This is a genomic window from Stenotrophomonas sp. YJH_SMC_10, from assembly GCF_059371555.1.
Window position 1 is genome coordinate 224,231 of the sequence record NZ_JCAFUS010000002.1, and the last position, 112,052, is coordinate 336,282.

Annotated in this window: 104 protein-coding genes (2 of these 104 running past the window's edge); 37 read left to right on the top strand and 67 right to left on the bottom strand. The window is 67.6% G+C overall.

All coding sequences use genetic code 11. From position 1 onward, the window contains the following. Positions 1–719 carry the final stretch of a hypothetical protein gene (locus AC5P9C_RS04360; protein ID WP_343543346.1) on the top strand. The gene continues 847 nt to the left of window position 1, outside the view, so 719 of the gene's 1,566 nt are visible here — the last part of the coding sequence; its start codon lies off the left edge, out of view; it ends in the stop codon at positions 717–719. A gap of 51 nt (positions 720–770) precedes the next feature. On the opposite strand, the gene AC5P9C_RS04365 is transcribed toward AC5P9C_RS04360, so the two are convergent. From AC5P9C_RS04365 to AC5P9C_RS04385, 5 genes are all read right to left on the bottom strand, one after another. Further along, a complete protein-coding gene (locus AC5P9C_RS04365) occupies positions 771–1,892 on the bottom strand; it encodes an ABC transporter permease (protein ID WP_167522414.1) in 1,122 nt (373 codons plus the stop codon). After that, positions 1,889–3,076: an ABC transporter permease gene (locus tag AC5P9C_RS04370; RefSeq protein WP_103282661.1), complete on the bottom strand. Its 1,188-nt coding sequence runs from the start codon at positions 3,074–3,076 to the stop codon at positions 1,889–1,891. Before AC5P9C_RS04370 ends, AC5P9C_RS04365 begins: the two co-directional genes overlap by 4 nt. Then, a complete protein-coding gene (locus tag AC5P9C_RS04375) occupies positions 3,061–4,074 on the bottom strand; it encodes an HlyD family secretion protein (RefSeq protein ID WP_414615070.1) in 1,014 nt (337 codons plus the stop codon). The genes AC5P9C_RS04370 and AC5P9C_RS04375 overlap by 16 nt, the downstream gene beginning before the upstream one ends. Next, positions 4,067–5,467: a TolC family protein gene (locus AC5P9C_RS04380; RefSeq protein WP_414615071.1), complete on the bottom strand. Its 1,401-nt coding sequence runs from the start codon at positions 5,465–5,467 to the stop codon at positions 4,067–4,069. Before AC5P9C_RS04380 ends, AC5P9C_RS04375 begins: the two co-directional genes overlap by 8 nt. Before the next feature lie 78 nt (positions 5,468–5,545). Further along, positions 5,546–6,439, bottom strand: a complete 894-nt coding sequence (locus AC5P9C_RS04385; protein ID WP_343543118.1) for a LysR family transcriptional regulator ArgP — start codon at positions 6,437–6,439, stop codon at positions 5,546–5,548. Positions 6,440–6,546: 107 nt separating this feature from the next. Between AC5P9C_RS04385 and AC5P9C_RS04390 the strand changes: the two genes are divergently transcribed. Next, complete coding sequence (locus AC5P9C_RS04390) at positions 6,547–7,161, top strand: LysE/ArgO family amino acid transporter (protein WP_053462651.1); 615 nt, start codon at positions 6,547–6,549, stop codon at positions 7,159–7,161. On the opposite strand, the gene map is transcribed toward AC5P9C_RS04390, so the two are convergent. From map to AC5P9C_RS04465, 15 genes are all read right to left on the bottom strand, one after another. Beyond that, positions 7,158–7,940, bottom strand: a complete 783-nt coding sequence (gene map, locus AC5P9C_RS04395) for a type I methionyl aminopeptidase (protein ID WP_182068214.1) — start codon at positions 7,938–7,940, stop codon at positions 7,158–7,160. The two genes, AC5P9C_RS04390 and map, sit on opposite strands and share 4 nt — an antisense overlap. Positions 7,941–7,950: 10 nt before the next feature. Beyond that, positions 7,951–8,163, bottom strand: a complete 213-nt coding sequence (locus tag AC5P9C_RS04400; protein WP_019659200.1) for a ParD-like family protein — start codon at positions 8,161–8,163, stop codon at positions 7,951–7,953. Positions 8,164–8,231: 68 nt separating this feature from the next. Next, complete coding sequence (locus AC5P9C_RS04405; RefSeq protein ID WP_049464885.1) at positions 8,232–8,591, bottom strand: bleomycin resistance protein; 360 nt, start codon at positions 8,589–8,591, stop codon at positions 8,232–8,234. Positions 8,592–8,732: 141 nt separating this feature from the next. After that, positions 8,733–9,617 (bottom strand): arginase family protein, encoded by an 885-nt coding sequence (locus tag AC5P9C_RS04410; protein ID WP_130768601.1) that lies wholly within the window; start codon positions 9,615–9,617, stop codon positions 8,733–8,735. Between the two features lie 3 nt (positions 9,618–9,620). Further along, positions 9,621–10,685 carry a GNAT family N-acetyltransferase gene (locus tag AC5P9C_RS04415; protein WP_154330291.1) on the bottom strand — a complete coding sequence of 355 codons (1,065 nt, stop codon included), beginning with the start codon at positions 10,683–10,685 and terminating at the stop codon, positions 9,621–9,623. A gap of 28 nt (positions 10,686–10,713) precedes the next feature. Further along, complete coding sequence (locus AC5P9C_RS04420) at positions 10,714–12,114, bottom strand: aspartate aminotransferase family protein (protein WP_005408663.1); 1,401 nt, start codon at positions 12,112–12,114, stop codon at positions 10,714–10,716. 65 nt (positions 12,115–12,179) lie between these two features. Further along, a complete protein-coding gene (locus tag AC5P9C_RS04425) occupies positions 12,180–12,896 on the bottom strand; it encodes an MtnX-like HAD-IB family phosphatase (RefSeq protein WP_343542386.1) in 717 nt (238 codons plus the stop codon). Between the two features lie 168 nt (positions 12,897–13,064). Beyond that, a complete protein-coding gene (locus AC5P9C_RS04430; RefSeq protein ID WP_343542384.1) occupies positions 13,065–14,273 on the bottom strand; it encodes a DegT/DnrJ/EryC1/StrS family aminotransferase in 1,209 nt (402 codons plus the stop codon). 10 nt (positions 14,274–14,283) lie between these two features. After that, entirely contained in the window at positions 14,284–14,682 is a 399-nt protein-coding gene (locus AC5P9C_RS04435) for a DMT family transporter (protein ID WP_053462503.1), read from the bottom strand. Beyond that, positions 14,679–15,038, bottom strand: coding sequence for an EamA family transporter (locus AC5P9C_RS04440; RefSeq protein ID WP_014646430.1), 360 nt, complete (start codon positions 15,036–15,038; stop codon positions 14,679–14,681). Before AC5P9C_RS04440 ends, AC5P9C_RS04435 begins: the two co-directional genes overlap by 4 nt. 1 nt (position 15,039) lies before the next feature. Then, positions 15,040–15,876 carry an alpha/beta hydrolase gene (locus AC5P9C_RS04445; protein ID WP_130768595.1) on the bottom strand — a complete coding sequence of 279 codons (837 nt, stop codon included), beginning with the start codon at positions 15,874–15,876 and terminating at the stop codon, positions 15,040–15,042. An 81-nt stretch (positions 15,877–15,957) separates the two neighbouring features. Continuing rightward, positions 15,958–17,337, bottom strand: coding sequence for an ATP-binding protein (locus AC5P9C_RS04450; protein WP_164688204.1), 1,380 nt, complete (start codon positions 17,335–17,337; stop codon positions 15,958–15,960). Continuing rightward, the gene (locus AC5P9C_RS04455; RefSeq protein WP_049464871.1) at positions 17,334–18,017 is read right to left on the bottom strand and encodes a response regulator; all 684 of its coding nucleotides are present in this window, start codon (positions 18,015–18,017) and stop codon (positions 17,334–17,336) included. The genes AC5P9C_RS04450 and AC5P9C_RS04455 overlap by 4 nt, the downstream gene beginning before the upstream one ends. A gap of 132 nt (positions 18,018–18,149) precedes the next feature. After that, positions 18,150–19,274 (bottom strand): metallophosphoesterase, encoded by a 1,125-nt coding sequence (locus tag AC5P9C_RS04460; RefSeq protein WP_343542376.1) that lies wholly within the window; start codon positions 19,272–19,274, stop codon positions 18,150–18,152. Between the two features lie 73 nt (positions 19,275–19,347). Next, positions 19,348–19,797: a winged helix-turn-helix transcriptional regulator gene (locus tag AC5P9C_RS04465; protein WP_329851190.1), complete on the bottom strand. Its 450-nt coding sequence runs from the start codon at positions 19,795–19,797 to the stop codon at positions 19,348–19,350. Between the two features lie 78 nt (positions 19,798–19,875). Between AC5P9C_RS04465 and AC5P9C_RS04470 the strand changes: the two genes are divergently transcribed. Continuing rightward, positions 19,876–21,090, top strand: coding sequence for an MFS transporter (locus AC5P9C_RS04470; protein ID WP_064237951.1), 1,215 nt, complete (start codon positions 19,876–19,878; stop codon positions 21,088–21,090). Positions 21,091–21,185: 95 nt separating this feature from the next. On the opposite strand, the gene AC5P9C_RS04475 is transcribed toward AC5P9C_RS04470, so the two are convergent. Continuing rightward, complete coding sequence (locus AC5P9C_RS04475; protein ID WP_343541871.1) at positions 21,186–22,601, bottom strand: GGDEF domain-containing protein; 1,416 nt, start codon at positions 22,599–22,601, stop codon at positions 21,186–21,188. A 287-nt stretch (positions 22,602–22,888) separates the two neighbouring features. Between AC5P9C_RS04475 and AC5P9C_RS04480 the strand changes: the two genes are divergently transcribed. Together AC5P9C_RS04480 and AC5P9C_RS04485 are read left to right on the top strand one after the other, a co-directional pair. Continuing rightward, the gene (locus AC5P9C_RS04480) at positions 22,889–25,138 is read left to right on the top strand and encodes a FepA family TonB-dependent siderophore receptor (protein WP_206631604.1); all 2,250 of its coding nucleotides are present in this window, start codon (positions 22,889–22,891) and stop codon (positions 25,136–25,138) included. A 143-nt stretch (positions 25,139–25,281) separates the two neighbouring features. Then, positions 25,282–26,262 carry a cation diffusion facilitator family transporter gene (locus AC5P9C_RS04485; RefSeq protein ID WP_049464861.1) on the top strand — a complete coding sequence of 327 codons (981 nt, stop codon included), beginning with the start codon at positions 25,282–25,284 and terminating at the stop codon, positions 26,260–26,262. 38 nt (positions 26,263–26,300) lie between these two features. On the opposite strand, the gene nfi is transcribed toward AC5P9C_RS04485, so the two are convergent. Continuing rightward, complete coding sequence (gene nfi, locus AC5P9C_RS04490) at positions 26,301–26,975, bottom strand: deoxyribonuclease V (protein ID WP_049464859.1); 675 nt, start codon at positions 26,973–26,975, stop codon at positions 26,301–26,303. A gap of 93 nt (positions 26,976–27,068) precedes the next feature. Here nfi and gpmA point away from each other — a divergent pair, with 93 nt between their 5' ends. Beyond that, positions 27,069–27,818 carry a 2,3-diphosphoglycerate-dependent phosphoglycerate mutase gene (gpmA, locus tag AC5P9C_RS04495; RefSeq protein ID WP_005415787.1) on the top strand — a complete coding sequence of 250 codons (750 nt, stop codon included), beginning with the start codon at positions 27,069–27,071 and terminating at the stop codon, positions 27,816–27,818. 110 nt (positions 27,819–27,928) lie between these two features. Here gpmA and AC5P9C_RS04500 read toward each other — a convergent pair whose 3' ends face one another. Next, positions 27,929–28,390, bottom strand: a complete 462-nt coding sequence (locus AC5P9C_RS04500) for a hypothetical protein (RefSeq protein ID WP_210240935.1) — start codon at positions 28,388–28,390, stop codon at positions 27,929–27,931. A gap of 137 nt (positions 28,391–28,527) precedes the next feature. Between AC5P9C_RS04500 and AC5P9C_RS04505 the strand changes: the two genes are divergently transcribed. Then, positions 28,528–30,621, top strand: coding sequence for a M13 family metallopeptidase (locus AC5P9C_RS04505; RefSeq protein ID WP_053505390.1), 2,094 nt, complete (start codon positions 28,528–28,530; stop codon positions 30,619–30,621). Positions 30,622–30,821: 200 nt separating this feature from the next. On the opposite strand, the gene AC5P9C_RS04510 is transcribed toward AC5P9C_RS04505, so the two are convergent. The 4 genes from AC5P9C_RS04510 to AC5P9C_RS04525 all read right to left on the bottom strand — a co-directional run bounded on the left by AC5P9C_RS04510 (position 30,822) and on the right by AC5P9C_RS04525 (position 36,600). Then, positions 30,822–31,439, bottom strand: coding sequence for an HD-GYP domain-containing protein (locus AC5P9C_RS04510; RefSeq protein ID WP_049466880.1), 618 nt, complete (start codon positions 31,437–31,439; stop codon positions 30,822–30,824). A 48-nt stretch (positions 31,440–31,487) separates the two neighbouring features. Beyond that, entirely contained in the window at positions 31,488–34,952 is a 3,465-nt protein-coding gene (gene mfd / locus AC5P9C_RS04515; RefSeq protein WP_049466882.1) for a transcription-repair coupling factor, read from the bottom strand. 149 nt (positions 34,953–35,101) lie between these two features. Then, complete coding sequence (locus AC5P9C_RS04520; RefSeq protein ID WP_014646444.1) at positions 35,102–35,647, bottom strand: GNAT family N-acetyltransferase; 546 nt, start codon at positions 35,645–35,647, stop codon at positions 35,102–35,104. A 95-nt stretch (positions 35,648–35,742) separates the two neighbouring features. Continuing rightward, entirely contained in the window at positions 35,743–36,600 is an 858-nt protein-coding gene (locus AC5P9C_RS04525; protein WP_049466883.1) for a 23S rRNA (adenine(2030)-N(6))-methyltransferase RlmJ, read from the bottom strand. A gap of 35 nt (positions 36,601–36,635) precedes the next feature. Between AC5P9C_RS04525 and creB the strand changes: the two genes are divergently transcribed. The 5 genes from creB (at position 36,636) to AC5P9C_RS04550 (ending at position 42,392) form a co-directional block, all read left to right on the top strand. Next, positions 36,636–37,358 carry a two-component system response regulator CreB gene (gene creB / locus AC5P9C_RS04530; RefSeq protein WP_080375629.1) on the top strand — a complete coding sequence of 241 codons (723 nt, stop codon included), beginning with the start codon at positions 36,636–36,638 and terminating at the stop codon, positions 37,356–37,358. Between the two features lie 2 nt (positions 37,359–37,360). Continuing rightward, positions 37,361–38,821, top strand: coding sequence for a two-component system sensor histidine kinase CreC (gene creC, locus AC5P9C_RS04535; protein WP_343541337.1), 1,461 nt, complete (start codon positions 37,361–37,363; stop codon positions 38,819–38,821). Positions 38,822–38,902: 81 nt separating this feature from the next. After that, complete coding sequence (gene creD / locus AC5P9C_RS04540; RefSeq protein WP_053505394.1) at positions 38,903–40,222, top strand: cell envelope integrity protein CreD; 1,320 nt, start codon at positions 38,903–38,905, stop codon at positions 40,220–40,222. Between the two features lie 10 nt (positions 40,223–40,232). Continuing rightward, on the top strand, positions 40,233–40,643 hold the full coding sequence (locus AC5P9C_RS04545) for a hypothetical protein (protein WP_164082135.1): 411 nt from the start codon (positions 40,233–40,235) through the stop codon (positions 40,641–40,643). A gap of 156 nt (positions 40,644–40,799) precedes the next feature. Then, complete coding sequence (locus tag AC5P9C_RS04550; protein WP_326423000.1) at positions 40,800–42,392, top strand: M20/M25/M40 family metallo-hydrolase; 1,593 nt, start codon at positions 40,800–40,802, stop codon at positions 42,390–42,392. 52 nt (positions 42,393–42,444) lie between these two features. Here the strand turns inward: AC5P9C_RS04550 and AC5P9C_RS04555 are convergent, their stop codons facing one another. After that, positions 42,445–42,870: a hypothetical protein gene (locus AC5P9C_RS04555; protein ID WP_103282676.1), complete on the bottom strand. Its 426-nt coding sequence runs from the start codon at positions 42,868–42,870 to the stop codon at positions 42,445–42,447. Between the two features lie 228 nt (positions 42,871–43,098). Continuing rightward, positions 43,099–43,437 (bottom strand): hypothetical protein, encoded by a 339-nt coding sequence (locus tag AC5P9C_RS04560; protein ID WP_150827336.1) that lies wholly within the window; start codon positions 43,435–43,437, stop codon positions 43,099–43,101. 131 nt (positions 43,438–43,568) lie between these two features. Here AC5P9C_RS04560 and gltX point away from each other — a divergent pair, with 131 nt between their 5' ends. Beyond that, the gene (gene gltX, locus AC5P9C_RS04565; protein WP_053462516.1) at positions 43,569–44,972 is read left to right on the top strand and encodes a glutamate--tRNA ligase; all 1,404 of its coding nucleotides are present in this window, start codon (positions 43,569–43,571) and stop codon (positions 44,970–44,972) included. Between the two features lie 34 nt (positions 44,973–45,006). Next, entirely contained in the window at positions 45,007–45,498 is a 492-nt protein-coding gene (locus tag AC5P9C_RS04570; protein WP_004150412.1) for a Fur family transcriptional regulator, read from the top strand. Positions 45,499–45,609: 111 nt separating this feature from the next. Here the strand turns inward: AC5P9C_RS04570 and AC5P9C_RS04575 are convergent, their stop codons facing one another. The 4 genes from AC5P9C_RS04575 to AC5P9C_RS04590 form a co-directional block, all read right to left on the bottom strand. Next, entirely contained in the window at positions 45,610–46,764 is a 1,155-nt protein-coding gene (locus AC5P9C_RS04575; protein ID WP_343541343.1) for an HlyD family secretion protein, read from the bottom strand. A gap of 10 nt (positions 46,765–46,774) precedes the next feature. Further along, entirely contained in the window at positions 46,775–48,448 is a 1,674-nt protein-coding gene (locus AC5P9C_RS04580; protein ID WP_103282677.1) for an MFS transporter, read from the bottom strand. Then, positions 48,448–49,014, bottom strand: a complete 567-nt coding sequence (locus tag AC5P9C_RS04585) for a TetR/AcrR family transcriptional regulator (RefSeq protein ID WP_019659167.1) — start codon at positions 49,012–49,014, stop codon at positions 48,448–48,450. The genes AC5P9C_RS04580 and AC5P9C_RS04585 overlap by 1 nt, the downstream gene beginning before the upstream one ends. 199 nt (positions 49,015–49,213) lie before the next feature. After that, positions 49,214–51,412 carry a TonB-dependent receptor gene (locus tag AC5P9C_RS04590; RefSeq protein ID WP_103282678.1) on the bottom strand — a complete coding sequence of 733 codons (2,199 nt, stop codon included), beginning with the start codon at positions 51,410–51,412 and terminating at the stop codon, positions 49,214–49,216. 136 nt (positions 51,413–51,548) lie between these two features. Between AC5P9C_RS04590 and AC5P9C_RS04595 the strand changes: the two genes are divergently transcribed. Further along, a complete protein-coding gene (locus AC5P9C_RS04595; protein ID WP_049470111.1) occupies positions 51,549–51,962 on the top strand; it encodes a MerC domain-containing protein in 414 nt (137 codons plus the stop codon). A gap of 110 nt (positions 51,963–52,072) precedes the next feature. After that, positions 52,073–52,252, top strand: coding sequence for a 30S ribosomal protein THX (locus tag AC5P9C_RS04600; protein ID WP_004150462.1), 180 nt, complete (start codon positions 52,073–52,075; stop codon positions 52,250–52,252). 133 nt (positions 52,253–52,385) lie between these two features. On the opposite strand, the gene AC5P9C_RS04605 is transcribed toward AC5P9C_RS04600, so the two are convergent. The 3 genes from AC5P9C_RS04605 to AC5P9C_RS04615 form a co-directional block, all read right to left on the bottom strand. After that, positions 52,386–53,639, bottom strand: a complete 1,254-nt coding sequence (locus AC5P9C_RS04605; protein WP_049470114.1) for an alkaline phosphatase family protein — start codon at positions 53,637–53,639, stop codon at positions 52,386–52,388. A gap of 105 nt (positions 53,640–53,744) precedes the next feature. Continuing rightward, positions 53,745–54,236, bottom strand: a complete 492-nt coding sequence (locus tag AC5P9C_RS04610) for a methylated-DNA--[protein]-cysteine S-methyltransferase (protein ID WP_049470116.1) — start codon at positions 54,234–54,236, stop codon at positions 53,745–53,747. After that, positions 54,233–55,711 (bottom strand): DNA-3-methyladenine glycosylase 2 family protein, encoded by a 1,479-nt coding sequence (locus tag AC5P9C_RS04615; protein ID WP_103282679.1) that lies wholly within the window; start codon positions 55,709–55,711, stop codon positions 54,233–54,235. The genes AC5P9C_RS04610 and AC5P9C_RS04615 overlap by 4 nt, the downstream gene beginning before the upstream one ends. Before the next feature lie 290 nt (positions 55,712–56,001). Between AC5P9C_RS04615 and AC5P9C_RS04620 the strand changes: the two genes are divergently transcribed. The 4 genes from AC5P9C_RS04620 to ubiM all read left to right on the top strand — a co-directional run bounded on the left by AC5P9C_RS04620 (position 56,002) and on the right by ubiM (position 59,429). Further along, positions 56,002–57,165 (top strand): COG3904 family protein, encoded by a 1,164-nt coding sequence (locus AC5P9C_RS04620; RefSeq protein WP_343541965.1) that lies wholly within the window; start codon positions 56,002–56,004, stop codon positions 57,163–57,165. A gap of 58 nt (positions 57,166–57,223) precedes the next feature. Continuing rightward, complete coding sequence (locus AC5P9C_RS04625; RefSeq protein WP_270954938.1) at positions 57,224–57,769, top strand: DUF4019 domain-containing protein; 546 nt, start codon at positions 57,224–57,226, stop codon at positions 57,767–57,769. Between the two features lie 11 nt (positions 57,770–57,780). Continuing rightward, on the top strand, positions 57,781–58,170 hold the full coding sequence (locus AC5P9C_RS04630) for an MAPEG family protein (protein ID WP_053505404.1): 390 nt from the start codon (positions 57,781–57,783) through the stop codon (positions 58,168–58,170). A gap of 80 nt (positions 58,171–58,250) precedes the next feature. Beyond that, positions 58,251–59,429: a 5-demethoxyubiquinol-8 5-hydroxylase UbiM gene (gene ubiM, locus AC5P9C_RS04635; protein ID WP_343541971.1), complete on the top strand. Its 1,179-nt coding sequence runs from the start codon at positions 58,251–58,253 to the stop codon at positions 59,427–59,429. An 11-nt stretch (positions 59,430–59,440) separates the two neighbouring features. On the opposite strand, the gene AC5P9C_RS04640 is transcribed toward ubiM, so the two are convergent. Continuing rightward, positions 59,441–59,662 carry an RNA-binding S4 domain-containing protein gene (locus tag AC5P9C_RS04640; RefSeq protein ID WP_495205097.1) on the bottom strand — a complete coding sequence of 74 codons (222 nt, stop codon included), beginning with the start codon at positions 59,660–59,662 and terminating at the stop codon, positions 59,441–59,443. A 265-nt stretch (positions 59,663–59,927) separates the two neighbouring features. Here AC5P9C_RS04640 and AC5P9C_RS04645 point away from each other — a divergent pair, with 265 nt between their 5' ends. The 5 genes from AC5P9C_RS04645 (at position 59,928) to AC5P9C_RS04665 (ending at position 68,244) form a co-directional block, all read left to right on the top strand. Then, complete coding sequence (locus AC5P9C_RS04645) at positions 59,928–61,865, top strand: DEAD/DEAH box helicase (RefSeq protein ID WP_049470132.1); 1,938 nt, start codon at positions 59,928–59,930, stop codon at positions 61,863–61,865. Between the two features lie 212 nt (positions 61,866–62,077). Next, a complete protein-coding gene (locus AC5P9C_RS04650) occupies positions 62,078–64,501 on the top strand; it encodes a putative bifunctional diguanylate cyclase/phosphodiesterase (RefSeq protein WP_346715741.1) in 2,424 nt (807 codons plus the stop codon). A gap of 107 nt (positions 64,502–64,608) precedes the next feature. After that, the gene (locus tag AC5P9C_RS04655) at positions 64,609–66,273 is read left to right on the top strand and encodes a sensor domain-containing diguanylate cyclase (protein WP_103282684.1); all 1,665 of its coding nucleotides are present in this window, start codon (positions 64,609–64,611) and stop codon (positions 66,271–66,273) included. A gap of 34 nt (positions 66,274–66,307) precedes the next feature. Further along, positions 66,308–67,030 (top strand): pseudouridine synthase, encoded by a 723-nt coding sequence (locus tag AC5P9C_RS04660; protein ID WP_103282685.1) that lies wholly within the window; start codon positions 66,308–66,310, stop codon positions 67,028–67,030. Positions 67,031–67,173: 143 nt separating this feature from the next. Further along, positions 67,174–68,244: a GGDEF domain-containing protein gene (locus AC5P9C_RS04665; protein WP_103282686.1), complete on the top strand. Its 1,071-nt coding sequence runs from the start codon at positions 67,174–67,176 to the stop codon at positions 68,242–68,244. A 39-nt stretch (positions 68,245–68,283) separates the two neighbouring features. Here AC5P9C_RS04665 and AC5P9C_RS04670 read toward each other — a convergent pair whose 3' ends face one another. Further along, positions 68,284–69,231: a DMT family transporter gene (locus AC5P9C_RS04670; protein ID WP_049470145.1), complete on the bottom strand. Its 948-nt coding sequence runs from the start codon at positions 69,229–69,231 to the stop codon at positions 68,284–68,286. A 78-nt stretch (positions 69,232–69,309) separates the two neighbouring features. On the opposite strand from AC5P9C_RS04670, the gene AC5P9C_RS04675 reads away from it, so the two are divergent. Continuing rightward, on the top strand, positions 69,310–69,924 hold the full coding sequence (locus AC5P9C_RS04675; RefSeq protein WP_049470148.1) for a Pr6Pr family membrane protein: 615 nt from the start codon (positions 69,310–69,312) through the stop codon (positions 69,922–69,924). Here the strand turns inward: AC5P9C_RS04675 and AC5P9C_RS04680 are convergent. Then, positions 69,845–70,720, bottom strand: a complete 876-nt coding sequence (locus tag AC5P9C_RS04680) for a DUF72 domain-containing protein (RefSeq protein WP_049470151.1) — start codon at positions 70,718–70,720, stop codon at positions 69,845–69,847. The two genes, AC5P9C_RS04675 and AC5P9C_RS04680, sit on opposite strands and share 80 nt — an antisense overlap. After that, positions 70,717–71,160 carry a VOC family protein gene (locus AC5P9C_RS04685; protein ID WP_103282687.1) on the bottom strand — a complete coding sequence of 148 codons (444 nt, stop codon included), beginning with the start codon at positions 71,158–71,160 and terminating at the stop codon, positions 70,717–70,719. Before AC5P9C_RS04685 ends, AC5P9C_RS04680 begins: the two co-directional genes overlap by 4 nt. 110 nt (positions 71,161–71,270) lie before the next feature. Here AC5P9C_RS04685 and AC5P9C_RS04690 point away from each other — a divergent pair, with 110 nt between their 5' ends. The 4 genes from AC5P9C_RS04690 to AC5P9C_RS04705 all read left to right on the top strand — a co-directional run bounded on the left by AC5P9C_RS04690 (position 71,271) and on the right by AC5P9C_RS04705 (position 75,780). Then, positions 71,271–72,833 carry a serine hydrolase gene (locus tag AC5P9C_RS04690; RefSeq protein WP_103282688.1) on the top strand — a complete coding sequence of 521 codons (1,563 nt, stop codon included), beginning with the start codon at positions 71,271–71,273 and terminating at the stop codon, positions 72,831–72,833. A 157-nt stretch (positions 72,834–72,990) separates the two neighbouring features. Beyond that, the gene (gene smrA, locus AC5P9C_RS04695; protein ID WP_326423017.1) at positions 72,991–74,823 is read left to right on the top strand and encodes a multidrug efflux ABC transporter SmrA; all 1,833 of its coding nucleotides are present in this window, start codon (positions 72,991–72,993) and stop codon (positions 74,821–74,823) included. A 412-nt stretch (positions 74,824–75,235) separates the two neighbouring features. Then, positions 75,236–75,376 carry a hypothetical protein gene (locus AC5P9C_RS04700; protein ID WP_343542210.1) on the top strand — a complete coding sequence of 47 codons (141 nt, stop codon included), beginning with the start codon at positions 75,236–75,238 and terminating at the stop codon, positions 75,374–75,376. Further along, positions 75,376–75,780: a hypothetical protein gene (locus tag AC5P9C_RS04705; RefSeq protein ID WP_343542212.1), complete on the top strand. Its 405-nt coding sequence runs from the start codon at positions 75,376–75,378 to the stop codon at positions 75,778–75,780. Before AC5P9C_RS04700 ends, AC5P9C_RS04705 begins: the two co-directional genes overlap by 1 nt. 95 nt (positions 75,781–75,875) lie before the next feature. Here AC5P9C_RS04705 and AC5P9C_RS04710 read toward each other — a convergent pair whose 3' ends face one another. Further along, on the bottom strand, positions 75,876–77,684 hold the full coding sequence (locus AC5P9C_RS04710) for a DUF885 domain-containing protein (RefSeq protein WP_103282691.1): 1,809 nt from the start codon (positions 77,682–77,684) through the stop codon (positions 75,876–75,878). A gap of 112 nt (positions 77,685–77,796) precedes the next feature. Here AC5P9C_RS04710 and AC5P9C_RS04715 point away from each other — a divergent pair, with 112 nt between their 5' ends. After that, on the top strand, positions 77,797–78,153 hold the full coding sequence (locus tag AC5P9C_RS04715; RefSeq protein ID WP_049470176.1) for a GFA family protein: 357 nt from the start codon (positions 77,797–77,799) through the stop codon (positions 78,151–78,153). A gap of 32 nt (positions 78,154–78,185) precedes the next feature. Then, entirely contained in the window at positions 78,186–78,965 is a 780-nt protein-coding gene (locus AC5P9C_RS04720) for a DUF4349 domain-containing protein (protein ID WP_049441426.1), read from the top strand. Positions 78,966–78,996: 31 nt separating this feature from the next. Here AC5P9C_RS04720 and AC5P9C_RS04725 read toward each other — a convergent pair whose 3' ends face one another. Together AC5P9C_RS04725 and AC5P9C_RS04730 are read right to left on the bottom strand one after the other, a co-directional pair. Beyond that, complete coding sequence (locus AC5P9C_RS04725) at positions 78,997–79,290, bottom strand: hypothetical protein (RefSeq protein ID WP_005415831.1); 294 nt, start codon at positions 79,288–79,290, stop codon at positions 78,997–78,999. Between the two features lie 68 nt (positions 79,291–79,358). Then, positions 79,359–80,303, bottom strand: coding sequence for a LysR substrate-binding domain-containing protein (locus AC5P9C_RS04730; protein WP_401736414.1), 945 nt, complete (start codon positions 80,301–80,303; stop codon positions 79,359–79,361). Between the two features lie 115 nt (positions 80,304–80,418). On the opposite strand from AC5P9C_RS04730, the gene AC5P9C_RS04735 reads away from it, so the two are divergent. Then, positions 80,419–81,291: a DMT family transporter gene (locus AC5P9C_RS04735; RefSeq protein ID WP_053506845.1), complete on the top strand. Its 873-nt coding sequence runs from the start codon at positions 80,419–80,421 to the stop codon at positions 81,289–81,291. 594 nt (positions 81,292–81,885) lie between these two features. On the opposite strand, the gene AC5P9C_RS04740 is transcribed toward AC5P9C_RS04735, so the two are convergent. Beyond that, a complete protein-coding gene (locus AC5P9C_RS04740; protein ID WP_343542454.1) occupies positions 81,886–82,788 on the bottom strand; it encodes a peptidylprolyl isomerase in 903 nt (300 codons plus the stop codon). A 136-nt stretch (positions 82,789–82,924) separates the two neighbouring features. Here AC5P9C_RS04740 and AC5P9C_RS04745 point away from each other — a divergent pair, with 136 nt between their 5' ends. Both AC5P9C_RS04745 and AC5P9C_RS04750 read left to right on the top strand, forming a co-directional pair. Further along, positions 82,925–83,290 (top strand): PadR family transcriptional regulator, encoded by a 366-nt coding sequence (locus AC5P9C_RS04745; protein ID WP_004150914.1) that lies wholly within the window; start codon positions 82,925–82,927, stop codon positions 83,288–83,290. Beyond that, positions 83,287–84,276, top strand: a complete 990-nt coding sequence (locus tag AC5P9C_RS04750; RefSeq protein WP_154330325.1) for a sensor domain-containing protein — start codon at positions 83,287–83,289, stop codon at positions 84,274–84,276. Before AC5P9C_RS04745 ends, AC5P9C_RS04750 begins: the two co-directional genes overlap by 4 nt. A gap of 109 nt (positions 84,277–84,385) precedes the next feature. Here AC5P9C_RS04750 and AC5P9C_RS04755 read toward each other — a convergent pair whose 3' ends face one another. After that, positions 84,386–85,693, bottom strand: coding sequence for a polyhydroxyalkanoate depolymerase (locus AC5P9C_RS04755; protein WP_343542457.1), 1,308 nt, complete (start codon positions 85,691–85,693; stop codon positions 84,386–84,388). A gap of 93 nt (positions 85,694–85,786) precedes the next feature. After that, the gene (locus tag AC5P9C_RS04760) at positions 85,787–86,377 is read right to left on the bottom strand and encodes a class I SAM-dependent DNA methyltransferase (protein WP_057493532.1); all 591 of its coding nucleotides are present in this window, start codon (positions 86,375–86,377) and stop codon (positions 85,787–85,789) included. A gap of 149 nt (positions 86,378–86,526) precedes the next feature. Between AC5P9C_RS04760 and AC5P9C_RS04765 the strand changes: the two genes are divergently transcribed. Then, positions 86,527–86,982, top strand: coding sequence for a CopD family protein (locus AC5P9C_RS04765; protein WP_049464381.1), 456 nt, complete (start codon positions 86,527–86,529; stop codon positions 86,980–86,982). Positions 86,983–87,121: 139 nt separating this feature from the next. Here AC5P9C_RS04765 and AC5P9C_RS04770 read toward each other — a convergent pair whose 3' ends face one another. From AC5P9C_RS04770 to lpxD, 8 genes are all read right to left on the bottom strand, one after another. After that, the gene (locus AC5P9C_RS04770) at positions 87,122–88,081 is read right to left on the bottom strand and encodes an acetyl-CoA carboxylase carboxyltransferase subunit alpha (protein WP_049464383.1); all 960 of its coding nucleotides are present in this window, start codon (positions 88,079–88,081) and stop codon (positions 87,122–87,124) included. Positions 88,082–88,194: 113 nt separating this feature from the next. Next, positions 88,195–89,064 carry a hypothetical protein gene (locus tag AC5P9C_RS04775; RefSeq protein ID WP_049464385.1) on the bottom strand — a complete coding sequence of 290 codons (870 nt, stop codon included), beginning with the start codon at positions 89,062–89,064 and terminating at the stop codon, positions 88,195–88,197. A 55-nt stretch (positions 89,065–89,119) separates the two neighbouring features. Continuing rightward, complete coding sequence (gene dnaE / locus AC5P9C_RS04780; protein ID WP_049464387.1) at positions 89,120–92,710, bottom strand: DNA polymerase III subunit alpha; 3,591 nt, start codon at positions 92,708–92,710, stop codon at positions 89,120–89,122. Between the two features lie 273 nt (positions 92,711–92,983). Next, entirely contained in the window at positions 92,984–93,643 is a 660-nt protein-coding gene (gene rnhB / locus AC5P9C_RS04785) for a ribonuclease HII (protein ID WP_053462548.1), read from the bottom strand. Beyond that, a complete protein-coding gene (lpxB, locus tag AC5P9C_RS04790) occupies positions 93,640–94,842 on the bottom strand; it encodes a lipid-A-disaccharide synthase (RefSeq protein ID WP_049464408.1) in 1,203 nt (400 codons plus the stop codon). Before lpxB ends, rnhB begins: the two co-directional genes overlap by 4 nt. A gap of 53 nt (positions 94,843–94,895) precedes the next feature. After that, positions 94,896–95,687 carry an acyl-ACP--UDP-N-acetylglucosamine O-acyltransferase gene (gene lpxA / locus AC5P9C_RS04795; RefSeq protein WP_057493530.1) on the bottom strand — a complete coding sequence of 264 codons (792 nt, stop codon included), beginning with the start codon at positions 95,685–95,687 and terminating at the stop codon, positions 94,896–94,898. A 16-nt stretch (positions 95,688–95,703) separates the two neighbouring features. Beyond that, positions 95,704–96,162: a 3-hydroxyacyl-ACP dehydratase FabZ gene (fabZ, locus tag AC5P9C_RS04800; protein ID WP_005415845.1), complete on the bottom strand. Its 459-nt coding sequence runs from the start codon at positions 96,160–96,162 to the stop codon at positions 95,704–95,706. Then, complete coding sequence (gene lpxD, locus AC5P9C_RS04805; protein ID WP_053506636.1) at positions 96,159–97,181, bottom strand: UDP-3-O-(3-hydroxymyristoyl)glucosamine N-acyltransferase; 1,023 nt, start codon at positions 97,179–97,181, stop codon at positions 96,159–96,161. Before lpxD ends, fabZ begins: the two co-directional genes overlap by 4 nt. Before the next feature lie 777 nt (positions 97,182–97,958). Between lpxD and AC5P9C_RS04810 the strand changes: the two genes are divergently transcribed. Beyond that, a complete protein-coding gene (locus AC5P9C_RS04810) occupies positions 97,959–98,501 on the top strand; it encodes a hypothetical protein (protein ID WP_149902016.1) in 543 nt (180 codons plus the stop codon). Positions 98,502–98,926: 425 nt separating this feature from the next. Here the strand turns inward: AC5P9C_RS04810 and bamA are convergent, their stop codons facing one another. From bamA to AC5P9C_RS04875, 13 genes are all read right to left on the bottom strand, one after another. Further along, positions 98,927–101,290, bottom strand: a complete 2,364-nt coding sequence (gene bamA, locus AC5P9C_RS04815; protein ID WP_343540513.1) for an outer membrane protein assembly factor BamA — start codon at positions 101,288–101,290, stop codon at positions 98,927–98,929. Between the two features lie 74 nt (positions 101,291–101,364). Then, positions 101,365–102,723 (bottom strand): RIP metalloprotease RseP, encoded by a 1,359-nt coding sequence (rseP, locus tag AC5P9C_RS04820; RefSeq protein ID WP_049464397.1) that lies wholly within the window; start codon positions 102,721–102,723, stop codon positions 101,365–101,367. Positions 102,724–102,778: 55 nt separating this feature from the next. Continuing rightward, a complete protein-coding gene (locus AC5P9C_RS04825; RefSeq protein WP_057493529.1) occupies positions 102,779–103,969 on the bottom strand; it encodes a 1-deoxy-D-xylulose-5-phosphate reductoisomerase in 1,191 nt (396 codons plus the stop codon). Between the two features lie 2 nt (positions 103,970–103,971). Continuing rightward, positions 103,972–104,808, bottom strand: a complete 837-nt coding sequence (locus AC5P9C_RS04830; RefSeq protein ID WP_049464402.1) for a phosphatidate cytidylyltransferase — start codon at positions 104,806–104,808, stop codon at positions 103,972–103,974. After that, positions 104,805–105,572 carry a polyprenyl diphosphate synthase gene (gene uppS / locus AC5P9C_RS04835; RefSeq protein ID WP_049464404.1) on the bottom strand — a complete coding sequence of 256 codons (768 nt, stop codon included), beginning with the start codon at positions 105,570–105,572 and terminating at the stop codon, positions 104,805–104,807. Before uppS ends, AC5P9C_RS04830 begins: the two co-directional genes overlap by 4 nt. Before the next feature lie 5 nt (positions 105,573–105,577). Further along, entirely contained in the window at positions 105,578–106,132 is a 555-nt protein-coding gene (gene frr, locus AC5P9C_RS04840; protein WP_014646499.1) for a ribosome recycling factor, read from the bottom strand. Positions 106,133–106,228: 96 nt separating this feature from the next. Beyond that, on the bottom strand, positions 106,229–106,957 hold the full coding sequence (gene pyrH, locus AC5P9C_RS04845) for a UMP kinase (RefSeq protein WP_019659122.1): 729 nt from the start codon (positions 106,955–106,957) through the stop codon (positions 106,229–106,231). A 120-nt stretch (positions 106,958–107,077) separates the two neighbouring features. Further along, the gene (locus tag AC5P9C_RS04850; RefSeq protein ID WP_064237986.1) at positions 107,078–108,616 is read right to left on the bottom strand and encodes a GGDEF domain-containing protein; all 1,539 of its coding nucleotides are present in this window, start codon (positions 108,614–108,616) and stop codon (positions 107,078–107,080) included. Positions 108,617–108,877: 261 nt separating this feature from the next. After that, entirely contained in the window at positions 108,878–109,753 is an 876-nt protein-coding gene (gene tsf / locus AC5P9C_RS04855; RefSeq protein ID WP_053463562.1) for a translation elongation factor Ts, read from the bottom strand. Between the two features lie 125 nt (positions 109,754–109,878). Continuing rightward, entirely contained in the window at positions 109,879–110,685 is an 807-nt protein-coding gene (gene rpsB / locus AC5P9C_RS04860) for a 30S ribosomal protein S2 (RefSeq protein ID WP_005408748.1), read from the bottom strand. A gap of 220 nt (positions 110,686–110,905) precedes the next feature. Continuing rightward, on the bottom strand, positions 110,906–111,604 hold the full coding sequence (locus tag AC5P9C_RS04865; RefSeq protein ID WP_074725977.1) for a fimbrial biogenesis chaperone: 699 nt from the start codon (positions 111,602–111,604) through the stop codon (positions 110,906–110,908). Then, positions 111,604–111,819: a hypothetical protein gene (locus AC5P9C_RS04870; RefSeq protein ID WP_049464979.1), complete on the bottom strand. Its 216-nt coding sequence runs from the start codon at positions 111,817–111,819 to the stop codon at positions 111,604–111,606. Before AC5P9C_RS04870 ends, AC5P9C_RS04865 begins: the two co-directional genes overlap by 1 nt. A gap of 157 nt (positions 111,820–111,976) precedes the next feature. Continuing rightward, on the bottom strand, positions 111,977–112,052 hold the 3' end of the coding sequence (locus AC5P9C_RS04875; RefSeq protein WP_103282644.1) for a Csu type fimbrial protein. Its footprint extends 974 nt past the window's final position; the window shows 76 of its 1,050 coding nt (coding positions 975–1,050); its start codon lies beyond the right edge, outside the window; the stop codon is at positions 111,977–111,979.

Here is a 112,052-nt window from a genome sequence, read left to right on the forward strand (position 1 = left end):
GGCGCGCGCGCGGGCAGCCCCATGAACGACCGCAGCGACTGCTGGAGGGCATGCTGGCGGCACTGCAACGGGTTCCGCTGTTGCGCCTGATGCAGGCCATGCAGCTGACCATGCAGAGCAACCTGCGCTCGCGTTCGTTCATGGCGGCCTACCTGTTTGCGGTGCTGGTAGCGATGCTGCTGGCGGCCGTGCAGGTGATGGCGTCGTTGAAGTTCTCGCTCTTCAACCGCTATCAGATCGTCACGGAAGCGGCGGTTGAGCACGGCATGCTGAGTGCGCATTACGAATCGATGCGTTCGGCGCATGACCAGCTGCTGCCGTATCCGATGATCCCGTCGGACACGATCAGCGGTGCGCAGCTTCGCGTGTTCATTCCGCATCGCCCGCAACGCGACAATCCGCTGGCGCGCCAGCATTGCACCGCACTTCCGGACGCGCGCAATGAGGCGGCGGGGCAACAGGCCGCCAATGCCGCAGTGGAGTGCCTTTCCCGGCTCTGGCAGGTCAAGCTGGACGGCACCCCGGTCGACGTGCAGGGCTTCGTGCCCATGGAGCGGCGTGACCTGGATATGCGCGGCCTGGTGGGCTATCTGCCTACCCGGGGGCTCGCGCCGGGGCGCCATGACCTGGAACTGGTGTGGAATGCCACAGGCGGCGAGCGCGGGGGCGGACGGCGTCGCACGTTCCGCATCCCGTTCTGGTACGCCCCGGACCCCTGAACGTTGGATCGATGCGGCCATGCCGCGCCGCTTGAACAGGCCGCTTACGACTTAATCCCCTCCGTCCCCTTTTCGGGCGAGGAGGCGCCAGGTGGCGAGGCTGCCGTAGAGCAGCAGCAGGACGGTGAGGGTGATCAGTTCGTGGCTGACGTCGGCCAGGCGGGCGTCCATCTGGTTCAGGCGGACCATCAGGTTGATGCCCGAGGTGGTCGGCAGCAGCTGTGCCAGCCAGACCAGTGGTTGCGGCGTCATCACCGCCGGCCACGACAGGTTGGCCAGGAAGAACAGCGGGATCGAGGTGGCGATGATGTACTGGAAGGCGCGCTCGCGGGTGCGGAAGAAGCTGCCGACGAACAGGCCGAAGGCCACCGTCGCCGCAATGAACAGCGTGCCACCCAGCAGCTGGCCCAGCGGGTTGCCGCCGCGTGGATAGTCCTGCACCCAGGCAGTGAAACCGGCATACCAGAACAGGCCGAACAGGCCGATCAGGCCGAAGCCCAGTGCCATGCCGGCCAGCGTCGGCAGGTCGAAGCGCAGGCGCCGGCCGAGTGCAAGGCGGCGGCCGCCGAGCAGGACGCCGATGCCCATCAGCAGCGTCTGGTGCACGATCAGTTCGGCCACGCCGGGTACGATGGCGCTGCCATAGCCTTCCTGCGTGTTGTACAGCGGGCGCTGCACAAGCGTGACCGGCGGTGCCTGCGGTGCACCCATGAAGGCGGCCTGGCCGACCACGGCATCACGCCCGAACGCACCCAGCGCATCAGCCACGCTGCCCAGCACCCAGCTGGCGCGGCCCAGGTAGGCACCGTTGCCAAGCAATACCAGCTTGGCCGGATGGCCGCGCAGGATGTCGCGTTCCAGGTTGGCCGGGATCACGACGATGCCTTCGGCATGGCCGGCTTCGAGCTGCCGGCGTGCGCTGTCGACGTCCGCCGGTTGCCCGACCACGCGCGCGACGCGCAGTGCGTCGAGCTTGCGCAGCAGCTCGCGGCTGGTCGCGCTGTGGTCTTCGTCCACCACCAGCACCGGCAGGTTGCCGGCCACCTGGTGCCGGTAGGCGGCTGGATAGAAGAACGAGTACAGGATCACCGCACCGACCATCACCACGATCGCGTAGCGGTCGCAGAGCACCGCCATCAAGGTCTGCCGCAGGCTGCGCCAGAGTGCGCTCATGCGTCGGCCCCTGCGGGTCGTGCGGCGGCGGGTGTGCGTGCAAAGGCGATCAGGCGCAGGCCGCCAATGCCACCTGCGACCCCCGCCATCAGCAGCAATGTGGCCAACGGCCCCAGCGAAACCTGCAGCGGCGAACCGATGAACTGCTGCTGGGTCTGCAGCTTGATGTAGGCGCTGAGGGGCAGCAGCTGATGCCAGACGCGGGTGAACAAGGGACCGTCGAGCACCGGGAAGGTGGCGCTGGAGAATGCAAGCGCGGTGCCAATGCTGAGGCCGACCGCCGACAGCGCAGTACCCATGTCACGGGTGACGCCGACGAAGAACAATGCGTAGGCGGCCGTGGCCAGGTAGAACAGCGGCTGTGCGAGCAGCAGCAGGAATACGCTGCCCGCCACGCCATCGCCACGCAGCCAGGCCAGGTAGCCGATGCCGAGCGCGCCATACACCGAGAACAGCAGGATGTACGGCGCGACCTTGCCGGCAATCGCCGCCCACGGCGCGCGGCCCAGCCAGGCGGGCAGGGTGCCGTCGCGGATCTCGCGTCCAAGGCTGCCGGCCACCGCAAGTGCCAGTACCAGCGACAATACCGCCGGGAAGATCAACGGCAGCAGGAACAGCTCGTAGCTGCGCGCCGGGTTGTACAGAATGTCCGACTGCACCGCGATGGGTGCCGCGCGCAGCTTGCCCGGGCCGACCTGCAGGCCGATGCGCTCGCGCAGCAGGCGTGCGTTCCATGCGGAAACCGCGTCGCCGATGTCGCGCGACGCCGACTGGCCGGTGGTCATGTAGGTGGCGTTGTAATAGGCAAACACCGTGCCCTGGCGCCCACGCAGCGCCTGCCGGGTGACATCGCGCGGCACCAGCACGATCGCGAACACGTCCAGCCTGCGCAGCTGCGAACGTGCTTCTTCCAGATCGATCGGCTGGCTGGCGACGCGCACGCCGGGACTGGCGTCGAGCATGCGCAGCAGCAGGCGGCTGTCACTGCTGTGGTCGAGGTCGACCACGGCGATCGGGATATCGCGCATCACCGAGGGCGTGAACATCCATGCCATCACCGCCAGCATCAGCAGCGGCAGCAGGGTGACCAGCATCAGGTCGGCGCGGTTGCTGCGCAGCGACCGCAGCTCGCGCCGCCAGGAAGCGGAGAAGCCAGCCTGGCCGGGGCTCAGTGCTGGGGCCATGCGAACAGCACGCTCATGCCAGGGCGGAAGCCCTCGATGCGGCGTACCGGGCGCACCCGCACCTCGAAGCTGCGGACATCGTAGCCGGACGACTGGCGGGTGGTACGCCAGGTCGCATAGTCGCCAGCCGGGTTGATGAAATAGACCTCGAACTCGCCGTCCTGGCGGAGCGCCGGCACGCTGCCTTTCAGCTTGCTGCCGACCTTCAGGCCCTGCATCTGCGATTCGCGCAGGTTCATCGCCACCCACATGCGGTCGATGTCGACCAGGGTGAACACCGGGTAGCCGGCCGGCACCAGTTCGCCCGGGTCGGCCATGCGCTTGTTGATCTCGCCCGCCACCGGCGCGCGTCCTTCCACCTCGACACGCGCGGCGTTGACTTCGGCCACCGCGCCCTGGGCCTGCTGCACCTGGCCCTGCGCGGCGCGCTTGTCCTGCTCACGCGCGCCGGCCAGGGCCATGTCGTACTGCGCGCGTGCGGCACGGGCCAGCTCACGCGAACTGGTGGCCTGGGCCTGCGCTTCATCACGCTTCTGCCGGGTCATCACCCCTTCGTTGAACAGGTTCTGCACGCGCTGGTAGGTCGCTTCGGCCAGCGTCGCGCCTGCTTCGGCGCGCCTCCAGTTCGCTTCGGCGGCGCGGATGTCTTCGCTGCGCGCGCCTTCGTCGGCCTTGTCGGCCACTGCCTGCGCAGCGGCCAAAGCGCCATGCGCCTGCTGTTCCTTGGCGGCCACTTCGGGGCTGTCGAGCAGGAACAGCACCTGCCCGGCCTGCACGCGGTCGCCCTCGCGCACCTTCAGTTCGGCCACGCGCGCGGTGATCTTGGCGGCCACGTTGATCGTGTCCGCATCGGCCATGCCCTGGATCTGGTCGCCAGGGCTGCGCCAGGCCAGCCACAGGCCGAGCACCACCACGACCAGCAGCACCACCACCAGGATTGGTCCCAACCGGCGCTTGCCCGGGGGCGTCGTCGCATCGTCGTGCAGCACATCACTCATGGTCGATCACCTCGTCCGCACGCCGCCGGAACTCTTCGAAACGGTCCATCTGTCCACTGACCTCCAGCAACTGTGCCAGCGCAATATCGTATTGGTAGGCGGCCTGTGCGCGCTCGACACGGGCGCCGCCCAGGCCGAGCCGCGCGTCGATCACATCCAGCGAGGTGGCCTGGCCTTCGCGGAACGCCAGCTCCTGCAGGCGCAGGTTTTCCTGCGCCTGGGCGATGCTGCTGTCGAGCAGCACGTACTGCTGGCGTGCGGTTTCCAGCTCGTTCCAGGCCTTGCGCACGCCCAGTGCGACCTGGTTCTCGGCCTCGCGCAGGCCTGCTTCGGCCTGGTCCTGCTGCGCACGCGCGGCGCTGATCTGCGCCGGCCGCGAGTTCGGCGACAGGAAGGTGTACTTCAGGCCGATGCCGAATGCCCAGTCCGGATCGGTCAGCATCTCGTCGCGGCGGCGGAAGTCGTACTGGCCGAAGGCGAAGATCTGTGGCTTCAGCTTGGCCTGCTGCACGCGCACGCCCTGTTCGGCCTGCGCCACCATCGCCCGCAGGCGCGCGATCTGTGGCTGCCGTGCCTGCGCGGTGCGCTCGAAGCTGGCAACCGGTTCCAGCGGCGCACGCTGCACGAACAGCGGCGACATCGGCTGCACATCGCCGCCACTGCGCAGCAGCGTGGCCAGTGCAGCCTTGAGCGTGGCCAGGTCGTTCACTGTCTTCTGGTACTCACGCTCGGCCTTGTCGCGGGCCACGGTGGCCTGCAGGCGCTGCGCACGGGTGGCGAAACCCTCGCGTTCCAGCTTCTCTGCGTCGGACAGGTGGCGGTTGAGGCCATCGCGCACATCGCGGCGCACGTCCACCGCCTGCTCGGCCAGGCGCTGCCCGAAGTAGGCCTGGGCCAGCTGCACGGTCAGCGATTGGCGTTGTGCTTCGCGCTCGGCGCTGGCCTGTTCGTGGGCGGCACTGGCCGCACGCTGCGCGGCCGGGATCACGCCGCCGGTGTACAGCGGCAACACTGCGGTGACCACTGGACGGGTGCGCCAGTCGCGCTCGGTGAACGACAGCGGCGAATCGATGCCGAAGGCTTCAGCCACCGGCGCCAGTGAGCCCAGCGGCAGGGTGAGCGTCTTCTGGAACTGCAGGCGGCGCACTTCGCCGGTGATCTCCGGCAGGCGCAGCAGCCGGGTGGCGTCCTGCAGGTCCTGCTTGTTGCGCACGGCGGCATCGGCAGCGGCCAACGCATCGGAGACCTGCTCCAGGCGTTGCCGTGCCTGTTCCCAGTCCAATGCCGGTGCGTCGCTGGTGGTCTGCGCGGGTGCGGCGAATGGCAGGCAGGCTGCCAGCGCCAGCACGGCCTTCGCGCGGTGCGTCCCTGTACGTCGGCCGATCACGCCCATGCCGTCCCAGTGGTAAAGAAGTGCGCAAAAGGTAGTGCGCCTGGTGTGAAGCCGGGGTCTGCGGTCATCGTCTCGTCCTCAACGAAGGGTGCCGCTGGCCGCAGTGCGCAGCGCCTGAGTGATGTGCTGCAGCGTGCTTGAGCGCACGGCGGCATGCTGCCAGTACAGGGGCACATCGAGCCAGCGGCGGGGTTCCAGTACCACCACGCGGCCGGCGCGCACGGCGGGCGCGACCAGGGTTTCCGGGGCCATGCCCCAGCCGAGTCCGCACGCAGCGGCTTCGACGAAGCCGGTGGAGGAGGGCAGGTAGTGTAGCGGCGGCTGCAGTCGGGCGCGGGTCAGCCGTCGCACGAAGCGCCATTGCAGTTCATCTTTGCGGTTGAACACCAGCATCGGTGCGTGCGCCAGGGTTGCGGCCTGCATGCCATCGCTGAAGTACCGGCGGGCGAAGGCGGACGAAGCAATTGCCTGGTAGCGCATGGCGCCCAGCGGGTGCACGTTGCAGCCCTTCACCGGCCGGCCTTCGGCAGTGACCGCACCCAGCACGCTGCCATCGCGCAGCAGTTGCAGGGTGTGGTCCTGGTCGTCCATGCGCAGGTCGAACAGGTAGCCATGGCGCTGGTGGAGGTCGGCGACGGCCGGCACGAACCATGTATCGAGCGAGTCATCGTTGACCGCCAGCGGGATTGGCCTGCGTCCGGCGTCGCTGCCGCGTTCGGGCAGCAACTCGGCCAGGGCCTCGGCTTCCAGTGCCTGCATCGGTCGCACGCGGCGCAGCAGCGCCTCACCGGCGGCGGTAGGCCGGCACGGGGCCTGGCGCACCAGCAGCACTTGGCCGAGCCGGTCTTCCAGTGCCCTGATCCGTTGCGACAGTGCCGACGGGCTGATCGACAGGCGGCGTGCCGCAGCCTCGAAGCTGCCTTCTTCCAGCACGGCAGCGAATGCGGACAGTTGCGGATGTACCAGGTCCACGCCGGCGCCTCTTCAGTTTTTCTGTACAGGATAAAGAAAAACAAGATTGCCTGAAGGTGGCCATCGGCCGCACCCTGCGCGTCCTCCTGCCGCCTGGCCCGTTCCTGATGTGGATCACCGCTTTCGCTGCCGGCCTGTTCGCAGGCGCCGGCCTCATCATCGCCATCGGTGCGCAGAACGCCTTCGTGCTGCGCCAGGGCCTGCAGCAGCGGCATGTGGGCAGGGTGGTGCTGGCCTGCGCCGGCGCGGATATCGCGTTGATCCTGGCCGGCGTGGGCGGCATGGGTGCACTGGTGCTGCAGTGGCCGCTGCTGCTGCAGGTGCTGCGCTTCGGTGGCGCGGCGTTCCTGCTCTGGTATGGCGTGCAGGCCGGGCTGCGCGCGTGGCGCGGTGGCAGCGTACTGGCCGCGGCCGAGGCGCAGGCCGGCAGTGCGCGCCAGGTGCTGCTGACCTGCCTGGCCTTCACCCTGCTCAATCCGCACGTCTACCTGGATACCGTGGTGCTGCTGGGCAGCCTGTCCACGCGCTATCCGGGTGACCTGCGCTGGGCCTTCGGCGCCGGGGCGTGCCTGGCCAGCGTGGCCTGGTTCTGCACGCTGGGCTATGGCGCGCGACTGTTGCAGCCGGTGTTCCGCAGGCCAGGTGCCTGGCGGGTGCTGGATGCCGCCGTGGCGGTCTTCATGTTCTGCCTGGCGACACTGTTGCTGGTGCGCCCGCTCTAGGCCGCGTCCACCGCGCACAGTGGCGCTTCGCCGGGGCGCAGGGTCAGCACGCGCACGCCGTTGCGGGTTACCGCCACCGTGTGTTCGAACTGCGCCGACAGCTTGCCGTCGCGGGTGTAGACCGGCCATTGGTCCGGCTGCTGGCGGATGGCCGGCTTGCCCTGGTTGAGCATCGGCTCGATGGTGAACACCATGCCTTCTTCCAGCACCAGGCCGGTGTTGGGATGGCCGTAGTGCAGGACCTGCGGTTCCTCGTGCATCTCCTGGCCAATGCCATGGCCGCAGTACTCTTTCACCACGCTGTAGCCGTGGCTGCGCGCGTGGCGGGCAATGGCGTGGCCGATGTCGCCCAGGCGCGCGCCGGGGCGCACTGCGGCGATGCCTTTCCACATCGCCTGGTAGGTCGCCTGCACCAGCCTGCGCGCGGCGTAGTCGACCTCACCGACCAGGTAGGTGGTGCTGGAGTCGGCGATGTAGCCGTTCTTCTCCAGGGTGATGTCGAGGTTGACGATCTGGCCGTTGCGCAGCACGTCGGTGGTGCTGGGCACGCCGTGGCAGATCACGTTGTCGATCGAGGTGTTGAGCACATACGGGAAGCCGTATTGGCCCTTGCTGGCCGGCCGCGCCTGCAGCTCGTCAACGATCATGCGCTCGACGAAGTCATTGATCTCCATCGTGCTGCGTCCTTGCAGCGGCAACCGGTCGAGCGCGGCGAACACCTGTGCCAGCAGGCGCCCGGATCCGGCCATCAGCTCAACTTCTTCCGGCCGTTTGATGATGCCCATGGACTCAGGCCTGACCTGGCGCCAGCAGCGGCGGCTGCACCCCGGCCGCGCGCAGTTCACTGGCGACGATGTCCTGGAAACTCAGCGTCGGGTTCATTTCGCACAGCATGCCGACCCGGATCCAGAAGTTGGCCTGGGCGTTGATCGAGCGGCTGGAAACGGTGCAGGCACGGCGCAGCTGGTCGTGCAGGGTGTCATCGATGTTGACGATGCCCATGGGCGGTCCTGGAGGGGTGAATATATGAATCGTATATGTTTCGTATATCCAGCTCAAGGCCGCATCGTTCAGTCCACGTCGGTGGCAAAGCGCAGGCGGTTGCCGTCGGGGTCGCGCAGCCGCATCTCGCGGCTGCCCCATTCGGTGTCATGCGGCGGCTGTTCGATCGGCACGTTGGCAGCGCTGAAGGCGCGGTGCAGGGCGTCTACGTCCTCGACGATGAAGTACACCGCGCCGCCGACTTCACAATCGCCGCTGTGCTCGGTGAGGAAGATCGTCTGGCCGTCGCGGGTGAGCTGGGCGAACAGTGGGAAGCCTGGTTCGAAGCGGTGTTCCCAGTCGACCACGAAACCCAGTCCCTGCACGTAGAACGGCAGGGTGGTATCGGCGTGGCGCATGCGCAGTTGCGGGATGACGGTCTGGGGCATCGCGGCGGCTCCGGGGCGGGAGTCCAGTGTAGTGCCGGCCGCTGGCCGGCATCCGCATGCGCCCGGGAACAACGAGGCTGCCGGCCAGCGGCCGGCACTACCGGAGCTACGCTGGCCAGCGGCCGGCACGACCGGACGCGGTCAGCAGGCGGTTGGCACCGAAGCCATCGCCGCCAGCAGCTCGCGGTTCACCTGCTGGTGCCGCGCCTGCCACGCGGGCAGGTCATCGGCACGGATGTCGGGCTGGCCATCCAGCGAGGACAGCCAGCGCTTGAAGCGGCTGCGGTAGTGGGCCAGCGACACTTCGCCGGTGATGTCACTGCCGACCAGGCCACCGGCGCGCAGTGCTTCGATCACCACCAGCGCGTGTTCCAGCTGGAAGCGGCCCTGGTCCCAGTTGCTGCGGGCAACGTCCTCGGCGAACACATCCTTGTCGATCGACAGGTAGGTCGGCTGCGGTGACTTGGCCTGCTCGGCGGCGAACGCGGCGACCAGGGCCTCGGGATGCTCGAAACGGCGGAAGGCGTGGCCCATGCCGAGGCGATGGCCCCAGCCCACGTCCACATCCATGCACCAGTAGGTCAGGCGCCCGCCCATCAGCGGGCGCCAGTGGTTCTCCCAGGCGTGGCCGAGGCCGATGTCACTGGAGGTGATGCCCAGCACATGGACGTGCGAGATCTGCGGCAGCTTGCTGGCCGCGTTCACCCAGGAACCGCAGTGCATGCCGAACGGGAAACGCATGTTGTCCGGATGGTTGTCCAGCACCACCAGCTGGAACGGCGCCTGCGCGCGCATGCGGCGCAGCAGCGGCAGGCTGAGATGATGGAAATCACCACTGCCGAGCATCACCGTGCCGAGCTGGGCCGGCAGCGGTGCCAGCACTTCAGCGGCGAAACGATCGAGGGTGGCGTTGCTGCACGCGAAGCGCAGTGGATCGTGCCACTGCGGCAGCGCCAGGGTCTGCGCTTGGGGCAGCGGCAGCACGCCACCGTCCAGGTCCAGGATCAGCGGGGAACGCAACGGCATCGTTCAACCGCCTCCATCCGGTTCGCCCTGCAGATAGGGCGCCAGCCTGCGCAGCGCAACGCGCAGCAGCGGGGAGCGTGCGTGGATCGCGTGCCGGGTAGAAGTGAAGCGGGCGCCCAGCTCGGCCTTGATCCGCGAGTCGGTCCAGCCGGCCACGTAGTGGCTCAGGCCGTGCTGCAGCGCGTACTCCAGGTTGTGCATCCAGCTGACTGCGTACAGGTTGTGCTCGCGCGACTGCGGATAGGCCAGGCCGATGTACTTGTCCACCAGTTTGCCGGCATGCACGTAGCACAGGTTCCAGCCGATCAGCTGGCCCTGGTGGCGGTACAGGAACATCCGTCCCTGGCCCTGGCTGTCGGCCAGCAGGTACTGGAAATAGGGCAGGTCGAGCTGGTCGAAATGCACCGCGCTCTGCGCGTATACGCCCAGGTACAGCGCGTACAGCTCAACCTGCAGCCGCGGATCGGCCAGCGCCGGATCACCGGTGGCGATGCAGTCGACCTGCAGGTCGTCACGCGAACGCAGCTTGCGGCGGATGTTCTTGCGGCGCGAGGACGACAGGCGGCCAAGATAGCCATCGAGCGAATCGAAATCGATCGCCACCCAGGCCAGTGGCATGCCTTCCAGCTCGACGAAGCCCCGTGCCAGCAGCGCCTGCAGGAAGGCGCTGCTGTGGGCGTTGGCGGCATCGTCCAGCAGCGGCGAATCGACCGCCAGGTCCTTGACCACCAGCAGGCGCGCATCGCCGATCGCGTGACGCGTCACGTCCTCGGCCAATGCCTCCGGCGCCACGTGCGCCGGCAACGGGGTGTACTCGGTGCTGGTGGCACCGACGAAACGGGTCTTCCAGGTGATCCATGGCCGCCACAGGCGCGACAGCGGCAGGCCGAGCAGCCTGCCGCGCAGCCCGTCGTCCATCGTGGTGGTCAGGTCCAGCGGCGCACGGAAGGTCGGCAGGCCGCTGGGAAGGCGGCCTGCCTCGAATCCGAGCGGCGGGTGGGCCAGGAAGCCCTCCAGCAGCGCGGCCGGTTCCAGCGCGGTGCTGGATGCGCGTGACGTCATCTCCATCGGCACGGGAACCGGCGGCGCACCGGCCTCAGCCCTTGGCCTTGGTCAGCGCCTGGTCGAGCAGGGTGATGGCCAGGTCGATCTCTTCGTAGCTGATGTCCAGCGACGGCGCGAAGGTGATCACGTTCTTGTACCAACCACCCACATCGAGCACGAGGCCCATGCGCTTGCCGTCGTGCAGCAGGTCACCGGCCAGGCCGATGTCGACCATGCGGTCCAGCAGCTCCTTGTTCGGGGTGTAGCCGTCGGCCTGGCAGATCTCGGCGCGCAGGGCCAGGCCCAGGCCGTCGACGTCGCCGATTTCCGGGTGGCGCTTCTGCAGGCCACGCAGGCCGTCGAGGAAGTAGGCGCCCTTTTCCGGCACGGTGCGCTCGTAATCCATTTCCTTGCCCAGCTTCAGCACTTCCAGGCCCAGGCGGGTGCCCAGCGGGTTGGAGTTGAAGGTGGAGTGGGTGGAGCCCGGCGGGAATACGGTCGGGTTGATCAGCTCCTCGCGCGCCCACAGGCCCGACAGCGGGTTCAGGCCGTTGGTCAGCGCCTTGCCGAACACCAGCACGTCCGGGGTCACGCCGAAATGCTCGATCGACCACAGCTTGCCGGTGCGCCAGAAGCCCATCTGGATCTCATCGACCACCATCAGGATGCCGTACTTGTCCAGCACGCGCTTGAGGCCGGTGAAGAAGTTGCGCGGCGGGATGACGTAGCCGCCGGTGCCCTGGATCGGCTCGACGTAGAACGCGGCGTACTCGGCCTGGCCGACCTTGGGATCCCACACGCCGTTGTACTCGCTTTCGAACAGGCGCTCGAACTGCCACACGCAGTGGTCGGAATACTCGTCCGGGGTCATGCCCTTCGGGCGACGGAAGGGGTACGGGAACGGGATGAACATCGCACGCTCGCCGAAGTGGCCGTAGCGGCGGCGGTAGCGGTAGCTGGAGGTGATCGACGATGCACCCAGGGTGCGCCCGTGGTAGCCGCCCTCGAAGGCGAACATCAGGCTCTTGCCGCCGCGCGCGTTGCGCACGATCTTCAGCGAGTCCTCAATGGCCTGCGCGCCGCCGACGTTGAAGTGCACGCGGCCGTCGAGGCCGAACTTCTCGTGCATGTCCACGGCAATGGTCTTGGCCAGCTGCACGCGGGTCGGGTGCAGGTACTGGCTGGCGACCTGCGGCAGGGTGTCGATCTGGTCCTTCAGGGCGTCGTTCAGGCGCTTGTTGCTGTAGCCGAAGTTGCAGGCCGAGTACCACATCTGCAGGTCGAGGTAGGGCACGCCCGCACCGTCGAACATGTAGCTGCCTTCGCCGCGCTGGAAGATCTTCGGCGGGTCGACGTAGTGGACGGTATCGCCGAAGGAACTGTAGCGGGCTTCGTCGGCCAGCAGCTGCGCATCGGAGGCAGCCGCGTCGGCGTTCTTGTCAAAAATGTTCATGCAGTTCGGTTCCGTGGAGGACGTTCGGAAGGGCGCAACAGGGGAGCGTGCGTGGAGGAGAGGGCTCAGGCGGTGGCCAGCAGCAGGGGCAGTGCGGCGGGCTGCGGGCTGGCGTCGAGGCGACGTGGCTGCAGCAGGCTGCCATCGAGCAGGCGCGGCAACAGCGCGATTGCATCGTGGAAGGTATCGATGGCGGCATGCGCGATGCCGGCATTCGTGCAATGGGTGATCAGGCGGCGCTTGGCGAACACGAAGTCGGCATCTTCAGAGACGCAGAAGTCCGAGCTGCCGTCGCCGATCATCAGCACGCGGGGGGCTTCGTTGGCGCGCGCCTGCGCAGCGCAGGTGCACTTGCAGGTCCCGCTGCGGCACCCTTCGGCCTGGTAGGGCGACTCCAGTTCCCAATGATCTTCGCACCAGCGCAGGTGGTTGGCCACCACCGGCAGCGGTGGCAGACCATGGTTGGCAAGGATGCGGTGGATCGCGTAGTCCAGGCCGTCGCTGACGACGCGCAGCGGCAGGCCCAGCTGTTCGGCGCGGCTGACGAAGGCCGCGAAGCCCGGATCGATCTGCACCTGGTCCAGGTGCGCGTCGAGCGTGGCCGGGTCCAGCTTCAGCAGCCGCACCTGGCCCTGCATGCATTCACGCGAGCCGATCACGCCCGATTTCCACTGCTCTTCCAGCGCCTGCCAGCCGGGCTGACCGTACTTTTCCAGCAGCGAGTCGATGACATCTTCCAGGCTGATGGTGCCGTCGAAGTCACACAGGATGCTCCAGCGCATGGGCAGGTCCGTCGATGAGAGAAACGTCCGGCACGATGCCGGGGCAGGCTCAATGTAGGCAGGCCGCCTTTCGTGTTCCTTTCCTGTTGAAAGCCTGCACCGCAGGCGGGGGAAAGTGTTCAGGAATCGCGCTTGCTGAACGGGCGTAATGCCCTGGAAACCGCGGTTTCAGAGCTGCGCAGCGGCCAGCGCCCGCAGGATCTCCGCGGTTTCCTCAGGGGTCTGCCAGGCGCTGTTGCCGACGGTCAGCATGCGTGCGGCGAAGTCACGTGCGTTGGGCATGTCGTCCTGCGGCACGACGCCGCGCAGGTAGGCGTAGTCGGGCAGGGCATGGATGAACATGCGGCTGGCGCCAAGGCCGCGCGGCCACAATGCGTCCAGTGCGGCATCACGGGCGCGTTGGCTTGGCATCAACAGCATCAGCATCGGCCAGGTTCCGCCGGTACCGGCCAGGCCGTCGACCACCTCCACCGCCGGCAGCTGTGCCAGCTGCACACGCAGCTGCAATGCGCGCAGGCGCCCGGCCTGCAGGAACGCAGGCAGCCGCCGTGCAGCGTGGGCGCCGATGTTCTGCCGCCATTGGCTGACCCGGTGCTGCGGTATGTCCAGCGGGAAAATGTCACCGACCGCCTCTTCCAGATCACCGCGCTGCAGCGCGTTGCGCAGTGGATTGCCGTACACCAGCGACAGCAGCGAGGGGCGGTAGCAGGCGGCAAGGCCCAGCAGCTGCACGCTGCGCAGCAGCTCCCAGCGCAGGCTGGAACGCACCTGTTCTGCGGCATGCTCGGCCAGCGCGGCCCGCAGCTCGTCATCGCGGCTGACCAGCAGGCCGCCTTCGTGCAGGCTCAGGCCCTTGCCGGCGGCCAGGCTGAAGAATCCGATGTCGCCACGCAGGCCGACGCTGCTGTTGCCGATCCGGGCGCCCAGCGCCTGCGCGGCATCTTCGATGACCCAGGCCCCGGCGCGGCGGGCGATGTCGCAGGCCCGTTCGACATCGGCGATGCGACCGCCGAGGTGGGTCGGCAGGATGGCCAAGGTGCGCGCATCGGCCAGGCGCGAGAGCTGTGCCGGATCAAAGTCGAAATGGCCACGGCGGGTATCGCACAGCTGCACGCGCAGGCCGAGGCTGTGTACCGCGATCGGCACCAGCGGGCAGGTGTAGGCCGGCAGGATCACGGTATCGCGCTTGGGTGCGCGCTTGCGCAGGGTGCGCAGCGCGATCAGCAGGGCATGGGTGCCGGAGCAGGTCAGCTGCAGCGGCGGTGTGCCGAGCTGGTTCGCCAGGATCTCGCGCAGGTCGCCGCCACCGGGCAGGAAGTCGCTGGCCCGCATCGGCAGGCCGGCCGTCGGCGGCAGTTCGCGCGCGAACAGGCTCATCGCCGCGCGCTCATGGCGTGCTTGCGGCGGGGCTGTGTGGATCGTCTGCTTCGGCGCGACCGAGGCAGACGATGCCGGCCACGATCAGGACCGCACCGACCAGGTGGTGCAAGGTCAGTGGCTCGTTCAACAGCCACGCCGACAGCAGCAGCACGCTGATCACTTCCAGGTGCGAGGCCGCGAATGCGGGGCCGATCGGCGCATGGCGCAGCAGGCTCATCCAGGTGAAGAACGCGCCGACGTAGCCCAGGATCGCGCCGTACACCCAGGGCTGCGACAGCACGCGCAGCAGCCAGGCGGTGTTGGCCTCGACCGGCAGCGCGGCATCGCCGGCATACTTGAAGCACAGCTGGGCCAGCGTATCGAAGGCCATCAGCAGCGGGAAGCCGATCACATACAGGCGCCTCATGAGCCGGCCCCCACCACCGCCACGCCCGCCGTGACCAGCAGCATGCCGGTCACCCGCAGCGGCGTGAGCTTCTCGCGGAACAGGATGCGGCCAGCGATCATCAGCGCAACGATGTTGATCGAGCCCAGCAGCACGCCCTTGGACAGCGGCACAAGTGACAGGAACGCGATCCAGGCGACGAACTCAAGCACGTAGCAGGCGATGCCGATCCACAGCCAGGGTCGGCTGAGCATGTGTTTCCAGCGTTGCAGTCCTTCGCCATCCTGCGGGTCGCTGGCGGCGGCCTTGAAGGCGAGCTGGCCACCGGTATCGAGCACGACATTGGCCAGCCACAGCAGCGTGGCAAGTGCCCCCATCTCAGGCCACCGCCTTGAGCACGCCGCTGCGTTCACCGATCCCGGTGAAGAAGCGCGCGCTGCGGCGGATCACCTCGCGGCGCTCGCGGTCGATCGTGATCATGTGGTAACTGTCTTCCAGTACCACCAGTTCCGCCGGGCCACTGACCCGCGACATCACCAGTTCGGCATTGCCCATGCTGGCCACGTCGTCTTCGCGGGCGTGCATCACCAGGCAGGGGGCGGTGACCTGGTGCAGGTGGCGGCGGGTCCAGATGCTCAGGGCGCGCATCTCGGCCAGTGCATGCCAGGGGTTGCCCGGGAGGCCGGCGGCCGCGCTGTCGCCGGACAGCATGGCGGCGCTGACCTGCGCGCGCAGGCGCTCGTCACGCAGGCCGTAGGGTGGTTCTTCCATGAACATGCGGTCGCGGCCGATGTTGAAGCGCTTGAACCACGGCAGCAGGAACGACAGGCGGGCCACGGCGGGAATGTTCCAGCCGTCGTAGCGGAACGTGGCGCCATACACACCGACCCCGGACACCCACTCGGGGCGGCGCGCGGCCAGCGCCAGCGACAGCACCGCACCCATCGACAGGCCCCCGACGAACAACTGGTCGACCTTGCCACGCAGGCTTGCCGCCGCGTCTTCCACGCCCTGGTACCACTGTTCCCAGGTGGTCGCCAGCAGGTCGTCCACGCTGCCGCAATGACCGGGCAGCTGCACGCCGTGTACGGTGAAGCCCGCGTTGTTCAGGCCCTTGCCGAGCATGCGCATTTCCGCCGGGGTGCCGGTCAGGCCGTGGACCAGCAGCACGCCCTGCGGGCCACCAGGGAGGAAGAAGTCATGCGATTGGGTCACCTGGCGGCTCCGGGGGCGGCAGTGGGGAAGGTCAGGATCGCAAGCGCGATTTTCACCAGCCTTTCAGCCCCCCGGTCCGGGTCAGGGGGCCTTCAGCAGCGGCAACGTGATGGCAACTTTCAGGCCACCACCGGCACGGTTGAGGAAGGTCAGGCGGCCGCCGAGGTGCTCCACCGCTTCATGGGCGATGGCCAGGCCCAGGCCGGTGCCGCTGGCGGTGGTGCCGGGGGCGCGGAAGAAGCGCTCACCCAGCCGCGGCATCACATCCTCGGGCACCCCTGGCCCATTGTCCTCCACGTACAGTTCGACGTCATTGTCGTCCAGCGCGTGCACGCCGACGGTGACGGTCGCATCGCGGCCGGCATAGCGCAGTGCGTTGTCGATCAGGTTGTCCAGTGCCTCCTGCAGCTGGGCACCGTTGCCCAGGATGCGCAGCGGCTGGGGACTGCCGCGGTACCCCAGATCAATGCCATCGCGGATGGCTTCGGGCACGCGCATCCCGACCCAGTGCGGCACCCGTTCGCTCAGGTCCAACGCTTCCACGGTTTCCGGAACGGTCTGCGCCCGGCTCAGCGCCAGCAGCTGGGTGCTGACCCGCGCGGTACGCTGGTTGAGGCGGCGGATGTGCTGCAGGGCCTCGCGTACCGTGTCCGGGTCTCCATGGGCCAGCGCCTGGTCCACGTGCAGGGCCATGCCGGCCAGCGGCGAGCGCAGCTGGTGCGCGGCGTCGGCGATGAAGCGGTTCTGCAGCGTGATCATTTCCGCCTGGCGGGCAAACAGGTCGTCGATGGTGCTGATCAGCGGCTGGATCTCCTCGGGTACATCGGCGTCGGAGATCGGTGCCAGTTCGCCCCGGCGCTGCGCCAGGCGGGTCCGCAACGGGGTCAGGATGCGCAGGCCGTAGGTCACGCCGAACCAGACCAGCGCGGCGGTTCCCAGCGCCAGCATGGTCATCAGCGGGATGATGATCATCAGGATCTCGCGCGCACGCTGGCGGCGGTCGGCCATGCTTTCGGCCACCGTCACCGCCAGCTCGTCCTGCGGGTCGTTCATCGCCCGCGTGCAGACAGTGGCCATGCGTACCTGCTGGCCGTTGAGCGTGCCGTCGTACAGTGCCGGATGCACGCCGGTGCAGTCCTGCGAAGGCGCATACGGGCTGAAGTCCGCATTGCCGCTGAGCGTGCCCTTGCGGCTGCTGTCGACGTTGAAATAGCGGTGGCCGTCGGGGTCGTACTCGATCAGGAAGCGCGCCTGCGGTGACAGATCGCTGGTCACCGGCATGGTGCTCAGCATCTGCGCGAACGAGTGCGTGTCGTCGATCAGGTTGCGGTCGTGGATGCGGTTGGAATAGTCCAGCGCAACGTAATAGGCCAGGATCGTGTTGAAGATGAGCAGGCCCAGCATCGGCAACGCCAGGAAGGCGAGCAGGCGCCGGCGCAGGCTCGGGGGACCGTTGATCACGGGGCGCTGTCGTCCTGTGCGTCTTCCAGCATGTAGCCCAGCCCACGCACGGTGCGGATGCCCATGCCACCGGGCTGCAGCTTGCGGCGCAGGCGGTGCAGGGCGATGTCCAGGCCGTTGTCGGTCAGGTCCTGTCCCCAGTCGCACAGGGCTTCCACCAGCTGCGCGCGCGACACAATGCGCTCGGCGCGTACCGCCAGCGCCGACAGCAGCCCGAACTCGCGTGCGGTCAGTTCCAGTGACTGGTCGTCGATCCACACCCGGTGCCCGGCCAGGTCCAGGCGCAGGCGGCCGATGCGCAGGTCCGGGGTGCCGTTGCTGGTGACCCGGCGCAGCTGTGCGCGCACGCGTGCTTCGAATTCGTCCAGTGCAAACGGCTTGACCAGGTAGTCGTCGGCGCCGAGGTCGAGCACGCGCACGCGCTCGGCCAGGCCGTCGCGGGCGGTCACCACCAGCACTGCCAGGCCATCGCCGCGCTGGCGCAGGCGTTGCAGCACGTCGCGGCCATCCAGTTGCGGCAGGCCCAGGTCCAGCACCAGCAGTGCGTACTGGGTCGAGCCCAGCGCGGCGTCGGCGTGCGCGCCATTGTCGACGTGGTCGACCACGTGCCCCTGCCGGCGCAGCGAGGCGCACAGGCCGGAGGCGATGTCCGGGTCGTCTTCAGCAATCAGTACGCGCATGCGCGGAGGCTCCTGTAACGGTCAGGCCCACCGGCTGGACGGGGCAGGCCTCTCGGCTGCCGAGGGTAGCCGCAAACCGGGGGAAGGTGGAGCGGGCCGGCACCTGCCGGCGCCGTCGCGCTGTCCTGCCATTCAGTCCTGCAGGCCCGGTTCACCGAGCGCCAGCGGCACCCGCGAGCCATCCAGCAGCCCACGACTGAGCACACCGTCGTCGATGAACAGCAGCTCGCCGTTCTCGCCGTTCTTGATGCTGCTGTCGATGGCGATCACGCGGTCACCGTGGAAGCTGCTGACGTGTGGCATCGAGGTATGGCCGACCACGATCCGCTTGAGCTGCAGCCGGTCAAGCACGGCCTGCACCCCCGCGGTGTCGAGGCGGCCGTCGAAGTAACCCCGGTACCAGATCGGGCTGGTCTTGCCGTCGTACAGCGGTGCGGTGGCCGGGTCCGCCTTCACTTCGGCCTTGGGCAGCCCCAGCGAGGCCTGGTAGGCCGCGTTGGTGCGCGCCGGGTCCAGCGCCAGCTGCACCGCTTCGGGTGAGATGCCGCCGTGCAGGAACAGGGTGTCGCCGATCTTCAACAGCACCGGGCGGGTGCGCAGCCACTGGCCGATCACCGAGTCCTTGCCGTACAGCTGCGGGTAGCTGCGGCCCAGCAGCTGGGCGCTGCGCAGGTACTTCGGGTTGACGTAGCGCAGGTCGTCGTACAGCACCATGGTCTCGTGGTTGCCGAGCACGAAGTGCACCGCACCGCCGGCGGCAGCGGCCTGCTGCTGCAGGCCATACAGCAGCCAGAAGGCTTCGGTGACCTGCGGGCCGCGGTCGAACACATCGCCGGCGACGACCAGCGTGTCCTTGCCCAGTGCCCAGCGGTCCTGGGCGTCGATGACCTGGTGGGCGCGCAGCAGGCGCACCAGCAGCCCGTACTGGCCATGGATGTCGGACAGCGCGACGATGCGCGGCGTGGCCGGCAGTACGGAAATCGAAGGCGCATTCGGCGCGGCCACATGCACGGTGTGCGCGTAGCCGCAGCGCGGGGCGATGTCGGTGCCTGCGGTCTGCGTGGCCAGCGTGCGCGATTCGACCTTGTCGGCGCAGATCCATTGGGCCTGCAGCTGGTCGCCCTGGCGGAACACATACGGGCCATCGGCCTGCACGTGGTCGGCGGGCGCGGCGACCTCGCGCGCCTGCGTGGCTGTCGCGCAGGCCAGCAGCGGCAGCAGCAGGGCGGTCAGCAGGGAAGGGCGAAAGCGCGGCATCGGCGGCATCCAGCGGCGGAAAGACCCGATGCTAACCGGCGCCGCCGCATCGCGGTGTGCGCGAATGGGCGGGTCAGGCGCCGCGCCCGTCGATCTTGAGTTTGCGCACACGCGTGGCGGCGGCCTGCAGGGCCTGACCGTCGCGCCCGCGCGGCTGCATGTACGGCAGCGGCCGCCGCGTCGCCGATTCGATCAGCTGCGAGTGGGCTTCGCCCGCCCCGAAGCGATGGCGCTCGCCCCATTGGCGCAGCGCCACCAGCAGCGGGAACAGTTCCTGGCCGGCGTGGGTGAGCACGTATTCCTGGTAGGCCGAGCCATCGGAGGCCGGTTGCAGTTGCAGGATGCCGGCCTCGACCAGTTTGCGCAGGCGATCACTGAGGATGTTGCGTGCCGCGCCGAGGCTCCGCTGGAAATCGCCGAAGCGGGTGATGCCGTCGAACGCGTCGCGGATCACCAGCAATGCCCAGCGGTCACCGAGCAGGTCGGCGCTACGGGCGACGGGGCAGGGGCTGTCGGCGTGCATGGCGGTCTCCGTTCTATGTGGTTGCAGTTTAAAACCAATGGAGCTAGCCTGCATATGGTTTCAATATGCAACCAGTACATGAATGCCATGCCGATTCCACGCTCCCTGCTGGTCTTGCTCGCGGTGGCCGCCGGTGCCAGCGTCGCCAATGTCTATTACGCGCAGCCACTGCTGGATCGGCTGGCACAGGCGTTCGCGCTGGAGCGGGCGGCAGCCGGTACCGTGCTGGCGGCCACCCAGGCCGGCAGTGTGCTGGCACTGCTGGGCGTGTTGCCGCTGGCTGATCGAGGGGACCGGCGGCGCCTGTTGCGCGTGCAGCTGGCGGCACTGGTGGCCGCGCTGCTGTGGCTGGCGGCGGCACGCACGGCCAGTTGGCTGTTGTCGGGCATGCTGCTGGTCGGGTTGTTGGGGACCGCGCTGACCCAGGGCTTGATCGCCTGCACGGCGGCGATGGCAGCGCCCGCGCAGCGCGGGCGCGTGGTGGGCACGGTGCAGGGTGGGGTGTTCATCGGGCTGCTGCTGGCGCGGGTGCTGTCCGGCAGCGTGGCGGCCATTGCCGGCTGGCAAGCGGTCTATCTGCTGTCGGCTGCGGTGATGGCGGCGCTGGCCGTGCTGCTGTGGCGGCGCCTGCCGGCCGTGCCGGCACCGGCGGTGCCGCCGCGTTGGGGCGAGCTGCTGGGCTCGATGCTGGGCATGCTGCGCGAGGACCGGACGCTGCGCGAGCGCGGTCCACTGGCCCTGCTGCTGTTTGCCGGCCTCAATGTGTTCTGGGCGGCGGCACCCTTGCCGCTGTCGGCACCGCCGCTGCACTGGTCGACGGCGGCCATCGGTGCGCTCGGTTTGGCCGGGGTGGCCGGTGCGTTGATGGCGGCGAGGGTCGGGCACTGGATGGACCGCGGCTTCGTGCATCGGGTCAGCGTTGGCGCGTTGCTGTTGATGCTGGTCGCGTGGTGGCCGCTGCTGGAGTTGCCGCAGTCGCTGCCGTGGCTGCTGCTGGGCGTGATCGTGCTCGACCTCGGCGGCCAGGCGTTGCATGTATCGAACCAGGCGCTGCTGCTGCGTGCACCGGGTGAGCAGCACGGACGCCTGGTGGCGCTGTACATGCTGTTCTACGCAGTGGGCAGCGGCGCAGGCGCGGCGGCCGGGCCCTGGATGCAGGCCCGGCATGGCTGGCCTGCGGTGTGCCTGCTGGGTGCCGGCATCGCGGCGCTCGCCCTGCTGTGGTGGGCCGCGTGGCAAGTGGGGGCGGTGAAAGCAGCGGCTGGCGCGCGAACCGGTAGAGTCGACTGTTAGTCGACTGCTCTTCGTTCCGACGGCGAAAAGCTCCGCGCTGCGCGCGATAGTCGACTGGCAGTCGACTCTACACCTGGGTTGCCGTCCGCGTCGGGCTACCGCTGCAATGCCCGCCGTCCCGGTGCTTCCTGTAGTGCCTCGCTGGCTACCACCACGCGGTTGCGGCCGCTGCGCTTGGCCTCGTACATCGCTGCATCGGCCCGTGCCATCAGCCGCTCGTAGTCCGGATGGCCGTCATGGCCAGCCACGCCGATACTGGCGGTCAGTGCCAGCACCTGGCCATTGGCCAGCGCAACGGGCGATTGTGCGATCTGCCGGCGCAGGCTCTCGGCGATCACGGTCGCCTGCGATTCGCTCGCCGCCACCAGCACCACCACGAACTCCTCGCCGCCATAGCGGAACAGGTAGTCGCTGCCGCGTGTCAGCTGGCCGAGCAGACCAGCCACGTGCTGCAATGCGCGGTCGCCGGCATCGTGGCCGTGGCCATCGTTGATCGCCTTGAAATGATCCAGGTCGAGCAGCAGCAGCGAGAACGGCGTGCGGTTGCGCGTGGCCAGCTCGATCTCCCTGCGCAGGACCGTGGGCAGGAAGCGGCGGTTGAGCAGGTTGGTCAGTGCGTCGCTGCCGGCGTCCAGTTCGCCGATGCGCTCGAACAGCAGCGTCATCAGGGTGCGGATGGCCGCCAGGTCCTCGCGGATGGCAGGCAGCACCGCCAGGCGCTGCGCCGGCTCATCGCTGCGTGCACGCTGGAGATGGCTGTCGATGCGGGACATCAACTGGCCGACCTGCTGGGTCTCGCTGCTCTCGCCGAAACTGGGAATCCCCTTGTGGGTGAACCACAGGCCGAATTCCGAGGTGGCCAGGCGGGCGCTGTCACTGGCCTGCACATGGCCGGCCAGCGCGTAGAGCAGGGTGTTCTCCCAGTCCAGCAGCAGTGCACGCTGGCGCTCGCGTTCGGCGCCGACGTTCTGCACCAGAGAGAACAGGCGGTATGCCGCATCGGCACGGGTAGAGCGCTCGCGTGCATGGGTGTAGGCCAGGGTCATGCCTTCCATGGCGATGTCCACGATCGCGCTGAGGCAGTCGATGGCGGCGAACGCGGTGGCACTGTCGGGCGCGTCGTCGCGCAGGCGCACGAACAGGTCGTGCTTGAGCACGCGCGCGCCGCGGGTGACCAGGTCGACCGGAATGCCGACCCGGGCATGCACATCGCCGATCACCCGTTGCGAGGCAACCGCGCTGGCAATGCCGTCGGCACCGGTGGTCAGCAGCTGCACCAGCCAGCGCTGCATGGCCGGCTGCAGGCGCTGCTTGACCTGGTCGTGGGACAGGAAGCGGCGCGCGCGCGGGTCCTGCAACAGGACGTCATAGAAGCGCTGGGCCAGCGCAGGTGGCGCATCGGCAGCGGCGGCGTGCAGCAGCGCGGTGGCGGTGGGGCCGGCCTGCAGCAGGCACTGCTGCCAGGCGTCGGCCAGCGGCTGGCTGGCGTCGTCCAGTTGGGGTGTTTCCACGTCGTTCTCTGACTGCGTACGGCAAACCACCGATATCGGCCGGGCTGGCGTGCGGTTGATGGCGGGTTGGCCCGCCAGTTTAAGCGTGATGCAGGCGCGTGCCGTGCGCGAAGCACATCGGCATCGCCGCTGCAATGAGTGAACGCATTTGAGAATCACTCGCATTGGTGGGAGAATGCGCGCACGGATCGGGCCGCAGGCGACTGCAGCGACGCTCCGCCTCCCTCCTCGTCGTTGCCTCAAGCCCTTTGCCAGAGGCCCCGTTGCCCTGCCAGAAGGTCCAGATCATGTCCCCTGCCGTTGTCCTTTCGCCGCGCCCGCTGGCGCTTGCCGTTGCTGCCCTGCTGGCCGGCAGCGCCCTGACCGCCCAGGCTGAAACCGACGCCACCGATATCGACACGGTGCATGTCACCGCTTCGCAGATTGCCCGCCAGGCGTTGGGCACCTCGACCATTACCGCCGAGGACATCGCCCGGCGCCCGCCGGCCAACGACATCGCCGAACTGCTGCGGACCATGCCGGGCGTCAACCTCACCGGCAACAGCGCCTCGGGCCAGTACGGCAACAATCGCCAGATCGACCTGCGCGGCATGGGTCCGGAAAACACCCTGATCCTGGTCGATGGCAAGCGCATCGGCGCGCGCGATGCCGTGCGCATGGGCCGCAGTGGCGAACGCAATACGCGCGGCGATACCAACTGGGTGCCGGCGGAAATGATCGAGCGCATCGAAGTGCTGCGCGGCCCGGCGGCGGCACGCTATGGTTCCGGCGCGTCCGGCGGCGTGGTCAACATCATCACCAAGCGCCCGACCGGCGACCTGACCGGCGCGGTCGACCTGTATGGCCTGGTGCCCGAGCACAGCGCCGAAGGCGGCAGCGAGCGCGTCGGCCTGCAGCTGAGCGGGCCGATGACCGACACCCTGTCGTTCCGCCTGTACGGCAACCTCAACAGGACCGACGCCGACTCACTGGACCTCAACCGCCAGTACGCGACCAACCCGAACGCGGTGCCGCCGGCTGGCCGCGAGGGCGTCAAGAACCGCGACGTCAACGCGTTGCTGCGCTGGGACGTGACCGCCGACCAGGTGGTGGAGTTCGAAGCCGGCACCAGCCGCCAGGGCAACATCTATGCCGGCGACCGCGCGGTCAGCACTACCGGTACCTCGACCGGCGTCGATCTGGCGGCGCTGGCCGAAGGCGAAGCGGAGACCAACCGCATGTACCGCACCACCGGCGCGATCACCCATCGTGGGCGCTGGGGCGATGTGACCTCGCGGGTGACGGCTGCGGTGGAGGCGGTCAACAACTCGCGCATCAACGAAGGCCTGGCCGGTGGCCCGGAGGGCAGCTTCAACGGCACCGACTGGTCGACCTCGCGCCTGCGCAACTACCAGCTGGATGGCGAAGTGAGTTTCCCGACCACGCTGGGCGGCGCCGAGAATGTCTGGACGCTCGGCTTCGAGTACCTGGACAGCCGCTTGACCGATCCCTATTCGATGAGCCAGTCCAGCAGCAGCGGCGGCGGCATCCCGGGGCTGTCGGCCGATCGTGCGCGTGGCAAGGCCGACGCGCAGACCACTGCGGTGTTCGTGGAAGACAACATCTACCTGGGCGAGCGCTGGATCGTGACCCCGGGCCTGCGCTTCGACCACCACAGCCAGTTCGGCAACAACACCAGCCCCAGCCTCAATGCGCAGTTCCGCATCAGCGGCGACTGGGTGGTGAAGGGCGGTATCGCCCGGGCATTCAAGGCGCCGAACCTGTACCAGTCCAATCCGGACTATCTGTACTACACCCGTGGCAATGGCTGCCCGAATGCACTGCCGAGCCTGGGCGCCGGCTGCTACATGCGCGGCAATGCGGACCTGAAGGCGGAAACCAGCCTGAACAAGGAACTGGGCGTCGAGTGGGCACCGCAGAGCGGCTGGCAGGCGTCGTTGACCTACTTCCACAACGACTACAAGGACAAGATCCAGGCCGGTTACACCCAGATTGGCCTGACCGCCGACACCAAGGGCCGCATCTTCCGCTGGGAGAATGCGCCGAAGGCGATCGTGCAGGGCCTGGAAGGCAACCTGGTGATCCCGTTGCTGGGCGAGCAGGGCAGCCGCCTGAAGTGGAGCAACAACTTCACCTACATGGTGGAGAACGAGAACAAGACCACGCGCCAGCCGCTGTCGGTGATTCCGAAGTACACGATCAACACCATGCTGGACTGGCAGGCCACCGACAGGCTGTCGCTGCTGCTGACCGGCACGTTCTACGGCAAGCAGGAACCGGCCACCGCCAACATCAACAATGATCCGCGCTGCACCGGCAGCTGCGATCCCTCGATCGCGCTGCAGGACCGGGGTGCCTACAACATCTGGGGCGTGAGCGCCCGCTACAGGGTGACCGAGACCGTCAGCTTCGGCTTCGGCGTCAACAACCTGGCCGACAAGCGCCTGTTCCGCGAGGCCAACAGCAGCGATGCCGGCGCGGCGACCTACAACGAGCCCGGCCGCGCCTACTGGGCCAGCCTGCGCTTCGGGTTCTGAGCATACGCAAGTGCAGATCTGCCGTGGCCGCCGGGTCCTGCCCGGCGGCACCGGTGCTGCACGCCTGCAATGTTATAAACACCGTAATAGTCTCCCCCGCCAGCACGGCGTAGCCTGCACCGCATCGCAAAGGAGCTGTTGCCATGGGCCACGACCACGATCACCTGCCGTCCCAGATCCGCCACGAGAAACCCTTGTGGTGGGCGCTCGGCCTGACCTCCACCTTCCTCGTCGTCGAGGTGGTGGGCGCGTTCTGGACCAACAGCCTGGCGCTGCTGTCCGACGCGGCACACATGGCCACCGACGCGCTGGCGCTGATGATCGCGCTGGTTGCGGTGCGGCTGAGCCGGCGCCCACCCGATGCGCGCCGCACCTACGGCTATGCACGGCTGGAGGCGCTGGGCGCGATGATCAACGGTGCCATGCTGTTCGTGGTCGCCGCCTACATCCTGTGGGAAGCGGTCGGCCGTTTTCGCCAGCCGCAGGAGATCGCGTCCTCCGGCATGCTGGTGATCGCGGCCGTCGGTCTGGTCATCAACCTGATCTCGATGCGCCTGCTGCAGGCCGGCAGTGGCGAGAGCCTCAACGTGAAGGGCGCCTACCTGGAAGTGTGGGCGGACATGCTCGGTTCGGTGGCGGTGATTGCCGGCGCATTGTTGATCAAGTGGACGGGCTGGAAGCCGATCGATCCGATCCTGGCGGTACTGATCGGGCTATGGGTACTGCCGCGCACCTACGTGTTGATGCGCGAGGCGATCAACGTGCTGCTGGAAGGCGTGCCCAAGGGCATGGACGTGGCCAAGGTGCGCGACAGCCTGTCCGGCCATGCCGCGGTGATGGACGTGCATGACCTGCATGTGTGGGCGCTGGCCTCGAGCACGCCGGCGCTGACCGCGCACATCGTGATGCGCGACGGCACCGATGCCGATGTGCTGCGCCGCGAGCTGGGCGGGCGCCTGCACGATGACTTCGGCATCGAACACGTGACGCTGCAGATCGAAGCGGACCACTGTGGTGAAGCCTGCGCTGGACCGGCGTCGGCCAAGGGCGGCGCGCAGCAGGGCCATGAAGGCCACGACCACGGCGAGGATGCGCAGGGCCATCGCGGCCACGTGCATCGTTGAATGAAAATGAAGGCCGCACCGGGGAATGCCCGGTGCGGTCATTCGTCGCGTCGCGAGGCCAGCCGATCCGCCAGCCGGGTCGGCTCCGGCAGCCGGTAGCCGCGCAGCGTGCGCTGCACCCAGTCCAGCGCGGTATCGGCACTGACCCGATGGCCACCGGCCACGAACAGCGGCTTGCAGCGCACCTTGCTGCGCAGCACCCAGCCCAGTTGTTCGTCGCCATCCTGCAGCGGCGCATGTGCACCGGCCTCGGCGCCCGGTTCGACGAATCGCCCCACCAGCTTCGACTTCGCTACCCCGATGCTCGGCAGGTCGGTGACCACGCCCAGATGCGCAGCCACGCCCAGCCTGCGCGGATGGCTGATGCCGTGGCCATCGACGAACACCAGGTCCGGCACGCGTGGCAGCAGCGCCAGTGCGGCCAGCAGTGCCGGCAGCTCGCGGAAGCTGAGCAGGCCGGGGATGTAGGGCATCACCGTGGGGATGCGCGCGATCTCCTGCGCCACGGGCTTCAGCGTCTCCGCGTCCAGCAGTACCGCCGCGGCGCGGGTGATGGCGCCGTTGTCCTCGAAGCCGACATCCATCCCGGCCAGCCAGCGCACGTTGCGTGGCAGGCGGTCCTGGCGCTCCACGCGGCCTGCCAGTTGCAGCTGCTGCGCACGGGCGGCAGCGACGCTGCCTTCCCAGCGTCCGGGGTCGATCACCGTATTCATGGGTCACAGCATCGCACGGGCGGCGCCACGGCCCGGTGAGCGGCGGCCGGGCTACAATGGCGGCCTGCCTTTCCTCGCGTTGGAGACCCTGCAGTGACCCGTAGACTCGTACTGTTGCGCCATGGCCAGAGCCAGTGGAACCTGGACAACCGCTTCACCGGCTGGGTCGATGTCGACCTGACCGAGCAGGGGCGTCGCGAAGCGGCCGCCGCCGGCCGCCTGATGCGCGAGGAAGGCCTGCAGTTCGACGTTGCGCACACCTCCGTGCTCAAGCGCGCCATCCACACCCTGCAGGGTGCGCTGGCCGAGCTGGAGCAGGACTGGCTGCCGGTGAACAAGTCCTGGCGCCTCAACGAGCGGCACTACGGCGGCCTGCAGGGGCTGGACAAGGCCGAGACCGCGGCCAAGCACGGCGAAGAGCAGGTCAAGGTCTGGCGTCGTTCGTACGACATCCCGCCGCCGCCGATGGACCTGGAAGATCCGGGCCACCCGATCCATGACCGCCGCTACGCCGGCCTGGACCGCAACGCGCTGCCGGGCACCGAGTCGCTGGCCACCACCCTGGACCGCGTGCTGCCGTACTGGCACGACGCCATCGCACCGCAGCTGAAGGACGGCAAGACCGTACTGGTCACCGCCCACGGCAACTCGCTGCGCGCGCTGTACAAGTACCTCAACAATGTTTCGCGCGAGGAGATCCTCGAGCTGAACATCCCGACCGGCATCCCGCTGCTGTTCGAACTGAACGACGACCTGACCGTGCAGTCGTTCCGCTACCTGGGCGACCCGGAAGCAGCACGCAAGGCTGCCGAAGCCGTGGCCAACCAGGGCAAGGCGAAGTAAGAAGCAGAAGGCCGGCGCAAGCCGGCCTTCGCTTTTGTAGAGCCGAGCCCACGCTCGGCTGGCGCTGTCGTAACCCGGTAGAGCCACCCATGGGTGGCTGCATCTGCCAGCTACGAAGGGCCCAGCAGGCGCGCCTTCGGCGGCTGCAACGCAGCAATGTCGATGACGTGGTCCTGGCATATCACCTGGTAATGCGTGAATGGGCCTGGGTAACGGGTATCAGCGAAGGTGGCACGGTCCAGATATTCAAGGAACTTCGATCGGCTGTAGCGGCGGAACAGATTGCCGCTCCAGGCTTCGGAGTCGTCCCAGCTCTGGTAGGACTCGTTGTGCACGGCGTAGCTGATGTAGTGGTCCCAGATCAATTCAAACCGCTGCGAGTGGGGCACCACCTCTATCGCACGCACATCATCGATTGAACGTCCATGACCGAGCTCCACGCGGGAGGGCTTTCCGACCACCTGGCCCTCCCCGACGACCAGGCGCAGACGATTCGCTTCCGGCTCGCCAATCTCAGTCAGGAACAGAAACTCACAGGTGTCGAGGGCCAGCAGCAGCGCAGGTTCGTCCATGGTCATGAGGTCCAGTGATCGCAGAGGCCAGAGCATACCGGCGCGCGGCGGGAGCTGCGCCGTGGGCTCGTGACCTTTGGCCGGTCCCCGGCGTCGCTCCCCCGGCTACCCTGTGAAATTAACCGCAGGAGAGCCTCATGAACGTCCGCAACCTGGTCCCGCTGGGCCTGACCATCGCCATCGCTGCCTCACTGGCGGCGTGTGGCAAGAACGAAACCGCCCCGGCGGCCAGTGCCGACGCCAAGCCGGCCTTCGACCTGTCGCAGATCAAGACGCCGCTGATCTCGCTCAACAGCGCCGACCTCGATCCGGCCATTTCGGCCTGTACCGACCTCAATGGCTTCGTCAACAGCAAGTGGCTGAAGGCCAACCCGGTGCCGGGCGACCAGACCACCTGGGGCAGCTTCGAGATCCTGCGCGAGCGCTCGCTGGAAGTGCAGCACGCGCTGGTGCAGCAGGCCGCCGCCAGCCAGGCCAAGGCCGGCTCGGTGGAAGCCAAGATCGGTGACATCTGGAAGACCGGCAACGACGAAGCGAAGATCGAAGCTGCCGGCCTGGCGCCGCTGCAGCCGCAGCTGGACAAGATCGCCGCGCTGAACGACACCGCCGCCATCACCCGGTACCTGCGCGACAGCCAGGCCGAGGGCAAGGGCGTGCTGTTCTCGCTGTTCGCCAATGCCGACTACAAGGATTCGGCCAACGTCATCGCCTACGTCGGCCAGGGTGGCCTGGGCCTGCCGGAGAAGGGCTACTACTTCGACGATGCGCAGGCCAAGATCCGCGATGCCTACGTGGCCTACATCGCACAGGTGCTGACCCTGTCCGGCGTGGACGCGGCGCAGGCCGCCGAGCAGGCCAAGGCCGTGATGGCCTTCGAAACCCGCCTGGCCAAGGCCTCGATGTCGCGCATCGAAATGCGTGATCCGGCCAAGCGCTACAACCCGCTCAGCGCCGCCGACGCCGACAGGCTGACCCCGAACTTCAGCTGGACCGCGCTGTTCGACACCCTGAAGGTGCCGGCCGCGCAGAAGTTCTCGCTGGCCCAGCCCGGCTTCTTCAGTGAAATGGACAAGATGCTCGCCGACGTGCCGGCCAGCACCTGGCAGGCCTATCTGCGCTTCCACACCATCGACGACGCCTCGCCGTACCTGAGCAGCCAGTTCGAGAAGGCCAACTTCGATTTCTACGGCACCACCCTGCGCGGCCAGAAGGAAATGCAGCCGCGCTGGAAGCGCGTGCTGGAGTCGGTCAACGGTGGCATGGGTGAAGCGCTGGGCCAGCTGTACGTGGATGCCGTGTTCCCGGCCGAGTCGAAGGTCGCCATGCAGCACCTGGTGGAGAACCTGTCGCAGGCGCTGAAGGCGCGCCTGGAGCAGCTGCCGTGGATGGGCGAAGAAACCAAGAAGAAGGCGCTGGAAAAGTGGGCCAGCTTCACCCCGAAGATCGGTTACCCGGACAAGTGGCGTGACTGGGCGGGCCTGCAGACCAACGGCGACAGCTACCTGGGCAACATGCAGGCGGCGCGTGCGTTCAATTACCGCTACATGCTGGACAAGATCGGCAAGCCGGTGGACAAGACCGAGTGGGGCATGACCCCGCAGACCGTCAACGCGTACTACAACGCCACCAAGAACGAGATCGTGTTCCCGGCGGCGATCCTGCAGGCGCCGTTCTTCGACGCCAAGGCCGATCCGGCGCTGAACTACGGCGGCATCGGTGCGGTCATCGGCCACGAAATGATGCACGGCTACGACGACTCGGGCAGCCAGTTCGCCGCCAACGGCAACTTCGACAACTGGTGGACCGACGCCGACCGCAAGGCCTTCACCGAGCGTACCGACCAGCTGGTCGCGCAGTTCGACGGCTATGAAGCGGTGCCGGGGGTGAACGTGAAGGGCAAGCTGACCCTGGGCGAGAACATCGGCGACCTGGGCGGGCTGACCGTGGCCTATGACGCGCTGCAGATGGCGCTGAAGGAAGACCCGAAGGCGAATGTCGAGGTCGATGGCCACAGCCAGGACCAGCGCTTCTTCATGAACTGGGCCACGGTGTGGCGCCGCAATTTCACCGATGGTGAGCTGCGCGTCCGCCTCAACACCGATCCGCATGCGCCGGCCAACTTCCGTGCCAACGGTGCACCGTCGAACATGCCTTCGTTCGCGGCCGCCTTCCAGTGCAAGGCCGGCGATGCAATGGTGCGTGCCGACGACAAGCGCGTGGTGATCTGGTAATCGATCACCCGTGAACGCGTGATGCGAAAGGCCCGGCGAATGCCGGGCCTTTTGTCGTCCAGGCCGGCAGCACAGCGCCGACTGGTAGAGTCGACTGTTAGTCGACTATCGCGCGCAGCGCGGGATTTTCGCGATCTGGACGAAGAGCAGTCGACTAACAGTCGACTCTACCGGCGGGTTGTTTCACCGTCGGGAAGATCTCAGGCCAGCGCCGGCGCGCGCGCCAGCATGCGATGGAAGCGCTGCAGCACGTAGGGGTCCACCAGCCCGCCGGACTGCGCTTCGATGATCCGCAACGCGGTTTCGTGCTCCATCGCATCGCGATACGGGCGTACGCTGGTCAGCGCATCGTAGGCATCGACGATGGTGACGATGCGCGCGCCCAGCGGGATGGCCTCGCCGCGCAATCCGTCGGGGTAGCCGCTGCCATCGAAGGCTTCGTGATGGGCGCGGATCAGCCGTGCTACCGGTGCGGCATCGCTGCGGCCGGTGGCCAGGAATATATGCTCGCCGCGCACCGGATGCTCGCGCATGATCGCGCGTTCTTCTTCGGTATGCTGGCGCGGCGCCAGCAGAACATCGTCGGGTATGCCGATCTTGCCGATGTCGTGGAAGCGTGCGGCCAGGCCGATCTGTGCACAGGCCGGGGGGGCGAGATCGCAGTGCGTGGCCAGGCAGCGGGCCAGCAGGCCCACGCGGTCGCAGTGGTGACGGGTGTAGGCGTCGCGCATCTGCAGCGACATCGAGAGGGCATCGATCAGGCAGGCCTGCGCGTGCAGCAGGTCGGGGGCGGGTACGGCGTCAGGAAACATGGTCATCCGCCCGCACCGGCTGCGCGCCGATGCGGGTGTGCGGGGGGGGGGCGATCAACCCGGGGCGAGGGTGGTCAGAAGGGCGCGGGCCGCGTTGAAGCGGTCTTCCGGCAACGGCAGCGGATGCTTGATGCGCAGCTTGTCAGGCCCTTCCATGGCGTAGAGGTTCGGTTGCTTCTGGATCAGCTGGATCACCGCCATCGGGTCGATGTTGGGCTTGGACTCGAACACGATGCGGCCACCGTTCTCGCCCAGGTCCAGCTTGCGGATGCCCAGCGTGTTGGCCTTCAACTTCAGCTCGGCGATGGCGAACAGGTGCTTGGCCGCATCCGGCAGCAGGCCGAAGCGGTCGATCATCTCCACCTGCAGCTCACGCAGCGCGTCGCTGTCGCGCGCGCTGGAAATACGCTTGTACAGCGTCAGGCGGGTGTGCACGTCGGGCAGGTAGTCTTCCGGGATCAGCGCCGGCACATGCAGCTCGACCTCGGCGCCGCGTACTTCCTCGCCGGCATCCAGGTCGGGCAGCTTGCCCAGCCTGATGCTGCGCACCGCGCGCTCCAGCAGCTCGGTGTACAGGCTGAAGCCGACTTCGGCCATCTGCCCGCTCTGGTCCTCGCCGAGCAGTTCACCGGCGCCACGGATCTCCAGGTCGTGCGTGGCCAGGGTGAAACCGGCACCCAGTTCGTCCATCGATGCGATCGCTTCCAGGCGCTTTTCGGCATCGGGCGTGATCGCGCGGCGGTCAGGGGTGATCAGGTAGGCGTAGGCGCGGTGGTGTGAACGCCCGACGCGGCCGCGCAGCTGGTGCAGCTGGGCCAGGCCGAAGCGGTCGGCGCGGTTGATGATGATGGTGTTGGCGTTGGGGATGTCGATGCCGGACTCGATGATCGTGGTCGACAGCAGCACGTTGAAGCGCTGCTTCTGGAAATCCAGCATCACCTTTTCCAGCTCGCGCTCGGGCATCTGCCCGTGGGCGATACCGATACGGGCTTCGGGCACCAGCTCGGACAGCTCGCGCTGCATGCGGCCGATGCTCTCCACGTCGTTGTGCAGGAAGTACAGCTGGCCACCACGCGCCAGCTCGCGCTGGAACGCCTCGCGCAGCAGCGCGTTGTCCCACTGGGTGATGAAGGTCTGCACCGCCAGCCGGTTCGGCGGCGGCGTGGCGATGATCGACAGGTCGCGCAGGCCGGCCATGGCCATGTTCAACGTGCGCGGGATCGGCGTGGCGGTCAGGGTCAGCAGGTGCACGTTGGCGCGCAGCGCCTTCAGCGCTTCCTTCTGGCGCACGCCGAAACGCTGCTCCTCGTCGACGATGACCATGCCCAGGTCCTTGAACTTCACGTCCGGCTGCAGCAGGCGGTGGGTGCCGACGATCACGTCGATGGTGCCGGCGGCGACCTTCTCCAGTTCGGCCTTGATTTCCTTGCTGGTCTTGAAGCGCGACAGCACCTCGACCTTCAGCGGGTAATCGGCGAAACGGTCGCGGAAATTGCGGTAGTGCTGCTCGGCCAGCAGCGTGGTTGGCACCAGCACGGCCACCTGCTTGCCGGCGCTGGCCGCGGCGAAGGCAGCCCGCACCGCAACCTCGGTCTTGCCGAAGCCGACGTCGCCGCAGACCACGCGGTCCATCGGCTGGCTGCTGGCCAGGTCACGCAGCGTGGCATCGATCGCCGCCAGCTGGTCCGGGGTTTCCTCGAACGGGAAACCGGCCGCGAACGGCTCGTACATCGCGCGGTCCACCTGCAATGCCAGGCCGGCACGCGCCTGGCGGCGGGCCTGGATCTCCAGCAGTTCGGCGGCAACGTCGCGCACCTTCTCGGCGGCCTTGCGCTTGGCCTTGCTCCACTGCTCGCCACCGAGCGAGTGCAGCGGCGCGGTTTCCGGCGACGCACCGGAGTAGCGGCTGATCAGGTGCAGCTGCGCGACCGGCACATACAGCCGGTCGCCCTTGGCGTACTCGATTTCCAGGAACTCGCCGGGCATGCCGCCGACGTCCATTGCGATCAGGCCACGGTAGCGGCCGACGCCATGGTCCTCGTGCACGATCGGCGCGCCTTCGGTCAGTTCGCCGAGGTCGCGGATGATCGCTTCCGGCTCGCGCCCGGCACGGCGCGTGCGGCGGGTGCTGCCGGCGCGCTCGGGGAACAGCTGGCGCTCGGTCAGCACCGCGATGCGCGGGTCGTCCAGCGCGAAGCCATCTTCCAGCGGGGCCACCGCGATCGCGAAGCGCGCATCGTCGGCGAGGAAGCCGGGCAGGTCGGCCACCACCGGCGGCTTCAGTTCAGCGGCCTGCAACACTTCCAGCAGGGCCTCGCGGCGGCCGGGCGAATCGGCCGCGATCAGCACCCGGCCCGGGTAATGGCCGAGGAAGGATTTCAGCGCCTCGCCGGCCGGCGCATCGCGCGCCGCCACCGGCAGCGGTGGCAGCGGCTGGTCGCCCAGCGCGTGCGCGTCGGCGATGCGTGCGTGGTCCGCCGACCACACCTCGATGCGCGGGGCATCATTGAGGCGCTCGCGCAGCAGCTCCGGTGACAGGTACAGCGCCGACGGCGGCAGCAGCGGGCGCTCCACATCATGGCGGCGCTGCTCATAGCGGTCAGCGGTCTGCGCCCAGAACGCGACGGACGCTTCATACGCACCGGTGCAGACCACCGGCAGGCTGCCGTCGGGCAGATAGTCGAACAGCGTCGCGGTGCGCTCGAAGAACAGCGGCAGGTAGTACTCGACGCCGGCCGGGGCCAGCCCGGACTTCAGATCCTGGTACAGCGAACTGCGCCGGGTGTCCACGTCGAAGCGCTCGCGCAGCGTGGCCAGCACGCGGGCGATGCTGGCCTCGTCCATCGGCACTTCGCGGCCGGGCAGCATGTGCACGGCGTCGACCTTGTCCAGCGAGCGCTGGCTTTCCGGGTCGAAGGCGCGGATCGAGTCGATGTCCTCGTCCAGCAGCTCGATCCGCAGCGGCTCGTCGGCCCCCATCGGGAACACGTCGAGCAGGCCACCGCGCACGGCGAAGTCACCCGGGTCCATCACCTGCGGCACGTTGCGGTAGCCGGCGCTTTCCAGGCGCCGCCTCTCGGCGTCCAGGTCCAGGCGCTGGCCGACCTTCAGGTCGAAGCTGCCACCGATCACGTAGCTGCGCGGGGCCAGCTGCTGCAGCAGGGTCTGCACCGGCACGATCACCAGGCCGCGCTTCAGCGCGGGCAGGCGGTGCAGGGCGGCCAGGCGCTGCGAGATGATGTCCGGGTGCGGGCTGAAGCGGTCGTAGGGCAGGGTTTCCCAGTCCGGGAAGGCGACCACCGGCACGGCCGGGTCGCCGCCGAGCAGGGTCTGCAGGTCGGCTTCGAGCTGGTTGGCCCCGTGGTTGTCACGGGCGATCACCAACAGCGGGGCATCGTGCGCGCGCGCGGCCTGGGCCAGGTACCAGGCCAGGGCGGTCGGCGATGCGGGGGCGCGCCACCAGGCGCGGAGCTGGCCGGCGCGCGGCAGCGGCGGGGCGGGGTATGAGGTACGCGACATGGACCGCCGATTTTAGCAGAAGCCCGGTCAACGCCCGTCCGGTCGTGCCGGCCGCTGGCTGGCCGCCTCATGTACCGTTGGGGTTTGGCAATGCCGGCCAGCGGCCGGCATTACCGGAATGCGTCGGCGGGCAAGGCCCGGCGCCTCCGTCAGTTGTCCAGCTCCAGCACCATGCGCACCAGCCCCTCGGCACCGGCCGGGTGCGGCACCGGCTTGAAGCCCAGCGAGGCGGCCAGCTGCTTCATCGGCTCGTTTTCGGCGGCAACATCGCCGTACAGGCGGTCCAGGTACTTGCCACGGCCCCACTTCACCAGCTTGCGCATCAACTGCCGGCCAAGGCCCTGGCCGATCAGGAAGCGGCTGATCAGGATCGCGTACTCGGCCTCGCGGGTACCGGGGATGATCGAGGCCCGGGCAACCGCGCCGACCACCGCTTCGCCCGCAGGCAGCGATTCGGCTGCGACCAGGGTGATCTCGGTCTTGGGATTGGGATGGGTCAGGCGCTGGGTGGTTTCCGGCGACAGCTCGGTCACCGCCTGCAGGAAACGATCGCGGATTTCTTCCGGCCCGAACAGGCTGAACGCCGCTTGCAGCGGTGCGCCATCTTCCGGGCGGATGGGGCGGATCAGCAGCTCGTGGCCGCTGGGAGCCTTGAAGATCTCATGCCAGGGCGGCATGCGGTTGCGAGTGGCCATACCGGGTGATTCCTTGGTGGTCCATCGATTGTGGCATCACCGGGGCTGCATTCCGTGAACGAAAGGCTCACGGCGGTACAGCCTCGTGAAGGCCGCTATTCGGGGGCTTTGAGCCAGTCCAGGCGGGTGCTGGCGCCGGGTTCGCCCAGGTGCTGTCGCAACGCCGGCAGGGCCGGGCCGACCACCCGGTCGAACTGCCACGGCGGGTTGAGCAGCAGCATGCCACTGCCATTGAGGCGCAGCGGCGAGTCGTCCGGACGCACCAGGAACTCGATCGTCATCGCCGATTTCACCGGCAGGGCGGAGGCCTTGCGCAGGAAATGCAGGATGGTGCGGCGCTGCTTGATCGGGAACCAGACCGCACAGGTCGCCTGCGGCCAGCGCGCCAGGGTCTCGGCCAGGGCGGCCAGGATGTTCTGGTATTCGGCGTCCTGCGCCTCGTACGGCGGGTCGATCAGCACCAGGCCCCGACCGATCTTGCTGCCGTTGAATTTCGGCGGCAGCAGCGAACGCAGCAGGGCGTAGCCGTCGCCGGCGCGCACGTCGACACGGCTGTCATGGGCGAACAGTGCCTTCAGCGTGGCCGTTTCAGCTTCCTGCAGCTCGCACACCGCCATCCGGTCCTGCGCACGCATCGCCTGGGCGCTCAGCAGCGGCGAACCGGGGTAATTGGTCAGTGCCCCCACCGGATTGTCGGCCTGCACGGCCTTCAGATAGCGCTCGACCACCTCCGGCAGCCTGGGCTGTGCCATCAGCCGCATGATCCCCGATTCGGCCTCCAGGGTCTTGCGGCTCTCTTCGCTGGCCAGCAGGTAGCGGCCGGCACCGCCGTGGGTGTCCAGCACGAAGAACGGGCTGTCCTTGCGCTTGAAGCTGTCGATCAGGGCCAGCTGCACGATGTGTTTGAGCACGTCGGCGTGGTTGCCGGCATGGAAGGCGTGGCGATAGTTCATGGGCGGCAGTGTACGGGGCGGCGGCCGCAGCGGCTATGCTGCGCGCCATGACAGCTCCCGTTGCCCATGTCCTGGTGGTCGAGGACGAAGCCGCCATCGCCGAAACCGTGCTGTACGCGCTGCGCAGCGAAGGCTATGCCGCCAGCCACTGCCTGCTCGGCGGGGAGGCCCTGCAGCGGCTGCAGGCCGGCGATATCGACGTGGTGGTGCTGGACGTGGGCCTGCCCGACCTCGGCGGTTTCGAGGTCTGCCGGCGGCTGCGCGCGCAGCCCGGGCCGGCGGCGCAGCTGCCGGTGATCTTCCTGACCGCCCGCAATGATGAAGTGGACCGCGTGCTCGGCCTGGAGCTGGGCGCCGACGACTACATGACCAAGCCGTTCTCGCCGCGCGAACTGGTGGCGCGGGTGCGCGCGCGGCTGCGTCGTGCGGCACCGGCGGTGGCAGCAACCAGCGCCGAGGCGGGCTGGCAGGAACATGGCGCCTTCGCCATCGACCGCGAAGGCCGGCGCATCCGCTTCCGTGGCCACGCGCTGGACCTGACCCGTTACGAGTACGCGCTGCTGGAGGCCCTGCTGCAGCGGCCGGGGGCGATCCTCAGCCGTGCCCAGCTGATGGATCGCGGATGGGACAGCAGTGCCGACAGCGCCGACCGAACGGTCGACACCCACGTAAAGACCCTGCGCGCCAAGCTGCGCGCGGCCGGCGCCAGCGACCCGATCCGCACCCACCGTGGCCTCGGCTACGCGCTGGAGGTCTAGCCATGCGCCTGGTACTGAAGCTGTTCCTCGGCTTCTTCCTGATCACCGGCATCGCCGCATTCTTCGTGATGCGCGTGTTCGTCAACGAGGTGAAGCCCGGCGTGCGCCAGGCGATGGAATCGACCCTGGTCGATGCTGCCAACGTGCTGGCCGAGATGGCGGCCGCCGACGTCAAGGCGGGCACGCTCCGCAGCGGCAGTTTCACCCGCAACCTGGCCAAGGCGCGGCAGCGCGATCTGAAGGCGATGGTCTGGCGCTTTCCGAAGCGCTCGCTGGACTATCGGGTGACCATCACCGACGCCAAGGGCATCGTCATCTATGACTCACTGGGCCGCGACCTGGGGCGCGACAACTCGCGCTGGAACGACGTGTACCGCACCCTGCGAGGCGAGTACGGTGCCCGTTCCAGCCCCGAGATCCCGGGTCAGGAAGGCGATACGGTCATGCATGTGGCCGCGCCGGTATACGACCCGGCCGATGGGCGGACCCTGATCGGCGTGCTCAGCCTGGCCCAGCCCAATCGGAGCATCGATCCGTTCATCGCCGCCAGCCAGCGCGCCATCATCGAGCGCGGTGCCTGGCTGATCGGATTGTCGGCACTGGTCGGCGTGCTGGTGACGATGTGGCTCACCACCGGCCTGGGCCAGCTGAGCCGCTATGCGCGCGCGGTCACTGCCGGCGAACCGGTGCCGCCGCCGCGGCGGCGCCGCGACGAGATCGGCGACCTGGGCCAGGCTTTGGAAACGATGCGCCGCAAGCTGGAAGGCAAGGCCTACGTCGAGCAGTACGTGCAGTCACTGACGCATGAAATGAAGAGCCCGCTGGCGGCGATCCGCGGTGCTGCCGAGCTGCTGCAGGAACCGTTGCCGGAGGCTGACCGCCTGCATTTCGCGCGCAGCATCGTCGACCAGCAGGAGCGGCTGACCGAGACCATCGACAAGCTGCTGGCCCTGGCCGAGGTGGAACAGCATGGCTGGTTGCAGACCCGCGACCCCATCGCGCTGCCGTCGCTGCTGGCCGATGCGGCAGCGTCCGCGCAGGTGCGCGCGCAGGCGGCCGGCGTGCAGGTCAGCATCGGCAGCGCGCCCGACCTGCGCGTGCAGGGCGACGCCTATCTTCTGCGGCAGGCGCTGCACAACCTGATCGACAACGCGATCGCCTTCTCGCCGGCCGGCGCGGACATCGCGCTGCAGGCCGAGGTGGATGAGCAGGGCGTACGCCTGCAGGTGGCCGACCGCGGTACCGGCATTCCCGACTATGCGCGCGAACGCGTGTTCGAGCGCTTCTATTCGCTGGCGCGACCGGGCAGCGGCCGGCGCAGTTCCGGCCTGGGCCTGCCGTTCGTGCAGGAGGTCGCGCGCCTGCATGACGGCCGCGCCAGCGTCGACACCCGCGACGGCGGTGGCACCGTGGCCAGCCTGTGGCTGCCGTTGGCGAACCCGGGCCAGCGCCCGCGCCGCTGACTTCACACTCGCTTCAAATTCGCCACAAACCCTGCTCACCGCGGCAGTCCATCCTGCAGCCCTCTCCAACGAGGATGGACCATGAAATCCCTGAAGATGCTGCTGCGGTTCGCCATTGTCGGCGGGCTGATCCTGTTGCTGCTGGTGCCGCTGATGATGATCCGCGGCGTCATCAACGAGCGCAGCCAGTACCGTGACGAAGCCTTTACCCGGGTGGCCGACAGCCGCGCCGGGGCGCAGCAGCTGGTGGGGCCGGTACGGGTGGTGCCGTGGGTGGAACGCAAGCAGGTTGAACTGGTTGACCCGCTGGGCGTCAAGAAGACCGAGATCCAGGTGACCGAGGGCCACTGGCTGCAGATGCCGGCGTCGCTGGAGGTGGGTGGCGAGATGCTGCCGAGCCAGCGCGAGGTCGGCCTGTTCAAGGTGCCGGTGTACAGCTGGAACGGCCAGCTGAAGGCGAGCTTCGCCGCCGACGACTATCCGGTGAAGGCGGGACGCACGTATGGGCAGCCGTACGTTGCGCTCGGGGTTTCCGATGTGCGTGGCCTGGTGGGAACGCCGAACCTGCGGGTGGACGGCAAGCCGCTGCGACTGTTGCCGGGCGTCGGCGCGGCCAGCGAGATCGGGCGTGGCCTGCATGCGCCGGTAAGGGGTTTCGCGGTGGATCAGGGCGGCACCCTCGCGGCCAGTACCGTTGAGCTGGACCTGCGCCTGGATGGCAGCCGCATGCTGTCGGTGGTGCCGGTAGGTGACGACACCCGCATCGCGCTGCGGTCGAGCTGGCCGCATCCGTCGTTCAGCGGTGCGTTCCTGCCCAACGAGCGCCGCGTCGATGCCGGCGGCTTCGATGCACAGTGGGCGGTGTCTTCGCTGGCCTCCGACGCACAGCGCCAGCTGCGTAGCGACGGCGCCATCGATTCGCAGGCAGTGACGGTGTCGCTGGTCGATCCGGTCGATGCCTACACGCAGGCCGACCGGGCCTCCAAGTACGGCGTGCTGTTCGTGGTGCTGACCTTCGTCGGCTTCATCCTGTTCGAGCTGATCAAATCGCTGCGCATCCATCCGCTGCAGTACCTGATGGTCGGACTGGCGCTGGCGATCTTCTTCCTGCTGCTGATCAGCCTGTCCGAGCACATCGCGTTCTGGAAGGCCTACCTGGTTTCGGCGGTGGCCTGTATCGGCCTGCAGGCGGTGTACCTGGCCAACGTGCTGGGCCACTGGAAGCGCGGCCTTGGTTTCGCTGCGCTGCTGACCGTGCTGTACGGCGCGCTGTATGGCCTGCTGGTGTCGGAGAACAACGCTCTGCTGATGGGGTCGCTGCTGCTGTTCGTGATCCTGGCGCTGGCGATGTGGGTGACCCGCCGGGTCGACTGGTACGCGCTCGGCGCGGACCTGAAGTAAGGAGCGCGCCATGGGCTGGCGCCAGAGTTTCCGGCAACGGGCGCGGCAGGGCATTCCGGCCCTGCTGGAAGTGGATGCACTGCTGCAGGCACATGGCGTGCTGGCGGCCCTGCCGGGGGCACGGATCGCCCCCGGCCTGGTCCGCTTCCAGCTGGCGGCGGTGACCTGCGAGGGACTGCGGGGCCAGGGACTGGCCTGGTTGCAGGACGCGCGGCAGGGACGCGGCGCGCTGGCGGGGAAGGTGCCGCGCTACCGGCCATGGAAGGCCGGGGCGGACGCGCTGGCCGAGATCGGCATCGGCGGCCTGCCCGATGACTGGCCTGCGCATGCAGCGGTGTACGGTTGCAGCAGCTTCGACCGGCGGCACTGGTTGCTGCTGCTCCCGGAGCGGGCGCAGCTGTGGCTGGGGTGGAGTGGGTGAAGCGGCTTGGCAGGTGCGAACCAAGCACTCTTCTGTGGGTGCGAACCGTGGTTCGCACGCTTCTACCGCTGTCCATGACCGATGGGACGGTATCCGCCCGTCCCTGCTGGCTAGACTCGGTGGGTTGATGATCGAGCCGAAGGGCAGGGGTGCGATGTGTTGAAGTGGGGTGTGCTGGCCGTAGCGCTGGCGATCGGGGGCAATGCCGTGGCGCAGCAGCGCGAGGCGGTGGACCTGGACATGGTCAGCCGCATCCGGCAGGAGGCGTTCCACCGTTCGCAGGTGATGGACACCTTCAGCTATCTCACCGAGCGCATCGGCCCGCGCCTGACCAACTCGCCGGCGATGGGCCGCGCCAACGCATGGACCCGCGGCAAGTTCACCGAATGGAAGCTGGACAACGTCCACGATGAAGCCTTTGATGACTTCGGCCGTGGCTGGGAGTTCACCTCGGCCAGCGTGGAAATGCTGGGTGACCGCATCCAGCCGCTGCATGCGCTGCCGAAGGCCTGGACGCCGGGCACGAACGGGCCGGTCGAAGGCGAACTGGTGCAGGTCGACATCAAGAAGCCCGAAGACATCGAGAAGTACCGCGGCAAGCTGCGCGGCAAAATCCTGCTGCTGGGCGAGGCGCGCGAGTACAAGCGCGGCACCGAACCGGATTCGCACCGGCACGACGCGACCTCGCTGGAAGGCCTGCAGGCGTTCACCGTGCCCAAGGACCAGGACGCCACCGCCGAGCGCGCCAAGCGGGTCAAGGAATACCAGGAGCGCCAGCTGCTGGCGAGCAAGGTCAACGCCTTCTTCGTCGAAGAGGGCGCGCTGGCCTCGATCAGCGTCAGCAGCTGGGACAACGGCATCATCCGCGTCGCCGGTGGCGGTTCGCGCAAGGCCGGCGAGGCGGTCGGCATTCCCGAGCTGGCGATGATCAGCGAGCACTTCAACCCGCTGGTGCGCGCGCTGAAGGCCAAGCAGCCCGTGCGCCTGCGCGTGGACGTGGCCGCGCGCTTCACCGACGAGGCCGACCAGCCCGGCTACAACACGCTGGCCGAGATCCGTGGCAGCAGCAGGCCCGATGAAGTGGTGATGATCGGTGCGCACCTGGATTCCTGGCACAGCGGCACGGGCGCAGCCGACAACGCCGCCGGCGTGGCGGTGATGATGGAGGCGATGCGCATCCTCAAGGCCACTGGCGCCAAGCCCAAGCGCACGATCCGCGTGGCGCTGTGGAGCGGCGAAGAGCAGGGGCTGATCGGCTCGCAGGCTTATGTGGCCAAGCATTTCGGCCGGTTCCCGGAGCCCACCGACCCGGCCCAGAAGGCGCTGCCGGCGTCGCTGCGCGAGCCAACCGGTGCGCTGCAGAAGACCCGCGATTACAGCAGGTTCCAGGTCTACTTCAACATGGACAACGGCTCGGGCCGGTTCCGTGGCATCTATGCGCAGGAAAACCTGGCGGCGATGCCGATCTTCGAGGCCTGGCTGGCCCCGTTCCATGACGTGGGCGCCACCACCGTGGCCACCCGCAACACCGGCAGCACCGACCACATCAGCTTCGACCGCATCGGCCTGCCGGGCTTCCAGTTCATCCAGGACCGGCTGGACTACTTCACCAATGTCCACCACAGCCACCTGGACACCTGGGACCACGCCGAGCCGGAAGACCTGAAGCAGGCCGCGGCCATCGTCGCCTCGTTCGCCTACAACGCCGCGATGCGCGAGCAGCCGTTCCCGCGCAAGGCCGAACCCTAAAAGGGGACGGAGGGGATTAAGTCGTATCTCCCCTCCGTTGCCGTAGACCCTGTCAGTCGGGTATCGAGACGATCTGGTTGATGGCCGGATCGATCGCGAACACTGCCCGGAGTGATGGCCTGCCGTCGAGGGTCTTCACCTGATCTGACACACTCGCCGCCTGAAAGTAGGTCGTTCCGTCATGCTGCATCAGGGGCCGGAGATCCAACGGCGCGCTGGCAGGGTCTGACAGCTGTGCCAGACACAGCCGTCGCCCGCAGCTGAAGTCCAGCACTGTCCGGGCGTGGCCTTCCGCCGAAAGGCCACTCTGGAGGTGGCTGGCAAACAGAGCGGTCGACTCCGACAGTTCCCTGTCTGTCGAAGCTGCCGCGTGCATGGTGTTGGTCATGGCAGCGAAGGCGCCGGCGCTTGCAAGTAGCCGGTCGATTCGGTTTTCATCCAGTGCATTGTCGTAGATCAGATCGGCCTCCTTGGGCACGTCACCCGGGAGACGAGTCGCTGGGCGGCGATTTGCACCCGAACGACCCGCTACGCTGGCGGGCTCTCGCTCAGTGGCGGTGGGCGCGTTTGTGGAAGAGCGGTGTGAGTTCTGCGCAGCAGAACGATGTGAAGGGTCGTTTATCGAAAAGTGCCATGCCAGTGCACCGGCCAATGCCGAGGTCACCAGGAGCCAGAGAGCTGTTGCTTTCGCCTTCATATGGAGCGCTCAGGTTACTGGCCCGGTTTCCACAAGCGCTTCGCCCTTCTCGGCCGTCTTGGTTACCCAGCCACCCCTGCTGTCCCAGACGGAAAAGCCTCCTCCTGGCCGCGTGGAAACGACGCACGAATTCTGGCACGTGTAGTAATGGCTGTTGATTTTGACTGTTGTTGAAGCCTTCGATTCAGCCAGTCCAAAGAGGGCAACTGCAGACAGGCTCGCCATCACGCAGACCGCTTTCACCGCGCTGGATTTCAGACATCCTCGATCAATGAGGCCCTGCTTGCGCTGGGCTGCGGTACCGCCCGATCCGGAGGCGTTATCTGATCCGATGGTTGGAGGGGTCATTGAAACGTCCTTGCCTCATTCCAGAATATTCAGGTTCCGTTGGGGCACGAATGGCGGCTATGGGGAAAGTTGCAATTGCAGGGGCAGTGAATCCGGTAAAATCGGGGGGATTCCCGTTCCTCGAGCCCTCCATGACCTGCCGCACCCGCTTCGCCCCCAGTCCCACCGGTTATCTGCATATCGGTGGTGCCCGCACCGCGCTGTACTGCTGGCTGGAGGCCCGCCACCGCGGCGGCGAGTTCGTGCTGCGCATCGAGGACACTGACCGTGAACGCAGCACCCAGGGCGCGATCGACGCCATCCTGGAGGCGATGGACTGGCTGGGCCTGGATTACGATGAAGGCCCGATCTACCAGACCGACCGCGTTGCCCGCTACCGGGAAGTGGCCGAGCAGCTGATCGCTGAAGGCAAGGCGTACTACGCCTATGAAACCCGCGAAGAACTGGACGCCATGCGCGAGGCCGCCATGGCCAGGCAGGAGAAGCCGCGCTACAACGGCGCCGCGCGCGAGCTCGGCCTGCCGTACCGGGACGACCCGAACCGTGTCATCCGCTTCAAGAACCCGCTGGAAGGCACGGTGGTGTTCGATGACCTGATCAAGGGCCGCATCGAGATCGCCAACAGCGAGCTGGATGACATGGTGATCTTCCGCCCGGATGGCTACCCGACCTACAACTTCGCGGTGGTGGTGGACGACTGGGACATGGGCATCACCGAGGTCATCCGCGGCGACGACCACATCAACAACACCCCGCGCCAGATCAACCTGTACGAAGGCATCGGGGCCCCGGTGCCGAAGTTCGGCCACATGCCGATGATCCTGGACGAGCAGGGCGCCAAGCTGTCCAAGCGCACCGGTGCGGCCGACGTGATGCAGTACAAGGACGCCGGCTACCTGCCCGACGCGCTGCTGAGCTATTTGGCCCGCCTGGGCTGGTCGCACGGTGACCAGGAGCTGTTCAGCCGCCAGGAGCTGATCGACCTGTTCGACGTGAAGGACTGCAATTCCAAGGCCTCGCGCCTGGACATGGCCAAGCTGGGCTGGGTCAACCAGCACTTCCTGAAGACCGAGGACGTGGCCAGCATCGTGCCGCACCTGGTCTACCAGCTGCAGAAGCTGGGCCTGGACGTGGCCGCCGGCCCGGCCCCGGAGGACGTGGTGATCGCCCTGCGTGAACGCGTGCAGACCCTGAAGGAAATGGCCGAGAAGGCCGTGGTCTGGTACCAGCCGTTGACCGAGTACGACGAAGCGGCGGTGGCCAAGCACCTCAAGGCCGGTGCCGAGGTCGCGCTGGGCAAGGCCCGCGAGCTGCTGGCGGCGTTGCCGGAGTGGACCGCCGAGGCGGTGGGCGTGGCCCTGCATGACGCGGCGGCGGCACTGGAAATCGGCATGGGCAAGGTCGCCCAGCCGCTGCGCGTGGCCATCACCGGCACCCAGGTCAGTCCTGACATTTCCCACACCGTGTACCTGGCCGGCCGCGAGCAGGCCTTGAAACGCATCGATGTGGCCATCACCAAGGTAGCAACGGCCTGACGCATCCCCGCCAGGCCCGAACCGGAGAACACGCATGCCCGCCAAGACCGCCACTGCCTGTACCGCCCCGCACCACCACGTCCACGACGCATCGGATTTCGTGGCGGTGGTCGAGCGTGTCTCGCGCGAACGCGGGCTGCGCCTGACCCCGATCCGCGCCAATGTGCTGAAGCTGATCGCCGAGGCCGGCAAGCCGGTCAAGGCCTACGAGCTGCTGGAATGGGTGCGCAACGGCAAGGGCGTGGGCGCGGATGCCCCGCCCACCGTGTACCGCGCGCTGGACTTCCTGATGGCCAACGGGTTCGTGCACAAGCTGGAATCGGTCAATGCCTTCGTGGCCTGCCATCACCCCAGCAGTGCCGCGCATTCGGTGCCGTTCCTGATCTGCAACAGCTGCCACAGCGCAGTGGAGCTGGAGGACCGCGAGATCGTCACCCAGCTGGAGAAGCGCGCCAAGGAACTGGGCTTCCAGCCACAGGCGCAGACGCTGGAAGTGCACGGCCTCTGCGCGCGCTGCGCCGGCTAACGCAACGGTAGTGCCGGTCGCTGGCCGGCATTTTGGAAACGGGGTCAGATCCCTTTGCCAGTGGCAAAGGGATCTGACCCCGTTTCATATCGGCGCGACAGGGCCTGCGTCCTAGTCCATCGGCTTGGACCGGGTATCCACCCGCACGATCACCGACATGCCGGGCCGCAGCTGCGCGGCCAGCTTCTGGCCTTCATTGATCGATATCCGCACCGGCAGCCGCTGCACCACCTTGGTGAAATTGCCGCTGGCGTTGTCCGGGCGCAGCACGCTGAATTCCGACCCGGTGGCCGGCGCAATCTCCTGCACGCGGCCCCGCAGCACCTGGCCCTGGAACGCGTCCACTGAGAACGTGGCCGGCTGGCCGATCGCCATTCCCCAGGTCTGGCCCTCCTTGTAGTTGGCCACCACCCACAGCGTATCGGGCACCAGGAACAGCAGCTGCGAACCGGCCGCGACGTACTGGCCCACGCGTACGCTGGCCTCACTGATCTGGCCGTCGCGCGGCGCGTGGATCACCGTGTTGGCCAGGTCGATGCGTGCCAGCTCCAGCTGCGCCTGGGCGCTCTCCACCTGGGCCTCCAGGCTCTTGCGCGCCACCTGGGTCGATACCAGGGTCTCCTCGGCGATGCGGATCTGCGCCTGCGCCTGTTGCACACTGGCCTGTGCCGACGCCTGGGTGGTGCGGAACTTGTCGCGGTCGTTGATGGACACCAGCTGCTGCGCCGCCAGTTCCTCGTAGCGTTTCAGCTCATTGCGCGAGCGCTGCAGTTCCGCCTGGCCGGCCGAGAGCGTGGCGCGGGCGGACGCAATCTGTGCGCGGTTCTGCGCCTGTGACTGGTCCGAATTGGCCAGCGCCGCGCGCGCGCTGTCCAGCGTCGCCTGCGCCTGGGCCACGCGCTGCGCATGGATGCGGTCATCGATGCGCAGCAGGGGCTCGCCCTGCCGCACATGCTGGAAATCCTTCACCAGCACTTCGGTGACATAGCCGTTCACCTGGGGTGCCATCACCGTGATCTGCCCGCGCACGTAGGCGTTGTCGGTCACCATCACGCTGCTGGTGAACGGCCACAGGTGCCACGCGCGCAGGATCAGCGCGATGCCCAGCAGGGCCACCACCACCATCACTACCACGCTGCGCGCGCTGGGCTTGAGGTATTTCGGCGCGGCCGCCGGTTCAACGGGCGTGGGCGCAGGCGCCGCGTCGGTCGGCGGCGGTGGGGTCACGTTGTCGGCGTCGTCGGGTCGGGGCGGGACGGGGGGCATGGTCGAGAACTCAGCGGGGCGCGGCTGGCGTGGCCGCAATGGGAGGAGTGGGGTGGCGCTTGCGCCATTGCTTGAGTACGGCAGTGCGCAGCGAGAGCAGCAGCAGCCAGCACAGGAAGCCGATCGCCAGCCAGCCGCTCAGCGTGAACACGTCATTGAAGCCACGCACGTTGGCTTCGCGGCGCGTGGTCTGTGCCAGCTGCGCGCTGCCCTGCGCACTGCGCAGCACCGGGTCGGTGATCTGCGCAGCGTACAGCTGCTGCTGGATGCGCAGGCGTTGCGCGACCACCGGATCGGCCGGGTCGAGCTGGCTGGTCAACGCGCTGGAATAGAGTTGCTCCCGATGCAGCTGGAAGGTGCCCAGCACTGCCGAGCCGGCCAGGCCGCCCAGCGTCTGCGTGATCGACAGCGTCACCAGGAAGGTGATCATGTGGTCCACGCCCTGCTTCAATGCGGCGGAAATGCCGAGCATGATCAGCGGGCCCATGAACATGCCGGCGCCCACCGACGCCAGGAACTGGCTGACATAGAAGTCGTGCGGCCGATCGAGGCTGGTGCGGTGCTGGTCGAAGAACGCGGCGGTTCCCAGCAGCAGGATCGCCATCAGCAACTGGGCGATCAACCGCTTGGGCCCGAAGGTCAACGCGGCGCCGGCGATGCCGGTGACCACGCCGGCCAGGATCACCACGAACAGCGGGCGCATCTGGTCCGGCCCCATGCCCAGCGTACGCATCAGGTTGACCACCCCGTAGGACTGCTCGGTGGTCAGGAAGCGGATCAGGAAGGCGCCGACGATGAAATGCAGGACCGGCAGCGTCGACAGCCAGCGGATCTGCAGCAGCGGATTGCGCCGGTAGTGCTCGATGATCAGGGCGGTGGTGGACAGCACGATCGAGGCGATCAGCGCCCAGCCCAGCCACGCTGTGTTGAGCCACCAGCGCGTGTAGCCCTGCGCCAGTACGATCACCAGCAGGGCAACGGCCGGGGCAAGCAGGGCGAAGGTGAGGAAATCCAGCGGTTCGAAGGCCTTGACCTGGATGCCCGGCGGCAGCTTCAGCAGCACCACCGCCGCGAACGCACACAGGGCCAGACCGGCCTCGAACGAGTACAGCTGGTGCCATTGGCCGGTATCGACCAGGCCCGGCGAGACGATCCAGGCAATCGGCACCGCCAGCTGCGAAAGGCCGACACCGATCACCAGCAGGTTGCCCGTGAACCGTCGCGGCAGTGCCTGCAGCATGTACAGCGTGCCCAGCGTTGAACACGCCGCGCCGGCGAAGCCGCTGGCGGCACGGGTCAGCATCGTGGTCTCGAAGCTGCCGACGAACAGGTGCAGCACCGCCAGCGCCGCATACAGGCCCAGCCCGATCTCGGCGAACAGGCGGATGCCGTACTGCTGGCGGAACTTGAAGGCCAGCAGGTTGGCGGTGACGTTGACCATGGCATAGGCCGCTACCAGCCAGCTGCCCTGGGTCGGTGTCAGTGCCAGCTGGCCCTGCAGGAACGGCAGGTTGGCGGTGACCAGCGCATTGCCGAGGCCGCCGGTGATCGCCACCAGCAGCGATACCAGCGCATAGGCCGCGCGCCGGTACGGCGGGTGCCAGGGCATCGACGCCGAGCCGGGCATGGTCGGCTTCTCATGCTCCTCCCAATCCGGAACCGGCTTCAGATACGGCTGGACCATCAACGGGCCTCGCTGGCAGCTCCCTGGAGACCCCCACGCAGCAGCTGCAGGGCGCGCCCGGCCAACTGGGCGCGCTCGTCGCGGGTCTTGCCGCGCAGGGCCGCACCCAGCATGCCCGAGATCAGTGAAATATCCGTCTTTTCCAGGTCGGCACGGCACAGCCCGGCGGCCTTGGCGCGGGCGATCGGTTCCTCCAGCAGGTCGCGCACGGTCTCGCGCGCGGCGCGCATGGACGGCACGTCCGAATCAACCGCACGCCAGTAGTCGGCCAGTGCCGGCGAATCGATGATGCGCTGGGCCATGCCTTCGAACACCTCGAACAGGGCGTCGTCGCGGTCGCCGAGCTGTTCGACCTGGCGCCGGATGCGGTCGACCGTGCGCTGCAGCAGCGCCTGGATCAGTGCGGTACGGTCGGGGAAGTTGCGGTACAGGGTGGCGCGGCCCACCTGGGCACGTTCGACCACCAGGTCCAGCGGGGCGGTGACGCCATGTTGGCCGAAGACATGATCGGCGGCGTCGAGGATGAGGGCACGGCGGGCGGCAGCATCGGCACGTTGAGCGGTCATGGATTGATTTTCGGACAAAATTGTCCGTTTGGCGAGACAGTGAGTGACGGGATTGTCCGGTTGTTGTCGTACGCACATCTTTGTGACGGATGCGTGATGGCACGGGGTGAAAAGAAAACGGGGGCCCGAAGGCCCCCGTGGAATGGCTTGGGGTCAGAGCCCGTTCCTTCGGAAAGGGATCCGGCCCCGCCGTGCGCGGTCAGAAGAACGCGCGGATGCCGAATGCGACACCACGGCCCGGCAGCGGCGAGTAGTCGCGCAGCAGCGAGGTATGCGGACGCACTTCGCGGTTGGTCAGGTTGCTGCCATCCAGGAACACCTCGTAGCTGTTGCTCGCGTTGCGATCCCAGCGGTAGGCCAGGTGTGCATCGACCAGGGTGTAGCCGTCGCTCGGTGCTTCGTTCTGGGCGACATCCTTCTGGCGGCTGTAGCGCACCGCACCGACCGAGGCACGCCAGCCATCCTTCGACCAGCGCAGGTCGGCGCCGACGCGGGCCGGGGCGATGCGCGGCAGGTAGCCGGTGTTGGCCAGCTCCACCGTGTAGTTGTGGTTGTGGTCGCCGTGCGGCACGGCGATGTCCAGGTTGCGGCTGCCGCTGCCATCCAGCTTGGCCTTGACGTAGTCGCCGAACAGGCGCAGGTCCCAGTCACCGGCGCCGCCCTCGAACAGGTGCACCAGCGCTTCGGCCTCGGCGCCGCGGAACACCGCGTCCTGCTGGGTCCAGGCGCGCACCGGCAGCCCCTCGGTAACGCCGGTGTCGGCCAGGTAGATGAAGTCCTTGAACTTCGTCTGGTAGACCGACGCGGAGAAGTCCAGGCGTTCGCTGTGGGTGTGAATGCCCAGTTCCACGCGCTGGCCGCGCTCGGTCTTCAGGTTGGCATCGCCGATTTCCAGCGAGCGGGTGGCGATGTGCGCGCCGGCGGCATACAGCTCTTCGTTGGTCGGTGCACGCTCGGAGCTGTCCACGCCGATGCGCAGGTCAACCGCATCGTTGAGCTTCCAGATGCCAGCGGCAGACAGGTTGGTGGCGCCGAACGTGCGGCGGCGGTAGTCACCGCTCGGGTCCAGCTTGACCTGGTCGTGGCGGCCGCCCAGTTCCAGCTTGAACGGGCCGAACTGCTTTTCCTGCAGCACGAACAGGCCGATGTTCCGGGTGCCGGTATCCGGTACGAACGCTTCTTCACCCTTGGCGCCGAAATCACTGTTGCCGAACTGCAGGCCGAAGGCACCATCCCAGCCGCCGATCTGCTGCTGCACGGCTTCCAGGCGTGCCTCGATGCCGCGGTTGGTGAAGCGGGTCGACGGCGTGCCGGCCTCCAGCTCCACGTGCTCGTAGTCGGTGTAGGCCACGCGCGCGTTGATGTTCTTCAGGAACGAGACCGGGTCGTAGATGCCGGCCTTGGTCTCGAAGCGGTTCTGCACCATGTCGATGCGCACGTCGTGCTCGTCACCGCCTTCCTCTTCATCGCCATGATCGTGGCCGTGGTCGTGGTCATCGCCGTCGGCATGCACGTGCGCGCCATTGGGAATGCCGTAGTTGGTGCGGTAGGTGCTGGCCGATACGCCGAAATAGCCGCCGTCGCCCAGCCAGGTCGCACCGACGCCACCGGCGCGGGTACGGATGGAGCTGTTGTCGAGGCGGCCGCGACGCGGTTCTTCGCCTTCGGCCGCTTCATGGTCGTGATCGTGGTCATGGTGGTCTTCCAGGCTGTCGATCACTGCGTAGCCGGGAATACGGTAGTCATCGCCGTTGCGGACCAGGCCATCCACGTGCAGCACGACGTTGCCGCTGACGCCATCGAGGCGGAACATGCCACTGCGCTCGTTGTTCACCGAGTTGCCGCGCAGTTCGGCGCGGCCGCTCAGCGGTCGCTCCGGCAGTTCGCGCGCGATGCGGCCATCGACCACATTGACCGCGCCGCCGATCGCACCGCTGCCGAACAGCAGGGTGGCCGGGCCTTTCAGGACCTCGATCTGGTCGGCCAGGAACGGCTCGATGCTGGTGGCATGGTCGGCGCTGACGGTGGAGGCATCCATGTTGCCCATGCCATTGGAGAGCACCGCCACGCGTGGGCCCTCCTGGCCGCGGATGATGGGGCGGCCGACACCCGGCCCGAAGAAGGTGCTCTGCACGCCGGGCAGCTTGGCCACGGTATCACCGAGGGTGCCGGCCTTCTGCTCGTCCAGGCGTTCACCGGCCAGAACCTCCACCGGGCGTGCCAGCGATTCGGCGTCGCCCTGCAGCGGCGAAGCGGTGACCTGCACCGACGACAGTTCAGTCAGGTGGCGGTCACGGTGGGAATCGTCTTCGCCGGCGGCGAAGGCAACGGTCGGGAGCAGGGCGGTCAGGGCCAGGGCGAGGGAATGCGGCTTCAACCGCGGGGTACGGGCGGGCATGGGCAGGTCCTTTGTTACACTATATCAATCACGGGGCGCACGAATCCCGTCGATGGGACAGGGGGAGGGGACACCGTGCGGGTCGGGAAGGGATGTTATATTATTCCATAACGATTCGCCGACCCTGCTGGAAGTCATGTCCCTGTCCTCACGAATGCGCCATCTGCTTGACCGTTTCGGTGCCACGGGTTCGATGCTGTGCGCGGTGCACTGCGCGGTCATCCCGGTGCTGCTGGCGGCGGCGCCCTCGCTGGGCCTGTCGTTCTGGCTGAGCGATGGGGTGGAGCAGGGCCTGGTGGTGTTTGTGACCCTGCTCGGGCTGTTCAGCCTGGTCTGGGGCTACCGCCGCCACGGTGCGCTGCGTGCGCTCGGCTTCCTGATCCCCGGCCTGGTCGCGCTGTGGGCCGGTGTGCTGTACGACCCGCTGCACCACAACGCGGTACCGCATGCGGTGGTGATGACCATCGGCGGCCTGCTGGTGGGGGTGGCCCACTTGGTCAACCTGCGCCTCAACCATGGCCACGTGCACGACGCCAGCTGCGCGCACTAGGTGCTCCGTGATAGGATTTTCGATCGTGCGCGGGGGCGCCCAGCAAGGCGGCCCCGCCGAACCCGTGTCAGTACGGGGTAACCAGATTTCACACTTGAGGAGTTGAAGACATGGGTAAGGGTGACCGCAAGACCGCCAAGGGCAAGCGCTACAACGCCAGCTACGGCAACGCCCGTTCGCACACTGCGAGCAAGGTCGCCGTAGGCGCCGCCGCCCCGGTTGCCAAGAAGACCGTGGCCAAGGCTCCGGCGAAGAAGGCCGTTGCGAAGAAGGCCGTCGCCAAGGCCTGATCCGGCCGACCGACCGGTCCACGAAGAACGCGGCGCCTGGCGCCGCGTTTTTTTATGCGCGTTCTTGTAGCGCCGAGCCCATGCCCGGCTGGCCGGAAATGCAGCCGAGCGCGGGCTCGCCGCTACAACCGCATCAGCGCAGGATCTGCTTCAGCGTGTCCGGGTTGCCATCGTTCGGTGCGGCCGGCACCTGCAGCAGATGGGCCAGCAGCGGATAGACGTCCACGTTGTCGAAGCCGTCGATCACCAGGCCCTGGCGGAACGAGGGACCCTTGGCCACGAACACCGCGCGCATGGAAGGCAGGGCATTGTCGTATCCGTGCGAGCCCCGATCCCGTCTTGCGCGCTTGGCGATCTTCTCCAGGTGCAGCGCGTCCCAGCCCTCATCCATCGCACAGACGATGGCCGGCACCCGCGGATGCGTGCCGTAGTGCCAGCGTGCCGGCAGGTTTTCCTTCTTCCAGCACGCGTAGTGTGCGTGGCGGCCGAGCAGTGCGCGCTCGGCCTCCTTCTCGCGACCGGCCACCGGTACGAAGCCGACCGACTGGCCCTGGCTGACGTTGCGCGCAATCGACGGGTCGGCCATCGATTCGGTGGAAATCACCTGGTCCTCAGGCACGGATGCCATGCCATGGTCGGAGACCACGATCACGTTGGTGGTCGCCGCCAGCCCGCGCTGCTGCAGTCCATCGAGGACCTGGCCGACGATCAGATCGGCGCGTGCGATCGCATCGGCGTACTGCGTCGACTCGGGGCCGTAGTTGTGGCCGGCCTTGTCCACATGCTCCATGTACAGCGTGGTCAGTCGCGGCGCGTCCGCGTCGGTCTGTGCCAGCCAGTCCAGCACGATGCCGGCGCGCTGTTCCAGGGGCTCCGTGGCGTCGTAGACGCGCCACTGGCTCGGGCGCACGCCACGGATCGCCGATTCACTGCCCGGCCACGAGGTCGTTGCAGTGCGCACGCCGACATTCTCGGCACCGACCCAGATCGGTTCGCCGCCCCACCACGCACTGGTGGTGACTGCCTCGCGGTTGCTCAGCTCGAACCGGCCCAGCGCCTCATCGTCCATGCTGTTGTTGACGATGCCGTGGTGGTCAGGGCGCAGGCCGGTGACGATCGTGTAGTGGTTGGGGAAGGTCAGTGAAGGGTAGGACGGCGTCATCCAGCGGGCGCGCACGCCGCCGTCGATCATCCGCTGCAGGTTCGGGGTCAGCCCGCGGTCCAGCGCGTCGGCGCGCAGGCCATCGATGGAGATCAGCAGCAGCTTCGGCGGCGCGGCCGCAGCGACGGACGCAGGGGGAACGGCGGCGGAAGGGGCGGGCGCGGTGCTGCAGGCGGCCAATGGCAGCAGCAGTGCCAGCGAAAAGGTCAGGCGTACGGAAGTCATCCGTGCATGATAAGTCGGTGCAATTACCGGCCCAAGACACGGCGCGCCAGGACCGTCCGGGGTCAGATCCCTTTTTCCACCGGAAAAGGGATCTGACCCCGATGCTCAAGCGAACAGCGGGGCCTGGCGTTGTTCCAGTCGCAGCAGCGCGGCCTTGGTTTCCAGGCCGCCGCCGAAGCCGGTCAGCGCACCGTTGCTGCCGATCACGCGATGGCAGGGCAGGATGATCGGCAGTGGATTGCGGCCGTTGGCCGCGCCCACCGCGCGGGTCGCGCTGGGCTGGCCCAGGTGCTGTGCCAGCTGCAGGTAGCTCCAGGTCTGGCCGAACGGAATCAACGCCAGTGCCTGCCAGACACGCAGCTGGAACGGAGTGCCGCGCGGTGCCAGTCGCAGGTCGAACCGGCGGCGTTCACCGTGCAGGAACTGCAGCAGCTGTTCGCGCGCTTCCGGCAACGCGTCCGGTGCGTAGTGCCAATCATCGCGCCCGCGTGCGGGGTGGCGGTTCTCCGGGAACAGCACATGCGAAAGACCGCGCTCGTCGCCGGCAATGGTCAACACGCCGATCGGGCTGTCGAAACGATCGAACAACAGGGTCATGTCGGTTCTCCAACAAAGGTGCCGGACAGGTGCCACAGGTGCAGCACGGCGTAGGCGCGCCACGGGCGCCACGGTTGCGAGCGCGCTTCGGTCGCACGTTCGCTCAGGCGCTGGCCCCGCGCGTGGCCGAGGACCTGCTGCAGTACAAGATCGCCGGCCGGGAACGCATCGGGCTGGCCGAGCCCGCGCAGGGCGATGTAATGCGCGGTCCACGGGCCGATGCCGGGCAGTGCAACGCAGCGCGCAACGAATTCCTCCACGGCCTGGCCAGGCCCGAAGTCGAGCTGGCCGCTGGCGCAGGCCGCGGCCAGTGCGCGCACGGTGGCCGCGCGGCTGCGGGGCAGGCCGATCGATTCCAGCGGTGCTTCGGCCAGCATCGCAGGTGCCGGGAACTGGCGATCGAATGCCGGGGGCATGCCCGGCAGGTGTGCGCCGTAGGCATCGACCAGGCGCCGCGCGAAGGTGGTGGCCGCGGCCACGCTGACCTGCTGGCCGAGCACGGCACGCACACCCACCTCGAAGCCATCCCAGCCGCCGGGCACGCGCAGCCCGGGGCGTTCGGCGATGCCACGCGCCAGCAGCGGTTCTTCGGCCAGTGCGGCGTGGACCTGCTGCAGATCGGCATCCAGATCGAATACGCGACGCACGCGGCGCACGATGTCCGGGATCAGGCGTGGATCGACTGCTCCCAGCTGCAGGCGCAGCTCCGGGCGCTTCGGGTCGGCGGTGACGCGCAGCAGGGTGGGGCGCTCGGGTGTGCCGAGCACGCGCTGGTAGCTGTCCTCGCCGATCAGCTCGATGCCGGGCAGGCTGCGCTTCCGCAGGAACGCCAGCATGCGCGCAAAATCCAGGGGGGGGCGGTAGGCCAGACGCAGAACCAGGCCGTCATCCTCTGCGGCCAACGGCGGGTGCTGGCGACGCAGTGCGCTCGGCGCCATCCCGCAGCCCTGCAGGAAGGCGGTATTGAAACGGCGCAGGCTGTTGTAGCCGGCGGCCAGTGCGACGTCGGTCACCGGCAGCATGGTTTCGGTCAGCAGCTGCTTGGCCAGCAGCAGGCGGTGGGTGGCATGGAGCTGTCCGGGCGTCGCGCCCAGATGCTCGACAAACAGGCGCTGCAGCTGGCGCGCGCTGAGTCCGATTTTCCGCGCGAGGTCAGCGACGGCGTGTTCCTGCAGGAATCCACCGTGGATCAGCGCCAGGGCGCGCTGCACGGCCTGCCCGGCCAACGCCTGCTGCGCCTGTGGTGCCAGTTCGGGGCGACAGCGCAGGCACGGCCGGTAGCCGGCGGCGGAGGCCGCAGCGGCGGTCGGAAAATAGCTGATGTTGCGCGGCTTCGGTGGCGGGGCCGGGCACACCGGGCGGCAGTAGATGCCGGTGCTGCGCACTGCGGTGAAGAACACGCCGTCGAAGCGTGCGTCGCGGGCCAGGCGGGCCCGATCACAGGCGGCAGTGTCGAGGGCGAGAGCGGTGTCCATGGCGCCAGTCTAGGCGGGTGCGGGCGGTGATACTCGCCACATTCGGACATGGATGCTGACGCGAGTCAGGCCGGGTTGCACCCGGTACCCGCGGTAATGCCGGCCGCTGGCGGTGGTAGTGCCGGCCGCTGGCCGGCAGCAATAACACGGCGTCCTGCGCGGCCGCGCGTGCGTGTCGGCCTCGTTCCACACGCTTTCCCAAGGGTCAGAGGGGGTTCAGTGCCACGCGCTGAATGCGCGCCCCGGGCGGGTAGACTGTGGCTCTTGCCCACGTGAAGACCGGTTGCCCGATGTCCGCCAAACTCCGCTGGTTGCCCCTGTTGTGCCTGGCCCTGGCGGGCTGCAGTCAGCTGGAGAATCCGGGCAACGTGACCGCAGCCGACAAGGCGGCGCGGGCACCGGCCAGCGATGGCGAGAACATGGTGTCGATCAATGCCGCCGATGCACCGCCGCCGCCGGCACCACCGCGCAGCCAGGGCGATCGGCCGTGGCCGCAGGCGCAGCTGGAGAACGGCCGCGCGTGGGTCAGTTGCAGCACCGAGTACGCCGGCGAGGCTGGCGATGGTGCCGAGCTGGAAGGCCTGCAGCGCGAGCAGATCACCCAGGCCCTGGCACCCTGCGCCGCGCGTGGCCTGGTGCGGGTGCGCTATGCCGGCAAGATCAATCCTGGCTTCGCCGAGATGATGTGGCGGCTGGCGGTGGTCGCCGACCAGCAGAAGATCCACAAGCGCATCCTCGACCTGGATTCCAGTGGTGGCCAGGTGGAATCGGCGATCGTCGCCGGCGACAGCATTGGTGAATCGGGCTGGACCATCTGGGTGCGCGAAGGCTCGATCTGCCACAGTGCCTGCGTGTTCGTGCTGGCCGCAGGTGACAATCGGCTGCTGTCCGGCAAGGTCGGCATCCACCGCATGATGCGTATCAGTTCCAAGGCCACCTCGCGCGCGGAACTCAACCGCGAGCTGCACGAGGTCTACGACAACGTCAAGGACTACCTGCAGCGCAATGGCGTGGCCGTGGGCGTGGCCGACCTGATGATGACCGTGCCCAACCGCAGCCTGCGCCTGCTGACGCCGGAGGAGCTGCGCCAGTTCGGCCTGGACGGCACCAATGCGGTGCAGGACGATCTGGAAAGGATCAAGCAGATGCGTGCCTGCGGCGATGACTTCGTGCAGCGCAAGGATGCCTTCCTGATCGCCTTCGACCAGCAGTGCAAGCGCGACGGCGCCGACATGGAGTCGATCAACAGCTGCGGCCAGGCCCTGAAGCAGCGCTTCGGCTTCCCGGACGCGGTGTGCCCGGAAGAAAGCCCGCTGTCGGAGATCGACGTGGCGACGCTGCCGCCGGCACCGCCGGAGCCGCCGCCGGTGGCCGAACAGGCGCCAGTGAACACCGCCGCGCCCGCCGCGCAGGCTGATACGGCAGCGGTGGAGGGCAACGCCCCAGCACGCTGACAGCATAGTCACCACGCTGGCGTAGACTGCGGTTCTCTCCAGAAAACCGGCGGTGTCCATGAAGCGCGTGCTCCTGCTGCTGTCCCTGCTGCCCCTGACCGCATTGGCGCAGGCACCTGCGCCGGCCACGCCCGCCCCGGCCCCGGCACGCCCGGCCCCGGCCTCGCCGGCAGCCGCGAAACCGGCCACCGCCGGCACACCGGCGCTGACCGCCGCGCAGCAGGCACAGGTGCAGAAACAGGACGCGGAAATGGGCGCGGCTGCATTGAAGGCGGCGCAGCTGGTGGATGCCAATCGCGCCGGCGAATTGTGGGACGGGGCCTCGGCCGTCGCGCGTCGTGCAGTGCCCAAGGCGGCCTTCGTCAGCCAGCTGAGCGCCGAGCGCACGCGCCTGGGGGCGCTGGCCGGTCGTGGCCAGCCGACCATTACCCGGGTCAAGTACAGCGCCGGCGCTGCGGTGCCCGAAGGCCTCTACATCAACGTCAGCTTCCCGACCCGTTTCGCCAACAGCGCGCAGCCGGTGCGCGAGCTGGTTTCGTTCCGCTTCGACGAAGACCAGGTGTGGCGCCTGGCCGGCTACAGCCTGCGCGCGTCGGCGCCCTGAGGAGATGAGCGATGGCAACTGAACTGACGATGCTGGCCTGGTCGGTGCTGCTGGGTTTTGTCTATATCTTCGCCACCTCCACCGTGGTCACCCGCGAACGGGGAATGAAGTGGAATGCCTCGGCACGGGATGGCGACGCAAGGCCGCTCAGTCCGCTGGCCGGTCGCCTGCAGCGGGCCCAGGCCAACTTCCTGGAGACGTTCCCGTTCTTCGCCGCCGCGGCGATCGCGGTCGTGCTGGCCGGGCGCGGCAACGACACCACCGCGCTGGCCGCGCAGGCTTACTTCTGGGCGCGCGTGGTCTACCTGCCCCTGTACGCCGCAGGCGTGCCCTACGTGCGCAGCCTGGTGTGGCTGGTGTCGCTGCTGTCGATCCTGGCGCTGGTGTTCGCACTGCTGTGATCCGGGCCTGATCCAGATCAAGGCCGCTCAGCTGCGCGGCGCTATGCTGGCGCGGACGGAATCAACGGCAGGAGGCGCGCATGCGCAGGATGGACGTGGTGGTGGTCGGCGCCGGACCGGCGGGCCTGTGTTTCGCGCGTGCGCTGGCGGGCAATGGCCTGCAGGTCGGGCTGGTCGAAGTGCAACCGCGTCAGGCGCTGGCCGAAGCCGCCTTCGATGGCCGCGAGATCGCGTTGACCCATGCCTCGCGGCAGAGCATGGAGCAGCTGGGGCTGTGGCAGCGCCTGCCGCAGGCCGAAGTCGCTGAACTGCGCGATGCCAAGGTGATGAACGGCAGCTCGCCGTTCGCGCTGACCTTCGCCAGCAGCCAGGTCGACGGCCAGCCGCTGGGCTGGCTGGTACCCAACCATCTGATCCGCCGTGCTGCCTGGGACGCCGTGCAGGGCCAGGATGGCCTGCACCTGTTCGACGGGCGCAAGGTGCTGGGCGCGCAGGCCGATGCGCAGGGCCACGTGGTCACGCTGGACGACGGCAGTACGCTGCACGCGCGGCTGCTGGTCGCGGCCGACAGCCGCTTCTCCGCCACGCGTCGCATGCTCGGCATCGGTGCGCAGATGCGCGACTTCGGCAAGTCCATGCTGGTATGCCGCATGCAGGTCGAGCGCGACCATCACCACACTGCCTGGGAATGGTTCGGCTACGGCCGCACGATGGCGCTGCTGCCGCTCAACGCGGGCCAGGCATCGGCGGTGATCACGCTGCCGCCGCGGCAGATCGAACAACTGCTGGCGATGGACGAGGTGGCTTTCGGTGAGGCCATCAGCGCCTGCTTCGAACACCGCCTGGGCCGGATGCAGCCGGTGGCCACGGCGCAGGCGTATCCGCTGGTGGGGGTGTACGCGCACCGCTTCGTCGGCGAGCGATCGGCGCTGATCGGCGATGCCGCCGTGGGCATGCACCCGGTCACCGCGCATGGCTTCAACCTGGGCCTGGCCAGCGCACAACGACTGGCGCAGGGCATCGTCGAACAGCAGCGCCGCGGTGCCGACATTGCCGCCGCCGGCATGCTGGCCCGCTACCAGCGCGGTCATCGGCTGGCATCGCGTCCGTTGTATGAAGCCACCAATGCGATCGCCAGCCTGTACACCGACGATCGCCGGCCGGCACGGCTGCTGCGGGCGGCCGGCCTGCGCGTGGCGCAGGGCGTGGCACCGTTCAGGCAGTTGATCGCCACGCACCTGACCCAGCGCGTGGCCTGAACCGCTTCAGCTCAGCCGGCGGCCAGCACGCGGATCTGGCTGTCGGCGAAATCGACTACCTGGCCCGCGCGGATCTTGCAGGCCTTGCGCAGTTCGACTTCGCCGTCGACCCGTACCTGGCCTTCGCTGATGACCATCTTGGCCTCGCCGCCACTGGTGACCAGGTCGGCCAGCTTGAGCAGCTGCTTGAGTTCGACGTAGTCGCCGTCGAGGTCGAATTCGAGAATCTGCATGGAGCGCGTTCCTGGGAGGAGGGCACAGGCCAGCGGCCGGGCCGGGAAGAGGGCGCGTATTGTGCGCCAGCACGGGCGCGACGGCACGTGTGAGGAAAGCTGTATGCCTCGTTCAGCATCAATGCGGTATCATTCCGCTCTGAGCGAGTGAAATCTCCTCCGACCGAGCAGCGCCAGGGCACGCGATAAGAAGGGCGCCCAAAGCGCGGACCATCACCTTTTTTATCGCACTGCCAGGAAGACGGCAGTGCCTTCGGAGTTCCCCATGTCCCAAGATTCCCAAGCGCCGCTGCAGTTCGCGCAGCTCGGCCTGTCCGAGCCCGTGATGCAGGCGGTCACCGCCATCGGCTATGAAACCCCGTCGCCGATCCAGGCCGCTACCATCCCGGCGATGCTGGAAGGCCGCGACGTGCTGGGCCAGGCCCAGACCGGTACCGGCAAGACCGCCGCCTTTGCACTGCCGGTACTGTCCAACATCGACCTGCAGCAGATCAAGCCCCAGGCCCTGATCCTGGCGCCGACCCGCGAACTGGCCATCCAGGTTGCCGAGGCGTTCCAGTCCTATTCGTCGAAGATTCCCGGCTTCCGCGTGCTGCCGGTGTACGGCGGCCAGCCCTACGGCCAGCAGCTGTCGGCCCTGCGCCGCGGCGTGCACATCGTGGTCGGTACCCCGGGCCGCGTGATCGATCACCTGGACCGCAGCACCCTGGACCTGTCCGAGCTGAAGACGCTGGTGCTGGACGAAGCCGATGAAATGCTGCGCATGGGCTTCATCGACGACGTCGAAGCCGTGCTGAAGAAGCTGCCGGAGCAGCGCCAGGTGGCCCTGTTCTCGGCCACCATGCCGCCGCAGATCCGTCGCATCGCGCAGACCTACCTGCAGGACCCGGTGGAAGTGACCATCGCGGCCAAGACCACCACCTCGGCCAACATCCGCCAGCGTTACTGGTGGGTGAGCGGCATGCACAAGCTGGACGCGCTGACCCGCATCCTGGAAGTCGAGCCGTTCGACGCGATGATCATCTTCGCGCGGACCAAGGCCGGCACCGAAGAACTGGCCAGCAAGCTGCAGGCCCGTGGCCTGGCCGCTGCCGCCATCAACGGTGACATGCAGCAGGCCCAGCGTGAGCGCACCATCGCCATGCTGAAGGAAGGCAAGCTGGACATCCTGGTCGCCACCGACGTGGCCGCCCGCGGCCTGGACGTGGAGCGCATCAGCCACGTGCTGAACTACGACATCCCGTACGACACCGAAAGCTACGTGCACCGCATCGGCCGTACCGGCCGTGCCGGCCGCAGCGGCGAGGCGATCCTGTTCGCGACCCCGCGCGAGAAGGGCATGCTGCGCCAGATCGAGCGCGCCACCCGCCAGCCGATCGAAGAGATGCAGCTGCCGAGCGTGGAAGCGGTCAACGACACCCGCATCAACAAGTTCACCTCGCGCATCAGCGAAACCCTGGGTGCCGGCGGCCTGGACTTCTACCGCCAGCTGCTGGAGCGCTTCGAGAACGAGCAGAACGTGCCGGCCATCGAGATCGCCGCCGCGCTGGCCAAGCTGCTGCAGGGTGACACCCCGTTCCTGCTGCAGCCGCCGGTGCGTGCCCCGCGCGAAGAGCGCGCCCCGCGCGAGCGCTTCGACCGTGGCGACCGCCCGGAGCGCGGCGATCGCTTCGAGCGCAACGATCGGGGTCCGCGCTTCGAGCGCGGCCCGCGTCGCGACGACGCCGAAGGTGGTTTCGAGCCGCGTCCGCGCCGCGAGGTTCCGCCGCGTGGTGCACCGGAGCAGGGCATGGAGACCTACCGCATTTCGGTCGGCCACCAGCATGGCGTGAAGCCGGCCAACATCGTCGGCGCCATCGCCAACGAAGCCGGCCTGGAAAGCCGCTTCATCGGCCGCATCGACATCCACGACGACTTCTCGCTGCTGGACCTGCCGGCACAGATGCCGCCGGACGTGCTGTCGCACCTGCAGAAGGTCTGGGTGTCCGGCCAGCAGCTGCAGATGCGTGCGCTGGCCCCGGGTGAAGACACCAACCCGGCACCGCGTCCGTTCAAGCCGCGCTTCGACAAGCGTGGCCCGGGCGGCCCGGGTGGCCCCCGTCGCAGCGGGCCGGGTGGCCCGGCTGGCGACCGCGGCGGTGACCGTGACAGCCGCCCGCCGCGTCGTGACGGCTTCAAGCCGCGCGGCCCGCGCAGCTTCTAAGCCGCAGCCGTCCACACCACCGCCAGCCCCCGGGCTGGCGGACAGAAAAAGGGGACGGAGGGGATTAAGTCGTATTTGGCCGGCCATGCGCCTGTGCCAAGAACGACTTAATCCCCTCCGTCCCCTTTTTCGCATGGCCCACACATTGCCGGTCCTAGGCTGAGCCGGTTCCTAAGGAGGTTGTCACCGCAGCACATTCAGGGGGATCCGGGATGGGTAGGAGTGGCACGGACCAACACAGCCGGCGGGTGCCGATGACCCGGGGGCTGGGACTGCGATTTGCGTTGTTGACGGGCATGGCGATCGGACTGGTCGCTCTGTCCGCCCTGATCCAGGAACTGCAGGCGGCCTCCACTGCCTGGATCGCCGGCCAGGGCTACTGGTCGCGTGGCCAGCAGGATGCCACTGCCGCACTCAGTCGCTACCTGGCGCGCGGCGATGCCCAGGACCTGGACGACGCACGCCAGGCCCTGCAGGTGCCGTTGGGCGACCTGCAGGCGCGACTGGCGCTGGAACAGGCCGAACCGGACGAGGAAAAAGCCAGGCAGGGCTTCCTGCAGGGCGGCAACGCGCGCGCCGACATCCCACGTCTGGTGTTCTCGTTCCGCTACGCGCGCGACATCGGTGCCTTCCGCGAAGCGAGCGCGTTGTGGCGGCAGACCGATGGCGACCTGATGGCGCTGCAGCGACTGATCGATGAACTGCAGCTGCGGCACGACGGCAGCCTGGTGCCCGTTGCCACACGCGACCACTACCTGCAGCAGCTGCGTGACCTGGACCAGCGGATGAAGGTGCAGAGCCAGGCGTTCTCGCAGGCACTGCTGCGGATGGCCACGCTGGTGCGGCTGGCGACCCTGATGGTCGCGGGCCTGTCGGTGCTGGCGATCAGCCTGATGGCGGTCGCCCTGGCGCGCCGCGTCGGCAAGGACCTGACCGAGCACGAGAGCCGTTTCCGCGCAGCGTTCTACCAGGCCAACGTCGGCATGCTCAAGCTCGACACCGAAGGCAAGGTGATCGAGGCCAACCAGGCGATGGCCGATATCCTCGACCATCGCCGCGACGTGCTGCTGCAGCTGTCGCTGGGTGACCTGCTGATGGACGGTGAGCTGGTCATCGACGGAGTGGGGCGCATCGACTGGGACCGCCAGCTGCGGCCGAGCGAACTGCGCTTCCGCCGTCGCGACGGCAGCCTGGTCTGGGGCCGCTGGAGCGGCACCGGGGTGCGCAGCGCCGGGGGCGGGTTGTCGGTGTTCGCCATCATCGAAGACGTCAGCCAGAACCATGCCCTGGCGCGCGAGATCGAACACCACGCCAGCCATGATCCGCTGACGGGCCTGATCAACCGCCGCGAGATCGAGCGGCTGCTGGAACGCGCGCTGCTGCAGGTGCGCAGCGAAGGCGGCACGCATGCGCTGTGCTACATCAACCTGGACCACTTCAAGCTGGTCAACGACAGCTTCGGCCACGCCGCCGGCGACCAGATGCTGCGCAGCTTCGCCGACTACCTGGTGGCGGCGGTGCGCGATGGCGACTGGGTGGGCCGGCTGGGTGCGGACGAATTCGCGGTGTTCCTTGCCCATGCCGGGCAGGACGAGGCCAAGCGCGTGCTGCAGCGGGTGATCCGCAATCTGGGGCAGGCGACGTTCCCGATCAGCGAGGGCAGCCCGCAGCTGAGCTGCAGCATCGGCGTGGTCGAGGTCAGCGCCGAGGCACCGGATGTGAACTGGTTGATGAGCGCCGCCGACAGCGCCTGCTACGCGGCCAAGCAGGCCGGCCGCAACCGCGTGCACTGCTTCAACGAAGACCGCATGGCACTGGAGGAGCGGCGCCAGGAAGCCGAGCGCCTGCAGGGCGTCAGCCTGGCCATGGCCGAGAACCGCATGGTCCTGTACGCGCAGCGCATCGCCCGCGTCGGCGATCCCAGCTACCTGCACTATGAGGTCCTGGTGCGCATGCGCGGCAGCGATGGCAGCCTGCACCTGCCAGGCCAGTTCATGCCGGCGGTGGAGCGCTACGGAATGGCCGTGGCGCTGGACCGGCACGTGCTCGGCCTGCTGTTCCGGCATCTGCAGGTATGCCCGGCGCACGTGCGGCAGCTGGGACTGTGCAACGTCAACGTGTCGGCGCAGTCGATCGCCGAGCCCGGCTTCCTTGCCTTTGTCTGCGACCTGCTGGAGCGCAACCGCGCGCTGGCCGCCAAGCTGTGCTTCGAGATCACCGAAACGGCGGCGATCAGCAACCTCAGCCAGGCGCGCGCCTTCATCGACGCGGTGAAGGCACGGGGGTGCCGGATGGCCCTGGATGATTTCGGCTCCGGCCTGTCCTCGTTCGGATACCTGCGCCAGTTGCCGGCCGATATCCTGAAGATCGACGGGGCATTCGTGCGCGACATGGATACTGATCCGGTCAGCCATGCCACGGTGCGCGCGATCAGTGAGCTGGGGCGCGAGCTGCAGATGGAGGTGGTGGCCGAATGGGTGGAGACCGCCGAAGTGGCCGCCGCACTGACCCGGCTCGGGGTGCAGGGCCTGCAGGGCTATGCGATCGAGCGGCCGCAGCCGCTGGAGCGGATGACCCTGGCCGACCTGCGGCCGGTGCGCCTGGTGGCGGTGAAGGGGCCGCCCGCCGCTGGCTGAACCTGACAGCGACCTTGGTCTACACGTGGGCGGTGGCCGTGGCTGCGATAATGCCCGCCAGGGGCGACGTGCAGTGGGCGCGGGCGTAAGCAGGAAACGGGACTGGCGTGGGCGGCAGGCAGTGGCAGTACGGAACAGGAGCGGTGCTGGTCGTGCTGCTGGTGTGGTTGGCGACGCCGTGGCCGTTGTGGGCCGCCGCAGCCGAAGCCGGGCGCGACTATCTGCTGGTCGGTGCAGGCACCGATGAGCCGACCCCGCATCGCGCATGCACGGCGGCCATGCTGGCCGGTTCGCGGCAGCAGGTGCTGGTGCCCGCGCCGCCGGAAGGCTGGTCAGGCCAGCCGCAGGCACTGGACGTGTTCAATGTGTTCGCCGGCGAAGTCCGCGTGCAGCACGGTGATCGCGAAATCTGCGGCAACATGCACGATGCCCGTACCCGAGACTCACGCTTCCGCGCCGGCATCGGGCTGGTGGCGGTGCCGCCGGCGGGCAGCCACGAACCGTTCCGGGTTTCGTGGCAGACACCGCTGAAGGCGCGCTGGGTACCGACCCTGCGGTTGGGGGCGCCCAGCCCGGTGCAGCAGAACGATACCGCCCGCCTGCTGGTGCGCGCGGCCTGCATCGCCGTGGCAATCGCGCTGGCATTGTCGGCACTGATGGCCTTCCTCACCACCCGCGACCGCAGTTTCCTGGTCTACATCGCCGGTACCACCGTGCTGGTGCTGTGGCAGGCCATCCTCGGGGGGCTGAGCGGCTACCCCGAGCCCTGGCTGCCGGTAGGTGAGCGCAGCGCGTGGTGGCTGCTGGCATTGACCGCGGCGTCCCAGGCGCTGGTGCTGCCGGCGTTGTGGCGCCTGAACGGCGGTGACCGCCTGCTGCCGGGTTCGCGTCCATTGCAGCGGCTGGCGCTGTGGGGACTGCTGCTGCTGGCCGTACTGGTGCCCTGGCTGCCGTGGCGCAGCCTGGCCTGGGTGGCGCAGGGCCTGCAGCTGTCCTACCTGCTGGGCTGTGGCCTGGCGCTGGCAGTCGGGGTGTGGGCGCGGCTGCGCGGCGATCGCTGGGCGCAGGCAGGGCTGGCCGCGCTGGCACCGATGCTGGTACTGATCCTGGCCGATGCCTGCCGCGCCGGGTGGTTGCTGGAATACCGCGTGGAAGCCCTGCAGCTGGCGGTGACCTGGCTGCTGATGATGGCCGCCTATGCGCTGAACCAGCGGCTGGGGCGCCTGCGCCAGCAGCGCGATGAACTGCGCCAGCTGGCCGAAACCGATGGCCTGACCGGCCTGCCCAACCGCCGCGCCGGGCTGCAGCAGCTGGCCCAGCACCTGGAGCGGGTGGATCGCGAGCGCGGCCCGCTGGTGATCGGTTTTCTCGACATCGACCTGTTCAAGGACATCAATGACCGCCACGGCCACGGCGTGGGCGACCAGGTGCTGGTGGCGGTGGCGCGTGCGTTGCGGTCCGCGGTCCGCAGCCAGGACCAGGTGGTGCGGATGGGCGGCGAGGAATTCCTGCTGCTGATGCCGGGGATGCCGCGCGAGGCCGCGTCGGCCCGCCTGGATCGCCTGCGCCAGCACATCACCGAGGCCGGTCGGGCGTTGCAGGTGCCCGGTCTGGAGGTGACCGCCAGCATCGGCCTGGCGCAATGGCGGCCGGGCGAGGACGACCTGGCCGCGCTGCTGCGCCGCGCCGACCACGCCATGTACGTGGCCAAGCGCGCCGGCCGCAACCGCGTATTCGACGGCGAAGCGCTCGATCCGCCCGGGCTCGCATGAAGCGCCGCGCGCGGCAATGCCGGATAATGGGCCGATGACCACCCGACTCAACAAACATATCGCCGACACCGGCTTCTGCTCCCGCCGCGAGGCCGATCGCCTGATCGCCGCCCGCCGGGTCACCGTCAACGGCCATCCGGCCGGCACCGGCGCGGTGGTGGGCGAGGACGACCAGGTGCTGGTCGACGGCCAGCCGCTGCGCGCGCGCGTGGCCCGCAAGCCCGGCGCCCGCCGCCACGTCTACATCGCGCTGAACAAGCCGGTCGGCGTCACCTGCACCACCGAAACGTCGGTCAAGGGCAACATCGTCGACTTCGTCGGCCATGAACAGCGCATCTTCCCGATCGGCCGCCTCGACAAGGACTCCGAAGGCCTGATCCTGATGACCAGCAACGGCGACATCGTCAACCAGATCCTGCGTGCCGAGAACGGCCACCAGAAGGAGTACCTGGTGGCGGTGAACAAGCCGGTCACCGATGAGTTCCTGCGCGGCATGGCCCGTGGCGTTCGCATCCACGACCAGATAACGCTGCCGTGCAAGACCTCGCGCATCGCCAAGTTCGGTTTCCGCATTACCCTGCAGCAGGGCCTGAACCGGCAGATCCGCCTGATGGCCGCCGAGTTCGGCTATCGGGTGACCCAGCTGCGCCGCGTCCGCATCGACAACATCAAGATCGGTGCCCTGAAGCCGGGCCAGTGGCGCAACCTGACCGAGCAGGAGCTGCAGGGCCTGCTGCCGAAGCAGCTGGACTGGTAACGCGCGGGAGTGCCGGCCGCTGGCCGGCTGCATCCGGCATCGAATGAGCGCGGATGCCGGCCAACGGCCGGCACCACCCAGGGTGCAGATTGGGGACCGGCATCCGCTAGACTTCGCGGTGACCTGCCGGAACGTGACGCTGCATGATCAAGCCCGACAAGCCTGCCAACGAAGCTCTGAGGCTCGAGGCGCTGTACCGCTACCGCATCCTTGATTCGGAACGTGAAAAATCCTTCGACGACCTGGTGGTGATCGCCAAGGCGGTCTGTGGCACCTCGATGGCGGCGGTGACCCTGATCGATGTCGAGCGGCAATGGTTCAAGTCGATCCAGGGCATCGATGCGGCAGAAAACCTGCGCAGCGAATCGATGTGCGGCCACGCCATCCTGCAGCCGCAGCAGATCATGGTGGTCGAGGATGCACTGCAGGACATCCGCTTCCACGACAACCCGGTGGTGGTGGGTGATCCGCACATCCGTTTCTATGCCGGTGCGCCGCTGATCAGTTCCGATGGCCTGCCGCTGGGCACGCTGTGCGTGTTCGATGCGCAGCCGCAGCATCTGGCCAGCGACAAGGCCGAGGCGCTGGCTGCGCTGTCGCGGCAGGTGATGCTGGTGATGGAGCTGCGCCGCTTCGCGCTCGACATCCAGAAGCACATGCTGGAACGCGATGACTACGAGCGCCTGCTGTCGGAGTACCAGGACGTGCTGCTGGCGCAGAATGCCGACCTGGCCGCGCAGAGCCGCACCGATGCGTTGACCGGCCTGCCGAACCGCCGCGCGATGGCGGCGGCGCTGGAAGAGGCCGTTGCGCCAAGCGGAGACCTGCCCGGTGTGGCGTGCGTGGCGCTGCTGGACGTCGACCATTTCAAGCACATCAATGACTTCCAGGGCCACGCCACCGGCGACCGCGTGCTGGCCGAGCTGGGCGTGCTGCTGCGCTCGCACTTCGCCGGCCGTGGCATGGCCGCGCGCTATGGCGGCGAGGAGTTCGTGGTGGTGATGCCGGCGACCGACCTGCGCACCGCCGAACTGCAATGCGAATTCCTGCGCCTGGCGGTGGCCGACCTGCCGCTTGGCTTCCCGGTCACGATCAGCATCGGCGTTGCCCAGCACCAGCCAGGGGAGACCGTGGATCAAATGCTGGCACGCGCCGACAAGGCGCTGTACCGGGCCAAGGGCAATGGCCGCAACCGGGTGGAACGGGCGGACTGAATCAGCACCGGCCCACTACCAGCGCCTGCGTGGCTGCGCTCAATCGGCGATGTTGCGCGCCTCGGCCGTGCCAAGGATTTCAGGGTGCTGCACCGGCTTGCGGCGGTTCAGCAGTGGATGCAGGAACACCGCGCCGACGATGATCGCCACGCCCAGGTAGAACCACGGGGTCACCTCGTGCTGTTCGCGCAGCAGCACCACCGCCAGCACCACCGCATAGACCGGCTCCAGGTTGGTCACCAGCTGCACCGTGTAGGCGCTCAGGTGGCGCAGCGCGACCAGGGCCAGGGCAAACGGCAGCAGCGTGCAGAACCCGGCCAGCACCAGCAGCAGGATGCCGTCGTGCAGATTCGGGACCACCCATAGCGGGCTGGCCAGCGCGGGCAGCAGGAACGGCATCAGCGGCGCCAGCAGGGTCAGGGTCAGGGTGCCGGCACCCAGTTCCAGCGCGGTGACCGTAAGTGGATCGGCGTGGCTGACCATGCGCTTGTTGAGCGAGCCGAACACGGCCACCAGCAGCGCCGACAGCGCACCGATCAACACGCCCAGGCGCATGCCATCGGGCACGCCGCCGACCACCAGCGCAACGCCCGGCAGCACCGCCAGGCCGAACGCCAGTTCACGCAGCTGGAACGGACGCTTGGCGACCCAGGGTTCGATGATGGAGGTGAACACCGGCGCCAGCGCGATGCAGGTGGCCGCCACCGAGGCATTGGCCAGCTTCACCGCGCCGTAGAACGTCAGCCAGTGCAGGGCCACCAGCGCACCGATGCCGGCGTAGCCGGCCACCAGCCGTAGCGGCAGCGTGCGCAATCCTCGCCAGACCCGCGGCAGCAACGCCAGCATCGCCGTCACCAGCAGCATGCGCCACCACACCAGCGGCAGTGCGGGCAGGGTGATCAGCTTGCCGAGGATGGCGGTGACGCCCCACAGCAGGACACAGAAGTGGATCTGCCACAGCGCTTTGCGGGTGTCGGGTGTGCTCATCCGCCTATTGTGAGGCAATCGCGCGGCAGCCGGCGATGCCTGTGGCATGCTCGCGGAAACCTGCCCAGGGACCCCGCCATGGCTGCCGACCGCTCCGTCCTGCGCACCTGGGCCGCGCTGACCGCACTGATCGCCGCCGCGTCGTTGCTGCTGCAGTACCTGCTGCTGGTGCGCGGGGCAGGCGCAGGGGCCGGGATCGGCACGGTGACGCTGCGCTTCTTCGGTTACTTCACCATCCTCAGCAACCTGGCGGTGTGCGTGGGATGCGTCAGGCTGGTGCGTGCGGGCGTGCTGGGCACGACGGTCGCCGCAGTGCTCGCGTTGTGCATCGGGGTGACGGCCTGCGTCTACGTGCTGGCGCTGCAGGGCCTGTGGCAGCCCAGCGGATTGCAGTGGTGGGTCGATGCCGGCCTGCACTACGCGGTACCGGCGCTGTACCTGCTGGGGTGGTGCTGGCTGCTGCCGCATGGGGCGCTGCGCTGGCGCGCGCTGGGCACGGTGCTGTGGGTGCCGCTGATCTACCTGGGGTGGGCGATGTGGGTGGCCGTTGTGACAGGGCAGGCGCCGTATCCGTTCCTGGAACTGCAACGGCTGGGGCTGGCCGCGTTCCTGCTCAACGTGCTGCGCGTGGCGGGCGTGTTCGTGACGGGGTGGACGCTGCTGTGGGGGCTGGATCGCTGGCGTCGTCGATGAGGCGCTGAAGGGCCATCGCCGCGGCCGGATTGCGTGCCTTGCCCGCGCCGATGCACAGCAGGTAGACCTCGCGTGGTGCGAGCGCGGCTGGCTTGGCCAGGCAGGGCAGGTCGTCCACCGGCTCGCCGCGTGACCAGCGCAGCGCACGCTCGGCCCAGCGCCGCTGCACCGGGGCGGGCAGCCCCTCCTTCAAGCGGGCCTGGCTGCGCTTGATCCGTGCGTAGACGAAGCCGGCACTGACATCGCCGTGCAACGGCGCCTCGTCGCTGTCTTCGATCACCAGCGCCACGCCGTGGCGGCGCGCGGCGGCGACCAGCGCCGGACCATGTGCCGCGGCGTTGCGCACCTCCAGCGCGTGCTGCAGCGGCACACCCTGCAGCTGCTTGGGAAGCTCAGCCATCAGCCGATCCAGCGCCTCGGCATCGGCCGGATGGCGTGGATCGAACTGCCACAGCAACGGGCCGAGCCGGTCACCCAGCGCCAGCGCCGCCTCCAGGAAGGGCGCGGCCGCGTCCACGGTGCTGGACAGGTCGCGACGCTGGACCAGGTAGCGTGGCGCCTTCATCGAGAAACGGAAGCCCTGTGGCGTCTGCGCTGCCCACTGCGCGCACTGGCCAGGGGTGGGCGTGCGGTAGAAGGTGCCATTGATCTCGATGCAGCGCAGGGCGCGACTGGCATGGGCCAGTTCCTCGCGCTGTGGCAGCCCTGCCGGATAGAACACGCCCCCGCGCCACGCGGGAAACACCCAGCCACCGATGCCACAGCGGATCTCCGCCGGGTGCGACGACGCGATCACTGGCCGTGGTCCTCGCGCCACGGGTCGTAGCTGCCAAACCACCACAGGTAGCCTTCCGGATCGGCGCAGGCGTAGCCACGGCCGCCGTAGTCCTGGTCGGCGATGTCGATGACGATGCGCGCGCCGGCAGCCTTGGCCCGGGCATAGTGCGCGTCGGCATCGCTGACGATCACGCAGGCGCTCTGGGTCTGGCGCCCGCCGACTTCTTCGGGCAGTACCGCGTGTTCGCTCCATGTGCTCTGGTTACCCGCCGAGCCCAGCATGACCATGCCGGTGCCGAAGGTCATCTGGGCGTGGAACACGGTATCGCCGTCGGCGTATACAGCCTGGGCATGGAAACCGAAGGCGCGCTGCAGCCAGTCGATGGCGGCCAGCGCATCGCGGTAGCGCAGGCATGGAATGATGGTGGAGCCCTTGCTGGACTGCCCGTTCTGTCCCATGACACCCCTCCTATGGCACAGGGCAGGGTGCATCGGTGACCGTTACCATCCCGCGAAACCCCGGTGACGGCCTGCACACGGCCGCCACCCCTGTTCGGAGATCGTGCTGCATGAACACCTGGATTGGAGGAGCCGTGCTGCTGGCGTGCACGACCATGGCGAGCGCGGCGACCCCGCCGCCGCTGCAGGATCTGGATGCGACCGTCGAGCGCGTGCGCGCGCAGTTCGACGTGCCCGGCATCGCGGTGGCCGTGGTCAAGGACGGCGAGGTGGTGCTGGAGCGCGGCTGGGGCGTGCGCGAGCAGGGCAAGCCGGAGCCGGTGGAGGCCGACACGCTGTTCGCCATCGCCTCCAATACCAAGGCGTTCACCGCCACTTCGCTGAACCTGCTGGCCGAGGACGGCAAGCTGAAGATGGACGACAAGGTGATCGAGCACCTGCCATCGTTCCGCATGTCCGATCCCTTCGTGACCGGGCAGATGACGATCCGCGACCTGCTCTCGCACCGCAGCGGACTGAGCCTGGGCGCCGGCGACCTGCTGTTCTGGCCGACCACCTCCTACAGCAATGCCGAAGTGGTGGAGCGGCTGGGCAGGGTGCCGCTGAAGGGCGGCTTCCGCGAAAACTATGCCTACGACAACATCCTGTACGCGGTGGCCCAGCAGGTGATCGAACATGTCTCCGGCATGAGCTACCAGCAGTTCCTGCAGACCCGCATCTTCGACAAGGTGGGCATGGCCGGCACGCGCTACAACGCCGACCACCTGAAGCCGGGCGACAAGGCCGCGGTCGGCCACGCCAAGTACGATTTCAAGGACCTGCGCACCGTCGCGCCGCTGACCTGGTCGAACAATGCCGGTGCCGGTGGCATCTATTCCAGCGCGCACGACATGGCGCGCTGGATGCAGGTGCAGCTGGCCGAGGGCAAGCTTGCCGATGGCACGGTGCTGTTCAGTGAAAAAAGCCAGCAGCAGATGTGGCGGATGATCACCCCGCAGTCGATCCCGGCGCCGAGCGTGCCGGAGCTGGCACCGGCACGGGCCAATTTTGCCGGCTATGGCGAGGGCTGGAGCCTGAGCGATTACCGTGGACGCAAGCTGGTCTGGCACACCGGCGGCTGGCCGGGCATGGTCTCGCGGCTGACCCTGGTGCCGGGCGAAAAGCTGGGCGTGGTGGTGCTGACCAACCAGGAAGTGGGCGCGGCGTTCAACGCGATCACCCTGAGCGTGCTCGACGCTTACCTGGGTGGCGACAAGCACGACTGGGTGGACGCCTATGCCAAGGCTGTGGCCAAGGGCCAGGACAAGGCCGACGAGGCCTGGGCCAAGCACCAGCGTGCGCGCGACGCCGGCAGCAAGCCGTCGCTGGCGCTGGCCGGCTACACCGGCACGTTCCGCGACCAGTGGTACGGCGACATGCAGATCAGTGCCGCAGGCAAGGGCCTGCGCCTGCGCTTCATGAAGACCGCGCAGCTGAGCGGCCGCCTGGAGCACTGGCAGCACGACACCTTCATCGTGCGCTGGGACGACCGTTCGCTCAACGCCGACGCGTTCGTGAACTTCAGCCTGGATCCGGATGGCAAGGTGCGCGAGGTACGGATGCAGTCGATTTCCGACCTGACCGACTTCAGCTTCGATTTCCAGGACCTGCTGTTCACCCCGGTCAGGGAGTGAGGCTGGTGCCGGCCGCTGGCCGGCAACCCGATGATCCCCGGATGCGTCGCGAGGCTGCCGGCCAGCGGCCGGCACTACCGGAGCCGCGGGTGACCGTCGGCTGGCGTACACATCCGTCGTGGGATACTCCGCCGCTTGCAAGAGGCGAGGGAATGCGATGTTCCGTTGGTTTGAATCCCTGATTCCAGTGTTCCCGCCCGTGGATGGGCGCATGCCACCGCGCAAGGTGCTGCCGTTCTACCTGCACTACCTGCGCCCGGTGTGGCCGGTGCTGCTGGCGACGCTGATCGCCGGCCTGCTGCTGGCGCTGGTGGAAGTGGCGATGTTCGATTACCTGGGCCGCATCGTCGACATGGTCGCCGAGCAGCCCGGTGCCGATTTCTTCAGGCGCCATGCCAATGAACTGGGCTGGATGCTGTTCATCACGGTCATCGCGCGGCCGATCCTGGTCGGCCTGCACAACCTGCTGGTCAACCAGGCCATCGTGCCCGGCCTGAGCAACCGCTCGCGCTGGCTGATGCACAACTACGTGGTGCGGCAGAGCCTGAGCTTCTTCCAGAACGACTTTGCCGGCAGCGTTGCCAACCGGGTGATGCAGACCGGTACCTCGCTGCGCGAGTCGGCGGTGCAGATGGTCGACTCGCTCTGGTACATCGTGGTCTATACCGGCACCGCGCTGTACCTGTTCGCGCAGGCCGACTGGCGGCTGATGGTGCCACTGATCCTGTGGCTGCTGGCCTACGCGGTGATCCTGGTCTACTTCGTCCCGCGCGCGAAGGAACGGGCCTGGATTGCGTCCGAAGCGCGTTCCAAGGCGATGGGCCGCATCGTCGATGGCTACACCAACATCCCCACGCTGAAGCTGTTCGCCCACGGCGGACGCGAGCAGGCCTACGTGGCCGAGTCGATCCAGGAGCTGGCAGTCAAGCACCGCGCGCAGACCCGGGTGACCACCGGCATGGACCTGACCATCGCCATCGTCAACGGTTTCCTGATTGCCGGTACCTGTGGCCTGGCCCTGTGGCTGTGGAATGGCGGCCACATCACCGTCGGCGCGATCACGCTCGCGACCGGCCTGGTGATCCGCATCCACAACATGTCCGGCTGGATCATGTGGACCATCAACGGCATCTTCGAGGACATCGGCACGGTACAGGATGGCATCACCACCATCGCCCAGCCGCTGACCGTGCAGGACCGCGAGGATGCGGTACCGCTGCAGGTGACCCGCGGTGGCGTGCACTTCCAGGACATCCACTTCCACTATGGCAAGAAGGGCGGCGTGATCGCCGGCCTCGACCTGGTGGTGAAGCCGGGTGAGAAGATCGGCCTGGTCGGTCCCTCCGGCGCCGGCAAGTCGACCCTGGTCAACGTGCTGCTGCGCCTGTACGACCTGGAGAGCGGCCGCATCCTGATCGATGGTCAGGACATTGCGCGCGTCACCCAGGAAAGCCTGCGGCAGCAGATCGGCGTGGTCACCCAGGACACCTCGCTGCTGCATCGCTCGATCCGCGACAACCTGTTGTATGGCCGTCCAGACGCAACCGAAGAGCAGTTGCGCGCTGCCGTGGCCAAGGCGCGTGCCGAAGCCTTCATCGACACGCTGGTGGACGGGCAGGGGCGTCGCGGCTACGACGCGCATGTCGGCGAGCGTGGCGTGAAGCTCTCCGGCGGCCAGCGCCAGCGCATCGCCATTGCCCGCGTGCTGCTGAAGGACGCCCCGATCCTGGTGCTGGACGAAGCCACCTCGGCGCTGGACTCGGAAGTGGAAGCGGCGATCCAGGACAGCCTGGATGAGCTGATGGGCGGCAAGACGGTGATCGCGATCGCGCACCGGCTGTCGACCATCGCGCGCATGGACCGGCTGGTGGTGATGGACCAGGGCCGCATCGTCGAGACCGGCAGCCATGCCGAGCTGATTGCCGCCGGTGGCCTGTACGCACGGTTGTGGGCGCGGCAGACCGGTGGTTTCGTGGCGGCCGATCAATGATCGCTTCGGGGTCGGATCCCTCCCTGCGGGAGGGCTCTCAATGTGATCGGCTTCTGGAGCAGAGACTAGTCTGACCCAATTCCCGCACACCCTACTGTTGGCGTTCAATCTGGCTACCTAAGTTGCAGCTACAGCACCGAACTGCGGTAGTCGCTGGAATTGAATCTAGTTTGCGGACAAGTGCTAGGCGAGTACGTAGCTGCGTAAGACAATGGGGTCGACCGAATTTCTGCTTCTCAGCGCGTCGCGAATGCGCTCTAGCTCGCTAGGCGATCGTCAAGGACTAAATTTTATTTGTACTTGGCCGATAACTAGCTGAATTCAGGTGGCCATCGCGGCTATCTTGAGTTGGAAAAGTAGTGATGTGATTGGTGAGTCTAACAGCATGATCTGAAGGAACAGGGAGAAGTTGATGAAGAAGACTGCTAAAAAGACAGTGAAGAAGGCTGCCAAGAAGGTTGCTGCTAAGAAGGCAGTAAAAAAGGTTGCGAAAAAAGTTGCTCGCCGAAAATCAGATGGAACTGGATACCCTGGTCCGAGCGGGAGCATGTGATGAGTACCCTTAACGATGCTCGCGCTGATCTCAAATCCGTCAGCGAAAAAATTTCGGAGCTGTCCAAGACCATTGCTCTGAGCGTGATCGGTCTGTGTTGGGTGCTACTTCTCGGAGGTAAAGACGCTCCCGCACTTCCGAATCAGGTCGACACTTACCTTATTGCTTTCTCCATTATTGCGTCGTTGTTATCGTTGGTCGCTGGCTACTTCCAGTATTTGTTCGCGTATGCGAGCTCAAAGGCAGCGCACGATGCCGCAGAATCTGCGGGATCCGATAGCGTAACATTTGATAGTAAATCAATACTCTATCGAATGCGCACATGGCTGTTTTATTTGAAGCAGTTCTTGGCTGGAATCTCGGTAGTCTTGTTGATAGTCGCAATAGTGAAGACCTTCAACTGACCACCAGGTGGCAGAAGCACTTTCTTTTAAGCCATAAACAAGAAAACGGCCCGGGTCTCTCCGGGCCGTTCCGTTTCCATCTCACACCCAACCAATCACTCGATCGGCTGGTCCAGCATCAGCTGGCGTGCGAAACGCACCGGCGGTGCGCCGTAGGACAGCATCTGGTCGTGGTAGGCCTTGAGGTTGAACTTGTCGCCCAGCTTCTCCTGCACCGCCTTGCGGGTGTCGAAGTGTTCCTGCGCGCCGACGAAGTAGGTCGGCAGCTGCGCCGAGGTCAGCTGCGCACGCACCCACTTGCCGGCCGCTTCGCTTTCCTGCTGGAACGCGTCGTGGGTCATCAGGTGCATCGCCTTCTCGCGATCCCAGTTGTCCACGTGCACGCCCTGGTCGAGGATCGCGTTGGAGATCGTGCGCAGGTAGAACTTCAGCTGCACCAGGTGGAACAGCGGGTCGTTGTTGAGGTAGCCCTGCTCCTGCATCATGCGCTCGGTGTAGACCGCCCAGCCCTCGGCGAACAGGCCCGAACGCAGCACCGCACGCAGGGTGGAGGGGAACTTGGCCGAGTGCCAGCCTTCCAGGTAGTGGCCCGGGGTGCCTTCGTGGATGCTCAGCAGGTGGATCATGCGCGAGTTGTACTCACGCAGGAACGAGTCGACCTGCTTCTCGTTCCAGTCGTCCGGAATCGGCGACACGGCGTAGAAGGTCTTCAGGTTCTTGTCCAGCGGGCCCGGCGAATCGCAGTAGGCCACGGCCACGCCGCGCTGGAATTCCGGCATCAGGATGATGTCCACCGGCGCGTCGGGCAGGGTCATCAGGTCGTGTTCGCGCACGAATGCAGTGGACTGCGCCAGCGCGGCCTTGGCGTCGTCGACCACCTTGTCGCGTGCCGGCTTGTCGGCGTAGGCCAGTTCCAGCGCGGCCTCGATCGCCTTCTGCTGCTGCTCGTCGGTCGGCTGGGCCGGCATCTCCGGCGCCCCCGGCTTGTCCTTCAGCACGGTCTGCGCGATGCCGTACATGTCCCGGCGAACGCGCGTCAGTTCGGCGCGCGCACGCTCACCGATCTGCTGGCGCGACAGCGAGGAGTTCAGCGCGAACTTCAGCTTCTGGTCGTACTTTTCCGCACCGATGCGGAAGTCGCCCTTGGCATTGGGTACCAGCGTCTTGTCCAGCCAGGTCTGCTGCTCGTCCACCGCCTTCTTCAGGCCCTCGATGGCCGCCTGCAGACGCTGCTGGTCGGCCTGCGGCAGTTCGCCGATGTGCGGGGTGATGAAGGTATCGACGATGCTGAGGATGCCCTTGTTCTGCTTGGCCACGGTCTCGGCGTGGATCTTCGGCACGCGGGCCGGATCCAGGTTCTCGCGCGCCTGGGCGAAGATCGCCGGCAGCTTTTCCATGCGCGCGGTGGCCGACTTCAGGCGTTCCGGCAGCGGCGCGAACTCGCGCGCCATCAGGCCATAGATCGCACTGCCGGCGATGCCGTTGTACAGCTGCGGGTCCCACTTGCCGGACTGCAGCACTTCGGCGTTCCAGATTTCCGACTGCAGCTGGTTGCGCAGGATCGCCGCGTCCACCTGGTTCTCGCGGCCCAGCTTGGCCACATCGATCTTGTCCAGCTCGCCCAGCAACGCCTTGTAGGCGTCCACGGTCTTCTGCTGGCCGGCGGCGCTCAGGTCGTCCAGTTCGCTGTCGTAGCGGTGGTCGCCGATCTGGGTGGCGCTGACCGGCGACAGCTGCATCCAGGTGTCCAGCGCGCGCTTGGACAGATCGGCGAAGGCGGCGTCGACCGCCGCGTCAGCGGCCTGCTGGCCGGCGGCCGGGGCGGCAGCGGTGGTCGGGGCGTCGGCTGGCTGGCAACCGGCCAGCGCAGCGACCAGGGCGAGGGCAAGAAGATGCGGGCGCATCGGCGTTCCTGTACAGGGGCAAACCCCGAGCATAGGGCCCTGGGGCTGCTTTGTCCCCGTGCCATAGGATTACCATGGACACAGACAAGGACCCTCCAGCGGAGCGCAGGACATGCAATACCAGGGAAGCTGCCATTGCGGCAGGATCGCATTCACCGTACAGGCCGAGGCGCCGATCAGCGACGTCCTCGACTGCAACTGCTCGCTGTGCCGCCGCCGCGGCGGCCTGCTGTGGTTTGCCCCGCGTGAGGCGTTCGAGTTGGTCACCGATCCGGCGGACGTAGCCACCTACCATTTCAACAAGGCCCACATCGACCATCACCACTGCCGCACGTGCGGCATCGCACCCTACAGCGAGGCGGTCGACCCGCGTACCGGCACGCCGATGGTGGCGGTGAACGTGCGCTGCGTACCGCAGGTGGATCTGGCCGGTCTTTCGGTCACCTCTTACAACGGAGCCGCACTGTGACGGGCGCGCGCGCCTGGACGCGGAGTCTGGCGATGCCGGTGGTGCTGCTGGCATTGGCGGGCTGCGCCAAGCAGGGCGACATGGCCGCCGATGCGGGCGCCCCGGCCGCCGAAGCGGCGGTCGCGTCGCCGGAAGGTGCGTTCCTGGCCTATGAACATGACGTGCAGGTGCAGCTGGAGGCGGCGAAGATCGCACCGCGCATCCAGCAGATCGCCCAGGCCTGCCAGAGCGCGAAGTTCGGCGACTGCGCGGTATTGCAGGTCGACCAGCGCAGTGGCGAGCAACCCAGCGGGGAGGTCAAGGTGCGCATCGCGCCGAAGGGCGCCGAGCCGCTGATCGCGATGGCCGGTGAGGGCGGCACGCTGCAGTCGCGCACCACCCGCGCCGAGGATCTGGCACAGGCCGTGGCGGACACGGCGCTGACCAAGGCGCGGCTGGAGAAGGAACACGCCCGTCTGCTGTCCTACCAGGACCGCAAGGACCTGAAGATCGAAGACCTGATGGCGATCACCACGCGCCTGTCGGAAATCGAGGCCGGCGTCGAGCAGGCCAACAAGGACGCCGCGCAGCAGCGTCGTCGCATCGATACCCAGCTGGTGACGCTGCACTTCGAGACCACCTCTGGCCAGCGCAGCCGCAGCGAGATCGGCGAGGCGCTGAGCGAATCGGGCGGCATCCTCGGCAGCAGCATCGCGTTCCTGATCCGCGCGGTGGCGGCCCTGCTGCCGGTGGGCGTGCTGGCCCTGGTCGTGGCCTGGGGGGCCCGCGCGTGGTGGCGTCGCCGCCGCCGCACGCTGCCGCCCAACGTCTGAGGTCAAGGCTGATGCCGGCAGCCGGCCGGCATCAGCCCTCGTCGGTCTCGTACTCGACGAACACATCCAGCTCCAGCGCCAGCTCCTGCACAGCGTCGCGTACCTTCTGCGCGGTGCTTTCATTGCCGACTTCCACTTCCAGCTCATGGATGCCGGGGCCGATGTCGTCGGACAGCCCGGCCGAACTGGAATCGTCGTCGTCCATGTGTGGCATCAGGTCGTCGGTTTCCTCGACATGTTCGATGCCGTCCAGGCCGAGCAGCAGGTCACTGATGGCACGGGCGTCGTCTTCGGTTCCGGTGATGCGCAGTCGTAGCATGGCCATGGCGTAGGTAGGTTGTGGAGGTGCACGCAGCCTAGCCAGCATCGGGCAAAGAACGGGTGAGGGCGAAGTCAGGCAAGCGTGGCCGGGCGGCCGAGCAGGCTTTCCGGCAACGCCGGAACCGGCGTGCGCTCGTGCTGCGCCTGTTCCAGCAACCAGTCGATGAACAGGCGTGCGGCGGGGCTGGGAGGCTGTCCCTCGGCGTGCACCACGTGATACGCGTAGCGCGCCTTCAGTGCGGGGCCGGGCAGGCGCACCACCTCGTAACGCTGCAGGTAGGGCTGGGCGATATGGGTGCGCGCCAGCACCGCGCCCATGCCATACACCGCCGCACGCATCGCATCGGTGCTGTCGGCGAAGGTGTGCATCGGTGGCAGCGGCGACGGGGGGCGCACGCCGGCGTGGCGGAACCAGTCGCGCCAGCCCTGCGGTGACAGGTCGGTGAGCAGCGGCAGGTCGGCGATGCGCGCCGGATCGAGCAGCGTTTCGACCCCGGCCAGCGCCGGTGAGGCCACCGGGAACAGGTAGTCATCCATCAGGTGCTGCGCACGCAGGCCCGGCCATTGGCCCAGCCCGTAGCGGATGCCGACTTCCGGTCCGTTGTCGTCGTAGCGATCCAGGCCGCTGCCGGTGTGCAGCTCGATGCGGATATGCGGATAGGCCTGCGTGAAGCGCGGCAGCCGGGGCAGCAACCAGCAGTAGGAGAGCGAGCGCAGCGTGGTGATCCGCAGCGGCACGCTGTCGGCATCCGGATGCAGGTGGTGGGCCACCGCCGCAACGTCGGTGAAGGCCGCGCTGGCGGCATCGGCCAGCTGCCGGCCCTCGGCGGTCAGGCGCACGCCGCGGGCGTGGCGCAGGAACAACCGGGTCTCCAGCACCTCCTCCAGGCGGCGCACGTGATGGCTGACCGCGCTGGCGGTCAGGTGCAGCTCCTGCGCGGCCTGGGCGAAGTTCTGGTGGCGCGCGGCGACCGCGAACACGGCCAGTGCGGGGAGCAGGGAAGGGCGTAGCTGCATGTCCAGCCTCAAACCATACTTGTGGCTGGCAGCGATACTACGCGCTTGTGCGGCGGGCGTCTGCGCCTGATCCTGTACGCCTTGACCAGGAACAGACGATGGACGGAGGCAGGGCATGAATGCGGTCCCACAGGCAGCAGAGCGCGACTGGCGCACGCCGCTGGAGTTGACCCTGCTGGGCGCCATCTGGGGCTGCTCGTTCCTGTTCATGCGGGTGGCGGTGCCCTCGTTCGGCCCGTTCGCGCTGGTCGAGCTTCGGCTGGTGCTGGGTGCGCTGGTGCTGCTGCCGTTCCTGTGGCGCGCCCGCGCACAGTTCCCGCCACGGCGCTGGCTGTGGCTGGCACCGATCGGCCTGATCAACTCGGCGCTGCCGTTCGTGCTGTTCGCCTACGCGGCCGAGCAGGCACCGGCCGCGATCGGTGCGATCTGCAATGCGATGACCGTGCTGTTCGCCGCGCTGATCGCGTTCCTGTTCTTCGGTGAAAAGATCGGCATGCGCCGTGCGGGCGCGCTGCTGGTCGGCTTCGCCGGCGTGGTGGTACTGGCCACGGCCAAGGTCTCGGGCCTGAGCATCGGCACTGCAGTGCTGGCCGGTGCGGCGGCCTCGCTGCTGTACGGCCTGGGCGTGAACCTGGTGAAGCGGCACATGACCGGCCTGCCGTCGGCCGCGGCCGCTGCGGCGACGCTGTCGTGTGCATCGCTGTGGATGCTGCCGATGGCGGTGACCCACTGGCCGCAGGCGGCGATTCCACTGAAGGCCTGGGGCGCAGCGATCGCACTGGGCGTCGCCTGTACCGGCCTGGCGTTCCTGATGTTCTACCGCCTGATCGGCCGCATCGGCCCGTCGCGTGCGTCGACGGTGACCTACCTGATTCCGCTGTTCGGCGCGGCGTTTGCGTGGTTGTTCCTGGGCGAGCCGGTGACGCTGCAGATGCTGATTGCGGGCGCGTTGATTCTGGGGAGCGTGGCGGTGAGTCAGAAGGGCTGAGGTGTTTTGCACGTGGCGCGTGCTGAAGGTGCTTCACTGTTCATGGGCGTCACTTTTCTTTTCGCGCGAAAAGAAAAGTAACCAAAAGAAACGCGCCGCCAGGTCGCGAGCCGCCGTGCTTCGCACGTCGGTCCCCTGCGCTTCTCGGTGAATCCGGGGACGGTGTGGACAAGGCAGCCGACTAGCAGTCGGCTCTACAGCACATCCGCACCTCTTCGCCCCTGATTCCCCTGCGATGCTCGGCTCACTCAAGGCGGACCCAAGGTCAAGAGCCACAGCTGCACGACGATGCTTGGTAGTGCCGGGCTGGGCCCGGCGAGCGAAGCGACCGCTTCTGCCTTTGATCTTGGATCCGCCTTGAGCGAGCCGAGCACCGCAGGTCCGGCGAGGGCGAAGAGGCGCGGGTGTCTGAGCGCAGCGAGTTCCCGCGCCGTCCCTCGGCGGGCCGAGGAGCACAGGGCACCGATGCGCAGCATCGGCTCGCGGCTGGCGGAACGTTTCTTTTGGTTACTTTTCTTTGCGTACAAAGAAAAGTAACGCCCATGAACCGTGAAGCACCTTCAGCACGCGCCGCGCGCAGAACCCGCGACGGCGTTACTTCACCGGCACCGGAATATTGCACAGATCGATATGCCCGGCCGGACGCTTGTAGAAATCATCCACGCGATTGCGCCGCGCCTCCACCGTATCGGCGAAGGTCTTCGAGTCGGTACGCAGTACCTGGATCGGCGTGCGCTCGGCCGCCGGCACGTCGCTGGCGCGGCGGATCGATACGATCGGCGTACGCAGCGTCGGGTCGGTGTAGAAGCCCATCGGCGCCGGCCCACGCGGCGTCGCGCTGAGCAGCTCCATGCCCTTCAGCACGCGACCCACCAGGGTGATGTTGCGGTCCAGCTGGCGCGGCGACTGCCCGGTCACCACGTACAGTTCGGCGCCGATGCTGCTGTCCTCTTCGTTGCTGCGGCCCGCGCCCAGCATGCCGTAGCAGTGCGCCAGCCAGGCCTTGCCGGCCTGCGGGTCCTGGCCGACCGGGAAGCCGTCGACGAAACCGGTCTGCGCGGCCCAGCCATCACGGTCCGGCAGCACGCTGACCTTCAGGCCGGCGCTGGCGCGCTCGAACTCGGCCGGCAGCTTGCGTGCGGCACTGCCGAACGGCTTGGCCTTGGCTGCGTCATCGGCGTCGGCATCGCCGAACTGCACCACGAAGTTGTCCTGCGAACGGTAGATGCTGGTGCCGTCCCAGAAATGCTCGTGGGCGAAGGTCTGGATGTTGGCGACATGGCGCGGGGCGAACTGCGGTGCCAGCTCGATGATGACCCGACCGGCCGGCAGGTCCATGTACAGCAGGTTGGCCGGTTCCGGGGTGCGCCAGTCGCTGGCCGCCGAGGCGTCGAGGATCTGCTGCGGGCTGCGGTAGGGCGTGGCCGCGCTGGCGAGGGCGGGCAGCAGGCAGGACAGGGCGAGGGCGGTCAGGGCAAGGCAACGGCGGTGCGGCATGGGAACCCCGGAACATGAACGAGGCTTCGATTCTGCGCGAGCCGTGCAGTCGCGCCAACCGGCAGAGTGACTAACGACACATTCGCTATACCGAACTTCGCACTACTGTGGACTTCAACGTAGTGGAGGGCCGGTCATGTCCGAGGACGATGTCCACCTGAAGAAGTTCCAGAAGGAGCTCAGCGCCGGAACGGTGTCGCTGGCCCTGCTGGCGGTGCTGGCCCGGGCCGGGGAGCCGCTGTACGGCTACCTCATTGCCAAGGAGCTGGAGCGGGTGGGCGAGGGCGTACTGAGCGGCAAGCAGAGTGCGCTGTACCCGGTGCTGCGCAACCTGGAGGGCGCCGGCCTGCTGGAAAGCCACGTGGAGCCGTCCAGCAGCGGTCCGCCGCGCCGCTACTACCGCATCAATGAACGTGGCCGCGAGGTGCTGGCGCAGTGGCGCCAGGCCTGGCAGGCCACCCGCGATTCCGTCGATTCCGTGTTGGAGGGGGTACCGCAATGAACGACCCGAGCCTGGCAGGCCGCGCCCTGCCCACGACCATCCCGCAGTACCTGGCGCAGCTGCGCGCGGCGCTGGAAGGCGCCGACCCGGCGATGGTGCAGGACGCGCTGTATGACGCCGAGGAATACCTGCGCTCGGAGCTGGCGGCGCAGCCCGGCCGCAGCGAAGCCGAGGTCATCGCCGACGTGGCCGGCAGCTATGGCGCCCCGGACGAAGTGGCCGAGATCTACCGCGAGACCGAAGTGACGGTGAACCGCGCGCTGCGCACGCCGCGTGCGGACACCGCGCCGGTGCTGCGTGCGGCGGCCGAAGCCAGTGGCGTCGAGCCGGCCGCACCGCCGCCGGCACCGGTGCCGCGTTCGCTGCTGGCGCGCTTCTTCGGCGTGGTGGCCGATCCGCACACCTACGGCGCGCTGTTCTACATGCTGCTGTCGCTGGCCACGGGCATCTTCTTCTTCACCTGGGTGGTGACCGGCCTGTCGCTGTCGCTCGGCCTGCTGATCCTGATCGTCGGCATTCCGCTGACCGTGCTGTTCTTCGGCTCGGTGCGCGGGCTGGCGCTGCTGGAAGGCCGGCTGGTGGAAGCGTTGCTGGGCGAGCGCATGCCGCGCCGCCCGCGCTACACCGACCGCAGCCGCACCTGGCTGCAGCGCATCGGCGACATGTTCACCGACGGGCGCACCTGGCTGACCCTGCTGTACTTCGTGCTGATGCTGCCGCTGGGCATCATCTACTTCACCATCGCGGTGACGTTGCTCTCGCTGTCGCTGAGCCTGATCTGGGCGCCGGTCGCGGCGATCTTCAGTGGTGACATCCCGGGCGTGTACATCAACGACGTGAATGTACTGCCGATGGCGGCCTCGCCGCTGGTGGCGATCACGTTGGCCGCGGCCGGCGCGCTGCTGCTGGTGCTGACCCTGCACCTGGCCCGTGGCATCGGCAAGCTGCACGGGCTGATCGCCAAGAACCTGCTGGTGCGGTTGTAACAGGCCAGGGGTCAGAGCCCTGTTCGCAGAACAGGGCTCTGATCCCGGATCCCATCATGCTGGGGTCAGAGCCCTTTCCGTTGGAAAGGGATCCGACCCCTGCCGGGAATCAACCCGCTTTCCGGCGCAACGGGGTGACGTTGCTCTTCTTCTTCGTGGCCCTGGCTGCCGGTGCTTCGGCATGCGCGGCGAAGAAGTCGCGGACCTTCGGGTACACCACCTCGCGCCAGCGACGGCCGCTGAAGATGCCGTAGTGGCCGGCACCTTCGACGATGAAATGCTCACGCCGGTCCGCAGTGATGCCGGTGCACAGCGCCTGCGCCGCCTCGGTCTGGCCAAGGCCGGCGATGTCGTCCAGCTCGCCTTCGATGCTCAGCAGTGCGGTATCGCGGATTGCCGACGGATCGACCTTCTCGCCGTTCACCACCCACTCGCCACGCGGCAGCAGGAAGTCCTGGAACACCACGCGGATGGTGTCCAGGTAGTACTTGGCCGGCATGTCCAGCACCGCGTTGTACTCGTCGTAGAAACGACGGTGCGCGTCGGCGTCTTCCAGGTCGCCCTTGACCAGGTCGGTGTAGAAATCCCAGTGCGAGCTGAAGTGGCGGCTCGGGTTCATCGACAGGAAGCCGGCGTGCTGCAGGAAGCCCGGGTACACGCGACGACCGGCACCCGGATAGCTGGCCGGCACGGTGTGGATGACGTTGTTCTCGAACCACGACAGCGGGTTCTGCGTGGCCAGGTTGTTCACTGCGGTCGGGCTGCAGCGCGCATCGATCGGGCCACCCATCATCACCAGCGTGCGCGGCGTCGGTTCGCCACGGCTGGCCATCAGTGAAACCGCGGCCAGCACCGGTACGGTCGGCTGGCACACGCTCACCACGTGCAGGCGTTCGACGCCGAGGTGGCGGATGAACTCCTGGATGTAGGCGATGTAGTCATCCAACCCGAACTCGCCTTCGCTGGACGGCACCATGCGCGCGTCGACCCAGTCGGTGACGTACACGCGGTGGTCGCGCAGCAGCGTACGCACGGTATCGCGCAGCAGCGTGGCGTGGTGGCCCGACAGCGGCGCCACCACCAGCACGAACGGCTGGTTGAGCATGGTGTGCAGCTGGTCGGCTTCATTGCTGTGGCGCTTGAAGCGCAGCAGCTTGCAGAACGGCTTGCTCACTTCCTCGTGCACGACGATCGGCACGCGCTCGCCTTCGACCTCGATTTCGTTGATGCCCCACTCGGGCTTCTCGTAATCCTTGCCGATGCGATGGAACAGCTCGTTGACCGCCGCCAGGCGATCGGCACCGGGCATCTGCGACCACCAGTGGCCCGGGTTGGCGAAGAACTTGGCGTTGGCCTGGGCCTGGTGCACCCACGGGGCGAGCAGGTTGCGGGTCAGTTCGTGCAGTTGATAGAGCATGACGACCGAATATGTATGGTCATATGTTGCCGCGCAGCATATCCCATCCGGGTGTCCCGCAGGTTAAGTCGGCTGAAAATAATGAATCCGGATTCACATCCGTTCCAGCGCGGCCGCATCGCCTGCCAGGGCGGGGCCGAGCCAGCAGTGCGACCCTACCGGCTGCAGGCCCTGGCGGGTCAGCTCACGCCGGTACCAGCGCGCCGGGCGCGCCTGGAAGCCGTCGTGGTCGCCTTCGAACGCGTCCTCGGCGGCGAAGGTCTCCAGGAAGGCCACCCCGCCGGTCAGCTCGGCCAGGCCGGCCAGGCCGGCGCGCAGTTCACGGTTGGGCACGTAATGCATCACGTCCGAGCAGACCAGCAGGTCGACCGGTGCGCAGGGCCGCAGCCAGGCGAAATCGCCGAAGCGCGCCAGGTGCAGGTTGCGGGTCCTGCCGTAGCGGCGCACAGCGTACTCGCTGCTGTCGAAGCCGAGGTATTCGACCTTCGGACGCAGCTTCAGCAGCGGCGCGCGCCAGGCGCCTTCACCGCAGCCGATGTCCAGCACGCTGCGGATCGGCCGCTCCAGGTAGTACTCGGCGCTGGCCACGGCCAATGCGACCTTGCGCGCCAGGCGGGCGCTGCCGCCGATGTCGGCACGGCGGTACCAGCGTTGGAAGTAGGCGGCATCGTAGGTCTTGTCCATGGGGCGGTGCGCGATCGGGGAAAACGGCGCCTATCGTACGGTGTTGCGACGCGCCATGCGTCGATGTGTCGCGGCATGCGTGCCTGCGGCGGCTTCGCCACGGCATGCGAGAATGGCTGCCAACCTACGCCAGCCGCCGGAGCGAGCGCATGCAGAGCTACTACTGGGTCAAGACCTTCCACATCGTGTTCGTGGTGGCGTGGATGGCCACGGTGTTCTACCTGCCGCGCATCCTGGTCAACCTGGCTGAAACTGCGGGCCAGCCAGCGGTGACCGAGCGCCTGCAGCTGATGGGCCTGCGCCTGTACCGCTTCGGCCACTCGATGTTCGGGCTGGCGTTCCTGCTCGGCCTGGTGCTGTGGCTGGGCTACAAGGTCATCCCCGATTTCCCGACCATGGTCGCTCCGGGCGGCGCCGGCTGGCTGCACGCCAAGCTGGGCCTGGTGGTGCTGCTGCTGGTGTATTTCGGCTGGACCGGTCGCCTGCTCAAGGGCGTGGCCAAGGGCCGGGCGCTGCCGTCGTCGCGCGCGCTGCGCTGGATCAACGAGATCCCGCTGCTGGCGTTCATTCCCATCGTGTGGCTGGTGCTGGCCAAGCCGTTCTGAGGCGGGGTCACCTGCGCCCGGTAGATCGACGCCATGCGTGGATGCTGTCAGGGCGCAAACGAAGGAGCCGGGCAAATGCCCGGCTCTTTCATTTCTGCAATCACCTCGTGTTGCCGGCCAGCGGCCGGCACTACCGGGCTTAGGCTGCTTCGTACGTGCCGTAGCTGCGCAGGCGCGTGTAGCGCTGCTCCAGCAGCTGTTCGGTGGACAGCGCGTCCAGTGCGTCCAGTTCGTTCAGCAGCACCGCCTTCAGGCGCTTGGCCATCTGGGTCGGGTTGCGGTGGGCGCCACCGGTCGGCTCGCGCACGACCTTGTCGACCAGGCCCAGGCTCTTCAGGCGCGGCGCGGTCAGGCCCAGCTGCTCGGCCGCCTCCTTGGCCTTGCCGGCGTCCTTCCACAGGATCGAGGCGCAGCCTTCCGGGGTGATGGTCGAGTACACCGCATATTCCAGCATGACGGTGCGGTCGCCCACGCCCAACGCCAGTGCGCCGCCGGAGCCGCCTTCACCGATCACGGTGCAGATGATCGGCACCTTCAGCTCGGCCATCTCGATCAGGTTGCGCGCGATTGCTTCGGATTGGCCGCGCGATTCGGCGTCGATGCCCGGCCAGGCGCCCGCGGTGTCGATCAGGGTCAGCACCGGCAGGCCGAAGCGCTCGGCCATCTTCATCAGGCGCAGCGCCTTGCGGTAACCCTCCGGCTTGGGCATGCCGAAGTTGCGCTTGATCTTTTCCTTGGTGTCGCGGCCCTTCTGGTGGCCGATCACCATCACTGCGCGGCCATTGATGCGGGCCAGGCCGCCCATGATGGCCTTGTCGTCGGCGAAGGCGCGGTCACCGGCCAGCTCCTGGAACTCGTCGCAGATGATGCGGATGTAGTCGGCGGTGTACGGCCGCGACGGGTGGCGGGCCAGCTGCAGCACCTGCCACGAGGTCAGGTTGCGGAAGATCTGCGCGGTGCGCACGCGCAGCTTGTCCTGCAGCGCATGCACTTCCGCCTCGACATTGACCGCCGGCCCGGCGCTGGCGTTGCGCAGCTCCTGGATCTTGGCTTCCAGGTCGGCGATGGGTTGCTCGAAGTCGAGGTAGTTCGGATTCATCGGAAGCCGTCGTGTAAAGAAGGGGGCAATTCTAGCCGAATGCGTGCAAACCGCCCGTACGCCTTCGTCTGGAAGGCGACGGTAGCGCAGGCGGGCAGGGCGCGCCAGTCAGTTCAGGGCACCACCAGGGCGCTGCGGCCCATCAGCTGCCCGCGCTGGGAGACGAAGTCGTTGTAGGCCTCGTTGGCCTCCCGGCCGAGGTTGGCGCCGAGGGTCGCGGTGGCCGAGGTGAAGGCCATCTGCGCGTCGAAGTCCTGCTTGCGCAGGGCCTTCTGTTCATCGGCGGTGGTGGCCTTCAGCCAGCGCGCATAGACCTCGCGCAGCGGCGCGGCATGCGCCTCGAAGGCGGGGTCAAGGGCCGGCAGGCTGGCCGGGGCCGGCTCCAGGCTGAATGCCGGCGCGACGTAGCCGGCCGGCTGTTCGCGCTTGAACGCGCCGGGCTGGCCCATGCCTTCCTCGACGTAGGTGATGAAGTCCGGGGCGGTGAACACCTTTGCCACGATCTGGCCGCCGCTGGAATCGACATGGGCCACCACCTTTTCCTTCGGGAACGGCTCGCGCACGCCGTAGGTCCAGGTCTTGTCGATGAACAGGTCGTGGCGCTTCTCGAAGGGACCTTCGAAGTCGACGCCGCCCAGTTCGATGCCGGCCGTGCCGGTGCCGAAGTTCTTCAGCTTGCTCTCGTCGGTGACATAGACCTCGCGGGCGATCACGTACTCGCTCAGGGTCGGGTTGATCAGGCCGCCACGGCCGTCGACGTAGACGATGAAGCGCACATCACCCAGCTTTTCGGTATGCAGGCGATGCTCGCCGACAGCGAGCGAGACCGGGCGCGAACCGTGTGCGGCCACCGGCAGGTCCTGGCCGTCGATGCTCAGCGCCAGCGGCGTGTCGGTCGGGTTGTCGATCTGGAACTCGATCTTCGACGGGGAGCAGGCGGCCAGGGCCAGCGCGGCGGCGAACGGGAACAGCAGGGTCTTCATCGGCAATCGTCCTTGATACATGGAACGCGGAAACGGGAAAGCCACGGAGCCAGCCTCAGCTGGCCCAGGGGGGGCTGTAACGCACCTTCAGCGTGCGCACGGCAGGATCGGCGCGCAGCGCCTCCATCAGCTTGGAATCGATGCGCACCGCGCTCTGCCCGGACACATCAAGCATGCCGGCGACGCCGCCGTGCGGCCCCTTCAGCAGCAGGTCCAGGCGCAGTGGCGTGCGGCCGGGGCGATGGCGGTCGAGCAGCGCATCGATGCGCTCCCAGACCGGGCGCTGCTGGCGCAGGTCCAGCCGCAGCGACAACCGTGTGGCGTAGTTGGCGCAGACTTCGTCGAAGTCCCAGCACTGGCGGATGCGCAGCGCGAAGCCGCCGTTGAACTCGTCCTCGCGCAGGCCGCCCTTGACCACCAGGATGCGGTCCTTGGTCATCAGGTGGCCGAACTCGGCCATCGCGTCGGAGAACGCGCTGCACTCGACGCGGCCGCGGCCATCTTCCAGCTGGATGAAGATCTGGCTCTCGCCCTTGCGGCGCACGCCGACCACCTGGCCGGCCAGCACGGTCTGCACTTCCGGCCGCCAGCGCTTTTCGCCGCCCCCGCCGCCGCCGCTGTTGGCGCTCCAGATCTTCTCCACCGAACCCAGGTCGTTGCCGACCAGGTCGCGCACATCGTCGCGCCAGGGATCGAACGGGTGTCCGCTCAGGTAGAAGCCCAGCGTGTCGCGCTCGCCGTTCAGGCGCTGCAGCAGCGGCCATTCTTCGGCCTCGGGCAGGTCCAGCTGGATCGACACGGCGCTCGGGTCGGGACCGCCGAACAGCGAGTTCTGCCCGGAGGCACGTTCGCGCGCCATCTGGTCGGTGGCCTTGATCACTTCCGGCAGCTGCAGCATCAGCGAGGCCCGGTTGCGGCCGAGCTCGTCCAGCGCACCGCAGTTGATCATCGCTTCCAGGGTACGGCGATTGAGCTTGGCCGAACCAACGCGCGTGCAGAAGTCGAGCAGGTCCTTGAACGGGCCGCCCTTGAGTCGTTCCTCGACCACCGCTTCGCAGGCGCCCTGGCCGACGCCCTTGATCGCACCGAGGCCGTACTGGATGGTGTCCGGCGTCACCGCTTCGAACATGAAGGCCGACTGGTTCACCTTGGGCGGCAGTACGGTCAGGCCGAGGTTGCGCACTTCGTCGAGGAAGCCGACCACCTTGTCGGTGTTGTCCAGATCGGACGACAGCGTGGCCGCCATGAACTCGGCCGGGTAGTGGCGCTTCAGCCATGCGGTCTGGTAGCTGACCAGCGCGTAGGCGGCGGCGTGCGACTTGTTGAAGCCATAGCCGGCGAACTTCTCCATCAGGTCGAATATTTCGTCGGCCTTGGGGCCATCGACGCCGCCCTTGGCTGCACCTTCGCGGAAGATCTCGCGGTGCTTGGCCATTTCCGCCGGCACCTTCTTGCCCATCGCGCGGCGCAGCAGGTCGGCGCCGCCCAGCGAGTAGCCGCCGACGATCTGCGCCATCTGCATGACCTGCTCCTGGTACACCATGATGCCGTAGGTGTCCTTCAGGATGGCTTCGGTGCGCGGATCGGGATAGATGATCTCTTCCTGCCCGTGCTTGCGCGCGTTGAACGAAGGAATCAGGTCCATCGGTCCGGGGCGGTACAGCGACACCAGCGCGATCAGGTCTTCGAAGCGGTCGGGGCGCGCATCCTTCAGCAGGCGGCGCATGCCGGAGGACTCGAACTGGAACACCGCGCCGGTGTTGCCGTTGGCGAAGATGTCCTTGTAGGTGGGCGCATCGTCGAGCGGGATCGCGGCGATGTCGACCGGCGGGATGCCCGCGCGTTCGTGGCGCTTGTTGATCGCTTTCACTGCCCAGTCGATGATGGTCAGCGTGCGCAGGCCGAGGAAGTCGAACTTCACCAGGCCCACTTCTTCCACGTCGTTCTTGTCGAACTGGGTGACCGGGTTCTTGCCGAGCCCGTTCTCGTCATGTTCGGCGTACAGCGGGCAGAACTCGCTCAGTGGCTCGGGCCCGATCACCACGCCACCGGCATGCTTGCCGGCGTTGCGGGTCAGGTCTTCCAGCTGCAGCGCCAGGTCGATCAGGTCGCGGACATCGTCCTCGGTCTCGTAACGCTGGATCAGTTCGGCCGAGGCCATTTCCGAGCTGGGGCCTTCCTTGCCCTTGCCCAGCGCATCCTTGAGGTGGATGCCCAGGATGTTCGGAATCAGCTTGGAGACGCCGTCCACCAGGCCGTACGGGAAACCGAGCACGCGGCCGGAGTCGCGCACCACCGCCTTGGCGGCCATGGTGCCGTAGGTGATGATCTGGCTGACGCGTTCGCGCCCGTACTTGCGCGCGACGTAGTCGATCACCTCGTCGCGGCGGTCCATGCAGAAGTCGATGTCGAAGTCGGGCATCGACACGCGTTCGGGGTTCAGGAAGCGCTCGAACAGCAGGTTGTACGGCAGCGGATCCAGGTCGGTGATCTTCAGCGCCCATGCCACCAGCGAGCCGGCACCCGAACCACGGCCGGGGCCGATCGGAATGCCCTGGTTCTTGCCCCACTGGATGAAGTCGGCCACGATCAGGAAGTAGCCAGGGAAGCCCATCTTGATGATGGTGTCGAGCTCGAACTCCAGGCGCTCGAAGTAGTCTTCGCGGGTCTTGCCCGGCGCCAGCGGATTCTTCTCCAGGCGCTCTTCCAGGCCATCACGCGACATCTTCTGGATCCAGGTGTCCAGGGTCTCGTCGTCGGGCACCGGGTAGTTGGGCAGGAAGTAGGTGCCCAGCCGCATCTCGATGTTGCAGCGCTCGGCCAGCGCCAGCGTGTTGTCGATGGCATCGGGAATGTCGGCGAACAGCGCGCACATTTCTTCGGCCGACTTCAGGTACTGCTGGTCGCTGTACTCGCGCGGGCGCTTGGGATCGTCCAGCACGCGGCCGGTGGAAATGCACACGCGCGCTTCGTGCGCGCTGAAGTCGGACGGCGACAGGAAGCGTACGTCATTGCTGGCCACCACCGGCAGGCCACGCTGGCCGGCGGCCATCAGCGCGAACTGGTTGAAGGTCTCCTCGCCCTCGCGGCCGGTGCGGGTCAGCTCCAGGTGCAGGCCATCGCCGAACACGCGCTGCCAGTCGGCCAGCTGCTGCTCGGCCAGCTCATGCTTGCCGTCCAGCGCCAGGCGCCCGGCCAGGCTCTGGCGCCCGGCCAGCGCGAACAGGTTGGCGTTGCCGGCCTTCAGCCAGTCCGGGTGGATGGCCACCCCGCCTTCGGGGCGATGGCCTTCCATCCAGGCGCGGGTCAGCAGCCGCGACAGGCTCAGGTAACCCTCGCGATCGCGGCACAGCAGGGTCATCCGCCATGGGTCTTGGCCTTCCTCGGCGATCAGCACGTCGGCACCGGCGATCGGCTTGATGCCGACGCCTTCGGCGGCCTTGTAGAACTTGACCAGGGCGAACAGGTTGTTGAGGTCGGTCACCGCCAGCGCGGGCAGGCCGAGTTCGACCGAGCGCGACAGCAGGTTGGCCTGCTTGGCCTTCTTCGGGTCCGCCTGGTCCGGCTTGGCCGGCACGCGGATGGTCGAGTCCGCCAGCGAGAACTCGGTGTGGACGTGGAGATGTACGAAGCGGGAGTTGGACATGCCGGACCAGGTTGGAGCGCGCGGGCCCCGGGTGCTGACGGAGGTTCGTCGCCGGGGTCGGAAGCGCTGGAGTGCCCGGTCAGGGTAGCGAGGGCAGGGGGTGGCGACAAGCTCTTGACGGCACGCGATATCGCATTCGCGCTATCGCTTGCCACGGTTCGCAGGCGAGCCGCGGGCCCTGTCCTGCCGTGCTTCCACACCCCCGCGTCGCTGGTGTGTCCCCCCGGCTCGGGGGCACGCCTCACCGCACGGCTTGTCGCTGTCGGCGGCCGTTCATGCGATCGCGGGGGCGCGGGTGGTGTCCAGGCACTCACGTACCGGGGCGAAGCTGCGCCGATGCTCCATGCAGGGGCCGTGTTCACGCAGGGCGGCCAGGTGGGCCGGCGTGCCATAGCCCTTGTGCTGCTCGAAGCCGTACTGCGGGTGGCGGGCGTGGACGTCCTGCATGTAACGGTCGCGCGAGACCTTGGCCAGGATCGACGCCGCCATGATTGCGCGGTCGATGCCGTCGCCACCGATCAGCGCCTGGGCCGGCAGCACCAGGCCCTTGGGCACCACGTTGCCGTCGATGCGGGCGAAGCCGGCCACGTGGGCGACCGCTGCCACCACCTCGCGCATGCCCTGCAGGGTGGCCTGGTAGATGTTCAGGCGGTCGATGGTGTCCACGTCCACCAGCACCACGTGCCAGGCCAGCGCACGCTCGATGATGCGGTCATGCAGCTGTTCGCGGCGTGCCGCCGTCAGCTGCTTGGAGTCGTCGAGGCCGTTGATGCGTGGCCGCGACGGGTCGAACACCACCGCCGCCACTGCCACCGGCCCGGCCAGCGGGCCACGGCCGGCCTCGTCGACGCCGGCCACCAGGCGCTCCGGCTCGACCACGGCCACACCGTCGAACAGGGTCAGGCTGGCTGCGGCGGCGTGACGGCGGCTCATGGCTGTGCCTGGTCGCGCATCAGCAGTTCGCCGACGGCGTCGGCGGCACGCGCCGAGGCGTTGCGGCGCAGGCGTTCGTGCAGGCGCACGTAGGTATCCTGCAGATCGGTCACCCGCTGCGGGTGGTCAAACCACTGCTGGATGGCCGCGGCCAGCCGGTCCGGCGTGCAGTCGTGCTGCATCAGTTCCGGCGCCAGGTCCTGGCCGGCCAGGATGTTGGGCAGGGCAAAGCGGTCGACCTTGATCAGCCCAAGCGCCTTCACCAGGCGATAGGTCAGCTCGTTGACGCGGTACCCGACCACCATCGGCCGCTTCACCAGCATCGCTTCCAGGGTCGCGGTGCCCGACGCCAGCACCACCACGTCAGCGGCGATCATCGCGTTGCGTGCCTGGCCATCCAGTACATGCGAGTAGGCCACCGGCAACGCCGAGCGCGACAGCTGTTCTTCAATCAGCTGCCTGCAGGCCGGATTGGCGGCAGGCACCACCACGTGCAGGCCGGGAATGCGCTCGGAAACCTGCCAGGCCGCTTCGAAGAACGGCTCGCCCAGGCGCGAGATCTCGCCCAGGCGGCTGCCCGGCAGCACGGCGAGCACCTTGGCCGAGGTCGGCAAGCCGAGCGCGGCACGCGCTTCCTCGCGGTTGCCCTGCAGCGGAATGTCATCGGCCATCGGGTGGCCGACGAAGCGCGCGTCGATGCCGTGCCTGGCATAGATCGGCGGCTCCATCGGGAACAGGCACAGCACCAGGTCGGCGCTGCTGCCGATCTTCTCGGCGCGCTTCTCGCGCCAGGCCCAGACCGAGGGGCTGACGTAATGCACGGTGCGCACGCCGCGCTGCTTCAGCCAGCGCTCGATGCCCAGGTTGAAGTCGGGTGCGTCGATGCCGATGAACACGTCCGGCTGCCAGTCCAGCGCACGCTGGCGGAACGCCGAGCGCAGCTTCAGCAGGCGCGGCAGGTGGCGCAGCACTTCGGTCAGCCCCATCACCGCCAGTTCGCTGGCATCGTGCCAGGTCTGGCAGCCAGCGCTGCGCATGGCGTCGCCGCCGATGCCGGCGAACTCGGCATTCGGGAAGCGCGCCTTCAATTCGCGCACCAGGCCTGCGCCGAGCAGGTCGCCGGAGGCTTCACCGGCAACCAGCGCGATCCGCAACGGGCGCTCGCTGAGCACCCGCTGCGCAGGAACGCTGCCGGCCATCGAGGCCAGCGGGATCACCGCGGCGCCGGCCGGCGCCTGGCCGGTCGCGCTGCTCATCGCAGCAGGGGCCTCTCGGCGTGCTCGATGAAGTCCAGCATCGCCTTCACGTCGTCGCTGTCACGTGCCTGTTCGGTCAGCTGCACCTTGGCCTCGGCCAGCGGCAGGCCTGCCACGTACAGCGTGCGGTAGGCACGCTTGATGGCCGAAATGCGCTCGGCGTCGAAGCCGCGGCGCTTCAGGCCTTCGCTGTTGATGCCGCGCGGGCGGCCCAGCGAATCGGTGCCGACCATGGTGAACGGCGGAACGTCGCCATTGGTCAGTGCGCCCATGCCGAGGAAGGCGTGCGCGCCGATGCGGCAGAACTGGTGGGCTCCGGCGAAGCCGCTGATGATCACGTAGTCGCCCACGGTCACGTGGCCGGCCAGGGTGGTGTTGTTGGAGAACACGCAGAAATTGCCGACATGGCAGTCGTGTGCCACGTGCGTGTAGGCCAGCATCCAGTTGTCGTTGCCGATGGTGGTGATGCCACCGCCGCCGCCGGTGCCGCGGTTGAGCGTGACGAACTCGCGGAACACGTTGCGGTCGCCGATCACCAGTTCGGTGCGCTCGCCGCCGAACTTCTTGTCCTGCGGCTCGCCACCGATCGCGGCGTGGCCGACGAAGCGGTTGTCGCGGCCGATCCGGGTCGGGCCGTGGATGCTGCAATGGGGGCCCACCACCGTGCCGGCACCGATTTCAACGTCGGGGCCGATCAGGGTGAAGGCGCCCACCTGGACATCGTCAGCCAGGCGTGCGGCCGGGTCGATGACGGCGGTGGGGTGGATCCGCGGTGCGTTGTCAGTCATTGCTGCCTCCAGTGGATCAGCCCTTGGCGCCGGCGCACATGACCTCGGCCGAGGCAACGACTTCGCCGTTGACCTTGGCTTCGCCGTAGTACCAGCCCATGTTGCGGATCAGGCGCTTCATCTGCACGTCCAGCATCAGCACGTCGCCGGGCACGACCTGCTTGTTGAAGCGGGCGTTTTCCACCTTGACCATGTAGAACAGCTTGGACTGCGCATCGCGGCCGAGCGTGAGCTGGGTCATGACGCCGCCGGCCTGCGCCAGCGCTTCGATGATCAGCACGCCGGGCATGATCGGGCGGCCCGGGAAGTGCCCCTGGAAGAACGGCTCGTTGATGCTGACGTTCTTCTGCGCCAGGATCCGCTTGGCCTCGACGTCGAGTTCAAGCACCCGGTCCACCAGCAGGAACGGATAGCGGTGCGGAAGCAGTTCCTGGATCTGGCAGACGTCGATCGGAAGCTGCAGCGAATCGTTCATTCTTTCTCCTTGCCAGCAGCCAGGACACGGCGAGCCAGTGCGTCGAGCTGCTTGAAGCGCGCGGCGTTCTTGCGCCACGTGCGGTTGTCGGTCAGTGGGGTGCCGGACGAGTACTCGCCCGGCTCGGTGATGGAGTTGCGGACCACCGACTTGCCGGTGATCACGACCTTGTCGCAGATCTCGAGGTGGCCGACCACGCCCACGGCGCCACCGAGCAGGCAGTAGCGGCCGATCTTGGCGCTGCCGGCGATGCCGGTGCAGCCGGCGATGGCCGAGTGCGCACCGATCTGCACGTTGTGGGCGATCTGCACCAGATTGTCCAGGCGCACATCCTCGGCGAGCACGGTGTCTTCCAGCGCGCCGCGGTCAACGCAGGTATTGGCGCCGATCTCGCAGTCATCGCCGATGCGCACGCCGCCCAGCTGCGGCACCTTGATCCATTTGCCGGCATCCATGGCCAGGCCGAAGCCATCGGCGCCGAGCACGGCGCCGGGATGGATGCGCACGCGCTTGCCCAGCCTGACCCGGGTGACCAGGGTGACGCGGGCGATCAGTTCGCAGCCGGTATCGAGGCTGCAGTCCTCGCCGATCACGCTGCCGGCACCGATGATGCAGTTCTCGCCGATGACGCTGCGCGCGCCGATGGTCACGAACGGGCCGATGTGGGCACTGGCAGCCACCCGTGCGTCCGGATCGATGACCGCACTGGGGTGGATGCCCGGCGGGCGGGTCGGCGCGATGTCGAACAGCGCGGCGATCTTGGCGAATGCGGTGTAGGGGTCCTTGGCCACGAGCGCGGCGCCGGGGGCGGCCTCGACATCGTCGGCACGCAGCACCACCAGCGAAGCCTGGCTGTCGGCCAGCTGGGCGCGGTAGCGCGGATTGGCGAGGAAGGTCAGCTGGCCAGGACCGGCGTGGGCGAGGGTGGCCACGCCATGGATGGCAGTGGCGGGGTCGCCATGGACCTGCAGGCCGAACTGCTCGGCGAGTTGCTGGGCGGTGTAGGTGGGAGTATTCACGGCGGGAGTTTAACGTGTGGCGCCATTTCGGTCATGCGGGGGGGGGCTTCGAGATGGTCTTTGTGCTGCCAGGGACTTGGGGGCTACCGGGCTACAACGGCCACGGCTCCCTGATAACCTGCCGGGAAGCGCCGGTCGCGAAGACAGGCGCTCTGACAACCATGTCCCATGGTTCTGCGCCTGTACTGCCCACGCTTCCTCCCATCGGCCCGCTACGGGTTGCCGGAGTGATCTCCCACGCCGAAGCGGGCCCCAACAGCCACTTCATTGACGACCGTACGGTGCCTTCGGCGACTCAACGAAGGTCCGGCAGTTCAAGATGGCTAGCCCAGAGTGCATCGTTGTCGGGCGACGCAAGCCGAAGTTTCGGGTTGGCGACGTACGCAAGCAACGAGCAGTTGCGTGCAGGACGCAACGCGCGCGGTGTTACAAGCTGAGCGCGGTCTCTCTGCCCCGGCTTTCCTCTTCAGGCGAAGCTGGATGCACTGATGGCCGGATCATTGAGTCCGCTACGCTTTGCACTGTTGAAAATGCACTGAGAACAGGAAAGGTCAATAGGGTAATCCAATTCCGGAATATCCATTGGCCTTCGGGATCCTGTGCAATTCACTTGAGCGGGAGTCGCCATTGGCCACAATTGCCCGGCTGGGTTGATTATTGAGTTAAATGCGTCATTGGTATTTCTGATAGTACAAACGCTGTCATGTTTTTCTGCGTATTTGCTTAAATAGCATGGATTGGGCGGGCGATGGGCTCGCAGAATGCATGAGGTGAAAGATGAGGCGTTTCGTAGCAGGTATTTTTTCCATGATTGTTGCGGGTTCAGTGACGGCCCTGGATGCGAATGTGCCATTGAAGGTGAGTAACCCGATTGCAACGGAGCAGTCCAGTCAGATGCCACCGGGCTTCAATCCGCGACTCATATTTAGAATGAAGCGTGATAAGACGGCGACTCATGTTACGCATCACTACTGGCCAGAAAACTGGGAGGATATTGGCTGGGAGCTTGAGGATGCGTTTGGGTATGTTTCTTCTACGCCGTTCGAAGGCGGTGTTCTCATTCGGAGTTGCGTTGGCCCGCATCCATGGAATTATTTCACGTCCGCCGATCCCGGGTGCGAGCCGGGGATTGGAGGTGTGATAATTCCCGGCGACTGGAACATCGGATATATCTCGGGAATTCAATATCCCGGCAGTGTTCCACTCTATCGTTGCTCGTTTTGGTGGGGCAAGAAAATGCGCCACTTCGATACCCTGAGGGCTGATTGTGAAGGAACCGGCGCTTTCCTGGATGGAACTCTAGGCTACGTGTTCAAGTGAAAGGGCGGCGCTCAGCTTTCTGGGCGCGGATTACGGGCTGGAACATCAGGCCCGGATTCTGAGTCATAGGGTGTTGGGCGCGTGGCAGCGGGAGGCGCCGCGAAATGGGAATGCCTGAGTACCAAAGCGGCGTGATAAGCAGCTGATGACGATCGCCAACAGCGATGTTGTTGCATGCTGTGGCCTCGATGACCAGTCGTGCCCTCAACAACGTGGCTTCGGGTGGCCCCCGTCGAGAAGTTGAGCACGGGCCGAGCATGGGCTCGGTTCTGCTGACGCGAAAACGCCGGGCAGAGCCCGGCGCTTCGCACCCCGTCTGGTGGAGAGCCCCCCTTTGTTAAGGGGGACGCGCCAACGGCGCGGGGGATAGGTGAAATGCGCGGGCAATTCACCGGAGGTGGATCAGTTCTGAGGAACGACGTTCCTCAGAACTGGCCACCGAACGTGAATTGCAGCCGCTCGATCTTGTCATCGTCTTCCTTCTTCAGCGGGAAGGCGTAGCTGATCGAGATCGGGCCGACCGGGGCGCGCCACAGTAGCGCCACACCGGTGGATACGCGCAGTTCGTTGGCCTTGAAGTTGTCCACGCCGGTATACACGTTGCCGAAGTCGACGAAGGCCGACACGCGTGCCGACGGGCTGTCGAACAGGCGCGGGAAGTAGGCTTCCACCGAACCCACGGTCTTCAGCGAACCACCCAGTGGCTGGCCTTCGGGGTAGCCGCGGGTAACTTCGCGCGGGCCCAGGGTGTTGTCCTCGAAGCCGCGCACCGAGTTGGTGCCACCGGCGTAGAAGTTCTCGAAGAACGGCAGGCCGCTGGCGGTGACGGTACGGGTGGTGCCATCGGCATTGGTCAGCGTACGGCTGTAGTCCTTGCCGTAGGCATCGCCGTAGCCGATTTCGGCCCGGGTGTTGATCACCAGCGACGGCATGATCGGCCAGTACTTGCTGATCTGGTAGTTCAGCTTGTAGTACTCGATGGTCGAGCCCGGCAGCGTGGTTTCCAGGCCCACACGCTGGTAGGTGCCGCGGGTCGGCATGAAGTAGTCGTTGCGGGAGTCCCGCGCCCAGCCCAGTTCGGTGCGCCAGGCATGGAAGGTACGCTTACCGACCGCATTGATGTAGTCGATGATCGACTGCGGAGTCGAGCCTTCGTACGTGGTGATCTGGTTGCTGTCGATGCCGAACATCAGCGAGACGGTGTCGGTCTCGGTCAGCGGCACGCCGAACACCACCTGCGCGGCACCGTTGGTGCTGTTGTACTGCGCGGTGTTGAAGTCGGAGTAGTCCAGTTCGCGCCAGGACAGGTTGTAGCCCAGCGACACGCCGTCATCGGTGAAGTACGGGTTGGTGTAGCTGAAACCGTAGCGCTGCAGGTAGCTGCTGCGCGAGGCTTCGACCGACACGCGGTTACCGCCGCCGAGGAAGTTGTTCTGCGACAGCTGCACCGAGGTGGTCATGCCGTAGGACTGCGAGTAGCCCAGGCCGAACACGAAGCTGCCCGAGGTGGTTTCCTTGACGTTGTAGACGACGTCGACCTGGTCGTTGCTGCCGCTGACGGCCGGGGTTTCCACTTCCACCGATTCGAAGTAGCCCAGGCGCTGCAGGCGGATCTTGGAGCGGTCGATCGCGGCCTGCGAGTACCAGCTGTTCTCGAACTGGCGCATTTCGCGGCGCATCACCTCATCGGAGGTGCGGGTATTGCCACGGAACAGGATGCGGCGCACCGACACGCGCGGGCCGGGCACGACCTGCATGTTGATGGCGACGGTCTGCTCGGCGCGGTTGGTGGTCGGGATCGGGTTCACCTTGGCGAACGCGTAGCCGATGTTGGACAGCGAGTTGGTGATGGTGTCCGAACTGAATTCCAGCAGCGCACGCGAGAACGTGTCACCGGACTTCTGGACCACCATGCGCTCGACATCCTCCTGGGGAAGGATGGTGTCGCCGCTGACCTTGATCTCGGAGATCTTGTACTGCGCGCCTTCGGTAACGCCCGCAGTCAGGAACATGTCGCGCTTGTCGGGGCTGATCGAAACCTGGGTGGAATCGATGCTGAAGTCGACGTAGCCGCGGTCGAGGTACCAGGAGTTGAGCTTTTCCAGGTCGCCGGACAGCTTCTCCTTCGAGTACTGGTCGTCACGGCGGTACCACGACGCCCAGTTGTGCTCCTTCGACTCCCAGGTGTCGAGGATGTCCTTGCTGTCGTACTTCTCGGTGCCGACCAGGTTGACGTGGCGGATCTTGGCCGCCTTGCCTTCCTTGATGGCAATGGCGATGTCCACGCGGTTGCGGTCCAGCGGGCTCACCGTCGGGGTGATGTCGACGTTGTACTTGCCGCGGTCGTTGTACTGCCGGCGAAGTTCCTGGGTCACGCGGTCCAGGCTCAGGCGATCGAAGGTGCCACCCTCGGTCAGGCCGATGTCGGACAGGCCCTTGAGCAGCTGGTCGGACTTGATGTCCTTGTTGCCGGTCACGGTCAGCTTGTTGATCGCCGGGCGTTCCTTGACGGTCACCACCAGGATCGTGCCCTGGCGGTCCAGCTGCACGTCTTCGAAGAAGCCGGTCTTGTACAGGGCGCGGATCGTCTCGCCGACCTTGTTGTCGGTGACCGTCTCGCCACGCTCCACCGGCAGGTAGGTGAATACCGTGCCCGAGCTGATGCGCTGCAGGCCGTCGACGCGGATGTCGCTGACAGTGAAGGGCTCGGCTGCCTGGGCCAGGGCGGGAGCGCCGGTGACGGCGGCGAGGGCGAGGGCCAGCAGGCGGCGATTGGGGAGTCGCGTCATGTCACGTCCGGTAGGAAGGTCGATTTCATTGGTGCGGGATGCCGACGCTGTAGACGGCAACAACGTGGAAAAGTTCATCGCGGGACCAGGCCGAGGATGTCGTTGTAGAACGCCAACCCCATCAGCCCGGCCAGCAACGCCAGGCCGATGTACTGGCCGGCGGCGATGGCACGCTCGCTCAGCGGGCTGCCCTTGACCAACTCGATAAGGTAATACAGCAGGTGCCCGCCGTCCAAGATCGGAATCGGCAGCAGGTTGATGATGCACAGGCTCAGCGACAGCAGGGCCAGGAACTGCAGGAACCAGTCGAGGCCGCGCTGGGCCGAGACATTGGCCACGCGGGCGATGGTGACCGGCCCGGAAACGTTCTGCAGCGAGGCCTTGCCGGTCACGATGCGGGCCATCATGCCCAGCGAGTCGGCGGCCAGGCGGCCGGTCTCGCGCACCGCCACGGTCACCGCATCGAGCGGGCCATAGCGCAGCAGGGTGTCATAGGCCGGGCTGTAGCGGGTGGGGAAGCCGACGCCGATCTGCCAGACCGGGTCGCCCTTGCCATCCTTGCCCTGGCGCGGGGTGACCTCCAGCGCCAGCCGCTCGCCGCCGCGCAGGACCTCGATCATGCCCGGGCCGCCGGCGCGGCCCAGGGCCTGGATCTCGCCGATCACCTGGTCGACGCTGTCGATGCGCTGGCCGTCGATGGCCACGATCAGGTCGCCCGGCTGCAGCTGCCCGGCCACCACGGAATCGGCGGTGAGCGAATCGACCAGGGCCGGTTGCAGCCAGGACTGCCAGTACAGGCCGGCCAGGATCGGGACCCGCCGTTCATCGAAACCGGCTGGCAGCTGCGACAGCGGCAGCGTGCGCACGCGCACCTGGTCGGCCGGGTCCAGCACTTCCAGCTTCACGTCACGCCGGTCCATCGCGGCGGCAGTCAGCGCCATGCTGGCCTCGCCGAGGGTGGCCACCGGGCGCTCGTCCACGCGCAGCACGCGGTCGCCGCTGGCCAGGCCGGCGCTGGCGGCGATGCCGCTGACACGCCCGATGGTGGGCGAGTAGTCCTGCTTGCCGATCACGAACATCGCCCACAGCAGCAGGATGCACAGCAGCAGGTTGGCGATCGGGCCGGCAGCGACAATGGCGATGCGCTGCCAGACGGTCTTGTGGTTGAAGGCCTGGCCGCGCTCGTGCGGGTGGACCTCGACCTCGCGTTCGTCGAGGAACTTCACATAACCGCCCAGCGGAATGGCGGCGATCGCGAACTCGGTACCGTGCCGGTCGCGGCGCGACCACAGCGGCCGGCCGAAGCCCACCGAGAAGCGCAGGATCTTGACCCCGCACAGGCGCCCGACCCAGTAATGCCCGAACTCGTGGAACGTGACCAGCAGCCCGAGGCTGACAATCATCCACCAGACCGATCCGATGAAGTCAGTCATGCAGGCTCACAGTGGCGGGCAGGGGCGGCGGCGTCATGCGGGGCGAGGCGGTCGTTCAGGCGGCGTCGATGGCGTTCAGGGTGAGCTGGCGTGCCCGCTGGTCGGCGGACAACAGGACCTCCAGTGTATCGGCTGGCTCGGTCGGCAGTGTTGAAAGCGCGTTAGCAACCAGCGCCGGGATGGTCAGGAAACCGATCCGGCCCTGAAGAAACGCTGAAACCGCCTCTTCGTTGGCGGCGTTCAGCACCGCCGGCGCGGTGCCGCCGGCCTGCATCGCCTGCCAAGCCAGCGCCAGGCAGGGGAAGGCGTCGGTATCCGGGGCCTCGAAATCCAGCCGGCCCTGGGCCAGCAGGTCCAGCCCGGCCACGCCCGATTCGATGCGCTGCGGCCAGCCCAGGCCAACGGCGAGAGTGGTGCGCATGTCCGGCAGGCCCATCTGGGCCAGGGTCGAGCCGTCGACGAATTCGACCAGCGAATGGACCAGGCTCTGCGGGTGCACCAGTACCTCGATGCGCTCGCCGGGCACGCCGAACAGGTGATGGGCCTCGATGACTTCCAGGCCCTTGTTCATCAACGTCGCCGAATCAACCGAGATCTTCGGCCCCATCGACCACTTGGGGTGGGCAACGGCCTGTGCCGGGGTGACCTGGGCCAGTTCGGCGCGGCTGCGGCCGCGGAACGGGCCGCCGGAGGCGGTCAGCAGGATCCGGCGCACGCCGGCGCCGTCGACGCTGGCATCGCGCGAGCGCAGGCACTGGAAGATCGCGCTGTGTTCGCTGTCGATCGGGATGATTTCGGCGCCGGCATGCTCGGCGGTGCGGGTCAGCAGTTCGCCGGCCAGCACCAGTGATTCCTTGTTGGCCAGCAGGATGCGCTTGCCGGCGGCCGCCGCGGCCAGGGTCGAGGACAGGCCGGCGGCACCGACGATGGCCGCAACCACGGTATCGCAGGCGTCGCTGGCGGCCAGCTGGTCCAGCGCGGCCTGGCCGGCATGGGCCTCGGTGGCCAGGCCGGCGTCGCGCAGGCCGTCGCGCAGCTCGGCATACAGCGATTCATCGGCAATGACCGCATGTGCCGGCGCATGCTGGCGGCACAACGCCAGCAGCGCCTGCACCTGGCGCCCGGCGGCCAGCACGGTGGCCCGGTAGCGCTGCGGGTGGCGGGCGATCACGTCCAGCGTGGAGGCACCGATCGAACCGGTGGCGCCGAACACGGCGACCCGGCGCAGGTCTGCAGCTGCATTCATGGTCAGAACCCGAAGATTTCCTTGCCCAGCGCGAACACCGGGACCGCGGCCAGCACGCCGTCGACACGGTCGAGCACGCCGCCATGGCCCGGGATCAGGTGGCCCGAGTCCTTGGCCCCGGCGTGTCGCTTGATCAGGCTCTCGAACAGGTCGCCCAGCACCGAGGCGAACACGGCTACCACCGAGGTGATCAGCAGGCCCGGCAGGTGCGCGGCATCGATGCCGGCCAGCCAGCCCAGGCCGACGGCCACGGCGACACCGGCCAGCAGGCCGCCGAACAGGCCTTCCCAGGTCTTGTTGGGGCTGATCCGCGGCGCCAGCTTGTGCCTGCCGAAATGGCGGCCGGCGAAATAGGCGCCCGAGTCGGCCGCCCACACCAGCGCCAGCGCGGCCAGCAGCCACAGGTGGCCCTGTTTGCCCGGCGGGTCGCCGCCGGCATGGATCAGCACCAGGGCGGCCCAGGCCGGGACGATGGCCAGGGTGCCGGCCGCCATCTTCAGGATCCGCGAGGGCGCCGACGGCTGTGCGCCGAAGTTGAAGAAGCGCAGCCAGACCAGCGCGGCCAGCCACCAGCCAACACCGGCCAGGGTGGTTATCTGGAACAGCACCAGCGTGCTGCCGTCGGCCCAGACCAGCAGCACCATCAGCAGCAGGTTCAGCACCAGCAGCACGGTCCGCGCCAGGGTGTCTTCGATGCCGGCCAGCTTCAGCCATTCCCACAGGCCGATCAGCAGCACGGCGGCGGCAGCGGCAGCCAGCCACTGCGTGGGCAGCAGCAGGATCGCCGCGATGGCAACCGGTGCCATGATCAGCGCGGCAAGGACTCGGGTCTTGGTCATGGGCTGGAAGTCTCGGTGGCCAGTGCGGCGATCTGGGCGCTGGTCAGGCCGAAACGACGCTCGCGGCCGGCGTAGGCGTCCAGCGCCTGCTGCAGCTGATCGGCATCGAAGTCCGGCCACAGGGCCTCGGTGAACCACAGCTCGGTATATGCCAGCTGCCACAGCAGGAAGTTGCTGATGCGGGTGTCGCCACCGGTGCGGATGAACAGGTCCGGCGGCGGCAGGTCGGCCAGGGCAACCTGGCTGCCCAGCAGCGCTTCGTCGATCTGCTCGGGCAGCAGGCGACCGGCCGCCACTTCGACGGCCAGGGCGCGCGCGGCGCGGGCGATGTCCTGGCGGCCGCCATAGCTGGCGGCGATCGACAGGGTCAGGGTGGTGTTGTCGGCGGTGCGCTGCTCGGCCAGCTGCATGCGGCTGACCAGCCCGGCACCGAAGCGCTCGCGTTCGCCGATGAAGCGCACGCGCACGCCACGCCGGTGCAGCTCGTCCACTTCGCGGTCGAGCGCGCCGAGGAACAGCTTCATCAGCGCATCCACTTCCTCCTGCGGCCGGCCCCAGTTCTCGCTGGAGAAGGCAAACAGGGTCAGCGCGGGAATGCCCAGTTCAAGGCAGCGCTCGATGGTGCGGTTGACCGCGCGCGCGCCGGCACGGTGGCCGATCACGCGCGGGCGACGGCGCTGCTGTGCCCAGCGCCCATTGCCATCCATGATGATGGCAAGGTGACGGGGCAGGGCGGACGGCAACGGAGGCGGGACTGAAGGCATCGACTTCAGACCGACAGCAGTTCTTTTTCCTTGTCGGCAACGACCTTGTCGACGTCCTTGATGTTGGCGTCGGTCAGCTTCTGGATGTCGTCTTCGCCGCGCTTCTTCTCGTCTTCGCTGATCGCCTTGTCCTTGACCAGCTTGGCGATTTCCTTGTTCGCGTCCTGACGGATGTTGCGGATCGCGATCTTGGCGCCTTCGCCTTCCTTCTGCACCTGCTTGGCCAGCTCCTTGCGGCGCTCTTCGGTCGGCGGCGGCATGTTGATGCGGATCGCGGTGCCCAGCGTGTTCGGAGTGAACTCGGCGTTGTAGAGACCCTTTTCGATCTCCTTGATCATGCCTTTGTCGAACGGGGTGACCAGCAGCGAGTGCGCGTCGGCGTTGGAGATCGACGCGACCTGGTTCAGCGGGGTGCTGGCGTTGCCATAGGCGCTGACCGTCACGCGGTCCAGCAGGGCCGGGGTAGCGCGGCCGGTCCGGATGGAGGTGAGGGTGTGCTTCAGAGCGTCAATGCTCTTGGCCATGCGCGTCTGCGCGTTGTTCTTGATGTCGTTGAGCATCGCCCGGTCCTGGGTGTCACTGGAATCGGGCGATTATAGGCGAATACGGGACGCTGCCGGGCCTGAATCGGCCCGGTTGTCGCTTTGCGCTCAGGCTCAGGCCGGGTCGCGGCCCTGGACCAGGGTGCCGATGTTCGCGCCGCTGAGGATCTTCAGCAGCTCGCCCGGCTGGCCCATGTCGAACACGCGCATCGGCAGGTCGCTGTCGCGGGCCAGTGCAAAGGCGGCGGTGTCCATCACTTCCAGGCCGCGGCGGATCACTTCGTCGTAGCTCAGGCTGTCGAAGCGGACCGCGTCGCTGTGCTTGTTCGGATCCTTGTCGTACACGCCATCGACCTTGGTGGCCTTCAGCAGCAGGTCCGCACCGATTTCGATGGCACGCAGGGCGGCGCCGGAATCGGTGGTGAAGAACGGGCTGCCGACGCCGGCGGCGAAGATGACCAGGCGGCCCTTCTCGAGGTGGCGGATGGCGCGGCGGCGGATGTAGTCCTCGCACACGTCGTTGATCTTGATCGCGCTCATCACCCGGGCCTTGGCGCCCAGCTTCTCCAGCGCGTCCTGCATGGCCAGGGCGTTGATGACCGTGGCCAGCATGCCCATCTGGTCGCCGGTGACCCGGTCCATGCCGCCCGCGGCCAGGCCGGCGCCGCGGAAGATGTTGCCGCCGCCGATCACCAGGGCCACTTCGGCGCCGGCCTGCTGGGCTTCGATGACCTCGCGGGCCAGCCGGTTGATGACCTTCGGGTCGATGCCGTAGTCCTCGTCTCCCATCAGCGCCTCCCCGGACAGTTTCAGAAGGATGCGGCGATAGGCGAGCTTGGACATGGGGACCTCGGGTGCGTGGAAATCGCGGGCGATTCTACGCGCATGCGGCGTCGGGCCAAAGTGTTTTGTGCACTGCGGCGCAGAATCCGGGGGTTGGCCCCGGTCCGTGGGGCGTCCCGTTCAGCCGAGTTCGGCGCTGGCCGTGGCCGACAGCTCGTCGTGGCCAAGGGCCCCCGGCGAACGCGCGATCACCCGGTTGCGGCCCAGGTTCTTGGAGCGGTACAGCACGTCGTCGGCGGCGCGCAGCAGGTCCTGCACGTCAGCGAAGCGCTCGTAACCGCCCTGGGTTGCCACGCCGGCGGAGAAGGTGACGAACAGCGGCCCGCCCTCCAGCTCGGCCATCGGCGTGGCGACGATGTTGGCCAGCACCCGGCGGATCACGTCCAGGGCCACGCTTTCGCTGGTATTGGGCAGCAGTGCGACGAACTCCTCGCCGCCGAAGCGCGCCACGGTGTCGCTGTTGCGCAGCTGGCCCTGCAGCTTGCCGGCGAAGGCGCGCAGCACCTCGTCGCCGGTGAGGTGGCCGTGGGCGTCGTTGATCTTCTTGAAATCATCCAGGTCGATGAAGGCGACCGACAGCGGCCAGCCCTGGCGCCCGGCGCGCAGGAATTCCTGCTCCAGCACCGCTTCCAGCTGGCGGCGGTTGAGCACGCCGGTCAATGCATCACGATGGGCCTGGTCGGCCAGCCGCTTGGCCCGCGCTTCGAATTCATCGGCGCGACGGCGTGCCTGGTCGGCATCCTGCAGTTCGCGCAGGTTGCGCAGGGTGGCCAGCTCCTGCGCGTGATCGATCAGCTCGCGCACCCGCAACGGTGAATTGAGGCCGGCATCGAACAGGCTGGCGATGTCGGGCAGGGCCTCGCTGATGCGGGTCAGCACCTGGTCGAAGCGCGCGCTGTCCAGTTCCAGGCGGTCGTGCACCTGGTGCAGGGCGCGCTCGCGCGCCGCATCGGCGTCGGCGTCCAGCCAGATGTCGGCCACCGCGCCGGACAGCTGCACGCACGCCTGGAACGGCGATCCGGCGGCGTCCTCGTCCTCGCTGAGGCGGATGCTCTCCACCAGGTAGCGCGGCAGGCCCCATTGCTCGGCCACCCAGGCGCCGACGTCGGCGTGGCTGCAGCCCAGTTCGTCGCGCTCGCGGGCGACCAGGTCGGTGTTGTCGCGCGCTTCGCGCAGCAGGGGCAGGTAGCGCTCCGACTCGGCCTGGGCCAGGCACAGCACGCCCAGGTCCTGCAGCAGGCCGGCCAGCATCAGCTCTTCCAGCCTGCGCAGGCCGCGCGCCTGGCCCAGCTGGCTGGCGGCCAGCGCGCTGAGGATGCTGCGCTTCCACGCGCGCTGGCGCAGGTCGTGGTCGGCGCCGCTGCCGCCGGTCAGGCCCTGGGTGACAGTGAAGCCCAGGGCGAGGCTGATCGTGGCGTTCAGGCCCAGCATGGTCAGCGCCTGGCCGAGGTTCTCGATGCGGCGGCGGCTGGCATACAGCGGCGAATTGGCGATGCGCAGCATGCGAGCACTCAGCGCCATGTCGATGGCGATGATGTCGGCGGCGGTGGCGATGTCCGCTTCCGGGTCCTGCGCCAGTTCGATGATGCGCAGGGCAATACCGGGGGGCGAAGGCAGGTTGCGGCAGAGCGCCAGGGCAGCTGTCAGCTCGGGAGGCATGTCGGGTCGTTCAATTCCATTGGGACAAGAATACCTAGGAACGCATCACAGTCCGCGATTTTCCTTCCTGCTATGTGACTGCGGTTTCCCTGCGCCGAGTATCGGCTTGATTCGCGCGCAACGCAAAGATCCCTGGTGCCGGGCTGTGCCCGGCGCCGCTGTGCGCACCCGCGGTGCGCAGCCACCGGTGCAGTGGGCACAAAAAAAGAGCCGCGGTTTCCCGCGGCTCCTTCTGGTCGCATCACAGCCGGAAGGCTGGAATCAGACCTGCATCGCCTTGGCAACTTCGGCGGCGTAGTCTTCCACCACCTTCTCGATGCCTTCGCCGACGATCAGCAGCTTGAAGCCTGCCACGTCCGCGCCAGCGGCCTTGACCACCTGCTCGACGGTGGTGTCGCCCAGCACGTAGGTCTGGCCGTACAGGGTCACGTCGCTGACGATCTTGTTGATCTTGCCGCTGATGATCTTTTCCAGGATGTCGGCCGGCTTGGCCTTGTCCTTCTCGGTCATCTTGGCCAGCTCGATTTCCTTTTCCTTCTCGACGAACTCGGCCGGGACGTCCGCAGCCTTGTTGTGCGGCGGCTTCAGCGCGGCCACGTGCATGGCCAGGCCACGGGCCAGCTCGACGTCGCCGCCGATCAGGTCGACCAGCACGCCGACCTTGCCGTTGGTGTGGACGTAGGCACCGATGTTGCCGGTGGTGTCGACCTTGACCATGCGGCGGATCTGGATGTTCTCACCCAGGGTCTGCACGGCGGTGGCGCGGGCTTCCTCGACGGTGCGGCCGTCGGCCAGCGTGGCGGCCTTCACGGCTTCGACGTCGTTGGCGCCCGATGCCAGGGCAGCAGCGGCGACGGCGTTGACGAAGGACTTGAAGTTGTCATCGTTGGCGACGAAGTCGGTTTCCGAGTTGACTTCGACCAGCACGGCCTTGCCGCCGTCCTGGGCCAGGCCCAGGCGGCCTTCGGCGGCCACGCGGTCAGCCTTCTTGTCGGCCTTGGCAGCGCCGGACTTGCGCATGGCTTCAGCAGCGGCGTTGATGTCGCCGTTGGCTTCGGTAAGCGCCTTCTTGCATTCCATCATGCCGGCGCCGGTGCGCTCGCGCAGTTCCTTGACCAGGGAAGCAGTGATTTCCACGGGATTACCTCACGAAAGAAAGGGGTTGGGCCGGCATGGTGGCCGGCCCGTGTGACACGGTCCTGTCACGCGCCGATGGCTGCGTGCAGGGAGGGTGGACGCCGGGCGTCCACCCGGGGCCTGGATCAGGCCTGGGCGTCGTCGCCCTTCTTGGCAGCCTTCTTGGCCGGAGCGCGGCGGGCCGGCTTCTCTTCGCCTTCAGCAGCGGCTTCAGCGAACTCTTCCTCGCGCACCGAAGCGGCGTGCGGGGCAGCCGCCTTGCCTTCCAGCACGGCGTCGGCAGCGGCGCGGGCGTACAGCTGCACAGCGCGGATGGCGTCGTCGTTGCCCGGGATGGCGTAATCAACCAGTTCCGGGTTGTAGTTGGTGTCGACCACGGCGATGACCGGGATGCCCAGCTTCTTGGCTTCCTTGATCGCGATGTCTTCGTGGCCGATGTCGATCACGAAGATGGCGTCCGGCAGGCGGTTCATGTCCTTGATGCCGCCCAGCGAGGCTTCCAGCTTGTCGCGCTCGCGGCGCAGGCCCAGCACTTCGTGCTTGACCAGCTTCTCGAAGGTGCCGTCGGTTTCACCGGCTTCCAGTTCCTTCAGGCGGGCAACCGACTGCTTGACGGTACGGAAGTTGGTCAGGGTGCCGCCCAGCCAACGCTGGTTCATGAACGGCATGCCGCAACGCTCGGCTTCTTCCTTGATGGTTTCGCGGGCGCTGCGCTTGGTGCCCAGGAACAGGACGGTGCCACGCTTCTGGGCAACCGACGAGATGAAGTTCATCGCATCGTTGAACAGCGGGACGGTCTTTTCCAGGTTGATGATGTGGATCTTGCCGCGGGCGCCGAAGATGTACGGAGCCATCTTCGGGTTCCAGTAGCGGGTCTGGTGGCCGAAGTGGACGCCGGCTTCCAGCATCTGACGCATGGTGACCTGGGGCATTGCAATACTCCTGATATGGAACCAGCGATTCCGCCCGCGGGGATAGGTATGCGGGACGCGTGGAAGCGCGATCGGTTCCGGGGTTGGGCTTCCCTGTTGCCTCCGTGGCCGAACTCCTTGCGGAGCACCCCGGCACGGATGGGGGCAGCAGGTGTGGATTCACCGGTGACGTCCGGTGTGGACGGGTTCCCGCGCACGCAGGCGGCAGGAATCCGGTCGATTATAGCCCGTCGCGGGCACGTGCTGCAATCGCAGGGGCCGGCGTGACCAGATCAATGTCGCGGCCGTCCTGCAGGCGGGCCCGGAAGCGACCACCCGCATAGCCATCGGCGCGGGCGGGCAGGGGCCATCGGCGGTCATGCCCGGCCAGGATGTAGCCGGCCAGCCCGGGAAGCAACAGCGATGCTCGGCCGTCCGCGGTGACGAAGCGCAGATCATGCAGGCGAGCGTGCAGATTACCGGAATTGCCGAGTCGCAGAGTGCTTTGCGACGCGTACGCCTCAAGTTGGCCCTGTACCAGGGCCTGCCGGGGCGGCGTCGCCGGGCCGCGGAACAGCGGCAGGGAGTAGCGCGGCAGGCCTGGCAGCGCGGGCGCCAGGACGATCCGATAGGCCTGTTCGGTGGTTGCCGGCACGGGGTCGCCGGGCAGCAGCCAGACGCGCTGGGTGCCGCCAGGTGCCAGGTCCAGCTGCGCAGGGCTGACCCGGATCTGGTCGCTCGGGTGCAGTCGTTCGGCGTCCAGCTGCTGATCCCAGGCCAGCACCTGCACCCGGCCCTGCCAGCGGCCGGGGCCGGGATTGTGCAGCCACAGTTCGGCACGGCCGCCTTCGGCTGGCAGCTGCAGGGTGGTTGGCAGCAGATCCAGCGCTGCGGCGGGCAGGGCCAGCAGCAGGGCCAGCAGGAGCAGCAGCGCGCGCATCAGTAAATGAGCGTCACGGCCGGCCTTTCATCGTCGTCTGCCGCAGGCGGCGCGAGGTCGCGGACCTGGGGCGGCAGCTGCGGTGCGTCGCTGCGCTGGTGCGGCGCCGGGCAGCCGGTGCCACCGGCGTCATCACTGCAGGCGTCGACCACGGTCAGCCGGATCTGCAGGGGGCTGCTGGGTTCGGCCCATGCCGGCGTGCTGGCGACCAGCATCGCCCCGATCAGAAATGCGCGAACCACCTGCCAACCACCGTGCTGAAAGATATCGCTGCGCGGTATCGGCCGGAGACGCCGGAACTGTAGCGCCGAGCCCATGCCCGGCGTGCCGTCAGAAAATGCAGCCGAGCGTGGGCTTCGCTCGACCGGACGCTCAATAGGTGATCGTTACCTGCACCAGATCGTTGTAGGTGCCCGCGGGCGGCTGGCCGCTGACCGGCGGCACCCGG

Excerpts from the sequence above, each read along its gene's own strand:
- AC5P9C_RS04570 (WP_004150412.1), top strand. The coding sequence starts at position 45,007 with ATGCCCGCCAAGACCGCCACTGCCTGTACCGCCCCGCACCACCACGTC.
- AC5P9C_RS04430 (WP_343542384.1), bottom strand. The coding sequence starts at position 14,273 with ATGAGCCTGTTCGCGCGCGAACTGCCGCCGACGGCCGGCCTGCCGATG.
- AC5P9C_RS04825 (WP_057493529.1), bottom strand. The coding sequence starts at position 103,969 with ATGAATGCAGCTGCAGACCTGCGCCGGGTCGCCGTGTTCGGCGCCACC.
- AC5P9C_RS04525 (WP_049466883.1), bottom strand. The coding sequence starts at position 36,600 with ATGAACTATCGCCACGCCTTCCATGCCGGCAACCACGCCGACGTGCTC.
- AC5P9C_RS04370 (WP_103282661.1), bottom strand. The coding sequence starts at position 3,076 with ATGGCCCCAGCACTGAGCCCCGGCCAGGCTGGCTTCTCCGCTTCCTGG.
- rnhB (WP_053462548.1), bottom strand. The coding sequence starts at position 93,643 with ATGAGCCGCCGTCACGCCGCCGCAGCCAGCCTGACCCTGTTCGACGGT.
- AC5P9C_RS04415 (WP_154330291.1), bottom strand. The coding sequence starts at position 10,685 with ATGGAGATGACGTCACGCGCATCCAGCACCGCGCTGGAACCGGCCGCG.
- AC5P9C_RS04870 (WP_049464979.1), bottom strand. The coding sequence starts at position 111,819 with ATGCTGGTCGCCAGCACGCCGGCATGGGCCGAACCCAGCAGCCCCCTG.
- AC5P9C_RS04615 (WP_103282679.1), bottom strand. The coding sequence starts at position 55,711 with ATGGACACCGCTCTCGCCCTCGACACTGCCGCCTGTGATCGGGCCCGC.
- AC5P9C_RS04715 (WP_049470176.1), top strand. The coding sequence starts at position 77,797 with ATGCAATACCAGGGAAGCTGCCATTGCGGCAGGATCGCATTCACCGTA.
- AC5P9C_RS04760 (WP_057493532.1), bottom strand. The coding sequence starts at position 86,377 with ATGGACAAGACCTACGATGCCGCCTACTTCCAACGCTGGTACCGCCGT.
- AC5P9C_RS04765 (WP_049464381.1), top strand. The coding sequence starts at position 86,527 with ATGCAGAGCTACTACTGGGTCAAGACCTTCCACATCGTGTTCGTGGTG.
- AC5P9C_RS04810 (WP_149902016.1), top strand. The coding sequence starts at position 97,959 with ATGAGGCGTTTCGTAGCAGGTATTTTTTCCATGATTGTTGCGGGTTCA.
- AC5P9C_RS04600 (WP_004150462.1), top strand. The coding sequence starts at position 52,073 with ATGGGTAAGGGTGACCGCAAGACCGCCAAGGGCAAGCGCTACAACGCC.
- AC5P9C_RS04510 (WP_049466880.1), bottom strand. The coding sequence starts at position 31,439 with ATGACCATGTTTCCTGACGCCGTACCCGCCCCCGACCTGCTGCACGCG.
- mfd (WP_049466882.1), bottom strand. The coding sequence starts at position 34,952 with ATGTCGCGTACCTCATACCCCGCCCCGCCGCTGCCGCGCGCCGGCCAG.
- AC5P9C_RS04650 (WP_346715741.1), top strand. The coding sequence starts at position 62,078 with ATGGGTAGGAGTGGCACGGACCAACACAGCCGGCGGGTGCCGATGACC.
- AC5P9C_RS04630 (WP_053505404.1), top strand. The coding sequence starts at position 57,781 with ATGGCAACTGAACTGACGATGCTGGCCTGGTCGGTGCTGCTGGGTTTT.
- AC5P9C_RS04710 (WP_103282691.1), bottom strand. The coding sequence starts at position 77,684 with ATGCGCCCGCATCTTCTTGCCCTCGCCCTGGTCGCTGCGCTGGCCGGT.
- AC5P9C_RS04645 (WP_049470132.1), top strand. The coding sequence starts at position 59,928 with ATGTCCCAAGATTCCCAAGCGCCGCTGCAGTTCGCGCAGCTCGGCCTG.
- AC5P9C_RS04830 (WP_049464402.1), bottom strand. The coding sequence starts at position 104,808 with ATGACCAAGACCCGAGTCCTTGCCGCGCTGATCATGGCACCGGTTGCC.
- AC5P9C_RS04390 (WP_053462651.1), top strand. The coding sequence starts at position 6,547 with ATGTGGATCACCGCTTTCGCTGCCGGCCTGTTCGCAGGCGCCGGCCTC.
- pyrH (WP_019659122.1), bottom strand. The coding sequence starts at position 106,957 with ATGTCCAAGCTCGCCTATCGCCGCATCCTTCTGAAACTGTCCGGGGAG.
- AC5P9C_RS04455 (WP_049464871.1), bottom strand. The coding sequence starts at position 18,017 with ATGCGCGTACTGATTGCTGAAGACGACCCGGACATCGCCTCCGGCCTG.
- AC5P9C_RS04595 (WP_049470111.1), top strand. The coding sequence starts at position 51,549 with ATGTCCCTGTCCTCACGAATGCGCCATCTGCTTGACCGTTTCGGTGCC.
- creB (WP_080375629.1), top strand. The coding sequence starts at position 36,636 with ATGCTGCGCGCCATGACAGCTCCCGTTGCCCATGTCCTGGTGGTCGAG.
- AC5P9C_RS04775 (WP_049464385.1), bottom strand. The coding sequence starts at position 89,064 with ATGAAGACCCTGCTGTTCCCGTTCGCCGCCGCGCTGGCCCTGGCCGCC.
- AC5P9C_RS04470 (WP_064237951.1), top strand. The coding sequence starts at position 19,876 with ATGAATGCCATGCCGATTCCACGCTCCCTGCTGGTCTTGCTCGCGGTG.
- fabZ (WP_005415845.1), bottom strand. The coding sequence starts at position 96,162 with ATGAACGATTCGCTGCAGCTTCCGATCGACGTCTGCCAGATCCAGGAA.
- AC5P9C_RS04410 (WP_130768601.1), bottom strand. The coding sequence starts at position 9,617 with ATGCCGTTGCGTTCCCCGCTGATCCTGGACCTGGACGGTGGCGTGCTG.
- uppS (WP_049464404.1), bottom strand. The coding sequence starts at position 105,572 with ATGCCTTCAGTCCCGCCTCCGTTGCCGTCCGCCCTGCCCCGTCACCTT.
- AC5P9C_RS04735 (WP_053506845.1), top strand. The coding sequence starts at position 80,419 with ATGAATGCGGTCCCACAGGCAGCAGAGCGCGACTGGCGCACGCCGCTG.
- AC5P9C_RS04730 (WP_401736414.1), bottom strand. The coding sequence starts at position 80,303 with ATGCAGCTACGCCCTTCCCTGCTCCCCGCACTGGCCGTGTTCGCGGTC.
- AC5P9C_RS04610 (WP_049470116.1), bottom strand. The coding sequence starts at position 54,236 with ATGACCCTGTTGTTCGATCGTTTCGACAGCCCGATCGGCGTGTTGACC.
- rpsB (WP_005408748.1), bottom strand. The coding sequence starts at position 110,685 with ATGCCCCAGGTCACCATGCGTCAGATGCTGGAAGCCGGCGTCCACTTC.
- AC5P9C_RS04585 (WP_019659167.1), bottom strand. The coding sequence starts at position 49,014 with ATGACCGCTCAACGTGCCGATGCTGCCGCCCGCCGTGCCCTCATCCTC.
- AC5P9C_RS04420 (WP_005408663.1), bottom strand. The coding sequence starts at position 12,114 with ATGAACATTTTTGACAAGAACGCCGACGCGGCTGCCTCCGATGCGCAG.
- creC (WP_343541337.1), top strand. The coding sequence starts at position 37,361 with ATGCGCCTGGTACTGAAGCTGTTCCTCGGCTTCTTCCTGATCACCGGC.
- AC5P9C_RS04375 (WP_414615070.1), bottom strand. The coding sequence starts at position 4,074 with ATGAGTGATGTGCTGCACGACGATGCGACGACGCCCCCGGGCAAGCGC.
- lpxB (WP_049464408.1), bottom strand. The coding sequence starts at position 94,842 with ATGGCCGGCAGCGTTCCTGCGCAGCGGGTGCTCAGCGAGCGCCCGTTG.
- AC5P9C_RS04720 (WP_049441426.1), top strand. The coding sequence starts at position 78,186 with ATGCCGGTGGTGCTGCTGGCATTGGCGGGCTGCGCCAAGCAGGGCGAC.
- AC5P9C_RS04365 (WP_167522414.1), bottom strand. The coding sequence starts at position 1,892 with ATGAGCGCACTCTGGCGCAGCCTGCGGCAGACCTTGATGGCGGTGCTC.
- AC5P9C_RS04865 (WP_074725977.1), bottom strand. The coding sequence starts at position 111,604 with ATGCGCGCGCTGCTGCTCCTGCTGGCCCTGCTGCTGGCCCTGCCCGCC.
- AC5P9C_RS04575 (WP_343541343.1), bottom strand. The coding sequence starts at position 46,764 with ATGCCCCCCGTCCCGCCCCGACCCGACGACGCCGACAACGTGACCCCA.
- AC5P9C_RS04640 (WP_495205097.1), bottom strand. The coding sequence starts at position 59,662 with ATGCAGATTCTCGAATTCGACCTCGACGGCGACTACGTCGAACTCAAG.
- AC5P9C_RS04750 (WP_154330325.1), top strand. The coding sequence starts at position 83,287 with ATGAACGACCCGAGCCTGGCAGGCCGCGCCCTGCCCACGACCATCCCG.
- AC5P9C_RS04620 (WP_343541965.1), top strand. The coding sequence starts at position 56,002 with ATGTCCGCCAAACTCCGCTGGTTGCCCCTGTTGTGCCTGGCCCTGGCG.
- AC5P9C_RS04485 (WP_049464861.1), top strand. The coding sequence starts at position 25,282 with ATGGGCCACGACCACGATCACCTGCCGTCCCAGATCCGCCACGAGAAA.
- frr (WP_014646499.1), bottom strand. The coding sequence starts at position 106,132 with ATGCTCAACGACATCAAGAACAACGCGCAGACGCGCATGGCCAAGAGC.
- AC5P9C_RS04435 (WP_053462503.1), bottom strand. The coding sequence starts at position 14,682 with ATGAGGCGCCTGTATGTGATCGGCTTCCCGCTGCTGATGGCCTTCGAT.
- bamA (WP_343540513.1), bottom strand. The coding sequence starts at position 101,290 with ATGACGCGACTCCCCAATCGCCGCCTGCTGGCCCTCGCCCTCGCCGCC.
- AC5P9C_RS04560 (WP_150827336.1), bottom strand. The coding sequence starts at position 43,437 with ATGACCCCTCCAACCATCGGATCAGATAACGCCTCCGGATCGGGCGGT.
- AC5P9C_RS04500 (WP_210240935.1), bottom strand. The coding sequence starts at position 28,390 with ATGGACGAACCTGCGCTGCTGCTGGCCCTCGACACCTGTGAGTTTCTG.
- smrA (WP_326423017.1), top strand. The coding sequence starts at position 72,991 with ATGTTCCGTTGGTTTGAATCCCTGATTCCAGTGTTCCCGCCCGTGGAT.
- rseP (WP_049464397.1), bottom strand. The coding sequence starts at position 102,723 with ATGACTGACTTCATCGGATCGGTCTGGTGGATGATTGTCAGCCTCGGG.
- AC5P9C_RS04405 (WP_049464885.1), bottom strand. The coding sequence starts at position 8,591 with ATGCCCCAGACCGTCATCCCGCAACTGCGCATGCGCCACGCCGATACC.
- gltX (WP_053462516.1), top strand. The coding sequence starts at position 43,569 with ATGACCTGCCGCACCCGCTTCGCCCCCAGTCCCACCGGTTATCTGCAT.
- AC5P9C_RS04850 (WP_064237986.1), bottom strand. The coding sequence starts at position 108,616 with ATGCCTCCCGAGCTGACAGCTGCCCTGGCGCTCTGCCGCAACCTGCCT.
- AC5P9C_RS04660 (WP_103282685.1), top strand. The coding sequence starts at position 66,308 with ATGACCACCCGACTCAACAAACATATCGCCGACACCGGCTTCTGCTCC.
- AC5P9C_RS04440 (WP_014646430.1), bottom strand. The coding sequence starts at position 15,038 with ATGGGGGCACTTGCCACGCTGCTGTGGCTGGCCAATGTCGTGCTCGAT.
- AC5P9C_RS04705 (WP_343542212.1), top strand. The coding sequence starts at position 75,376 with ATGAGTACCCTTAACGATGCTCGCGCTGATCTCAAATCCGTCAGCGAA.
- AC5P9C_RS04745 (WP_004150914.1), top strand. The coding sequence starts at position 82,925 with ATGTCCGAGGACGATGTCCACCTGAAGAAGTTCCAGAAGGAGCTCAGC.
- AC5P9C_RS04675 (WP_049470148.1), top strand. The coding sequence starts at position 69,310 with ATGGCTGCCGACCGCTCCGTCCTGCGCACCTGGGCCGCGCTGACCGCA.
- AC5P9C_RS04725 (WP_005415831.1), bottom strand. The coding sequence starts at position 79,290 with ATGGCCATGCTACGACTGCGCATCACCGGAACCGAAGACGACGCCCGT.
- AC5P9C_RS04755 (WP_343542457.1), bottom strand. The coding sequence starts at position 85,693 with ATGCTCTATCAACTGCACGAACTGACCCGCAACCTGCTCGCCCCGTGG.
- AC5P9C_RS04400 (WP_019659200.1), bottom strand. The coding sequence starts at position 8,163 with ATGGGCATCGTCAACATCGATGACACCCTGCACGACCAGCTGCGCCGT.
- AC5P9C_RS04700 (WP_343542210.1), top strand. The coding sequence starts at position 75,236 with ATGAAGAAGACTGCTAAAAAGACAGTGAAGAAGGCTGCCAAGAAGGTT.
- AC5P9C_RS04465 (WP_329851190.1), bottom strand. The coding sequence starts at position 19,797 with ATGCACGCCGACAGCCCCTGCCCCGTCGCCCGTAGCGCCGACCTGCTC.
- AC5P9C_RS04520 (WP_014646444.1), bottom strand. The coding sequence starts at position 35,647 with ATGGCCACTCGCAACCGCATGCCGCCCTGGCATGAGATCTTCAAGGCT.
- AC5P9C_RS04625 (WP_270954938.1), top strand. The coding sequence starts at position 57,224 with ATGAAGCGCGTGCTCCTGCTGCTGTCCCTGCTGCCCCTGACCGCATTG.
- AC5P9C_RS04770 (WP_049464383.1), bottom strand. The coding sequence starts at position 88,081 with ATGAATCCGAACTACCTCGACTTCGAGCAACCCATCGCCGACCTGGAA.
- nfi (WP_049464859.1), bottom strand. The coding sequence starts at position 26,975 with ATGAATACGGTGATCGACCCCGGACGCTGGGAAGGCAGCGTCGCTGCC.
- AC5P9C_RS04380 (WP_414615071.1), bottom strand. The coding sequence starts at position 5,467 with ATGGGCGTGATCGGCCGACGTACAGGGACGCACCGCGCGAAGGCCGTG.
- ubiM (WP_343541971.1), top strand. The coding sequence starts at position 58,251 with ATGCGCAGGATGGACGTGGTGGTGGTCGGCGCCGGACCGGCGGGCCTG.
- AC5P9C_RS04460 (WP_343542376.1), bottom strand. The coding sequence starts at position 19,274 with ATGCCGCGCTTTCGCCCTTCCCTGCTGACCGCCCTGCTGCTGCCGCTG.
- lpxA (WP_057493530.1), bottom strand. The coding sequence starts at position 95,687 with ATGACTGACAACGCACCGCGGATCCACCCCACCGCCGTCATCGACCCG.
- AC5P9C_RS04605 (WP_049470114.1), bottom strand. The coding sequence starts at position 53,639 with ATGACTTCCGTACGCCTGACCTTTTCGCTGGCACTGCTGCTGCCATTG.
- AC5P9C_RS04670 (WP_049470145.1), bottom strand. The coding sequence starts at position 69,231 with ATGAGCACACCCGACACCCGCAAAGCGCTGTGGCAGATCCACTTCTGT.
- AC5P9C_RS04545 (WP_164082135.1), top strand. The coding sequence starts at position 40,233 with ATGGGCTGGCGCCAGAGTTTCCGGCAACGGGCGCGGCAGGGCATTCCG.
- AC5P9C_RS04590 (WP_103282678.1), bottom strand. The coding sequence starts at position 51,412 with ATGCCCGCCCGTACCCCGCGGTTGAAGCCGCATTCCCTCGCCCTGGCC.
- creD (WP_053505394.1), top strand. The coding sequence starts at position 38,903 with ATGAAATCCCTGAAGATGCTGCTGCGGTTCGCCATTGTCGGCGGGCTG.
- AC5P9C_RS04740 (WP_343542454.1), bottom strand. The coding sequence starts at position 82,788 with ATGCCGCACCGCCGTTGCCTTGCCCTGACCGCCCTCGCCCTGTCCTGC.
- AC5P9C_RS04690 (WP_103282688.1), top strand. The coding sequence starts at position 71,271 with ATGAACACCTGGATTGGAGGAGCCGTGCTGCTGGCGTGCACGACCATG.
- dnaE (WP_049464387.1), bottom strand. The coding sequence starts at position 92,710 with ATGTCCAACTCCCGCTTCGTACATCTCCACGTCCACACCGAGTTCTCG.
- AC5P9C_RS04685 (WP_103282687.1), bottom strand. The coding sequence starts at position 71,160 with ATGGGACAGAACGGGCAGTCCAGCAAGGGCTCCACCATCATTCCATGC.
- AC5P9C_RS04665 (WP_103282686.1), top strand. The coding sequence starts at position 67,174 with ATGATCAAGCCCGACAAGCCTGCCAACGAAGCTCTGAGGCTCGAGGCG.
- AC5P9C_RS04505 (WP_053505390.1), top strand. The coding sequence starts at position 28,528 with ATGAACGTCCGCAACCTGGTCCCGCTGGGCCTGACCATCGCCATCGCT.
- AC5P9C_RS04580 (WP_103282677.1), bottom strand. The coding sequence starts at position 48,448 with ATGGTCCAGCCGTATCTGAAGCCGGTTCCGGATTGGGAGGAGCATGAG.
- AC5P9C_RS04425 (WP_343542386.1), bottom strand. The coding sequence starts at position 12,896 with ATGCGCTGGAGCATCCTGTGTGACTTCGACGGCACCATCAGCCTGGAA.
- AC5P9C_RS04480 (WP_206631604.1), top strand. The coding sequence starts at position 22,889 with ATGTCCCCTGCCGTTGTCCTTTCGCCGCGCCCGCTGGCGCTTGCCGTT.